We start from the raw sequence: 105,573 nt of genomic DNA on the forward strand, positions 1-105,573 counted from the left end.
GAGCGGGTACCCCGGCGGCAAGCCGCCGGGCAGGGAACGCCTTCGCTTCGCTTCGGCGGGATTCCGGCGTAAACGCCGGAATTGAATTCCGCAGGCGGAATTCGGATCAATTCGCGCAGGCGCTCATTGATCTGATTCCCACTCCGCTTCGCTTCGGGGAATCCGGCTGACTGGAGGGGCGGGGGTGCATCATGCGCGGCACTGTGTAGGCTCAGGGGTTCCTTTCTACCCCTGCCCTGTGGCTCTCCGTGACCTCATGGCCGGTCACGGCTGGCATCCCTGTCGAGCCCGGTGGACTCCGCTTCGCTCCATCCACCCTGAACGCCTTTCGCCACCTGCCTCCAAGGGGTCTTGTCTGCGGGCGAGTGTGCCACTCGAAGCCTGGCTTCATTCCCGGAGACCGCCTGCATCACCTTGAGGCCTGATCTTCCGGCAAGCCTGATGCGTCATAGTGATGCACTGTGTAGAGTCAGGATTGCTGGCGCACCCCCGGTGTTCGACTCTCTTGCGGGTGTTGTGCGATCAAGGGAGTCCCCTCCAGCATTCCACGAAGGGACGGGGCGATGCCCATCGAGTTGCGTGACCACCAGGTCGAGGCGGTCGACGCGATCATTCGCGCGCTGGACATCCCGCCGGGCGGGTCGATTCCTTGGAACGGGCTGCGGGCTCAGATCCACGCGGCCTGCGGGACCGGGAAGACGTTCATCTGCGCGGCGGCCGCGCGGCGGATGGTGCCGCGCGGCCGGGTGCTCGTGCTGGTGCCGACGCTGGCCCTGCTGGGGCAGACGGTCAAGGCGTGGCGGGAGGTCGGGCACACGGGGCCGGCGGTGGCGGTGTGCTCGATGGAGGACGACGTCGAGCTGTGGTCGATGGACGTGCGGTGCACGACGAACCCGGTCCGGCTCGCGATGTGGCACGGCTCCGGTCCGGTCACCATGTTCGCCACCTACAGCTCGCTGGGCGTGCTGGCGGAGGCCTTCGAGGGCGCCTACGGCAAGCGCCTGGACCCGCTGGACCTGGCCGTGGTCGACGAGGCGCACCGCACGTCGGGGAGCCTGGGGAAGGCGTGGGCGGACATCCACCACCAGGAGGTCATCCCGGCGGCCCGGCGGCTGTACGCGACGGCGACGCCGCGGATCTGGCAGGAGCGGCCGGCGCCGGCTTGGGAGCTGCGGGAGGGCGAGCGGTACGACCCGTTGCCGCAGGAGATGGCCGCGTCCATGGACGACGAGGCGATCTTCGGCCCGGTCGCGTGGAAGCTCCCGCTGTCCGAGGCGGTGAAGCGGGGACTGCTCGCCCGCTACCAGATCATCGTCGTCGAGCTGACCGACCCGGTGGTCACCCCGGAGCGCCTGATGAGCCCTGAGCGGCGCCAGGAGGAGATCCGCGGGCAACGGCTCGGCGCCCTCCAGGCCGCCATGCTCCGCACCATGGCGCAGCACCGGTTGCGGTCGATGATCACGTTCCATCACCGGACGGTGGAGGCGAACGCGTTCGCGGAGGGGTTGCCGGCGATGGCGCGGCGGCTGCATGCGGCGGATCCGGAGGTGTACCCGGAGCGGATCTGGGCGGGCTGGCTGAAGGGCGAGCACGACGGTGAGCGGCGCGGGCGGGTGATCGGGGAGTTCGGGCGCAGCGTGTTGTGGTCGGTGTTGTGCAACTGTCGGGTGTTGGGTGAGGGGGTGGATATCCGGGCGGTGGACTCGGTGGCGCTGTTGGATCCGAAGGGGGCGCCGCACGACATCGTGCAGGCGATCGGGCGGGCGTTGCGGCAGCAGCCGGGTGAGGGGAAGCTCGCCAGTCTGGTCGTGCCGGTCTTTTTGAAGGAGGGTGAGGCGCCTCAGGACATGTTCACGTCCGGTTCGTATCGGCCTTTGGTGAATGTGTTGCAGGCTTTGCGGGCTCATGATGAGGAGGCCGTGGAATTGCTGGCGATTCCTCAGGTCGAGCAGAAGGACGTGGTGGATCCGTCGCTTGATATCGGTCCGGAGCCTCAGGATGGTGAGAAGGAGAGCCGGATGCTGCTGCGTTTTTCGGCCCCCAGGGACCCGGTGATGGTCGCTCAGTGGGTGTCGTTCAATGTGATCGACACGGAGCGTCAGGACTGGGCGCGGGGGTGGTCGGCGGCGGAGAAGTACTTCAAGCGGGAGGGGCATCTGCGGGTGCCGTTCGATCACCGCGAGGCGACGAGGGCCGGGCTGGAGGCGCACCAGATGTACCCGTTGGGGCACTGGGTGAGCGAGCAGCGCAAGGCCTACGCGGCCGGCCTCATGGAGGGCCGGCGGGCCTGGCGGCTGGAGTCGTTGGGGATGGTGTGGGATCCGTTGGACGCGGCGTGGGAGGAGAACCTCGCCGCCGCCCGGGAGTACTACAAGGACCACGGCACCCTCGCGGCGCCGCGTACTGCGACGGCGTTGGACAAGCCGGTCGGGCAGTGGCTGTCCAACCAGCGCCGTCCCGGTGTCCTGGACGGCCGGCCGGACCGGATCGAGGCCCTGGAGGAGATCGACCCGGACTGGAACCCGGCATGGCCGCTGGACTGGCAGCGCCACTGGGCCGCCGTCGCCGACTGCCTCCAGGGCGGGGCGCAGCCGGCGGACCTGCTGCCCGGGGTGACGCTCCACGGCCTCGACGTCGGGCGGTGGCTGGAACGCCAGCGCCGGCACGTCGTCTGGCAGTGCCTGAGCGAGGCGCAGCAGGGCCGACTGACCGCGTTCGGTGTCGAGCCGGAGGCCGCCCCGGCCGCCACCGCGAAGGGCGCGGTGGAGAAGGCCGGTGGGAAGCCGAGCGCGTTCGACCGGGGTCTGGCCGCGCTCGCCCAGTACCGGGGGCGGACCGAGTCGGTGACCGTGCCCCGGGCCCACGTCGAGGAGCTGACCGACGGCGACGGCGACACCGTCGAGGTGAAGCTCGGGGTGTGGATCTCCAACACCAAGACCCGCCGCGCCAAGCTGACCGAAGCGCAGCTGGAGCAACTCGCCGAGCTCGGCCTCGACTGGCGCTGACCGCTGGCGGGCCGGGCTCGTCGGTGGGCGGCTCGACAGGATCGCCGCCTCGGTGGAGCCCCTTGTGAACCTCTCGGAGTCGGGGCCTGTCGGTGGGCGGGGATGCCTGAGGGACGCGGCGGCGCCGGGAGCGGGTTCGGGTGGCTATCGGTGTCGGGCGGGCGGTGCCGGGCAGCCGCGCATGTCCTCCATGACGGCCCAGGGGAAGCGGTAGTGGGCGTTGCTGAGCGGCCAGATGGTCTCCTGGGGTGGCTTGTCGGAGGCGGGGCGGTGTGAGCGCGGGCGCTTTCTGGGTGGCTGGGGCGGGCGTAGTTTGCAGGCTTCGGCGAGGGCGGTCGGGTCGGGCAGGCCGGTGTGGGGGAAGGGCGCGGTGAACAGGGGGGTGTCGCCGCCCGCGGCGATCCTGTGCTGGTAGGAGGCGGCGAGGAGGAAGGGGCGTGCCCAGGGCGGTACGGGGTGGGTGGTGCAGCCGTGGCGCAGGCCGTCGGGGTCGTGCAGGGTGATGGTGGCCGCGTGCGGGGCGAGGTCGGTGGCGTGGGCGGTGGCCAGTTGGGTGTCGGAGGCGGCGGTGAAGACGGCGGTGGCCAGGGCCGCCGCGAGGTGGGGGTGGGCGGTGGCGGTGTGCAGGCGGCGGGCGACCTCGGCGGTGGTGGCCGGAGGCATCTGCGGTGGTTGGAAGCCGCGGGTGTGGGCGAGGGGCGGGGTGCAGCGGCAGTAGCGCTGGGGGCTGTCGAGGGAGCAGAAGGTGGTCAGGGCTGGCAGGTTGAGCCAGCGGTCCTGCAGCGGTCGGCGCGGGCGGGGCGGGTTCGTGGCGTTGTCGCCGGGAAGGTGGGCGGCGGCCTCGGCGATGCGGTGGTCGATGGCCCGTAGCGCGTGTTCCAGGGTGGGGGTGGGGCGGGGGCGGTGGCAGACCAGGGCCAGGTGCACGCCGGTGCGTTCCCGCAGTGTGAGCAGGTCTGTGAGGCGGCGGCGGGTGAGGAGGTGGGTGCGCAGCACGGTGAGGTGGGTGATGGGGGTGGCGAGGATCCAGGCGGCGGTCATGGCCCAGGGCGGGGTGGGGTCGAGGCGGGGGTAGCCGGTGACGGGGACGGGTTTGCCGAGGGCGGCGAGGATGTCGTAGGCGAGGCAGATGGTGGAGTCGGTGCCGATGGTGGGGTGGATGGTGGCGCGGCCGGTGGCGGGGTCGTGGGCGGCTTGGGCGGTGCGGGTGTGGGGCAGGGCGTCACGGGGGTCCAGGACGATGGTGACCGGTGGTGGGTGGGGGCAGGTGAGCATGGTCAGGCGGCCCGGCGGTGTCGGAGTTTGCTGTAGGCCCAGCGCAGGAGGTCTTCGTCGACGGTGGTGCGGCGGGTTTCCTTCATGCCGGCGGTGAGGTGGTGGGTGATCTTCGCCCAGGCGCGGAAGTTGCCGTGGGCGGCTTCGCGGTCGCACAGGGCGATCAGTTCTTTGTCGGCGTCGGCCCAGATGGGGTGGAAGGCGGGGATGACGGTGAGGACCTCGTCCAGCGGCATGGGGTCGATCTCCTGCCAGGCGTAGACGCGGGATTCGAGCATCGGCTCGCTCTGCAGCATTTCGAAGCAGCCGTTGCCGCCGGTGAAGATGATCGTCAGGTCGGTGCCGGCGTCGTCCCACAGGTAGCGCAGGTACTCGAAACAGAGCTTGGAGAGCCACTGGGCCTCGTCGCAGACCAGGACCCGGCGTTCTTCGAGGGCGCCGCGCAGGGTGCGGTCGAACTCGATGGCGTGGGAGGGCGGGCGGCCGTGCAGGCCCAGGGCGTGGAACAGTTCGTGGCGCAGGTCGCGGGTGGAGGGGCGGGCGCGGAACTGGATGCGGTGGGTCAGGGTGGGGGCGAGTTCGCGCAGGGAGGCGTTGACCGCGAACGACTTGCCGTGACCGGTGGGTCCGTAGATGCAGATCATCGCTTTCGCGTCGATCGCGGCGCGGATGTTCTCGCGTGCGGCGAGCAGCGCTCGGGTGCCGACGATCTGCGCGCCGGCCAGGCGCATGTAGTGGTCCTCGCGTTCGGCCGGCAGGCGGCCCAGACGGCCGGTGGTGGTCATCGCGTCGGTCCTTGTCTGTGGGGTGGTCGGGTTCAGGGGCACGGTGGTGCGGGGTCCCGGCTGCCGTCTTCGGGGTCCTGGGCGGTGTCGGTGGCTGGTGGGGTGGTCGGCTGGAGCGGGATCGGGCGGGCCCAGGAGGCCGGGGGTTGCCTGGGCGGGATCAGGTCCGGCAGTGCCCGCTTCGCCAAAGAGCCCCCGGCCCCGGCGGCCGAGGCGAGTTGCTCCTCGGCCTCGGCTGCGGTCAGCGCCGCCAGCGGCTCGGGCTGGCCCGGCCCGGTGACCGCGCCGTAGCGGCCCAGCCGGCGGCGCTGGCGGTCCGCGGAGGCCAGCGCCCGCACCATCGTCCGCCGCTGGGCGTCTTTCGCCCGGCGCAGCGCGGCCCGCTGGGCCGCGGTGGCGGCGTCCGCGAGGTGCGCTGGCCCGAGGTGGGCGCCGGTGGCGGCGTCGAACACCTCGATCTCGTGGTCGTGGTGGGGGACGAACCGCACCCGTACCCGGGTGCCGTCCATGCCGTGCATCCACGGGCCGACGTAGTAACGGCCCCGCCAGTAGACGCCTTTCGTGGACAGGACCTTGTCGCCTCCCGCGTCCTCGAGGGTGAAGGAGCGCAGCAGGGCGGGCGGGACGTCCTCGATCGGGGTGGGGTCGTTCTGCCACGCCTGGAGCGGTGTGCGGCCGCCGAGCGGCTGCGGGCGGTGCTCGGTGTTCCACCACCGCGCCCAGTCCAGGAGCCGCGCGGTGAACTCGGTGAACGGCAGCAGGCCGTCCAGGTCGCCGCGCCGGCCCCGCGGCCCGGTCGTGGCGGCGGGGGCGTGGAGGTATCCGGGCTGCGCGACCAGGAACATGTCGACGACGCAGTGGTTGAGGTTCTCCACCGTGCCCTTCAACTCCGGCCTGCGGGCGGGGAGGTCCTGCACCGGGACCGCGAGAGCGCCCAGCGCCCTGGTCACCGTGGCGCACAGGAACTCCTTGCCGCGGTCGACCCGCACCAGCTCCGGCAGCCCTCCGATCGGCCCGTACGGGCCGCCCGGCTCGTCCCTCGACAAGGCGATCCGCAACGCCGCCAGCACCGCGTCCCTGGACGGCTGGTGCGGGGTGACGGCCGCACCCGTGATCGCGTTGCGGGCGCAGTCGATGAACCATGTCACCCACGGGCGCACCGCACGCCCGTCCAGCTCGACCTCGACGGGCAGGTGCTTGTGGTCGCCCTCCCAGCAGGCGTTGCGCCACTTCACCGGACGGGCCAGATGCACATCGTGCGCCCGCCTGGCTCTCTCCCCGCCCTTGAGCGCGGCACGCTGACCTGGGTTCAGGTCACGGCGCACCGCCCGCTGGAGCGTCGCCAACGACGGCACACCCACTCCCCCGCCGCTCCCGGCACCCGAAGCCGGCTCCCCACTGGCACTCCCGTCCACAGAGTCGTCCACCGGCACACGGGCCTGCGCGAGAAGCTCCCGGTGGACCGCCGCCGCGTTCCCGCACCACAATGCCAACCGCGCGTGGACCTCGTCCGTGACCGTGAACCGCAGCCGGGGCTTGCGCGCCGTCCGGCCCTCCTCCCGGGCTTCCTGCAGCCACCGCTGCACCGTCCGCACCGACCGGCCCGCCGCGAAAGCCGCACGGCGTACATGATCGGGAGTCAGGACACCACGCTCCTGAAGGGCCAGGAGCCGGAACACCACCTGCTCCCGAACCGCGGCCGCCGAACCCCCGGACGATGCCGTTCCCGAACCACCGCCGCCGTCCGCCATCCATGCCCTCCCGACCTGTTCGACAGCCCCTGCAACGGCCGGGCTTGTCCCCTGCCCGTTCATGAAGACAGCGGCCGCACCACGATGACGCCCGAAACCGCATTCCGGTGACACCCGGCGGGACTATCTGGTACAAGCCGGACACCCTGTCAGCGCTTAGGAAACCGCACGAACGCGACCAGGAGGAACGTCACCCCGATGACGCCGAAAACCGCACCAACCTGACGCGCCATCAGCCAGCACTACCACTGACCAGCAAAAACACCCCCACACTCAACGACAGAAAACCACCGCATCCGACGACAAATATGTGCAACTTCACACTCATGGAGGGCCGGCGGGCCTGGCGGCTGGAGTCGTTGGGGATGGTGTGGGATCCGCTGGACGCCGGGTGGGAGGAGAACCTCGCCGCCGCCCGCGAGTACTACGCCCACCACGGCACGTTGGCGGCGCCGCGCACCGCGACGGCGTTGGGCAAGCCGGTCGGGCAGTGGCTGTCCAACCAGCGCCGCCCCGGTGTCCTGGACGGCCGGCCGGACCGGATCGAGGCCCTGGCCGGGATCGACCCGGACTGGAACCCGGTATGGCCGCTGGACTGGCAGCGCCACTGGGCCGCCGTCGCCGAGTGCCTCCAGGGCGGGGCGCAGCTCGGTGATCTGCTGCCGGGGGTGACGCTCCACGGGCTCGACGTCGGGAGGTGGCTGGAGCGGCAGCGCCGGCACATCGTGTGGCAGGGCCTGAGCGAGGCGCAGCAGGGCCGGCTGGCCGCGCTCGGTGTCGGGCCGGAGTCCGTCCCGGCCGCCGCCGCGAAGGGCGTGGTGGAGAAGGCCGGCGGGAAGCCGGGCGCGTTCGACCGGGGTCTGGCCGCGCTCGCCCGGTACCGGGAGCGGACCGGGACGGTGACCGTGCCCCGGGGCCATGTCGAAGAGATTCCCGTGCACGACGGCGGCGGCCGGGCTGGCGGTGGAGGGGCGGTGGTGCCCGTACGGCTTGGGGTCTTCCTGTCGAACACCAGGAGCCGCCGGGTCAAGCTGACCAGCGAGCAGCTGGAGCGACTCGCCGCGCTCGGCCTCGACTGGCGTTGACCCCCGCCCGGGTGCCTGGTGCCCGCTGGAGGCTCTCCAGGCCGTCCCTGCCCGTGGCCGCCGTGTCCGGGGAACGCGGCGGGCAGGGCCGTCCGCGCCTCGCGCCGCCCCACCACGCGCGGCCGGCACCAGCCGGGCATCGAAGAAGGAAGGGCCCGCCGCAGGCGCCGATCCCGACCGGCAACGACAACTGCCAACTACCAAGACCAAAGAAGGAGAAGGGTTGTCGGGGTGGTGAGTTTCACCTTGACGCCCACTCACTATCCCATCTGACCTGTGGCTTCTACCGAATTCGGGGCGCAGCGGGCGGGTGTGAGGTACGGGTGGGAGGGCGCCGGTCGTTGCGGCCACGCGTCAGCGGATGTACGGGACGGTGTCATCGCTCCGCCCCGGGCGACGCCCTGCTCGTCCACGGCCTGTGCCCTCACCGTCACTGGCGCATGGCCGTATCCGTCGCTGGCACCGGATCCGGAGGTCACGGCCGCTGGAACCGCGAAGCGCCCTACCGGGTTCGTCACGTGACGAACCTGCCGCGCCACGACGCCGGGGAGGAGGCTCCGGGGGGCCGTGAGGGTGTGTCGGTCCGGCCCGGGTGCAGGGGGCCGTAGGGCTGGCCGCGGGCCGCCGCAGTGTGCCTAGGGGCTCTTGCGGCCCGCCCGGACCGGCATCGCCCGGACGACGATCGGCCGGGTACTCATCGGGGCCGGACCGGATCGTCACGTGACGGACCTGGGCGGGCCCCGCCTGTCGCTCCACGGGCGGGCCGGTGGGCTACCGAACCGTACTCAGAGTCCCATGTGCCACCGGCGGGAACGGCATCCGGGATGGTCCGGGTGTACGGATATGCCGCCTGCTCGCCCCCGGCTGCCCACGCCACCGCGCCCAGCACGATGGTCCGGTTGATCTCTTCCAGCCGTGACAGGTCGGTGGCCCAGTCGCCGCCGCGCCCGGTCGTCAGCGCCAGGGCGACGCGCAGTACCGCCCACTGTGCGGGGCTGCCGTGCAGCGGGCCGTCGGCGATCTGGCGGGTCAGGGTGCGGGCAAGCGCCGGCCAGCGCACGAACGCCTGGGCGTGGGGGGCGCCGCCCAGGCGGGCGTGGTGCCACGCCAGCAGCCCGGCCCGGTCGAGCTGTCCCGGCCAGTAGCTCTCGCCGATCCCGTGCTCGGCCAGCAGCCAGCACGCGCCCTGCTCGGGCCAGTTTCGGGCGTGGCGGGCACTCGCCAGCAACACCGCTCCGACCGGGGACCAGGTGTCCGTCACTGCCCCGTCCTCCTGCCTCTCGCTGTACACGGGCAGTATCGACCGCTCGCGCCCCGGGTTGTGCCGGCGGGCGGCAGCACCACCCGAACGAGCGTTTCGCGGTGCCGGGGCCGACGTCGTGTGTCCCGCCCCGTCCGCGTCTCTGCGGCCGGGGCGGCCGGGGGTCGCTCGGCTTGTCCCGTGACAAGGCGATCCGTAGCGCGGCCACTACCGTGTCCCTGGAGGAGGGTTGGTGTGGGGTGACGGCCGCGCCGGTGATGGCGTTGCGGGCGCAGTCGATGAACCAGGTCACCCACGGCCGTAGCGGTTCCCCGTCCGGTTCGATGTCGACGGGCGGGTGCTTGTGGTCGCCCTCGCGGCAGGCGTTGCGCCGCTTCGCCGGGCGTGCCAGATGCACGTCGTGTGTCCGGCGGGAGAGTTCGCCGCCTTTGAGCGCGGCCCGCTGGCCGACGTTCGGGTCCGGGCGCACCGCCCGCTGCGACGTCGGTGGCGACGGCACGCTCGCTCCCCCGCTGCTCTCGGGATCTGTCGACGACTGCGTGTCCGTTCCCGGGCCGCCGGAGTCGTCCTGCGACACGCGGCCCCGCGCGGCCAGTCCCCGGACCGAACCGTCACGTAACGAACCGAGGCAGGACCCGGGCGGCGGCACACGGCGAGGCCCCGCGGGGGCCGAGGCGCGGCGGCCGCATGCGGCCCGGGGCCCGAGCGGAGCGCTCCGGGGGCTTGAGGGCCCGTCACCGCCCGATCCGGGGCCTGCGGGGTCCGGTGGAACGGCGACAGCCCGCCAGAGGGGCGGCGGGACGGCTTCCCGACCGGGGTCGGGATAGCGGTGTCCCCGCACCCCGGTGGGTGGGGCGGGCCGGGACCGGACCCGCTGCTCAGGAGTCGATGGCGAGCCGGATCGGAACGGTGAGGAGGAAGAGCCGGCCGGTCGCGGCGACGTGCCGGAAGTCGAAGACGCTGGTGAACGGCCCGGTGATCAGTAGCAGGGCGCCTTGGGCGCGGGCCGCTCCCCACCATTCGCGGGTGGCGGTGATACCCCGTATCCGGGCCGCCCGCTCGGTGTCTGTAGGCCGTGATCACCACCGCCGGCGCCTGATCGGGGTGTCCTGCTCGGCCCGGGCGACGTCCTCCACCCAGTGGGTCTTGCTGGCCGCGCTCCTCGCACCGGTGCTCATCATCGCCTCGCTCGCCGCCGTCCAGGCGGTCATGGTCTTGCCGTTCCTGCCCGACGGGACGCCGCGCGCCGACAGCTCCTCACCACACACGCCGCGACCGCCCGCACGCTCCTGGCCTGGAGCCGACACGACGGACCCCGATGGCCCCAGCCCCGGCCGGGGCGGCCGGCACCGCCGAACAACTCCACCAGCCGCACGGCGCCGACATGGAGGCGACCGATTGAAGGCCTCGTCGTCGGCCCGGACATCGCCGTGGGAATCAAGGTGAGCACGGGGGTGAGCTTGTGAGTACAGTTTGAGAATTTGTGAAACAGCAGGCCACACCGCGTGAGGAGCTGTCAGCGTCGCTGGTACGAGGCCGAGGCCGCCTGGACCGCCGACCCGAGCGAGGCAAGCCGGCCCAGGCTCCGCGCAGGATCCGGCGGCCGGCTTCCGGCGCCCGCCCCGGCGGCCCGACGGCTGACCGGGGAGCTGCGCACCGCGATCGAGGAGGTCCGCCGCGCTGCGGGCGGCCGAACGCGCGACCGCGGGGGCCGCCAAGTTGCCGGTGCCGTCCGACACGATCGCGGCATGCGGACCAAAACGGCAGGCACCGGCCAAGGGCGGAACTTCCATGCGCTGGCCGAGGCGGCCGGCGCCATGCTCTACATCGCGGAGTGCGGCGAGCTGACTGAGGATCCAGCAGCTCGCCCCTGACGCCGCCGCCGACGACCTCGGCGACATCGTCTCCGTCATCCAGGACCGACAGGACGACCTCGACAGCTACGCCGAGGGCCGTGCCGACCTCGACCAGGACCAGGCGGCCCTGGACGAGTACGCCGCGGTCCTGCTCCTGGCGCTGCCCGTCGAGCCGGACCTGGCCGCCGCCCAGATCAAGCGCCAGCGCCGCTCGCTCGCGCGCCAGGACGCGCTGCAGCAGCGCGCCTACGCGCGCCTGGTCACCGAACTCGCGGGCCCCGAGTGAGGCGGCAAGACGCGCGCCGGCAAGGCCCTGGGTGTCACCGATGTCCAGATCGGCCGGATCATCCCCGAGGACCAGGAGCGCCGCGCCCTGCTGGCCAGCAAGGTCAGCAACGCGCGCGACGACTACGACCTCTGAACAACAGGGCGGCCCACGGAAAGGCCATAGCCCTGAAGGGCTTGGGGCGGACGGGCTTCTGGCCTGTCCGCCCCGCCAACGTCCCGCCGCCGTCGCTACGGGACCACGAGGCTGAACCGTGCGCGCCGGGGTGAACAGGTGGGTGCCCAGGTCCTCCAGGAGCTCGCGCACCGTCCGTGCCCGGGTCACCGGCCACCGTACGGCGCAGCACCAGCAGGACGTCCCAGAGGGCTTCCTGAGTACCCGGGAGGCCGGACAACAGCCAGCACCCGCGCTTGAGTTCGCCGCTGGAGGCTGCGGCGAAACAGTGATTTCACACCCGCGTCGCCGCCCGGTGCGGCACGCTGGGGTGCGACGACCTTGAGTGAGGGGAAACAGGGTGGGAACGTACGATCCGACGTACCAGGTCCAGGACGCCGCCAAGTCCGTGCGCACGGTGGCCCAAGACCTCGCCGATGGCAAGGCGGAGTGGGACCGGCCGCGGGATCTGGCGAAGACGCTCGAATGGATCCAGGCCCTGACGGACGACGTGTCACGGATCCTCCTCCAGCAGGCCGGAGCTCTGCCCCGGATGACCACCGACTCCGATGCGCCCGAGGCCGGCCAGCGTATTGCCGAGGCCGCGGCCACCGCAGCCCAGTTGGGCAACCAGATCCGTCGGGCACACCAGGTCGCGGAGACCGTCCGCTGAGACGACCCGCGGTGCCGCGCCGCCCAGCCCGTACGCTGCGCGGCGCGGGGGCGGGCGCGGGACCGCGGGCCGTCTTTGGCCGCGGACCACGCCCTGCGGCGCCTGGTGACCGCCGTCGACCGCAGCGACGCCATCGTCCTCCCCCACACCCGCCGCGACAGCGCCCGCCTCGCCCGCTGCCGCATCCGCCTGCTCACACGCCCGACGGCCGCCATCAACGCGCAGCCCTGGCCGCCTACACCGCCGCCGGGAGGAGCGCCCCGGACCTAAGCGGACGACGCCGCGGACGGAACCGGCAGCGGCCCGGCAAGCTCGATGGCCGGTGGAAGGGCGCCGCGGTCCCCATGAATCGTCCCCTGGGCCGAGGCCGCGAGCGCTGGCTCCGGCACGGCCGCAGCCTCGGGGCCGAGCTGGCCGAGGAGGTCGAGCAGCGCGTCGACGCCGTCGAGGGTGTCGGTGGCCGCCGACGGCGACCAGCCGTGCGCCGCCACCCGCTCGGCCAGCCCGCACACGACGTCGGTCAGCGCGTCGGTCCGGTCGTTCAAGGCACCCATGCCCAGGTCAACGATCCGGTCGCGGGTCGGGTAGCAGGACGTCAGCGGTGCGGGCCGATCAGCAGCACGGTGAGCACCGCGTCACCCTGGCCCTCGTCCTCGGGGCGAGCGGTCGCGTCCGGGCCCCAGGCCCAGTAGATCCGCCAGGCTCCGGCGCCGTTCTCCACGTAGGAGTCGAAGACGCGGCGGCCGATGTGGCCGGGCAGGGCGTGGTAGCGGTGGGTGCGCAGGCCGGGGTGGCGGGGGTCGGCGGCGAGCTGATCGAGAGCGCGGCGCACCCGGCGCAGCTTCGCCGCGTCCGTGCGGTGGCGTTCCATGCAGCGTAGGACGCGGGCGGCGGCGGGGGCATAGTGCAGCGTCGGCAAGGGGTCTCCTTCATCGGGGCATGGCGGAAGGGCCCGCCTCTCCGGAGGCGGGCCCTTGGTGCGGTTGAGTGGGCGGACGCGCTGTTCGTCGGGCAGGGTGCCGACCGTCAACCACCGGGTTCAGCTCGGTTACTGGGCGGCCGGGCGGTTCTGTTTGCCCTGGACGCCTCGGCGCGTTCGTTCCTTGGGCATGCAAAAGGGCCCGCCTTCCCGGTGGGAAGGCAGGCCCTGGTGGGTCGGGTCGGTCAGCCAGTGGGGGCGGCGGTTGGGCGGTGGACTTGCGGGCGGTGTGGGCCCGGCCGGCCGCGGTGAGCAGCGAGGCGAAGTTGCGGGTCTCGGCGCGCTGCCAGTGCTCGTCGTCGCTGGACGCCCTCCTCGCGGGGCAGGCCCCGCAGGCCCTCGTGGCTGATGTGGTCGACCACCCCCTCGGCGGCCAGGAAGTCGGCCAGCTTGGCCGGGCTCCAGGTCGAGAACGGCAGGCCGTGCTCGGCCGTCCGCCCCGGTACTTCGGGTAGAGCGAGTCGAAGCCGTCGGCGTTGACGTTGTGGATCACGTCCCGGACCCGGTCCGGACTGGTGAACGTCACCTCGGCGACCTTCGCCACGGGCATGCGCTGGGCGGACAGCAGCACCATCTGGGCCCGGCGCCAGGTCACCACCGACCCGGTGCCCCGGCGGACGATCCGCAGCAACCGTCTACCCTCGTCGTCATCGATCTCACGGACCTGCATGCGTTCAGCCACGTGATCATTCTGACTGTCCTTCCCGGACTACGGATGTCAGCCGGTTGAGGCAGGATCCCGGCATGCTGGTGATGAAGAATCGGGCGGGCTTGCTGGCCAAGCGACCGTCGAAGCCGACCGTGAGCGCGGCAGTAGCCAATCTGCAGCGCGGCGGCGCTCTGATCCTCGAACGCGTGGATGAGGAGTCGGGAGACTGGTATGTCCAGGTCCGGATGCGTGAGGACAACACGTTCCAGCTGGAGTACCGGGAAGGCGTCCCTGCCGAGCACTACCAGACCCGGACGGTCTCACGTGACAAGGTCATCGCGGCGATGCTCGGCTGGATGAAGGGAGAGCCCGAGTGGAAGGCCCCCTTCATATGGAACAACATCGGGTCCTGGTTCGAGGCTGAGCCGTCCGATGCAACCGAAGCGGAGTGTCCACGGAGGAAACCCTCGGCCCGGATCAAGCCGAGTGACACCACCCGGGCGCTCTGGCCAGCCAGGTCACCAGTAGGGGTGGAACCCGGGGTGCCCCTGAGCCGTCAGGACGGCTCAGGGGCACCCCGCGTTGGTGGTCAGGGGCGGCCGAGGGCTCGGAAGGTCCAGCCGGCCGCGCGCCAGCGGTTCGCGTGGAGGCTGCCGCGGGCGTCGATGACCTTGGGGACGGCGATGTGCCGGACCAGCTCGGCGGGGTCGGTGTCGGAGTACTGGGGCCAGTCGGTCAGGTGCAGCAGCAGCCCGGCGCCCGTGACGGCCGCGGCGGGGTCGTCGGCGTAGTCGAGGTGGGGGTAGGCCCGGCGGGCGTTCTCCATCGCGGCGGGGTCGTGGACGGTGACCTCGGCGCCGGCTCGCTGGAGGGCGTCGGCGACGTCGAGGGCCGGGGAGTCGCGGATGTCGTCGGTGTTGGGCTTGAATGCGGCGCCCCAGACTGCGATCCGCTTGCCGGCCAGGGTGCCGCCGAGCGTTTCGCGGGCGAGGTCGGCGGTGTGCTCGCGGCGGCGCCGGTTGATCGCCGCGACCTGGCGGAGCAGGCCGGTGTCGGCACCCAACTCTTCGGCGCGGTGGGTGAACCCGGCCAGGTCCTTGGGCAGGCAGCCGCCGCCGAACCCGAGGCCGGGCCGCATGCCCTTCGCGCCGATCCGGTGGTCGTAGCCCAGGGCGAGGGCGACCTGCTGGACGTCGGCTCCGGCCAGTTCGCAGAGCTCGGCCATGGCGTTGATGAAGGAGATCTTGGTGGCGAGGAAGGCGTTCGCGGCGCCCTTGATCAGCTCGGACGTCGCGATGTCGGTGACGATGAGCGGGGAGCCGGCGGCCAGGATTCCGGCGTAGACGTTCCGGAAGACGGCCTCGCTGCCGGTGTCGCCGTCCTCGACGCCGAGGACGATCCGGTCTGGCTCCAGGGTGTCCAGGACGGCGAAGGACTCGCGCAGGAACTCCGGCGACCAGGCCAGGCGGACGCTCGCCCCGTCGCGGACGTGTTCGTTCAGGGTCTGCCGCAGCTGGGCGGCGGTGCCGACCGGGACGGTCGACTTGCCGACGATCAGCGCGCCGTCGCCGAGCCTGGGGGCCAGGCGGCGAACGGCGGTGTGCAGGTGGGTGAGGTCGTAGGCGCCGCTGCCGTGCTGCTGTGGGGTGCCGACGCCCAGGAAGTGGACGTCGGCGAAGGCGGCGGCTTCCGCGTAGGAGGCGGTGAAACTGAGCTGGCCGGTGGTGGTGTGCTTGGCCAGCAGGTCGTCCAGGCCACGTTCGACGAACGGGGCCTGGCCCTTGTTCAGGGCGTCGACCTTGTCGGTGTCAGTGTCCATGCCGAGGACCTGGTGGCCGAGTTCGGCCATCGCGGCGGCGTGGGTCGCGCCGAGGTAGCCGCAGCCGATCACGGTGAGCTTCACGAACGTGTCCTTCCAGAGGGGGCGGGGTGCCGCCCGAGCCCGGCGCCCCGGTTCCCCTCAAGGACGGGGGCGTCAGACGCCGGGCTGGGCGGCGAGGAAACGGTGGATGCCGTCGCGGATGAACGGCGGGACGGTCAGGATGGGCAGGTGCTCGGGGGCGAAGAACTGGAGCTTGACGCCCTCGGCCAGCGGCAGCGCGGTCTCGTCGCCGTCCCAGTGGGCGGCGAAGAAGGTGATGAGCTGTCCGGAGCCGTGCAGGTCGTGGGTCTCGAACAGCGGGCGTAGGCTCCCGGCGTCGAGTCCGGCTTCCTCGTCGAGCTCGCGGACGATTGCCTCGGCCGGGCTCTCGCCGGGGTCGCAGCCGCCTCCCAGCAGACTCCAGTGGCCGGGCCAGGCCACGTGTTCGAGGTCGTCGCGCAGGTGCAGGAGGAGTTCGCCGCGGTGGTTGGTGATGATCGCGACCGCTCCGCGCGGCTCGGCGGCGGCCGGGTTCTCGGGAAAGGTATCCATGTGCTCACCGTAGTGAGCTGACGACATGTCATACTGCCGCTGCCAGGGTGTGGTCGGCGAACCAGGCAGCGGCCATCAGCGCCTGCATGCGGGTGCGGTCGAACCGGCCGCCGGGCCTGAGTCCGCCTGCCAACAGCGGGTGCAGACCGCTCGGGGCCTGGTCGAGCGCCGAACTGATCTGGGCGGTGGCCCAGCCCTCCAGCGGGCCGGACAGCCAGCTGGGGACCGGGGAGGCGAAGCCGAGCTTGTCCCGGCTGCCCCAGACCTCCCTCGGCAGGCCGAGGGCCTTCGCGGCGTCCCTCAGGATGCGCTTGCCGGCCGCCGGGTCGGCGATCTTGTGTTCAACGGGCAGCCGGTAGGAGAACTCGACCAGGTCCCGCGCCAGGAACGGCGAGCGCCGCTCCAGCGCGAACGCGGAGGCCAGCTTGTCCGAGGTCATCACCAGCGGGCGCCAGGCCGTGGCCAGGTCCGCCAGCGTCAGGCCCCGTGCCAGGTCCCCGCCGGCCCGGGCCAGGGCGTCGGCGACCAGCTCGCGCAGCCGCCCGTCCGGGTCCTGCCCTCGCAGGACCAGGCGGACGATCGCCTCGGCCGGCCCGGGCGGCTCGCCGGTGGAGCCGGTGAGCTTGGAGGCGAGTGGCCGGTAGGCGTCCAGCCCGGCGCCCAGCACGGCCTCCGGGCCGAAGAGGACGAGCGCGTGGCGGACGTAGCCCATAAGGAACTCGTCCGGCCCCAGCCCGCCGACAACGACGCGGATGCCGCGCTCGGCGACCGCCCGGTAGGCCATGTGCTCGGAGAACGTGGACGCGTTGCCCATCGGGTAGTCCAGCGCGTGCATGATCTCAGGCAGCGAGCGGGTGAAGTCCTGGACGGTCGGCTCGATGACGACCAGCTCGGCGCCGATGTCCCGGGCGACGACGGCCGCTGTCGCGGACTCGTCCAGGCGGTCCTGGCCGGGGTAGCGGACCGTGACGCAGAGCTGCGGGCGCATCAGGTAGGCCAGCACCGAGGAGTCCAGCCCGCCCGACAGCAGCAGCGCGAAGTCCCCGGCCGGTGCCCGCATCGGGACGCGGTCGGCCAGCAGGGTGGAGAACCGGGCCAGTGCGGTCCTGTAGTCGCCCTGCCAGGGCTCCAGGCCCTCCAGGGACCACCAGGTCCGCTGGACCAGCGAACCGGTGGCGACGTCGAAGGCCAGGAGACCTGCGGGCGGGAGGAGCTGGATGCCCTGGAACGGGGTGTCGGCGCCGGTCGGCGTCTCGATGCTCAGCATCTCGGGGCGGACGACCAGCGGGGCGGTGCCGTAGCCGGTCAGGGTGGTGACCTCGGACGCGAACGCGAGCCGGCCGCCGTCCAGACGCCAGTAGAGCGGCTTCTCGCCGAGCCGGTCCCGCGCGAGGAACAGCCGGCCCTCACGGGGGTCGTAGGCGGCGAGCGCGAACATGCCGTCCAGGCCGGCCATGCAGCCAGGGCCGAGCTTGGCCCAGGCCCGCAGCACCAGGTGGGCGTCCGTCTCGCCGGGCTCCAGCGGGATGCCCCAGGCGGCGGCGGCCTGCCGGTAGTTGTAGATCTCGCCGTTGAAGGTGAGGACGATGCCGCTGGCCGGGTCCAGGTAGGGGCCGGGGTCGGCGGCGGTGTCGACGATCAGCAGGGTGTTCATGGACAGCACCGCCCGGCCGTCGGCCGAGATCAGGTGCCGGGTGCCGTCCGGGCCGCGGTGGTGCTGAGCGAGCCCCATCGCGGCGACGGTCGTCTGGTGGCGGACGGCGTCGGCGCCGGCCAGTCCTGCGATTCCGCACATCTGGTTGTCACCCCCGAGCGTGAATCGGTGGTGGCCCCCGCCGGAAGGTGGTCCGTCCCGGCGGAGGCCCGGAGCACCAGGCAACCGCCTGGCGACCGGTGCGGGCAGGGCTCGCAAGGGGGCTCACAACTCGCGAAAGCGGTTCACCGCGAGCGGCGGAGGCAATACCCTCGGTGACCCGGCCTCAGCTGCCGGATGTACGACTTCTCCTGCACCAGTCGCGTACGACTCCCCGTGCCCAGCCGGGGACCGATTGAGGGGGACGCTGTGGCGTCGACCACCCGCCGGGCCAAGCCGCCGAACGACGCGCTGGCCCGGATGATCGACCAGTGCGAGGGTGCCAGCCACAAATCGCTGGCCCACCGCGTAAACCAACTCGCCACCGAGGCCGGGCTGACCACCACGTATACGCATACCTCGGTCGCGAACTGGTGCCGCCGGGGCATGGTCCCCGACTGGCCGGTGCCCAAACTGCTGGCCCAGGCGATCGGCGAACGCCTCGGCCGGCCCGTGCAGTTGGCGGAGATCGGCATGGCGGATGCCGAGACGCCGGACGCCGCGGTGGGGTTGGATTTCCCGCGAGACCCCACCGACGCCGTCCGCGTCGCCACTTCGTTCTGGAGCACTGTGAACCGCCGCGACTTCCTCACCGGAACGGGCTTCGCCGTCTCCGCGTTCACCACCCCGGTCACCCGCTGGCTGGTCACCCCCGCCGACGACGACGCCGCCCACCGGGGCCGCGGCCGGGTCGGAGCCGCCGACCTCACCGAACTGCGGGACGCTGCAGACGACGCCCGACGCTGGGACTCGAAATACGGCGGCGGGAACTGGAAAGCCAACTCCGTCACCGCCTGCCTCCAGGAACGCGCGGTACCGCTCCTGAACGGATCGTTCAGCGACGACGTGGGCCGCCAGCTGTTCTCGGTGACCGCCGAGCTGTCCCGCCTTGCCGGCTGGACCGCCTTCGACGTCGGCCAGCACGACGCCGCCCAGCGGCACTTCATCCAGGCACTCCGCCTCGCGCGGGCAGGCCGCGACGTCGAGCTCGGCTGCTATGTGCTGACCACGATGGCGATGCAGACCCTGCTGCGGGGCTTCGCCTCGGAAGCCATCGACATGACCCAGGGCGCCTTCCAGCGGGCCAAGGGCCATGCCGCCCCCCGGGTGCTGGCCTTCACCAAGCTCATCGAGGCCAGGGCCCACGCCCGCGACAACAACGCCAAGGCCGCCTCCGCCGCGCTCGCCTCCTCCGAGAGCCTGCTCGACCAGGCCCGCGACGGCGCCGGTGAACCCGCCTGGATCGACTTCTATCACCACGCCCGGCTCTCCGCCGACGCCGCCGAGGTCTTCCGCGACCTCAAGAACCCCAAGGCCGCCCTGGCCTGGAACGCGCAGGCCGCCGCCATGCCGACCGGCGTGTTCACCCGCTCCGTCGGCATGCGCCTGGCCATCGTGGGGACCGCCCACCTCCAGGCGAAAGACCTCGACCAGGGCCTGGAGCTCGGCAACCAGGCCGTCGACATCCTCGCCCGCGTCCAGTCCAGCCGGGCCAAGGACTACGTCCGCGAGTTCAACGCCGCACTCACCCCCTGGCGGCGCGAGAGTACCGTCCGCGACTTCCTGCACCGGACCCACAGCGAACTCGGCGTCGCCGCCTGATCATTGAGCACGTTCGCGTGTACTCAACCGAGCTTGATCACGGTCCGCTGTTGTCGCCCCGGTCCCGTCGCCCGCGGGCTGCTGGCCCGCGGGGTCGGACGGCGTGGCCGTGCCTGCCGAGTCGACGCCCGTCACGGCCGGCACCGCGCTCGCCGCGGCGGCCGTCCCGGCGAGCACCACCAGGCGCGACGCCAGGGAGGAGACGACCGCCTCGGCCTCCGCGACGGCCGCGGCCGCGTCCGAGGCCCCGAACGTGAAGAGCGTCAGGACCACTCCGGCCGTGGTGACGACCCCGGCGGCGACCCCGAGCCCGATCAGCGTGTCCTGGCACGACTCGATCGCCTGCGCGTACTGCTCGCAGATCGCCTGCAGCTCCCGGCGGGCCGCCGAGATGTTCACCATCAACGGCTGCGACGCCGCCACCGCGGTGCCGCCCGGCGGGCACGGGTCGAACACCGTCGCCGCGTACGACGCGAAACCTTCGAACGCGGCACCGGTGCACCTCTCCATCACCCCGGCGGCGTGCCGGCCCGCGTTGCGCTGCGCCGTGTCGACGACCGAGGCGCACTGCGCCCACACCTGGGCCGCGCCGCGCAGGCGCTTCGGGTCGCCCTGGGGCCAGAACTTGCCGATCACCGGGATCTCGTGGACCTCCTTCGAGCCGGTGACCATCGGCAGGCTGTTGTGCGCTTGGCTCTCCTCGCACTGCTGGGCGCCCTTGGCCAGCACGGTGGTCGTCGCCGTGCGCGGGGTGCCGGGTGCGTGACCTTCGGTCCGCCCGTGGTGTTCACCCGGCATGAGCAACGACATCACCACTGACACGGCCGCTGACGCCTGGAAGGGCGTCTACAGGCTCCCGATGGGCGCGTTCAGCGCCTCCGACCGGGCACGGCTGCAGCTCGCCTCCCAAGCCCAGGCGGTAGCGGAGCAGGCGGCGCAGCTGGCTCTGCTCCTCGCCCACGATCCCGCCGAGGCCGGGGACTATGTGTCCGCGGTGCGCCGGGTCAGGTACCGCACCGATCTGCTCGTCGCCTGGGCGTTCACCGCCGAGGTGGTCAGGGGAACGCCGTGGGAGTGGATCACCGAGAAGTACGGCTACGCCCCGGTCGGCGAGCTGGAGGAGCGGCGCGGCGAGGTCGCCACCAATGTGGAGTCCATGAACAGCAGGATCAGTCCGACGGACTACGGAACCAAGTGCTTGTCGGTCGACCGCTGGATCGCCGGCCTCCGGGAGGACTACCGAAGCTTCAAGGCCAAGCCGATCGGCCCGGTCCTGGACGCGAGCGCGCCGTGGACCGGTCGGGACGCGGACCAGGCGAACCGCGCCTTCACCGCCGGCCTTCCCGCCCCTCGTGAAGCCGTTGCCGTGCCCGCCGACGCCGCCGGGTGAGCGCACGCGGACGGTGTGGAAGAGCGGGACAACGTGCCGCGTTCCGGGGACAGCCCGGTCGGGTTGTCCCGCCTAGAGCAGGGACAACCCGGCTGTCGGCGGGTGCGGCTTCGGATCGCGGAGCGGGTGCGGGCGGCCGGGCTCACCACCTACGACCCGCGGGCCGACCCGGACGCCGTGGAGCACCCGCCGTTGGTCCGGTTCCGGGAGCCCTCGTCCTTTGACAGGCGATCTTGACCGGTCGGCCCAACGCGTCAGTGCGGTCCGGGTCGGGCTCGGCCCCGACGACCCGGGCGGCACCCTCTCACACTGGTTGTGCGGTGGAGCGCAGGAGCAGCAGAAGCTCCGGTGGCTGCCCGGCGGTGTGCTGAAGCTGATAGGAGGCGAGGTAGTCGGCGATGTCAGGGCCGTCGACCTCAAGGCGGGCGGTCTGCCCGGCCGCGTGGATGCGGACATGCCGTAGCTCGGAAGGGGCGAGGGGGTCATGTCCCGAGCCCAGGAGCCACGGCGGACACCCCCCCCCCGCTGCATGCGGCCCAGCACCTTGGGGTTCTGGAAGGGCCAGACATCGCTCACTCCAACTTTGCCCCCATGCGTCCCGTCTGGCGCCCGCGCACCCACCTCACGTAAAGGATTGTGACGGAGGCGTCCTCATCCGTCATGATCTCCGGCGACCACCATTGATCGTTTACCGATGGAGAGAAGTTCTGTGCGTTCGGCCCCGAAGTTCCTGACGGCACTGCTGTCAGCCCTCTGTCTGCTCTTCATAGCCGCCCCCGCGAAGGCGGACACCCCGGACGCTGTGAACTGGCCCAAGCCGCGGTTCCTGTCGTACAACGTCTGCGGCGGGAAGTGCGGCATCTACCAGCAGAACCCGAGCGCCTGGCGCGACAAGACCATCGCCGCCATGGACGGCTGGGACGACGACGTGATCATGTTCCAGGAGATGTGCTACGCCCAGTGGCAGCTCCTGCGCGACTCGCTGGCCACCCGGGCTTCGCAGCCGTACGACACGGTCTGGGGCGCGGCACTTCCCTCCGCGGACGGCTGCAGGAAGTGGATCGCCGACCCCTTGGAGAGGGTCAAGCCCGACACCACCCTCGCCCGCTTCGGCCTCGCGATCTTCGTCAAGGGCGGCACCGGCACGATCGACCTCAGTACCCGCAGCGTCACCATGCTGCCGAACCCGATGAACGCGGAGCAGCGCATCCTGCTGTGCGCCCGTGCGAACGTCAAGGCTCACAACGTCCGCGTCTGCGACACCCACATCGACTTCACCCCGGGGAACCAGGGCCCCCAGGTAGCCCAGGTCGCGAGTGTGACCAAAAGCTACTCGAACCAGGGCGACCCGGTGGCACTCGGCGGCGACTTCAACATGCCCCCGGGCGACGCGAACCTCAACCCGCTCTACGACAACCACGGCGGCACCGGCATCTTCGGCGAGGCCGACGAGAACGACACCAGCTACTACGCCGCGGCCGGCTGCTCCACGAGCGAGTCGGCCTGCCGCAGCGGCGAGCCGACCGAGGACTCCACCTGTTCCTCGCCGACGACCCTGTCCCTGAAGATCGACTACATCTTCCTGGACCGCCGCTCGTTCAACACCCTGCGTGGTGACGCCGCTGCCTGCACCGCCGGCATGTCCGACCACCACCTGCTGCGCGGTGCCGCCGCCTTCAGCTGACCCGCACCAAGCCCGCGGCGAGAGGCACGGCCCCGAGACGGCCCGGCAGCGCCCGGCCCTCTTGCCTGTTGGTGGCGCTCCAGGGTGCCCGTGCCCGCGTGTGCGGTACGGATCAGGGACAGCGTCGGCGGTGAAGGCGTCCACGGCGGGGGGCACTGGCCGACCGCAGGGCAGCGCCACGACCCAGCGGTCGGCCAGCGCCACGGTCAGGGCGTGCCGGACCTCCTCGTCCGAAGCCCCAGGGCTCGCCGTGTGAGCGATTCCCGCACAGTCCCGGCGACGACGTGGACGTCCTGGGTCACCAGGAAGACGCCCGAGCCCGCCGGTGGACATCGGAGCCGCTCCACGGGTTGGGCCCGCTGCGGTTCGGGATGACAGCCGAGGAGGCCGAGCAGGAACTCGTCGGCGAGCTCGTGCCCAGCCAGTGGAGGAGGGTCCGACCGCACTACGGGTCCGTGGTGAGCAGCGAGTTCGATCTTCCTCGCGTGCCGGCCTTGGCGGCCGTCACCGCGTACTTCGACGCCGGGCGCCTGGTGGGCGTGGCGTTCGACGCGCGGTGCGGTCCCCAGGTCTTCCTGGACGGTCTGCCGTTGGTGGGGCGTGTGCCGTCCGAGCTGGTGGCCGACCTCACCGCGCACGCCGACGCCCACGACGTCTGTCTGCAGCACACCCAGCTGGGGGACCTGGCCTCGGAGGAGTTGGGGTTCTTCGGCTCCACCCAGCGGGCCGGTGACGTACTCCTCACGAGGGCGATGCTGGTCGACTCCCGTTGGGCGGAGCGGATCGGCGACCACTCCGAGACCTATCTCCCCACCGCGGAGTGGCGGGACCGCATGTGGTGACCATGCCCTCCCCCTGGGCAGCGCGCTGGGTGCCGAGGCAGCGCCGGGAGCCCATGCTGCGGTGATCCACCCGGAAGGTGTCGACGAACGTCCCGGTCCCGGACGGCAGCCGTGGCGAAGGCTTCGGCCGCGACCGCAGGCTGCCGATCCGGGGGCGGGGGCGCAGCGGGCCGGAGGGCGGCCAGGAGCGGCCGTGAGCCGATCGGACGAAATCCGTGGACACCCGCCGTCGGGGTCCCGGCCGGAGACCCGGCGGGCTGAACACTGACTGCCGCCCGGGACCGGCGAGTGCGAGGGAGCGAGGAGACCTGGTGGACCACGGAATGAGCGTGCTGCTCCGGGCGATTCCGCTGCTCATGGGCGCGGTGTCGGCCGCGCTCGGCGGCTACGTCCTCGCGCACTCCACCGGGCCGAGTGCCCGGGTCGCGGGCCTGACGCTGGTCTTCCTGGCCGCCGTCTGTCTCTGCCTGTTCGCCGTCGCGGCGACCGTCGTGCGGCAACTGATCGGCCGTTTCGGCGCGTTGGACCGGATCGGCTACCCGGCGTTCGGCTTCGCGGTGTCCGGTGCCGCCGTCGGCTACGGGCTGGGCCTGCTGGCGGAGAGCCACCGGCCGGTGGCCGACTTCGTGGCCGGCAGTGTGGTCCTCGGCATCGGCCTGGTCTGCGTGTGCGTCTCGTCGGTGGCCGCGGTCGCCACCCGCTTCACGCTGATCGGGCCGAACGCCGTCCTGCCGGAGGGTTCCCCGCCGCGCTCGCCCGCGCCGTTCGGCCGGTCCGCGGCCCGGGCGCTGGTGGCGGTCCCGGTCCTTGCGGCCGCCGCCGCCTGGGCGTGGGCGACCGTCATGCTGGCCAACGGGGGCGGCGGGGACTCGGACGGGCGCTTCACGGCCGGGCACGTGGTGGTCGACCAGGCGATCGTCTGCACCGCCCTGATCGGGCTGGTGATCACCCTGCTGCGGCAGATCCGGAACACGTACAGCCGGCGGGAGCGGGTCTGGTGGCTCGTCCCGGCCGCCGTGCTCGGCGCCATGGACATCACCGGGGGCCTGGTCGTCGTCGCCCTGGACCCCCGGCCCGGTCAACTGGCCACCGGGTATGTGCAGATCGGGCTGGGTCTGCTGTGCTGGACGGTGCTGAGCGCGGTGCTGCTGCTCGCCCTCGGCTGGCGCCGTGCCGCGCCGCCGGCCGGCCGTGCCCCGCTGGTCCCGGTCGGCACCACACTGCTGTGCCTGTTCATGGCGGCGTTCCTGTTCGAGTCGGCCGACCCGGACGTGACGGTCGCGGCCCGGGTCCTGGTCGGCCTCGGCGCCGTCTGCTTCTCGCTGTTCGCCGTGGTCTCCGTCCTGGAGGCCGGCGTCGCCGACCGGAACTGACCGGCCGCCCGAAGAAGCCGGCCGCGGAGGTGACACACGCGGAGAAAGAGGCCCGAAACCTCGCCGCAGCCACCCAGTACCGCGAGCGGGAAGGGCACCTCGACGTGCCGCGCAGACACAAGGAGACCCTGCGACTCGCCGACGGGAGCTCCGCCGAGATCGGCCTCGACCACCAGGAGCCGCTCCGCTCCGAAGCAGAACCAGAACGGCCACCCCGCAGAGCGCCGGCCGACCGCGCGCAGCCGCCGGGGCGTCCCGGGCCGCCGGGTCGGATCGCGGGTCGGGACCGCAGTGCGGCAGTGCGGTACGGATCCTTCTGTCCAGGGGGAACGCGCGGCCGCCGCCGAGGACCGGACGGTGCGGCCAGCGGACCCACGCACGTCCCGGCTCCGGGCGGCGGGGCAGGCCGAGCACGGCGGCAGCCGCGTCCAGCCCGGCCGTGCCCTCCAACCGCCACGACGTGCGGGGCCGTCAGCGAGCGGGGCCGATACGGGGACGCGGGATGCTCAGCGGAGTGCTTCGAGCAGGGGAACGGTCTGCTCCGGTCCGGGCAGGGCGTTGGTCTCGCGCTGAAGCCGCTCGGCGGCATGGCGGTAGCCTTCGTCGGCCAGTACCGCCGACACCGTCTCGCGCACCTCGTCCGGGGTCACGGTGACCGGGTCCAGCACCCGGGCGGTACCGAGTTCGACGCACCGCCGCGCGTTGTACGGCTGGTCCGCGCCGAGCGGCAGCAGCACCGAGGGCAGGCCGTGGGCGAGCGTGCCGAGCAGGCTGCCGGAGCCGCCGTGCGAGACCACCAGGCCGCACTGCGGCAGCAGTTGATCCTGCGGGACGAAGCGCTCGATCCGGACGTTCGGCGGCATTGGCCCGAACAGCGCGGGGTCGACCCGGGAGCCGACCGTCGTGACCACGTTCGCCGCGAGTCCCTGCAGCCCGGTCAGGACCCGGGCGAACAGCTCGGTGCTGGTGTAGACGGTGCCGAGCGTGAAGTACACGGTGGGGGTGTCCCGCACGGGGGCCGCGGGGACGGCCGGGCCCGGCCGGAACGCGAACGCGTGGGCGGGCAACGGGAAGCGCGGGTCCCGGAAGGCGTACGGGGACGGCGACAGGACCACGTCCCGGTCCAGCATCGCGAGCCCGGGGTCGGCCGGCAGGCCGTACTCGGAGCGCAGCTCGTGCAGCGGCCCCGCGACGACCTCCTTGCGCAGGAAGCCCCCGGCGGCCAGCACGATGACGGTCGCACAGGGTATCCCGAGCACCTCGGCCGCGATCGAGGTGCCGAAGTCGACCTCGTCGCGCACCAGGACATCGGGCTTCCAAACGCGGGCGATGTCCAGCACCGCAGCAGCCTGCCGTCTCCCGCCGCGCCGGGCGAAGCCCTCGGCGAGCTGCCGCAGGTCAGCCGCCGGATCGGGTACGTCGACGGGCGTGGCCGCCGCGCCCGCGGGACCCGCCGTACCTACCCGCGGCTCGCTGGTGGCGAAGGCGGTGAACCCGGCCGCCGTGATCTCGGCCGTTCTGCCGCCGCTGCCCGCGACCGCGACGGTGTGCCCGGCGGCCTGCGCCGCGCGGGCCACCGGGATGAGGGGGCGGAAGTGGCCACTGCCACCGATGAACGTGAACAGGATGCGCATCGGGCGAGGCTACCGAGCCGTCCGCGGGCAGAACCGCCAGCCCCTGCTCCCCTGAGCAGGTCGGCAGGTGTAGCCATGTCGTCACTCATTCCGGTCGTTCTCTGACACTGCCTCATCGTGGGCACGGCAGCCGAACACGCCACCGGCCTGCGGGTCGGCCGACCACCTGCCCCCGGCTGGCCCGCATAGGACTCGGGCTCAGCGGATTCCATCAAACAGACCTCGAACGCGTCCACGCGTGGAGGGCGGGCGTTGCTGGCGGCGGGCCGGGAAGACCTCCACGCCGGTACTGATGGGGCCATCCGCACGGCGGCACGGCTTGCCCGTCCTGAAGTGCCTTCCTGGGCCCAGTCGGACCGACCTGCCGCCCAGGCACGCCTCCGACGTTTTCGCACATTGGTGCGACAATAGTGGACATACCGCGGCCTGGATGGTGCAGAGGGGTTGATGAGGTGCCGTACGACCTTTCGGAGCGACTCGTCATCGGCATCGCTTCCAGCGCCCTGTTCGACCTGGCCGAGTCGGACGCGGTGTTCCGGGAGCACGGCGAGGAAGGTTACCGGGCCTACCAGGAAGAGCATTTGGATGACACGCTCCGGCCCGGGGTGGCGTTCCCGTTCATCCGGCGACTGCTGTCACTGAACGACCTCTCCCCTGGGGACCCCCTGGTCGAGGTCATCGTGCTGTCCCGCAACGATCCCGACACAGGGCTTCGGGTCATGCGCTCCATCCAGACCAACAAACTGCCGATATCGCGGGCTGTGTTCATGCAGGGCAGGTCCCCGTACCGGTTCATGCCAGTACTCAACATGTCGCTGTTCCTCTCGGCGAACCAGGACGATGTCCGCGAGGCCGTGGACGCGGGTCTGCCCGCCGGCTACGTCCTTGGCCCGATCGTCGAGGACGACATGGGCGACCAGGACCTACGGGTATCCTTCGACTTCGACGGGATCCTTGCCGACGGCGCCTCCGAGCAGGTCTTCCAGAGCGGCGGGATCGAGAGCTTCCGGGAGCATGAGACCGCCAACGCCGACATCGCGCACGATGCGGGACCGCTCAAGGACTTCCTTGCAGCGGTGAACCGGATCCAGCACCGGGAGGAGGAAGAACGCCGGAAGGATCCCGGGTACCGCCTGCGTGTTCACGTATCGATCGTCACCGCGCGCAACGCCCCCGCCCACGAGCGAGCGGTCATGAGCCTGAAGCGGTGGGGTGTCCGCGAACGACGCGTTCTTCCTCGGAGGGATCGACAAAGGCGAGATCATGAAGATCCTCAAGCCGCACATCTTCTTCGACGACCAGGTCGTCCACCTCGCGAGCACCTCCCGCACGACGCCCAGCGTGCACGTCCCCTTCGGACAGCTCAACGAGCCGGCGCCCTCCACACCGGACGCAAACTGAGGCGTCGTCACATGCCGTCCGATCAGGGGCCGCCGAGAAGAAACCGCCTGCGAAGGTGACCTTGACGCCGCGCACCTTGAACTGCCACCCCCCAGGGCAGATCACGACCCAGCTGGCCTGGCTAGTCACTGTCGGCATGGACGGATTGCCAACCCTCCCGGGCTGATCACGACCCAGGTGGCCGGAGAAACGGTCACCGTCCGAGTTCCATTGCCAGCCCTCCCGGGCTGATCACGACCGGCGGCCTGGTGGTGCCCGGCCCGGATCGCCTCGGATTGCCAGCCCTCCAGGGCTGATCACGACGGGCGCTCTCGTCCTGGCCGGCGTCCTGCGGCGGCGATTGCCAGCCCTCCAGGGCTGATCACGACCACGGCGGCCTGGGAGGACGTGATGGTCTCGTGCAGATTGCCAGCCCTCCAGGGCTGATCACGACCCGAGGGTAAAACCAGAGGTCACAGACCACGTGGAGACCGTTGCGAATCATGATGACGCAGAGACCAGCCAGTGCTGCAGCACTGCCGGTCGCAAGGCCGCCAGCCAGCCACTGAGGCCACCGACATCGCCCACCACGACCGGTGACGTCGCCGACCCCACGACCCAAGCCTACCGGAGGCATAGATCACGACCGGCGGGAAGAACCGGAACCGTCCCGGGTGCGGGCATCGAGAAGATGCGGGCACGACTGCGCCGACTGCGCGAGGAGGGCCTGGCCGGTCGAGCACGTGCATAGCGACCTCTCCCCCGAATGCCTGCCCCACGTTAGCCTCCGCCGCGGCGGAATCACGACGTCCGGGCTGAGCACCACGCTACCCGTGGCACGGCTCCCAGGCGGCGGTTGCGGGGCTCCAGCTCGCGTGCAGCGATCCGTCGGCGAGCAGGGGGTCCATGAACACTCGGACGGCCGGGGTGGCGGCGGGAATGTCGCCGCAGCCCTTGAGACCTATGACCAGTGCTGCCGCATCAGGATAGTTGGCGTTCCAGCTGGGTCCGGAAGGGTGAAGGTTACGGGCAGGTTCACCTTCGAAACCTTGGCCGTTCTACGAGCTGCCTCGCGGCGAGGGCTTCGTGTGTGCCCCGCCCGTTCGTGTCTCTCCGGCCGGGGTGGCCAGGGGCCGCCCGGATCGTCACATAACGAACTGGCCGGGGTTCGGGCGGAGCTCCACGGGCCCCCTGGGGGCCTGCCAGTGCCCCGCCGGATACCTGGGGGCCCGGCGGAGCGGCGATCGCCCGTCAGAAGGGCCGCAGGGCGCCTTCCCTACCCGCCGGAATCTCATCTGCCTGACACACGAAGCCGCAGCAGAAGGCCGTGGTGAGGCACTCCCCCTCCCCCGCGCGGCACATGAGCACTGCGACCCGCGACAGGCGCACCTGCCACCACGGGTCGCCCTGCGGCGGTCCATCCAGCCGGCAGGACCCCGCGCCGGGGCCGGCGCGGGGCGCGAGCGGGCGGCAGTGCAGCCGGCAGCCGGAGAGCGGCCGCTGAAGGCAGCGCGCCGGCGGGCTGGCCCCGCCGCATGTGTTGATGCGGTGCGGCCGCCTACAGGGCGAGGGCGGCGCGCAGGCCGGCGGCGACCTTGACCATGGTGGTGGGGCTGAGGGCCCCGAGAGTCTCGCGGAGTTCGTCGCGGTAGAGCACGACGATGTCGTCGCACAGGACCGCGCCGACCAGGCCCGCGTCGGCGGGGCCGAGTTTGACGATGCTCGGGAGGTCGGGCTTGGGGGTGGTGGTGAGCCGGACGGCGAGGCAGTCGTCGAGCTTCTGGTTGCGGGCGTTGTTCGACACGACGAGGAACGGCTTGAGGCCGTGGCCGGCGTCCGCTCGGTAGACGACGCCGCGCACCGGCACGATCTCGGTCACGGTGTTTCTCAGTCCTCACTGGAGCCGCGGCGGCGGCTCCGCATGGCACGGGCGTGTTCGCGGTCTTCGTCGTCGCGGGCGGCGGCCAGCGCGGCGTAGCCGGTGGCCATGACCTTCTGCTCGACGGCGATGCGGCCGGCTTCGAGGAGGGCCTGGAGGACTTCGGCCTCGGAGGGGTTCGCGGAGAGTTCGACCCCGAGGAGTTCGGCGATGGCGGCGCGGTAGGCGCCGGCGGGCTCCCGGAGGCGCTCGACTGTCTGGGTGTCCTCGGCCGTTACGGGTACCGACTTCCGCGCCACGGCCTTTCCGGTGAGACTACTCATGCCTCACATGGTGCAGCAGAATATGCGGCAAATCAAGCGGCACTGTCCGGCCAGGGGTTGGTGGCGGGTATGGGCGAGTGCGTGGACGGTGGTCGGGTCCGCGCACCCGAGCCCGAGCGGGTGACCGACCGAGCGCGCCAACTGTCCTTGATATATGCAAATAATGCGGTTTAGGTATGACTCGGCGGATTCGGCGGGACCGGGCCGCCACCGAGGTTCCGGGGGTAGCCTCCCCGCAGGCCGACCGGTGGAGGAGAAGAGTGAGTGGAGAACACCTGATCAGCGACGAGGAGACACGGAGCATCGTGGAGGGCTTTCTCTCCGTGTCTCCGTGGCTGGGAGACGTGGAGTGGGATCGCGCAGTGCTCGGCCCCCACACCGAATTCCTCGTTGGCCTCGACGGCAAGATCCCGGAGAACGCGACGCTCTCGGACGACCAGAGGTGGTCGTGGACCGTGTCGTTCTCCGATCCCGCCGGCACGCAGAGCACGCTCAACCACGAGGTGGTCCTTGAGGGCCTGACGCGCCTCGTCTACGACAAGGACAGCGGCTCCGACGTCTACCTGCGCCTGCCGGTCTCGCAGTGGTTCACCGAACCCACGGAGACCCGGCGCAGCCTCAGGCTGTCCACCTCCCAGCAATCGCTGATCTGCCAGCACGCCCTCTACGGGAAAACCGTCTTCCCTACGGGCGAACGCGAGAAACTGTTCGGGGAGGAGCTGGACTTCTTCTCCGACCAGCGCCCCGACACCGCCTCCCCCCGCGAAGCCTGACCCGCCACTACGCCGCCGTGGCCGATTGCCTCCAGAGCGGAGCGCAGCCGGGCGATCTGCTTCCGGGGGTGACCCTGCACGGGCTCGATGTCGGCCGGTGGCTGGAACGCCAGTGCCGGCACGTCGTGTGGCAGGGCCTGAGCGGGGCGCAGCAGGGGCGTCTGGCCGAGCTTGGCATCGAGCCGGAGGCGGCCCCGACGGGGAAGGAGGGTGCGGTGAAGAAGACGGTCGGCGCTGGGAAGGCAAGCTCCTTCGACCGCGCTCTGGCCGCGCTCGTCCAGTACTGAGAACGCACCGGTTCGGTGATCGTGCCGCGCGGCCATGTCGCGCCGGTGCTGGACGGCGACGGCGGCACGGTGAAGGTGTAGCTCGGGGTGTTCCTGTCGAACACCGAGAGCCGTCGGGCGAAGGTGACCGGCGAGCCGTTGGAGCGGCTCGCCGCGCTCGGCCTCGACTGGCGCTGACCCCGCCCGGCCCTCATACCCGCTGGAGGCTCTCCGGGCCGTTCCCGGTACTCTGCCCGTCGTAGCCGGGGGACACGGCGGCCGGACGGTGTGGACTTTCAGGGCGGACAGTGCGCAGCGGCGGCCAGGGCGCCCTTGCGGCGGGCGTAGGCGGGGTTCCGGTCCTGCTCTCTGCCGTCCGGGGCCGGAGGCGGGCAGAGGGGGCCGGGCCTGTGACGGGACACCGCCCGGTCGCTCGGGTGGTCTTCCGCGAGCCGCGGGTATCGGATCGTCACGTAACGGACCGGAGATCCGTCGGCACGCCGAGGCCCGGTCACGGCAGCACCGGGACGGCGTGCCCGGGTGCGGGTGCGGCTCGGGCAGCGAACCGGGCTGTGGGGGTGGCCTGGAGTGCGGCCGCCCCCACAGCCCCGCTGTCACGTGACGAACCGAGATCCGCACGGTGTCGTCGCGTGTCGGCCCCAAGGTCGCCCCAACCGCAACGGCTGGTCGCTCTTCGTCGTGAACGACAGCCGGAGGATTCCTGCAGTCGGCCCGCTGCCGGACAGAAGGACTAGCAGATCTGTGAGAACAATGAGGGGGCGGACATGGCAGAGACCAACGACCACGACGAGGCGCTGCCCACCCAACGCACCGCACTGATCGGGCGGATCTCGATCCTGGCCGACGTGGCGATGGGAGCGCTCGCGGCCATGCGCGGAATGACCGCTCCCGCAGCAGTCGGCGCCGGGCTCTCGGCAACGGGGGGCAGCCTGCTGCCCGCCACCCGGTTCATCCGCCGAGCCGCGCCCCGCATCGGGAACGGCGTCCTGGCGGCCTCCGAGGCCGGCGTCGTGACGGCCCGCCCGGGCATCCGTCGGCCGCGCGGTCGGCGGGTGCAGGTCTGCCGGAGTGGTCGGGTGCAGGTGGGCTCGGACGGTCGACGGGGCGCGGTTCCCGGGCGCGGTGGCGGTGCCACTGCCGGTTCGTATGCCCGGGGGGCGGTTGCGGGATTCAGTTGCGCGGCCTGGCGGTGACGGTGCGCAGCCAGGAGTCGGTGCCGGCGGCCGCGGCGCGCTCCCGGGTGGGGTAGTGGTCGCGGCGGTTGGGGGTGGTTCCGTGTGGCCAGGCGTTCCAGCCGTTGCGGCGCAGGCCGTTGAAGTTGGGTGCGATGTGGCAGATGACAGTGTCGCCAGCTACGACGTCCCAGGTGCCTGTCTCTTTGTAGTGCTCGTTCTTGACGATGTCGGCGGTGTCCAGCAGTGCGAGGGCTTTCTTGCGTGACAGGCGCGGTCGCTTCGGGGCGCGTGGGGGACGGTCGGGTTCGTTACGTGACGGTGCGGGGTGTGCCGGGCCGGGTCCGGTCGGGGTGTCGACCGTGGCCGGCAGGGGGGTTGCTGCGGTGCGGACCTGGACGGGTTCGGTGCCTGTCGGTTCGTTGCGTGACGGGTTCCGGGGCCGCGTGGCGGCACGGACGGCCTCGACCAGCTCGGTGTAGCGGCGTTGCAGGGTGGCGAGGGAGTCGTCCTGGAAGGTCCCTTCCTCGGCTGCGGAGGCCGTGTGTCCTGCGGCGGTGGCCAGGGCTGTGGCGGCGGCGCGGATCGGTCCGGCCGGGCTGTCGTCGCCTTCCGGCTCCGCGGGTTCGTTACGTGACGGTGCGGCGGTGGGGGGCTGCGCGGCGGCCCGGAGTGCGGTTACCTCGGCGGCTCGGCGGCGCCGGTAGGCCGCCTGGCGGCAGACCGCGGAGCAGGTGCGGCGGGCCCGGGCGCGTCCTTGGGTCATCTGGGTGCCGCAGATCGCGCATGTGGGCATGCCGACCTCCCGGTTTGTGATGCAACAGTCTGAGCGTAGGGGGGCGCCTCCGGATTGTCACGGAACGGACCGGGCGCGTGCCGACGGTGTCGACCGGGGTCGGTTCGCCTGGTCGTCCGTCGGGTGCGCGTTCGCCATTCGCCGTCTCGCGGCGCCGGCCCCGCAGGCGGGTGCGTCGGCCGGGTGTGCCCGTCCGATGCCCTGGGGCAGCTGTGGGGGCAGACGGGGCCCGGGGTCCGGCCCGAGCTCGGTGCGGGGAGGGGTTCAGGTCGCGCTCGGCCGTTCATGTGCGGTCCCCCTGCGTCGGGGCCTGCGAGGGGAGGGAAGGGCTGTGCGGGCTTCGGCCGGGCCCGGTCTTTTTCGCTCGCTTTTCTGTCTTTCTATCTCTTCTCTTCGGTCTTGGCATGTCATTTATATCGCTGGATCGATTGCTTTTTGCATTTGGTGTGCTGGCTCTGGCCGGGGCCCTATGCTTCCGCCGGGTTTTATGCCGTGCTCCCGCCGGCGGCCCGGCCGATTGAGAGTGGGTGCGGCTGGCGGTGGCTTTCCCTTCTCGTGGCTTCTTCGATCCGGTGCCTGCCGAGTGCCTCCTTCTGTTCCGGTACCTCACGGCGGAGAGCAGTGCCGAGTACGTCGCCGTGATGGATGTCCTGTGCGCGACGCTGTTGGCCGACATGTCTGCCTCCGATCTGCGGGAACGTTTGCTCGAGGCCGGACTGGATATCGCCTTGGACACGGTGGAGGAGCGCTGTCTGCAGCTGATCGCGTGGAAGAACCTGATGAAGTCCCCCCGCGATCCGCATGTGCCCACGGTCGAGGCCTACCGGCACTCGCAGAGGCGGTTCCAGGCGACCTCGCGGGGCCACTGGCTGCACCGCCAGGTCCGCGAGCTCGCGCGCAGGGGCGACGGCGCGCGTGAGGTCGCCCGGGAGCTGCTGGGCGGCCTGGTGGTCCTGCTGGAGCAGATCGCCGAGCGGGTGGAGGGCGGGGGCCTGGTCGATGCCGAACTGCTGGCGGCCGACGTCACCACGGTCTTCAGCAACCAGCAGCTGTTCACCGACGGCGTCAGGGATTTTTACGCTTATCTCGGCAATGTGCTCACACGGTACGACCTCGCGGGCGAGGAGTACTCGACGTTCAAGGGATTGCTGCTGGAGTATGTCGAGCTGATCAGTGCGGATGTGGCACGCCACAGCCCGGGCATCGTGAGGGTTCTGGAGCGACTGGCTCCGCTGCTCGGAACGGTGCTGGCGGTTCTGGACACGCTGCCGTCCCTGGTGAACGCGGACGGTTCCGCGGTCGAGCGGCTGCCGGGACGGCAGGTGGCCGACTGGGAGGAGCTGACGGCCTGGTACACCGGGTCGAACGGGGTCTCGGGGCCGGCCCAGCTTCGCAGCGCGGCGGATGCGGCGCTCAGCCAGTTGCTCACCAACGCGAAGCGGATGCTGGCGTCGACCGGGACGGGGGCGTCGCGTCGCGCGGATCTCCTGCGGCTGGCGGCGCTGCTGGACTCCTCGCGGGAGGAGGACGCGCAACGGGGATTCGCGGCGGCCTTCGGGTTGTTCTCCGCCCGGCATCTGGGGTTGGGGCCCGAGGAGGGCGAGGTCGGGCGGACGGCTGCGGTGTCCTGGTGGGACGCGGTTGCGGTGGACGTGCCGGTGGCGTTGCGGGAACGGGGGACGCGCGCGTCGGTGGGCCGCAACGGGCGGGTGCCCGATCCTGGGGCGGACAACGCGTCGCAGCTGGCTGCGGCTTCGGCCGAGGAGGCCGCCAGGCGCGCCGCGGTGGCGGAGTTGCTCGCCGTGGGCGAGCTGGACGGGTGCGAGGTGTCGCCGGCGGCGTTCTGGCAGGTGCTGCTGCCGTTGCTGGGGAGTCTGCTGGCCAGGCATCCCGGTGCACAGGAGCGGGCCGACTTCGTGGACCGGGATCTGGGCATCGCGCTGGTGGCTCGGTGGGAGGAAGGACGGTCGACCGTGGTGTCGTGGGAGGGCGGTTCCGCGCACGTGGACAAGATGGTGTTGTCGGTGTGCCCAGGGCCCGGTGACCACAGCGGGGTTCCGTTGGAGGAGGACGACGGCGCCGGTATGGAGCAAGGCATGGGGGGCGCGGTGTGAGCGGTTTCGCGGCCGCGGAGCCGCGGGTTCCCTCGACGTCGGCGCATGAGGCGGCCGAGCGGCGGCAGGCGGCACGGGCACTGCTGGCGAGTCCGTTGCTGACCGCGCAGAGGCAGCCACGTGAGCTGGCCCTCGTTCACCGTCATCATGCGGCGCTGACGGGGATGTTCAGCCGGATGCTGGGATACCAGCTGGTGGTGGAGTCGGGGTTCGCGCGCCTGGTGAAGGGGGCGACGGGCGGGGGCGGGCCGGTGCGGTCGGTGCAACTGCCGCGGAAGGCACCGCTGGACGGACCGGGGCTGGCGGTTCTGTGTCTGGCGTGCGCTGCGCTGCTGGCTCCTGGGACTGGAGGGCAGATCCTGATCTCGGAGCTGGTGGAGCAGATCCGGGCGGATGCGGTCGCTGCCGGGGTCACTCTGGGTGAGGAGCAGGCGGGACTGAGGCGCGTGTGCTCGGCGTTGGAGATGCTGGTGGCCTGGGGGGTACTGGCCGAGACGGACGGGACCGTGGAGGAGTGGCGCCACCGGGACGAGGAGGCGCTGCTGACGGTCAACCAGGCGGTGCTGCCTCATCTGCTGGCCAGGCGGCTGCCGGTGGCTGTGCAGGGGGCGGAGGAACTGGTGCGGCAGGCGGTACCGGTGGTGATCGAGCCGCGGCAGGCACTGCGACGGCGGTTGGTGGAGAACCCCCTGGTGCGCCGTGAGGAGTTGAGCGCGGCGGAGGAGGAGGTGCTGTACCGGGACCGCGCCGATGTGGTGCGGCAGTTGGAGGAGAACTTCGGGCTGGGCCTGGAGGTCCGGCTGGAGGGGGCGTTGGCGTTTGATCTGGACGGTGTGCTGAGCGATGTGGAGTTCCCGGGGACGGGCACGGTCCGGCAGGCGGCGCTGTTGTTGATCGACTCCCTGGTCGACGGGGCGCGCCCCGCAGCCGGGCAGCAGGCGGAGGCCGACGGGGCTCTGGTGCCCTCTTTGGCCTGTGAGTGGGCGAAGGTGGACGAGGCGTTGGCACGGCTGGTGGAGCAGTACGGGCGCGCGTGGGCGGTGGAGTTCGTCGGTGATCCGGCCAGGCTGCGGCGGGAGGTGGTGGCACTGCTGGAGTCGGTGTCACTGGCCAGGACGACGGCCGGGGCGCTGCTGCTGCATCCGGCTGCGGCACGATACCGGCCGAAGCCGAGCGCGGTGGCCCGGGCGGCCCGGCGCGGCGGGGGGCGGGGGAACGAGGCCGCGGGATACGAGCAGGGAGTCCTGGTATGAGCGCAACGGTGCCCTTGCCGCGCGGGCGGGCGTCGGGGACGGTTCCGGTCCACCATCCGGGACGCTGGCATGTGGCCAGGGCCGGGATCCTGAACGCCTGGTACTACTACGACCAGCGGTTCGACGTGTCGGGCGGGCGGCTGATCCTGCGCGGCACCAACGGGTCGGGCAAGAGCCGCGCGCTGGAGATGCTGCTGCCGTTCGTCCTGGACGCGGACCGGCGACGCATGGACGCCACGGGCGCGGGCAAGGTCCGGCTGGAGGACCTGATGGAGGCCGGCTGCGGGGACGCGAATGTGCGTCTGGGCTACCTGTGGCTGGAACTGGTCCGCTACCTTCCCGCCGACGGTGCCCGGGCGGCGCCGGGGGGCCGGGAGCACCTGACGGTCGGGGCCGCGGTGCGGTTCTCGCGCAGCACCAAGGAGGCGAAGGCCTGGTACTTCCTGACACCGTTGCGCGTGGACGAGGGCCTTTCACTGATGGATGCCGACCGCGCTCCGCTGTCGGTGCACCAGCTCACCCAACTGGTGGGCGAGGAACGGATCACGACCTCTCCCGACACACACCGCGAGCGGGTGGCCGCGCAGGTCTTCGGACTGCCCGGGGCAAGCGGACGCGAGCGGTTCACGGGGCTGCTGCAACTCCTGCACACCCTGCGGGCCCCGGACGTCGGCAACCGGATCGACGAAGGCGGCCTGCCCGCGATCCTCTCCGATGCCCTCCCCCCTCTGGCCGACAAGGCCCTGACCGCGGCCGGCGAGAAACTCGACGGGCTCAACGAGACCCGCAAGGCTCAGGAGAACCTCGAACTGGCGTGCCGGCAGGTGTCCGCGTTCGCGGCGGTATACCGGCGCTATGCCACGGCGGTGATGCGCGAGCAGGCGTCACGGACCCGCAGGACCGCCGAGGCCGCCCGCACGGCTGTGCTGGAGGAACGCCGGCAGGAGCAGCGACGCCTGGATCTCGCCGACCAGGCCGCGCACGCGCGCGCCCGCCAGGAGGAGCTCGGCGACTACTGCGAGGAGCTCCAGGCCACCATCACGGGTATCAAGGAGTCCCGCGCCTACAAGGACGCGCGGGAGCTGGACGAGCGCCAGGGGCGGTTGGAGGCACTGGGCGAGGCCGCAGACTCCGCGTTCTCGGCCGCGGACTCCGCGCGGGCGGCCGAGCATCACGCGTCGGAGGCCGTGGACGAGGCGGTAGAGGACGTCCGGGCCGCGGCAGCCGCGGCGGACGCGGCGTTGGAGAAGACGCGCGCGGATCTGGACGGCGCCCGCCTGCATCCGGTGCTGCCCGCTCGGATCGCCGCGCAGGTGGAACGCGCGCAACCGGTCCTCGACCTGGTGCGCACGGAACGGATGCTGGAGGCGGCCGCACTGCCCCGGCCAGCGGTGCTGCAGCTGATGCCGGCACCGGTGGAGCTGGAGAAGTCCCTCACCGCGCTCGGCGAGCAGGCCCCGGTTCTGCGGACGGCGGCGGCAGCCCGCCGCGACCAGGCCGAGGCCAGGCGGCGCCACGCGCGGGAGCTGGACGAGGAACGGCCTCGAGTCGAGCAGCTCGAGGTGCTGGCCGAACAGGCCGCGCAGGAGACTGTCGCGGTCGAGGAGGAGGCCCGTGCGGCCGCAGGGCGCCGCGACGACGCCGCGCTGGCCCTGGCCGGGGCCTGGGCGGCGTGGAGCGCGGGCGAGGCCACCACGGCCGTGCTGGGCTGCGAGGTCGACTGGGCCGCCGGCCCGGCCGGGCCCTTGCTGGCCGACATGGGGTTGCTGGTCGGCGACGACGACGGCGGCGGGGACTCGGAGGAGGGGCTGGCCCGGCTGGATGCCGCCGCCGGCTGGGCAGCCGGCGGCGCGCGCGAGAGCCTGGCCCACCGCCGGGCGCTGCTGGACGCCGCTGACAGTGCTGACAGGAAGCGGATCCGCGCGCTGGAGGACGAGACGCAGGAACTGCGCGTCGTCGACCCGCCCCCGCCCGCTCCCGAATGGACGGCCGGCCCTCCCGCGGGGTCGGTACCGCTGTGGAAGGCCCTGGAATTCACCGAGCAGGCCAGCGACGAGGACCGGGCCGGCCTGGAAGGCGCGCTGCTGGCGTCCGGACTGCTGACCGCGGCCCTCGGGCAGGACAGCACCCTGCGGGCCGACGACGGGAGCGTGCTGGTGCGGGCGGACGGCCCCCGGGTCCTGCGCTCGGTCCGGCAGGTTCTCGCGCCGGCACCGGACTGCCCTGTCCCGGCGGCGCGGGTGCTGGCGGTTCTCGACCAGATCGCGCTCGACACCTCCGGCTCGCCGGTATGGATCGACCGCACCGGCGGATGGGGCAACGGACTGCTGTGCGGCCGCCACCGGGCACCGGCCGCCCGGTACGTGGGGGCGGCGGCCAGGGCCGCCGCCCGCGAGCGGCGCCTGGCCGAGATCACCGCCGAACTGGACGCGCTCGAGTCAGCCGCGGAGCAACGGGACGGCCAGCGCGAGGAGGTCGACGAGGCCCTGGCACGGTTGGAACAGCACCTGCTGACCGCCCCCCGTTCCACCGCCCTTGCGGCGGCCCGCCGTGAGGCCCGGCGCGCACGGCAGGTCGCGGAACGGGCCCGGCACCGGGCGACGCGACTGGCCGCGGAGGCCGGCGAGCGGCAGCGCACGCTGCAAGCCCGGCTGCTGGCACACAAGGACGCGTGCGCGGCGTTCTCTCTGCCGCACGCCCATGACGCACTGCTGGCCGCCCGGGACGCGGCCGGCGCGGCGGTGGCGAGCGCCACCCACCTGCACCAGGCCGCCAGGACGGTACGCGAGCGCCTGGAACGACTGGGCCGCGCCGAACAGGCCACCACCCAGGCACGCGCCGTACGGGTCGCCGCGGAGCAGCACGCGCAGGTGCGGTGGACGACGTGGGCCGCGGAGGAGAACGCGCTCGCGGCGATCCGCGAGAGCCTGGGGGCCGATGCCGAGGCAGTCACCCGCACACTCACACAGGCTCAGGACGCCCACGCCCACGCGAAGACCGACCTCAAGGCGGCAAACAGGCAGGCCACCGATCTGGCCGCCCGGGCCGCCGACGCCGCCGCCCGCGCCGAGGCCGCCTCTACGGCGGCCTCGGCAGCCACCGAGGCGATGCGGGCCGAGGCACGGGCGCTGGCCGCACGGTGCGCACATCCGGGGCTGGCGTGCGCGCGCCGACCCGACGCCTCCCCCGTTGCCTGGGACGACGACGGACCGGTCGATCCCGCCGCTGCCGCGCGGCTGGCCGACGCCGCACTGGACGGGCTGACCGACCGGTCCGCCACCGCGGACGCGACCGCGGTCCTACGCGCCCAGAACGCGCTCGACCACGGCATCAGCGGCATCCTCGACGTCGACTCCCGGGTCGAGGACGGCGTTCATCTCGTCCAGCTGTGCAACGCCAGCGGGCGGCGATGGGTCGGCGACACCGAATCGGAGCTGACCGTGCTGCGCGACCGCGGCCGCGCCGCCCTGACAGAGCGGGAGCGCGCCGCGTTCACCACGTTCGTCCTCGACGGTGTCGCCCAGGAGTTGCGCGACCGCATCCGCCAGGCAGGGAGACTGGTGGAGGCCATGAACGCGTCGCTGGCGACGATCTCGACCAGCCACGGCATCGGTGTCGAACTCACCTGGAGCCTTCGCGAACCGGGCAGCACGACCGCGCGCATCGAGGAACTGCTGCGGCTCGACCCTGCCGTGATGCGCAGCGACCAGCAGGACGAACTCATCACCCTGCTGCGGGCCGAGGTCAACGCGAGGTTCAGCTCCGCCCCGGAGACCGGGTACGCCGCCCATCTGCGGGCCGCGTTCGACTACCGCCTCTGGTACACGATGGAGGTGGTGATCACCGGCCCCGAGCAGGGCCAGCGACGCAGGATCAGCCGCCGGGCCAAACTGTCCCAGGGCGAGACGAGGTTCGTGTCCTACGTCGCCCTGTTCGCCGCCGTCGACGCCTACCTGTCCGGGCTGCCCGACACCGGCCGCGCCCTGCGTCTGATCCTCCTCGACGACGCGTTCGCGAAGGTCGACGACCGCACCATCGGCGAGCTCATGGATCTGCTGGTCCGCCTCGATCTGGACTTCGTCATGACCGGGCACGCCCTGTGGGGGTTCTACCCGCAGGTGCCGGCGCTGGACGTGTACGAGGTCCGCCGGGCCGAGGGGCGTCCAGCGGTCGCTCTGCACATCCACTGGGACGGCAGCAAACGCCACCTGAAGGCCGCCGTATGAGCGATGCGCACACCGCGGCACCAGCGGTGCATCGGTTGCCGGAGCCCATCCGCGGATACCTGGCCCACCCCAGCCTGGACGGCCTGTGGGAGGCGGTCCGTACGCGGCTGGAACGCAACAGCCTGGCCATCACCGGTGTTCTCTCCCTGGTCCTCGACGAGACCGGCGCGCGGCGCCTTGGCGGCCTTCTGGGCACCAGCACCCGGGCCGGAACCGTGCGGGTGCCCCTCGCCGCACTGGACGCGGCACTGCGCTCGTCCAGTGCGGGCTGTTCGCTCATCACGGCTGTCACGGATCTGACGGGAAGCGCGCTGCGCGACCGGCGGGCCGAACGACGACGGCGGGAAACGGCCTGCGCCGGTGTCTGGACAGGACTGGAGGACGCGCTGGAGGACGCCGGGCTCGCCCACCTGGCATGGGTGCCGGCCTGGCGGGAACAGATCCGCGCCCAGGGGCTGCTCACCCGCGCCGGGCCCGAGGCCGGCCGAGAGGCCGTCGGGGCCGCGGTGCGGACCCTGGCCGCCCTCGCCCCCGCCCTCTCCGCCTCCGCGCGGAAGCCCGCCCCGACAGTCGCGATGTCCGGGCTGGCCCAGCTCGCCGCACGCGCCACCGCAGACGCCCACGGCCTGGACGACGGCCGCCTGGCGGGCACGCTGGTCCTGCGGGCCATCGCCGCCGCCCACGCTCTGCCCTGGCCCGCGGACGGTGCCGGCCGCCGGCAGCTGTGGGAACGCGTCGGGATCGCGGCCGACCAGGTGTCCGGCACCGCGCTGGTCCTCGGCCTTCGGCCGCCGGGCGACAGACCGTGGCCCGGCATGCTCCGGGCCCGCGCCGGCATGGGTCTGGTCACCCACCTCACCCTCTCCGAGCTCACCTCCCCCGTATCCGAGGACCCGCTGGTGGCCTCCGGGCAGATCGTCCATGTCTGCGAGAACCCCCAGGTCCTGCAAGCCGCAGCCCAACTGTCCGTGCCCGGGCCCCTGGTCTGCACCTCGGGCATGCCGTCCAGCGCGGGCTGGCATCTGCTGGAGCGTCTGCACACCGAGGGCGCGATTCTGCGCTATCACGGCGATTTCGACTGGCCCGGCATCGCCATCGCCGCCCGGATCCTGCACCTGGCCCGGCCCTGGCGGCTCTGCGCCGAGGACTACCGGCACGCACTCACCCGTCTGCCGGATACGGCCCGCCTCCCCCTGGCCGGCGCCCCCGCCCCCACCCCCTGGGACCCGGTCCTCGCGGACGCCATGCACCACGCCGGATACGCCGTCCATGAAGAAACGGTTCTTCCTCTTCTGCTCAAAGACCTGCAGGCCGGCCCCGCTGCCCAGGTGGCGTAACCTCTCTCGCCCACGACCCGATTCACGGCCCGTCGCACGCGAGGCCACCGCCGGCGCCGTACCGACCGGCCCGGGCTGCCGAGGCCGCGCACTCGGCGGCCCGTATCTTCCTCACCGGCGCGGCCGGTCACCGGTCGCGGTTGTCGAGAGCCGCTCCAGTTCCGCGTCCAGTCGCTGCCGGGCCCAGTCGTCCACCTGCTCGACGCGGGGAACCTGGTCGGCGTACTCGGCCAGAACCGCCTCCCACCGCGGCCGTCCCGGCTCCGGCAGCGCGGCCGCGGGCCAGTGGCGCAGCACGGTGGGGCACAGGAGCGACTGGGAGCCGAGCAGCAGGCGTGTGCGCCATTGGCAGGCGATACGTCTCGTGGTGCTGCCCGACCCGGGCTGCGAGCACAGCGCGACACCCAGGAGGTACCAGTCCACGGTGGCGGTGTACCAGTGCTCGCCGTCGATCTCGAGGCCGGTGATGTCGGTGACGTGGCCGGGGACCGCCCGTGGGACCGTGGCCCACCGGTTCCAGCAGACGGTCCGACTGCCGGCGGGGACCGGGGCGCGGGCGGGGCCCAGCACGCTTGCGCTCCACGTCTCCTGGCCCGAGTTCAGGAGACGCTCGGCCTCTGCCCGCATCGCCGCCCGCGCCCGCGAGGAGCGCAGCAGTACGTCGAGGCGTGTACGGGCGTCGGGGCGGCCGGTGTCAAGGGGACGTGTGACCAGGCCGAACAGGGCGTCGATGGAGGTCAGGTGTGTCATGCGGTCCTCCAGCCCGCAGATGTCGGCGTCCATCGGGGGAGGATAGACGCGGCCGTCGCCGAAGTCGCGGGTGTTGGCGCTGACGAAGCACACCTGCTCGCCCGGGTTCCGGCGCAGGTACTCGACGGTGGAGAGCCAGATCGCGGTATCCCGTGCACCGCTCTTTCGGGTGTCCTTGCCCTCACCGGCCCTGGCAGGTTTCTGTGCGCGCGCCTCACGGGCCAGCGCCTGCCTGGCAGCCTTGCCGGAAAGGGGAAGGGTCTCGAAGCGATGGGCCAGGTCGCGGTGCCAGTAGGTGTGACCTGATTCCGCGCTGAAGCGCTCAGGTGTGGGGACGGTGGCCCAGGGCGCCGATCTGGCGAGTTCTTTCAGTGCTGTGACAGCCCGGGCATGGGCGTGGCGATGGTCCGCCTCACGTCTGGCCAGCAGCTCTTCTCGCACCATCCACGGCACCGCGACCCTGTGGCGCCCACTGAGCTGCAGGGCCCTCAGCGTGTCGAGGACTGGACTGTCCGGTCCGAGACCGAACAGCACGGAGGAGTCGAGCACGATCATCATGAGATGGCTCCCGGGTACGGCCCACGGCAGGATCCCAGCCCGGGCACCCCGGTTGCCAGTCGATCACCCGCAACAACCCGACCCGCCCGCTGTTGGCCACGATGTGACCGGTCTCGGCACGGTCCGTTGCGCCCGGGGGCACAAGCGTGACCGGACGAACGAGATGGTCGCCGGCCACCACGACGTCCCCGCCGAGGAACCGGGACATCGCCTCCATCTCTGAGGCCGGTCCGCGATGCTGTTGCCGACCTGGATACGGACCCGGTCAGGCGGCTGAAGGCTTCGGGGGCAGTTGGCGGGGCACTACAGGTTCCCGTTCGGTGTCCTGTTGCGCCGTCACACACCTTTCGACAAGCCGAAGTCGAGGTTGCGAGCCCTCCGGGGCGGATCACGGCTGGGCGGCGGCGTCTCGGTGATCCACTCCCACTGGTGTTACCCGGTCCGGGCTGGAGGAGGCCGGGTCACGAGTCGGGCCGCCGCCGAACGCGGTGGGCGCCGGGGGTGGGGTGCCCCGTCGTGCGGCTGGTCGGTTTGCCGTCGGTGGAGCCTGCCTCTCCCCCGGCCGGACAGATCGGTACACCGGTGGTGTACCAGCGGTATACGATCGCGGTATGGCTGATGCGACGATCAAGGTCTCCCCTGACACGCGTGACCGGCTGGCCGCCCTCGCGGCGGCCAGCGGCACCACGATCGGCGCCCAGGTGGCCCGGCTGGTGGAACAGCAGCCCACCGCCGAGCAGATCGCCGAGCGCGTGGCCGAAGGCCGCCGGCTGCTGCGGGAGCACTTCGGGATGACCCTCACCGACCCGGAGCTGGACGAGGGCCCGGACCTGCTGCAGCGGGTCTACGGCATCGCCGCCGCGGACACGCGCGCCAAGGTCGCCCCGAGGCGCAGCGCGTGATCGTTCTGGATTCCAGCGCCCTGTCCGCGCTGGCCGCCGGTCACCCGCGCCTGCACCGGATCGTGGACTCCGCTCTGCACAGCCCGTTCCAGCACCTGCTGGTGCCGGTGCTGTGCCTGGTCGAGGCCGAGGTCAAGGACGAGGGGACGGCGCACGCGGTCCTGGCGCTGCCCTCCCTGGAGTTCGAGCCGCTGGACGCGAGTACGGCCGTGGTGGTGGCGACCATGGTCCGCGACGGCTACGGCGGCCAGGACCTGGCCCACGCCATCGCCGCGAGCCTGCCCACCCCGGCGCGTCCGCAGCAGCACCTGATCCTGACGGCCGACCCGGAGCTCTATCCGCCCGGGGTCGTCACCGTCGACATCGACGACCCCCGCCTGGAGCCGTAGGTACGGCCGGCAGGAGCCTCCCGGGACGGGCTCGACCCGGGGAGCCGGAGCGCGGATCCTCGCCGAGGAGATCCTGCCTACCGTGCCGCGCGGGGCCGTGCCGCAGGAGCGGCCGGTGGTGGCAACTCGTGGCGGGGCAGCCCGGCAGCGGAAAGACCACCCTCGGGAACCCGCCGCACGCCGTCCTCGATCTGCGCGGCGGCGCGGTGCGGGTGGGCGCTGGTGCGCGCCGAGGACCGGGTCGCGGCCGACCGTGTGCTGGCGGTGGCCCGGGACGCGGGCCGGGCCGCCGCGCCTGTCCGAGCCGGTGCGCCGGATCGTGCGGCCCCTGCGCCGCCCGCCGGGCGTCGACTTCCACCGGCTGTCCCCGGCCGAGCACCGCGAGATCTTCGACCAGGACGTCGTGCCCATGCTCCTGGAGGGCGCCGTCGCCCGGGAGCGGCCGGTGGCGGTGTTCGTGGTGGGCCAGCCCAGCGCGGGCAAGACCGGCGCCGCCCTCCTGATCAAGCGCGCGAGGCGGGTGCCGCGATCCGCGCGGACTACAAGGCGTGGTTCGGCCCTGTCGCAGGCGTACGTGCGCGAGCGGCGCTGCGACGTGGTGGTCGAGACGGCGCCGGGCAGCGCCCGGGAGGTCCTGGCCGAGGCCGAGGCGTTCCGCCGGGCCGGGTACCGCGTCCAGGTGCTGGTGCTGGCGGTGCGCGCCGCCGACAGCCGCCAGGGCACCGCGTCCCGCTACGCGCAGGCCAGGCGGGATGGTGTTCCGGCGCGGTTCACGACGGCGGCCGGGCACGACCGGTGCTTCGGGGCGGTGGCCGACGTGGTCAAGCGGGCCACTTCCTCGGAGGTGGTGGACGAGCTGGTGGTGACGGGCCGCGACGGGCGCGCGCTGTGGCGCCGGGGACGGTCCTTCGGCACGCCGGAGTGGGCACTGGCCGCCGAGCGGGTCCGGCCCTATACGCAGGCGGAGGCGCGGCGCTTCCTCGCGGTGCAGGCGGTGGTGCGCCGGGCACTGCCCCAGCACCGCGCGGAGGTGGAGCAGATCGCGGCGCTGGCCCGCCCGCTCCTGCCGACCCGGCTCCAGCCCTCGGCCCTGGACGTGCCGTACGGGGCGGACCGCTGCCCGCCGTACGGGCGGCCTGAGCGCCGGTCAGCTCCCGCCGGTCAGCTCCCCCAGGGCCGCCGTGTAGTGGGCGGCCAGGCGGGCGGCTTCCCCGGCGTCCACTCCGTCCCTGAGCCAGTGAAGGCCGGCCATGGCCCGCTGTCGGGCGTCCACCAGGGTGTCCAGCTCCGCCGGGTCGGCGCCTTCCCTCACCGCGGTGCGCAGGTCGCGGATGCCCGAGCTGTACCAGGCCACCACCGCGTTGATGGCCCGCGCCGCGCGGTCCCACTCGTCGGCGGGCCCCTGCGGGCCGGAGCCGCCCGGCAGGCCGGGCGTCTCGGTGGGGCCGTCCTCGGATCGGAACTGTCACGGTCGCCGCCAGTCTCACACGCCGCCGGTGCCGCCGGGTCCGCCCCCGATCGGCCCGCCCGGGCCACCGGCCCGCCGGCCGGCTTCCCCTGGCACTGGAGCCGCCACCGGCCGGTACCGCGGCCGGCGGGCGAGGGCGTAGGTTGATGGCCGGTCAGACGGACGGGGAGAGGGCACACGTGGCACGGGAGCTGCGGGCGCTGTTCGGCTCGAACAACCAGGCACTGAACGCGGACGAGGCGTTCACCAACCGCCAGGCCCAATGGGAGGCCGTCGCCTCCGCGCTCACCGACCACCTCGCCCGCACCGCCGACCGCCTCACCCGCGTCATCGACAGCGCCCTGCTCCCGGCGGACCTGACCGACATGGCCCTCTACTACCGGGCCAAGGCCCACCGCGGCCTCGGCCGCGGCGGCGCCTCCCGCCAGGGCATGCAGCAGGTCGCCGTCGGCACCACCCGCCTCGCCCCCGCCGCCCGCCGCGGCCTCGCCCGCCAGGACGGCGACTTCCCCACCACCCTGGCCGCCGCCCAAAACCTCGGCTGGGCCGGACGCCGGCACCGCGTCCTCGGCGACCTGTGGTGGGTCCACGCCGAGATGGACCAGGCCGCGGCCTACCAGGCCGCGCGCACCGACGCCGAACAGCACGCCGTCGCCCGCGAGACCGCCACCTCCCAGGCCCAGCTCGCCTTCGTCCGCGCCTTCACCGCCCCCGAGAGGGCCGACGACGGCCTCGACTCGCCGCCCAGCTCCTCGTGGGCCTGGACCTGCGCGCCACCACCCTGACCACCCGCATCGCCGCCCTGATCCGCGACGCCGGCACCGGCGGCCAGGACTTCACCGACCGCGTGGCCCTGCTCGAGGCGGAGGTCCGCGCCTCCGGCGTCCGCGCCGCCCTCGCCGTGTGCTTCCACCACGCCGTCCTCGACGACAACGACGCGCTGGACAGCGCGATCCGCGATCTCGACCAACTCACCCGCGGCCGCGACTACGCCTACCACGTCGATATCGCCCACTTCATGGCCGGCCACGACCTCCAATCCTCCAATTCCCCTCCGACACCCGCTGGCTCGGCGGCGACCAGGCCGTCCGTGCACGCCGGCACGCCCTCGTCACCACCCGCCGGCACCGTCCCCGCGGCGGCGACAGCTAGGAAGGAAGCCGACCGGGCCGGCCTCCCGGCGGAGGCAACCGTCGCGTCCCGGCGACCGGCCGGCACCGGATACCGTGGTGCCCAGAGGCAGAGGCAGGAGGAAGCCATGAGCGTCCAACCCGTGTACCACCACCCCCCGCAGCCGCGGGTGCCCCGCACCCTCGACGGCATCGCCGCCGCACTACAGGGTGGCCGCCGCATGGAGTTCTACCGCGAACTCGGCCAGGCCCCCATCGACCAGGCCGAAGCGGTCCTGAACCGCTGGTGGTGCGAAGCGGAGATGGACAGCGACCCCCAGCAGGACCGCACGATCGCCGCCGCCCGCAACGGCACCCTGCCCACCGGCACCATGGCCGACGTCCTGCGGCTGCGCCGCGAACGGGGCGGGGACCTGCCGGGTGAGTGACGAAGAACCGGACCTGTGGCCGGTCCTGCCGTCCGAAGCCGTCCAGGACGCCCTGTCCGACCCCGGCCTGCCGGTCGACCTGTTCTCCGCGATCGTCGCGCTCACCGTCGCGATCGCCGAGGACCCGTGGCTGCCGGAGAGCAGCGCCCGCGACAGCGCCGGAGACTGGCGCCGGCTCCCGATCCCCCACGGCCGCGGCCTGGTCGAGTACGTCATCGACACGCCGGGCCACGTCGTACGCCTCACCCGCGTCATCCCCCTCTGACGGGCTACCGCCGCGCGGCCCGATCGCTGCCCCGGGCCGGTCGCTGGCGCGGGCGGCCGGGGGGATGCCGTCGGATGCCTGGTCGCGGTCGTTGGACAGGGGCCGGAAGACGCGCGGACGGGATCGGTGTCCGAGGCGCGCGTTAGGCTGCTGAGGCCCCGAGAAGGCACTGGAGGCCGCCACCCCGCAGGGTGGCGGCCTCCGGGCGTTCGGGTCCCGGGTTGTCTGGTCGGGGCGGGAACTCAGAGGGGATTCCGCTGCCGGATTCAGCGGACCCGCGCGCTGGAGACGGCGGCGCGGGCCCGCACAACGGTGGTGCCCGTACGGATCTCCCGATCGGGTGCCAGGGCGCTGGCCAGAGGCGAGGAACGCAGGACGTGGTGGTAGCCGGCGGCCCCGCCGCCGCGCAGGGATTCCAGGTAGAGCACCCGCAGGATCACCGCGAGCTCGGCCTCGGTGACGGCCACGCTGTGCCGGCTGGAGCCGTCGATCGGGCGGGCCTTGGCGAGGGCCGCGCCCAGCAGACCGGCGTCCACCCCGGGCAGGAGGCCGGCCTCCGCGTCCTTGTGGACGGCGCGGAGCAGGGGCAGGTCGAAGCCGCGCACGCTGATGGTGGTGTCCGGCACGCAGTCGTCCACCGGCTCGACAGGTCGCTCGGCGGGACGGTCCCGCAGGGTCCGGGAGCGCAGCAGGTCCTGCCCCAGCCCGGTTGCCCGCACCGCCCACGCCGGGCGGACCCCTGCGATGGCGAGAGCGTCGAGCACTCCGGGATCGGCGAACTCGCACACCTTCGCTCCGACGAGCCGGCGGACGGTCCCGTGCTCCGCGGTCCGGTGTTCCAGGGGCAGGTCCCCGGTCAGCCAGCCGGGGCCCTCGGCGGCGGCCTCCAGCATCACCCACTCGTCGTGACTCAGCGCCACAATTTCCTCCCTCAACGTGACTGTTCCGATCCTGTCACGCCGCCCCGCCGCGGCACTCGGATCTTCGGGAACTGCGGCGGCAATCCGCGCGGTCGGCTTCCCCGCCCCGGCCTGCGCCGTACGCGTGCCTCACCGTGGTGGAACGGACCCGGATCCCGGGCCGCGTCCCCGCGGACGCCTCTGCGCAAACGGCCCGCGCCGAGCGGCCGACGGCCGCTCGGCCCCAGCAGCCCCCTCTCTCCAGCCCTCCGCCGCGCGCCGGAACCACCTGGACACCCGGCGTTGAAGCCGAAGAGGCCAGCCCCCCGCCGGGGGCCGGCCTCGGTACCGATCGCGGACCGCCCGCTATGCGGCGGTATACGGATTGACGATGGTGTGGTGCCGTTGCGCGGTTTCCAGGACCTCCCGCGGGAAGCGGGGCCCGGCAACGTAGTGGCGGCCCTTCGTCTGCCCCACCGCTGTCAGCAGTTCCGCCCTGGTCAGGGCCTGCAGGTCCCTCGTCGCCTGCTGGGTGCTGATCGCCTCGGCCTTCTCGTAGCGGGAGCGGCGCACCCTGCCCACCATCGCCACTTCGTGCAGAGCGGTCGTCTGCCGCTCGGTGATCCCGTAGCCGTCGGCCGCCTCGATGAGCTGTGTCCAGCAGTCGTTGGACCGGTCGACACGGTGCTGGACCCGCTGGGTCTGCTGGTGGTAGGCGAGGAGGTTGAACTTGATCCACGGCAGTGTGTCCCGCTGGGGCGACCAGACCGGACCGCCGACCTCGCGCAGCACCTTGTAGTAGTCCCAGGTGTTGCCGGGCATCCCCAGCCACTCCTCGATCGAGGAGAACTCGGGGGCGAGGACTCCGCCCCGGGCGATCAGGAGGGTCTGCAGGGAGCGGGACATCCGGCCGTTGCCGTCCGACCAGGGGTGGATCTTCACCAGGTTGAGGTGCGCCATCGCGGCCCGCACCAGGACGTGGCTTTCGAGGTCGCCGTCGTTGAGCCAGTCGACGAGCTCACCCGTCAGGCCGGGCAGCAGTTCGTGGTCCGGCCCCTCGTAGTCCGTGGCCAGGTCGTCGCCGGGCGCTGTGATCCGGATGGCCGTCCTGCGCCACTGCCCGGCGGTCCTGCGCGGGTGGTGGTGGCCCTGGAGCATCCAGTGCAGGGCGTTGAGCAGTTCCTTGGAGTAGCGGAAGTCGGCGGCGTCGTGGAGGGACTGGATGTAGGTCATGGCCTGCTGGTAGGCCATGGTCTCCGCTTTGTTCTCGTCGCTGGCGTCCACCTCGCGCTCGCCGTCCATCAGGTCGGCGACATCCCTCGCGTCGACCCGGTAGCCCTCGATGGTGTTCGAGGCCGCGATGGCACTGGCAGTGAGGGCCTTGCGCAGGTCGAGAGTCCATTTCATGGGGGCCTGCTGCACGGCGTGCCGCAGCCGGTCGCGCAGGGAGTCGATCTGCTCCAGGACCCGGCAGTCGACGGACTGGAGGCGGGGCGTCTGATACAGCATGAATCAATGATACCCAGCTCCTATCATCCAATCGATCCAGAGGGCTCGCCGGCCAGAGGGCCGCCCCTCGTCCGCCGCGCGCCTGCGGGAAACCGCCCGAGGCCACCGGGAGAAGCCTCGCCGGGCGCCCGGCGGACAGGGGGCGCGGACCCCGACCCCACGGCGCCGGCGGGGCCGCCGGACGGCCCCGGACGCGGGGCGACCCGTGCCGCGGCGGCCCGGCTCCCCACAACTACAGACCCTAGAAGCGTTCAGGGTCGACGTAGGGGCGGAGAAAGGGTTCGTCGTCGGACGCCTTGCCGACAGTCCGGGTGTCGGCACGCTGGTAGAGGGCGGCCGAGCGCGCAGCGACGACCTCGGCGTGCTGGTGGGCTCCCGCGGCTTCGAGTTCCCGGGCGAACGAGGCCAGGCATTCCGCCGCCGCGGCCGAGGCGCCCGCCCCCTCGTACAGGGCCACCGCTCGGTCCACCGCTTCCGCGGCCTCTTCCCAGTACCCTTCGGCCGCCATACCGCGACCGAAGGCGACCAGCACCGCGGCGCCCTTCCCCCAGTCGCCTGCGGCCTGGTGGCGTGCCACCTCCCGCTCGACATCGTTGTCGATCCACAGCGTCTCACCCCGCTCCGTCGTCCGATAACGGGCGAGGCGTGAGACCGCCGACCGAACGGCCTCGCTTCGTCGTACCTCCTGTCGCGTTCCGCGCTTCGCCGAATCCTCCGCCCGGGTCGTCCGACGCGAAGGCCGCCCGGCGGTCCCCACCGTCTGGACGCCGCCGCGGATACGGCCCAGCCACGACCAGTTCCCGGCACCCGGCACCCCGGCGACAGCCTGCTGCCTCCCGACACCGCCGACGACGGATGCAGCCGTGTCCGCCGCTTCCCGCGGGTCGCCGTCGACGGGTGGGGGCTCGGTACGGCCCCCGTTCCGAGCGCGCAGGTGCGCGATCTCCGCCGCGCTCTGTCGCGCCCGGTGCTCGGCTTCGGCCTGGTTCTGCTGTGCTAGGCGGAGGGCTTGCCTGAGGTGGGAGGCTTCGTCCCGGTGGCGTGCTTCGGCGTGCTCTTCGGCCCGCTCCAGCCGCAGTTCGGCCTCCACCTGGCGGGCCTCGGCCTCGCTCGCCCGTTCCCGGGCCGAGGCCAGCGCGTGTTCGAGCTGGGCGATGTAGGCGTTCAGCCTGTCGTGTTCCGCCTGCGTCCGCTCGCTGTGTTCCCTGGCCCGGTCGAGCTCGACGCCGTGCCGGGCGCTCTGGACGTGCAGGTCGTGAACGGCGCGACGTGCCTCGAGTTCACCACGGCGGACCTGTGCCTGTGCTTCCTCGAGTGCCGCCTCCAGCATGCGGACCGTGCGCACCGCCGCCTCCGCCCGGAGGTGGGCGACGTTGACCTGGTCCCGCAGGCCCTGCAGTTCGGCGGTCCGCGGTGCCGCATGGCTCTGCGCCTCGCGGTGGACACGCCGCACCGCCTCGCGGGCTTCGACGGACATCGGTGTGCCGGAGTGCAGTTCCGCGTCGTCCATCAACCGTTCGACGAAGTCCGCACTGGGCAGCTCCAGTCCGCTGAAGTAGCGCGAGAGCGTGGAGGTGCTGCGGTGGAGGCTCGCCGCGTAAGCCGTCATCGACGTCTCCAACTGCCCGGCGAGCAGGCGCAGCGCCTCGGCCAGTTCCCGGACGACCGGGGCGAGATCGTCGGCGAGCTCGCTGGCGAAGACGATCTTCCTGCGCCTGCGCCGCCCCGGCCCGGCGGCCGACGGGGCCGGCAGCCGGGCGCCCGTCGCAGTCAGGTCGCGCCCGACGGACCCGCCTGCTGGCGGGCCCTGTTCCTCGTTGTTCACGTCGCTGTCCCCTCCCGCCCCCATTGTTGCGCCTTCCCCGCAACGTGTTGGCGCTTCCCCGCAAGGTGTTGCTGCTTACCCCAACAACCCGGCCGCGGCCACAGTCGACAGCGCGGCCACGGACGAAGAGCCGTACGAGAGGGAAAGGTTGACGATGCACCATCGGACAAGAAGGACGGTTCTAGGCGCTCAGGCGGGCAGGGGCGGATCTCCTGCCCGCCTGCTCGCCCGGGCCGGCCTGGTCGGCACCGGATCGGTTCTGGCGGCCATGGGCCATGCCCCCTGGTGGGCCGTCGTACTCGGGGTTGCCGCCTCGTCCGTGCAGGTCCTCGCGGCGACCGCCCTGGGGATGCTGCAGAGCCTCACACCCCAGGACTCGAGCGACCGGCGCCGGGTGTGGGAACTGGCACTCGCCAAACGTGCGGCCCGACCCTCCGTACCCGCAGGCGCACCGCAGAGCAACGGGACGGCCCCCGGGAGCAGCGCGGCCCGGCCCCCGGTACTCCCGTAGTCGCTCCCCGGGTCGGCGGCGTCCGGTTCCCCTCGCGGCGGATCCCGATGATCCGGCCGGCGGCGTTATGCCCCCGGCCGCCGGGGCGGTGGCCGGGGGGAGCCCTCGGGTCGGCGCCGGGGAGCGCACGTCCGTGGTGTCGAGGCGGTTCGACGGCGTCCTCGGCCGGGGCCGGGCATCTGTGCCTCGGCCGGCGGCCGGAGCAGCGGTGCGGTGGCTGCCCGGCCCCCGTCCGGGGCCCTGTCCAGGGCGTCAGTCGTGGATCTTCCAGGCCCTCTGCGGTAGCCAGTGGGGAGGTCGTCGAGCGCTTCGGCGGGGTAGAACACCGGGCGGGTCAGGAGGTGGTCGCCCTCCCCTTGGACGTTGATCACGACGCCGGGGACTTCGAGGAGGGCACGCCCGCGCTCATGCAGGCGAGCTCGTCGGGCCGGGTCTCGGCGTGCTCGCACATCCACTGTTCCAGCGCGGAAGGCGCCCGGCCGACAAGCGCGGTGCCGTCGGCGGTGACCTAATTCCTTATTAGCGGACCGTGGGAAGCAGGATCACGTCGTAGAAGTCGCCGAGGAAGCTCCGCGCGTCCCAGGAGGGGTCGGTTTCGGCGCCGAACAGCATCGCCGGCTGGGGCGGCCTGCGGTCCGGCAGGCGCTCGGCGATGACGTCTCGGAAGAGCCGCCGGATCGTCGGACCGGCATCGATCGCGTCGTGCCGGGTCTGCTCGGGTTCGGCGTTCGTTTCCACGGCCGACGCAGCCTAGTGGAGCGTCTCGGGACGACGGCCCGTCGCCTGGGCGGGAGTTGGCAGGTCGTCGGCCCGGAGTCTGCCGCGGTCAGCCGGCCTTGGCGGGTGCTTCGGTCCGTACTGGTCGGGGCGAGGCGGTAGGAGTCGGTGCCGGTCTCGATGATGGTGCCGTTGAAGGTCGGGCGGTCCACGATGGCCGGCGGGCAGAGGGGCAGGACGGCCTCGGCGTCTGCTGTACCGGTTCAGAAGGGAAGGCTCTCACACGACTGCACTGACCAGTTCTCCTCCGCTTCCCGGTAGCGCTCCCGCGCCGGCGGCAGCGGGTCGCAGGCCGCCGAGCAGTAGCCGGGGCGAAAGGCCGGGTAGGCGCCGGCGGCAAAGCCGTCGTCGATCCAGCTCAGATACCGGTGGCACGCCGCACAGCCGTCCGCCGTTTCCCGAAGCCGTTGTGCTTCCCGTCGGCCCGTCTCCCACAGCCGCAGGCGCTCACGGTCCATGGCATGGCGGGTGCGCAGGATGTCCGCGTACTCGGCGGGGACGTCCTGCTGTTCCATCGCGTCGGGGTCGTCGAAGGCCGCGGTCACGATCGCCTCGGCCACCATCTCCCCTGCCGCCGCCGTGACGGCGGCTTTCATCAGCTCCTCGACGGGCCAGCCGGGGCTGCTGCACTCCGGTTCGCCCGGCGCGTGGCACGTTCTGGCCCAGGCCCGCACGTTCCCCACCAGTGAGTACAGGTCCAGGGCGGACAAGTGCGGTGCGCACCGGGGGATTTCGGCGTCCAGGATCCCGTCCTCACAGCCCGGCTGCCGGCACAGTTCCGTGAAGCCGCCGTCGGCCAGGCCCAGGGCGAAACGGCGCTCCCGGTACACCACCAGCACTCTGTCCGGGCCGATGGCCTCGGCCCGCAGTTCGGCGTCCATGCCGGACGCGGACAGCGAGCCGGCCAGTGCGAGTACCGCGCGGTGCGGCACGGCCGTACCCAGCAGCGCGGACGCGGAGGAGGGGGGCGGGTTCCAGTCGTCCTGGGGATCCCAGCGGCTCTCCCATGCCGGCGGAACCGTCGCGTCTCCCGTGGCGACGTCCACCAGGAGCTCCTTCAGCGTGAACACCACCGCGTTCCCGGCGCCGGTCGTGTCGTCCGTCATGTCCTGACCCATGTCGCAGTTCCTTCCGCTGTCGGCCGCTCCGCGGCCAACTGTGGCCGGGGCACCGCACGTTGCACGCGCGAACGCTAGCGCGGGCGGCCGGTTCCGTGCCAGCGCCACGTCCCGTCCACCGGCGTGCCCCCTTCGGCCGGCCCCGCGCCGCACCGGGCCTGCCGTGCGGCCGCACGGCAGGGGAGTGCCGGGACAGCGCCGGCTCAGGCTGCTCGGAGGTGTGCGCCGCGTCGGCCGGTGAGTCTGCGCGGATCTCCGGCGTCGTCGGGCCCGGCCATACCCGCACGAGGCGGAACTCCGCCCCTGACGCTGCTGCCGCCCGCAGGCCCTTCCTCTCACCGGTGCTCCTCCCCCGGCCCGGGGACCCCGGCCCGCGGAAACGATGTGCCATGCCGGTGCCGCCGTCCGCGAGGAAGCTTCCGCCTCTCCTCCTCGACGATGTGCGTTCTGTCACCCCCCTGGGCCCCTCCCTGGCCCGCCGGGTCGCCGGTGTCGTCACGGCGTCAGCGGTCGCGCCCCGGGCGGTACAGCGTTCGGGACACCGTTCCCTCCGCGCCCGGGAGGAGGAACCCGCGAGCCAGCCTCACGCCCTGTTCGAACAGGTGACAGTCGAATACCCGCGGGCCGAGGTGCGCAGACCGGCGTACGCGGATACCTTTCCGTCGAGTTGTCGGCTCCATGTGGGTGACCTGCCGCACAGGACCCGCCAGTGTCGGTCGATTCGCGGGTCGGCCACTCGCGAATCCACACGCTTTCGGTCGCTGCAGCGGCCGGTACAGGACGACAGTCATTCCGGATCTGTCCGTATACACCTGTCTCCGGCAGGCGGACGGCCACCCCCACTACCGCGAGCCGAAGGTGCTACTCGACGACCACGCCGGCCAACTCGCCATCACCTTCGACGCGGCGCGCTCGGCTCGCCGACCCAACCGCTCATACGCCGGGTGAGGCGCTCAGCCACAGGCCACGCTGCCTGCCTTACGTGCCTCGGGTGTTCAGTACTGGACGTCGATCGCTTTGATGCCGGTGAATTCGACTTCGAGGGCGCCGGAACTGTCGCGGAAGTAGTTCTCCTGGAATGCCTCGGCCATGATCTCGCGCATCTTCTGGTCGCTGGCGCCCTTGTCCTGGGCGGCGAAGAGCCGCTCGGCCCACTGCGGGGGGAGGTGGACGGTCAGGTGGCGCAGGCGGGCCTCGTCAGTGGTTCCGGCGGGGGCCCTGTAGCCGAAGTAGGCCCAGACCTCGACGGTGATGCCGGTGCTGGTGGCGGCGTTCTTGCGGGCCTGGCGGCGGATGCCGGGCTGCCACGCCTTCCGCAGTTCGCGCAACAGGGCATCGCGCAGCGCGGCGCGGGGGTGCTTGCGCTGGCCCTTGAGGTAGCGGCGCACGGTGTTCGGGTCGACGCCCAGGGCGGCGGCGACGGCCTTCTTGTCGCCCTTGGCGGCCCGTACGAGGGCCCGCATCTGGGCCTGCGCGGACTTCGGCAGGGCCCGGGTGTAGTGCTCGGGCGCGGCCCGGTCGATGGCGTCGGTGATCTCCTCCACGGCCCTTCCTACTTCCCGTCGACTTCGTTGGCGTCGTAGCCCTTGATGTGCCGGGCCGGGTTGATGGGCTGGTCGCGCTCGAGCCAGTCGACGGCGGTCAGCATCTGCTGGACGCCCTCGACCTTGGACAGACCGGGGGTGGCGCCGAGGCGGAAGGTGCCGGGCAGGACCTTGCCGGAGCCGGTGAGCGGCAGGAAGTCCAGCGGGCTGGCGCCCGGGGAGGCGTAGACGACGCAGTCGTTGTTGACGCCGAGCGGGTACCGGCCGTTCGCCTTCGCCACGTTGGCCATCTTGCGGTGCATGTTCACCCGGGCCTTGGCGATGACCGCGGCCCGGATGTCCGGGCGCCACGTGGGCCGCTCCAGCGCCGGCCACGGCTCACCGGGCTTGTAGGTCAGGCCCTGCGGGCGCTCGCGGAGCTTGCCGATCCCGAACTTCACCGTCGACTTCACCGCCGACAGCACGATGGCGATCTGGTGGTGGCGCCACGCGGCCGAGGCGAGCTGGTCGTCTCCCATCTCGGCCAGGTGGGCCAAGCCCTCGGCGGCCAGCGCGGTGCGCAGCGCGTCCAGGTCGGCACCCGCGCCGGGTGTCTTGAGGAGGCGGTGGGCGGTCATCGCGGCGAGGAAGGCGCGTTCGTCGGTGTCCTTGTCGGTGGGGATGCCGGCTTCGGCCATGGTGGTGACGTAGGCCTCGCGCAGGCGGTCGTGCCAGGGGTCGAGGTAGGCGCCGGCCTTCTCGCGCAGGTAGGCCTCGATCGGGGCGACGTCGTGGCCGAGTTCGAGGGCGTAGGCGACGGTCGGTGTGGTGTACCAGGCGGGTCCCGTCGGGGGCTTGCCGGTGGGGGTGAACGGGTTGGGCAGGCGGGGGTCGGTGGGGATGTGGGAGAGGTCGACCAGCCAGGAGCCGGGCGTCTTCCTGTCGAAGGTCGGCCGGTGGACGTGGACGGGGCCGGACAGGCCGACCTGGAGCCGGCTGGCGGCGGCGAGGTAGGCGGTGTTGATGTCGATGCCCACCGCGAACGGGAGGACCATTTCCGCTTCGGCGAGGGTCTCGACGGGGCGGGTCCACTGGTAGGACTCCTCGTCCAGGAAGCCCTTGGTCCAGCCCTGCGCGGCCGGGTGCTCCGACGGTACCTCCGGCGGCGCCGCCTGGACGGCTTCGGTCAGCGCGCCCGGGTTCGGGCCCGACACCCATCCGCCCGTCGCCTCGTCGCGCACCGCCCGCGTCGGCGGGCGCAGCGCGGGCAGCAGTTCATGGCCGCAGGTCGCGGTGGAGCCGCAGGGGGTGATGACGCGCTGGGCGTAGATCCCGAGGACGCGGGCCAGGTCGGGTGCCGGCAGGTCGGCGGCGTCGAGCCAGGCCCGGGTGTCCAGGGCCCCCCACGGCAGGACAGCGAGCTGCACGCACTGGCGGTGCCCGTCCTTGACGGGCTTGTAGATGCGGGCCCAGGGGCCGAAACCGCGGCGGGTGAGCTGCCACTTCGAGCGGGCCAGCGCTTTGAGGGCCTTGTGGTCGTCCGGCAGGCGCTGGGTGCGGCGGGTGGCGGGGTCGTCGTCCAGCGTGGCGAGCAGGCCGAACTTGGCCGCGGCCGCGGCGGTGAGCACGACCAGCGGGTCGCCGTCCTTGCCGTTGCGGTGCAGGCGGGTGGTGCCCAGGCCGGACTCCGTCAGCGCCCAGGCGACCAGTTGCGTGAGCGTGGTCGCCGGGCACTCCAGGACCAGGCCGCCGGCCCCGTAGGCGATACCGTCACTGTCCAGTACCACGAGCGGGCCGTTGGGGAACTGACTGTCGAACGACGGCGCCGGGCGCGCCGCGCGGCGCGGCAGCGGGGCGCCGGGGCGTGCCGGGGTGGCGGGCCGGGTCGGTGGAGTGGTGGGGGTCTGCGCTGTCGCTGCGGTTGTGGTCTGCACCGGGTCGGCGGCGGGCTGGGGCTCGGCGTCCGCCGGTGCGGCCGGGACGGGCGCGGTGGGCGCGGTGGGCGAGACGGGCGCCGGTGCGGCCGGGACGGGCGCGGTGGGCGAGACGGGCGCCGGGGTGAAGGCCGCCGGGACGTCCTCGACTGTGGAGGCGGCCGGGGCGGGGGCCGGGTGCTGCTGGGCCCAGCCCTCCAGCAGGCGCGCGTACGCCTCCAGCCGGGGCGGGCGCGGTTCGGAGCGGCCGGCTTCCCAGTTCTTCACCGACTGCACCGTCGACTTCAGCGCCTGGGCCAGCCGTGCCTGCGTGATCCCGGCGGCCTCGCGTAGCCGCACCCGTTCCACCGGCTCCGGCAGCCGCGGCCCCGGGTCGTTCAGCAGCGCGTCCACCGCCGCGAACAGCTCGTCCTGTGTGGGCATCAGAACCTCACCTCCTCGCCCCTACACTAGCCTGTTTTTAACCCTGACATAGTAGATCTATGGGTGTGCCGCTGGTTGATAAGACTCCTTCTCCTTCAGGTGTTTCATGCGCTTTCACGTTCAATGCCGAGGGATGAGTTCTTAACCTCGGCTCGTGTCGTTGGCGGGCTCGCGAACGCGGGCAAGCGGGTGCCGGGAGTCCCGGAGTGTGAGGAACTCGGCGGTGCCCCGGGTGGCGAGTGCCCCGTTGCGGGCGTGGTACCAGCCGAGGCGCTCGATGCGGTAGGCGTCGTCGTAGTCCAGGAGCAGGCAGGCGGTGAGCTGGTGGATGTCCTTGCCGGGGAGCTTGTCCGGGGTGATGGTGGCCTTGACGTCGACGAGGGTGCGGTGAGCGATCCAGTCGGCGGCCACGGCCCGTCATGTGCTGCCGTGGCGGGTGCGGGAGAGCGTGCCCGGTCTCTTACCGGTCGCCCCCGTATTCCCGGGCCTCCTCGGCGGCGGGACCCTCGGCGCCCAGCTTGAGGAGGCGTGAAGCGATGGCGCCCTGCTTGCGGCCGAACTCCTCGGCGAGCTCGGCGAGCGATGCGCCTTCGGCGCAGCGCGCCTTCAAAGCGTCGTTCTCCTCCGCTGTCCACCGTTTGTAGGCGCTGGGGTACTCGCGCCGCACCTCCTCGACCGTGTAGGCCTTCTCGGGCTCGAGCCCGGCGGGTGGCGCCGTACGAGGGGCGGAGACCAGGTCCTCGGGATACGGGGCGAGGCGCAGGCCGTAGAGCTTCCAGCGGACCGACTTCTCGGACCGCTCCAGCCGGCGCGCGATCTGCGCCGGATCGGCCCCTTCGCGGTGCGCGGCCACCAGCTGCTCCGTCTCCTCCCGGCCCCACAGCTCCCCCGTGCGGGAAGCGCGCGGTCCGGACACCGCGGTGGCCGGCCCCGCCGGTGCCGGGGTGTGGCATCCGCCGGGAGCCGCTCCCGCCATCCGCATCAGCAGCTGGGCGATCAGGGGCAGGTCGGTGGGCAGGACCTCTCCCCTCAGGTCGGCCACCACTTCCCCGTTCGCGTCGCACCCGGTGACGGCGACCCGTCCCGGCCCGTCGGCGCAGGACTCGTAGGACAGCTCGTAGCGGCGGGACCCGTCCGGGGAGCAGGCACTGAACGTGCGGCGTGTCGATTGCTCGGTGATCCAGTCGTCCCCGGGGACGAGAGGGCCCTGGAGCGGCCGGAGAGGGTCCGTGCCGTCCCCTTCGGTGGCGAGATCCCATGACATCGGTCGGCGGCCTTTCCGGCCGCGGCACTCGGCTCGGCCTGTCTCACGCATGCGGGCACCTGGGGGCCGGGGACGTACCCCTGCCTCCACGGCCGGGAACCGTAGCAGCAGGCGGCGGTCCCCGGACCGCGGGCCGCAAGAACTACCCCGACCTGTCCGCAGGGCGGTTGTCCGAGGCACCCGCTACGGCCGGCCAGGCCGCACTCCCGCCTCCAAGGCACGGGGTACCGCGCCGGCCCGTCCCCGCCTCCGCCCGACCGCTCCCGGCCGCGCCGACCGTGGACGGCACCGCTTCGGCCCCGGCTGCAGGACGGCACGGGGTTGACACCCGCGGCACCCGAATCGGTGGACTTCCCAGTCGAACCGGCATCCGACAGTCGAAGGGGAAAGCCACCGGTCTGCAGCACCGGCACACGGCCGCCACCGACCGCGGCCTCAAGGCGGCGGTGCGCCCCGGGGCGCACCGCCGCCAGCACAAGGCCCCCGGCCCGCGGTGCCTGCCGAACGGGAACGGTGAAGCCGGGCGAGACCGGGACAGTGCAGACCTCCACGAATAACATGACCAACCGTCAACATGGATACAGAGGAACGGCATTGAACCGGGCCCAGGCGGGATGACGTCGGAGGCGGCACACCCGGGAGAGCGCTATATTCACTGCGGGCAGAGTGCGCACGCCTCCCGCCCACGTTGCGCAGCACGTGGGCCAAGGCCTGTTCAGGGGCCCGCACACATCCCGCGCGCCGGTCCTTGTGACCGGTGCGCGGGATCGGCATCGAAGGACGGTACCGTGCCCCACCGGCAGTCCACCGCGGCCAAACGCGCCCGCGCCGTGCAGAGGCGGGCACGCCACCCCCGGAGATTCACGGAACTGCTGCGCGCCGAGGACAACGCGCTGCGGCGCCTGGCGGTCGCCCTGCGCGCAGCCGGGCTGCACGCCCACGTGCCGCAGGTGGTCGCGGCCATCCCACCCGGCGACGACCTCTGCCGGCACCACTACCTGCGGGCCGTCCAGAGCGAGGCCGTCGCCCTGCTCGACCACGGCCGGCCCACCCCGCTGGAGCGCTACCGCCTGGAACGCGACCTCGCCGACATTGACCGGCGGATCGGCGACGTGTGCTGGGGTCCTGACTACTGGTGCCGGCCGGCAACGGACGCCGTCCTCGCCGCGCTGCACCACTCGGCCGCCAGCCCTGTGCCCGAACACTCCCTCCTGGTCGCGGTCCGGGACGTGGCCGAGCGCTGGGAGAGCGACATCGAGAACATGGCCGACACCGTACGGCAGACGCCGCGGCCCACCGCCTCCGCGCCCTGCGCCGCCCCCGCACACCTCACCGGCACTCTGGCCCGGCATGCCTACACGGCGCTCCTGTCCGCATACGAGGTCCCGGCCGGGAGCAAAGAGGAATGGGAGCTGTGCCAGCAGCACCTGCGCGTGGCCGCGGCCCACATCGGCTGGGCCGCCCGCGAAGCCGAGCGGGAGACAGCCCCGGTCGTGGAACCGCCCTTCTAAGGTCCTGCGCCAGGAATTCGCTTCGTATCCGTAGCCCGTCCCCCTGGCACGCATGGGTCGGCCGACGGCCGAGTGGACCTTGACCGACGACGAACGGGAAACGCCGGTCCGCTGGTCAGGGCGGGCGGGGTCGTCACAGGCGCTGGATCGGCGGTGCCGGGTCGTGCTCGGCTGCGCGGGCGGAAAGACGAACCAGGAGGTCGCCGCCGGGCCCTGCATCTGGTCGCAGACCGTCGGCAAGTGGCGGCGGCGCTTCCTGGAAGGCCGGCTGGAGGGCCTCGCAGGCGGGTGACGCCCCGGCGCTCCACGAAGGATCAGCGACGAGCGGATCGAGGAGCTCACCGTCGTCGCCCTGGAGCGGACCCCGAGGACGCCACGCGCTGGTCACGGGCGTCGATGGCCGCCGAGACCGGGTTGTCGAAGTCCACGGTCGGCCGCGTCTGGCAGGCTTTCGGCCTCAAGCCGGTCGACACCTTCAAATTGTCGAAGGACCCGCGGTTCATCGACAAGGCCCGCGTCCTGGTCCTGTGCGTCGACCAGAAGTCTCCGATCCAGGCACTCGACCGCTCAGCCCCGGTGCTGTCGATGACGCCGGGCATACCCGGACGCCGCACCCTCGACCAGCTGCGCAACGGCGTCACCACTCTGCTTCGCAGCCCTCGACGTCGCCAGCGGCGAGGCCATCGGTTCCCCTCCACCGCAGCCACCGCGCGGCCGGGTTCAAGGGAGTCCTTGCCAAGCTCGACAGGCAGGTGCCCGCCGATCTGGACGTGCACCTGCTCTGCGACAACTGTGAGGATCACGAGGTGCCGCAGGGGCCGGAGTCTGACCCATGCGACAACTGGCCGCAGCCGCCTTGGTGTAGGTCGGCTGACTTCCGGTCTCCTGTAGTGCTCTCCGGCATCGGCTCGGTGGACATGTCCCGATGGGGGCTTCGCAGCACAGGGCACCGTCACAGTCCGCCCACCGGATCGGTATCGGCCACCAGTCCCAGCCTGAGGGGGCTGTGACGGTCACGAGCATGCCCCAGCCGGTCCTGTCCGCGCAGCAGCTCTCCCTGGCGCAGGAGGTGATGCTCGGGTTCGGCACTCACAAAGCCGTCCACGTCGCCGCGGTGATCACCGCACTTGGTGTTTCGCGCGCCTCAGAGTTCCCGGCCACGGCCCTCGGATACCGCCGGCCGGTGGCCTGGGCGAGGCCTTCCGGTCCAGAGCGGGATCGAGGGGCGCCTCTCAGGTCACCCGGCGGCAGCGATCCATTTCTCGATGGCGGCGAACAGCGGCTGGCTTTCCAGTTGTGCGCGGTCGAGGTGCGCCATGAGGAAGGACTCCATCACCGCAGGCGCCTGGAACGCCCTCCTCGCCTCGTGGTTGAACACGTTCTTGCACTCGGCCTTTAGATACTGGACCAACAGTTCGCTGATGTCGTGCCCGTTGATGAAGTGCCGGGCGTCCCCACGAACCTGGGGAACCAGTTCCTGGTAGCGCTTCATCAAGGCTGTCTTCACAGTCGGGCCCCGGTCGGCTCTGGGGACCCTGTCGAGTGCAAGCCGCAGGACCTCCTCGACCGCTGCGTCGATGTCGTGCCGCCCCGTGTACATTCTCTCCGCGGCCTTGCCCGGGACGCCGGCCCCTGTTCCCGATTCACGCAGGCATGCGCGGACAAGGAAGAGCGCTATCAGCACGGGCCGGATCGCGCCGATCAGACCCTGCGCGGTCACCCTCTCCGGAGCGCCGAGCCCCATCGTCAGGAGTTTGCCGATCGTGGCGTCGTTGAAGGCGTAGGCCTCAAGCGAGGAGTAGTCGGTGCGCAGGAGATAGCCGTTCTCGGCGTCGGTGTCCAACCCGAGGCTGAGGAAGTCGGCATCGATGACCAAGCGCAGCGACCTGTCGTGCACTCCCAGCCGGGTGGCGCGCTGCGACAGGTGGAGGACCCTGCTGCGTTCCCCGGTCAGCAGTCCGTGCTCGAGAAGGTCGGCGTCCGGGAGGTGGACCCGGTCGGATACGGCGTAGACCCGGACCAGGCCCTCGGGGCGCGTGGCGGAGGTGTACCAGCGGAAGGTCTGCTCGTCGCTTCGCCCTTCGACGATGATGTCCCTGATCTCCGGTTCCAGCTCGTACAGGGTTGCCAGTTCTTCGGGAGTGCGCAGTTCTCCCGGGTCGGGCCTCATCGGTCGTCTCTCCCGGCGGTTGTCGTGGTGCCGTGTTCTTGGTGCGGCTTGGGGACCATCCGGGAGAGCGAGGCGCGGTGTCCGGTGATGACCTCGACGGAGTGCGTGGCGACGACGAACTGCACCGAGCTTCCGGCCGTGCAGGCCAGAAGGGCGTCCATGAGCTGGCGCTGCCATTTCGCGTTGAGGCTCAGTTCCGGCTCGTCGATCAGGAAGACCCGGGTGTTCTCGCGGGCGAGGACGGTGTTGAGCATGAGGAGGAGGATCTGCCTCTCGCCCGACGAGAGTTGCTCGGGGAAGAGAGCGGCGTCGCGCCGGCTGGGCCTCAGGCGGGGGTCCCGCAGCCCGGGGACCTGTTGCACGGACCGGACACGGATGCCGTGGGCCCTGTCGTAGACGACCTCCTTGCCGCTGCTGTGGAAGAACTGGTTCATCTCCCCGGTGAAGGTGCGGACCAGCTCAAGGGTGGGTGCGAGGGCCTCGAGGCGGGCCTTCTGGGTCTCGATGAACGGGGTCAGGACATCCTCGACGACGCTGATCTTCGTGACCGGGACGGCTTCGATGGCTTGCACGAACATCTGGGCATCGAATTGGGGCAGCATGCCGTACCTGCTGTATTCGCGTGTCCTGGAGGCGAGTTCCTCGACGCTGCCCATCAGTGCGGCGCGTGTCGTCTCGTCCGCCTTGGCGAGGTCGGTGAGGGCTGTCCTTCTCAGGATCTCGAGGTAGGCGTTGTTGGAGCTTCTGGATCCCTTGTAGCTTCCGGCCAGGGCCTGGCTCTGGAACATCGCGTTCACGCGGTCGATGGCTGTGACCAGCTCGGCGGCGACGCCGCCGGATTCACCGCCGGGCGATTCGGGGGCCATCAGGGCCGGATCGTCCTGCGGCCACCCCCTGTCGTGCGGGCCCGTGATCTGGTCGCCGTAGATCTTGCGGTCGTCCGCGAGCATGTACGGCGCGGCGTTGAGTTTCTCGAGGTAGGCGACGAACAGGTCGGCCTCGCCGGTCAGCGTGTGCGGAGGCACTGCCCGGCGGCGCCGGCGGCCCGCCTCCCGGGGGATGAACGGCTCTTCGAACAGCGGGTCGAGAATGTTCAGCTGCGCCTGATCCGTCGGATGGAACGGGCCGCTGCCCGCCCTGACCCTGAAGGTGTTGCCGGTCCGGGACGTCGGGTACGGCTGTTCCAGCTTTTTCCTCCCCCCTGACCAGACCTGGGCGACGAAGTCTCCGTACAGGGAGTCGGTCTTCACGATGCGGATGGTGTCGCCGGTTGCCAGGCGGACGGTGAAGGACCTGAAGGGGATACTGGCGATGCTGCTGCGGTGGCCGCTGGAACCGGAGGGCGACAGCGTGTGCCACAGAAGCCTGAGCACGGTCGTCTTGCCACTGCCGTTGTTGCCGTAGAGCAGGGTCAGCCGGTTGCCACTCGGCTCGTCCCCGTCGGCCGAAGCGAAGGGGATCTCATAGCTGTACAGGCCGAAGAGGAGTTCGACCTCGACGGCCGTGATGAGAGCTGGATGGGGATGCACCGCTGTCCTTTCTGGGTGCCGGGTGGCGGCGGTCCGGCCGAAGCTATCGCAGCACTGGGGTTGCCCGAACCGACGTCACCATGCCGTGACCGGCGACGATGCGATACCTGCGGGTCAGGAACGTGGATCGACGGCCTCGAGTACCCGGATCAGACGGTGGACGGCCTCGGGGCGCTCGGCTTCCCGTTCCGGGCGGTCGGCGCCGAAATGCATCACGTCGTCGCACGCGCGTGCTCACGCTCGCCCTCGCACTGCGCATCGACCGTCCACACCCGCAAGACGCCGCCCCCGCTGTTCGGATTCCCCCTGGCCGATTCCGTCCCAGGACCAACGGGGCCAGCGTAGGACAGTAACGCTCTGTACACGCACTGGGGGTCCTGCCGGCCCCCCGACGCCGGGGACTTTCCCGCGCCCGGTCCGTGGCCGCAGACCGAGACGGCCGCCACCACGCTCCCCAAGCCCTGCCGGCCACGACCGATCGAGGACAGCCCCTCGCGTGCACGCCTCTGCCCGCGAATGCATGACCCCGCCCCGGGCCGGCTTCCGTGCCCGGCCGTCCCCTTATCCGAGACGCGAGACGGTCCGCTTGGCGGGCGGCGAACCCCTTGGGCAGATCAGGACCGACAATCGAATACCGGTGACGGGGTGATGCGCGGCCGGTTCCGGTGTCCAGTCGCTCACTCATCAGACGTGCGGAGGCGCGAAGACCGCAGGTGGACTCGCAATCTCTTCGGGACCCGCGAAACCCCGCGGCGCACCCGCGGGCACCGCGCCGACCCGCATCAGCACCGGCGACGACGAGACCACCACCGGCGCCCGGAGCCTCTACGTCCCCTGCCCCGCCCCGCCCCGCTCCCGCCACCGGCCCCGCGCCGGCCGGGACCGTCACCGCCCGCCGACGGGCCGCCCGGGCACACGCTGCGGCGGCCAGCCCGACGAGGGCTGCCACCGGCCACCCCGGCGTCGTTCAGGGCAGGTCGTCAGCGAGCACCGATGTCCGGATGCCGGAGGCGGCCCCCGCAGCGGACGGTGGAAGCCACCGAGCGCCCGCTTTCGACGGCCTCGTCGACCACGCCGAGGTGTGCGCCCCCTGCGACCGGACCGAGATCCCCGAGGGAGACGAGTCCGCGTCGGCGCAACCCCTCCGCGCCCTCGGCCCCACCCGGCCAGACAGCCGGCAGGGCCGACGCGAAAGACGGACCACCGACGGCAGCGGCCCCCCGGTCGCTTCTCGACGAGGGCGACCGACCGCGCGTGGGCCGCTGTGAACCGCGAGGCGCCGGCTGCGTTCGGTGCCTCTTCCCACGAGAAAGGGTCCCGGCGGGACACCGCGGCGGAGGGCTCCAGGAACCCGGCCCCGGCCTGCCGCGGTCATGTCCATCGGACGGGGCCCGGTCGGCCCGGTGGGCGCGTTTCGAACGCGCCGTCCCGTGCCGATGCATGCGTTCGAACGGCCTGAACGGCGACGGAGACACCGGACTGTCCACGGAGGTGCGCAGTGCGTGGAGTTGTCCCGGTTGTCCCGGAAGGAAATGAAACGTTCCGTGGGCAGTTTTTGCAGCACCCGCCACAGGGGCTTCGCCGTCCCTGGCGGGCAGTAGCGTTTGTCGTGGCTTCCGTGACCTTGGGAGCCGCCCTGGCCGGCGGACGTGACCCACCGGCCAGAGCCCGTTCATCGATCAGACCCTAGGTTGACTGTGACCAAGCCCGACCGACTCCCGGCGGTGCGCGCGCACGCGCGCCCCGCGGTGGTGAACGCTATCAGTCCCGTTCTCGCGCCCGTGGGCTCGAAGCCCGCGCGCGAACGGGTCACCGAGGTGCGCGGGGCGCACCTTCCGGCGGACGCGCTGCTCTACGCGCTGGCCCTGTGCTGGGCTCTTTTCGCGCTGGACGGCTTCGAACGGTACGTCGTGGCGCTGCTGCTGTGCGCGGGTGCGCGCAGCACCGGCTTCACCTGGTGGCGGCTGACGCTGCGTTGACGCCGTGGTGCGGGCCCGGCGAGAGCCGGCCCCGCACGCGAGCGCGCCCTTTGGTCCGGCCCCGCGCGCCGGACACGGACAGGTACACCCAGGGACTTCGAGAATATGCCAGAGGCATCACATGCCGGGCCCGGCGCGGCGCCGGGCCCGACCTCTCACGACCCCCCTCCCCCCGACGCCGGCTTCCGGGAGTTCGTGACGCTCGTGCACCGCCACTACCTGGCCTACGCCACGGCCAGGCTCACGGACGGCGCGAGCGGCGCGGCAGCGGTCGACCACGCGCTGGAGCGCGCCCGCGCCCGCTGGACGGCCCTGCTGGCCGGCCCGTCCGCGGCCGGTGACGCCTGGCACCTGCTGCGCGACGCGGTCACCGCCCACCGGCCCGTCGACGGCGGCCGGCACGCGGCAAGGAAGCCGGTCGACACGCTGCACCGGCACCTGCCGGAACCGCTGGCCGACGCCGCGCTCCTTCACCACCGGCTCGGCCTGTCCGCGGCCGACGCCGCCCACCTCATGGGCACCGACGCCGCCGTCGTCCAGGCCGGGCTGCGCAGCGCCGACCGGCTGCTGGCCGACGTCGGGCTTCCGGCGGAGGGGGCGGTGCCCGGGACCGGATGACAGCGCCGCCACCCCCACCGCGCCATGTTGTGCGCGGTGGGGGTGGCGGCGCGCATGCCATGGCAGCGCCACGCCGCGCGCCACCCCTTGGGGTGACGCACAGTCAGAAGTCGTGGCGCTCTTAGGCATGCGATCTTTACAATGAACCCGCAACAGCCGTGCGGCCCGCGATGGTTGCCAGGAGCGAGGGGCGTTGTGGGGAACTCCGAACGTGGGATCGATGTCACCGTGCCCAGCTCGGCGCGGATCTATGACGCCCTGCTGGGCGGCACCCGCCACTTCGACGCCGACCGTGTCGCCGCCGAGCACCTGCGGGCCCGCATGCCGGACGCCGACGGCCTCGCACTGGCCAACCGCTCGTTCCTCCAGCGCGTGACGCGAACGCTCGCCGTGGAACACGGGATCCGCCAGTTCCTCGACCTCGGCTCGGGGCTGCCGACGGCGGACAACGTCCACCAGATCGTCCAACGGGTCGACCCGCGCTCACGGGTCGTCTACGTCGACAACGATCCGATCGTGATCACGTACGGCCGCGAATCGCTGGACGAGAACGACCGGACCGCGGTGCTGAACGCGGACCTCGCGGACACCGAGGGGATCTTCGAGCACGCGGCGGCCAAGGACTTGATCGACCCGGACCAGCCGACCGGTGTGCTGCTCGTGGCGGCCCTGGAGTGCCTGCCGGACGCCGCCCGCCCCAGGGCGGTGGTGCAACGCGTCACCCAGCGCCTGGCGCCGGGCAGCTTCGTGGCCGTCAGCCACCTGGTCAGCGAGGACCCCCGGGCACGGGACGACGTCACGAGGATCATGAACGATCAGACCGGAGGCCTGTGGGGCCGGGTGCGCGAGCGCTGGGAGGTCGACGCCTTCGTCGAGGGCCTGGCCGTCGAGGAGCCCGGCCTGGTGGACGTCGCCGACTGGCACCCGCAGTCCGCTCTCCAGAAGGCCCTGCGCTCCGACGTGTGGCAGCAGTACGGAGGGCTGGCCCGCGTCGCGTGACCGCGGGCCGGCCCGCTACCGGCCCTCGAACCGGTTGAGGGCCCTCGCGATGATGTCCATGCTCCGACGCCGGTGGGCCGCGCCCTGGGCGATCTCCAGCAGCAGCTGCAGGTGCTTCTCCATGTCCGCGCTGGCGTTGCGGCCCTTGCGGGCGCCCTTCGTGCGCTCGCTCGGCTCGCCGGCCTCCGCGGGATGGTACCTACCCGAGTCGTAGCCCTCGATGTAGACGAGCTCCGACGCGCCGCCGGGACGGAACTTCAGATGGGTGAGGCCGCTGACGGGCGTCGCGATGGTCCTCTCGATGGGCACGATGCGCAGCTTCACCTGAGGCATGTCCGCTATGTGCAGCAGGTGGCGCATCTGGGCCGCCATCACGGCACGGGTCCCGATCGGCAACTTGAGGGCCAGTTCGTTGATCAGCAGGACCGTCAGGCCCGGAGGTGCGGCGAAGAGCCTGCGCTGGCGTTCCATCCTCGCCTCCACGCCTCGGTCCACGAGGTCCTTGTCGACGGCCAGGTGGTGGCGGGCGATGATGCCGCGAGCGTAGTCCGCCGTCTGCAGGAGTCCCGGCACGATCATGGCCTGGTAGGACCGCAGTTCCACGGCGGCCGTCTCCAGCCCCAGGCAGTTGCGGAAGTAGCGCGGGATCACGCCGGCGTACTCGGGGGCGTCGAACCAGTCGGGCTGCTGCGCCCGGTCGGCCAGCTCCGTCAGCTCCCGCCGTTGCCTCCCGTCGGCGCCGTAGACCTCGGCGAGGGCGGTGACGACCTCGACGGGGGCGGGGGCCTTCGCGCTCTCGATCCGCGACAGGGTCGAGTAGGACAGGGATATCCCGGGCAGGGCGGTCACGGCGTGCGCCGCCGCGCGGTCGAGCGAGAGGCCGCGCCACTCGCGCATCCTGCGCAGGCGCTCCCCGAGGATCACCCTGTCCGCCGCCGGGTTCCCGTGGACCGGGGGCCCGGCGCAGCGGTTCAGCGGGAGGATCTCGGCGAGGCGCCCGGTGCGGGCGCCCTCGGCCGCCGCGGACCGGGGCGGATCGCCTCCCGCGGCCTCGCCGGTGCCGTCGACGGGCTTATCGGAAGGCGGTTCGGAGTTTTCTGGAACGAGTGGCACGCGGACTCCGCACGGGATTCGTATGGCCTTGACGCCAATGGCCTTACATACTCCCATACGCCGGGCCCGCGTGCCGTCGAGGAATAAACCTCGGTCAGATTAAGAATCTAATCTGACATTTCTTGCCCCTGCCTCTCCCCTCAGGCGACCAAGTGGTCGAACTCGTCCTCCCTGACACCGGCGAAGAACGCCCTGAGCTCGCTGCGGGTGACGATGAGAACGGCCCCTTCGGGGTCGCGGGAGTTGCGGATGGCCGTCTCCCCCGTGGCCAGGCTGGCCAGCTCGATGCAATCGCCGTTCCCGTAGCTCGCCCGGGCCTTGGTCCAGGCAACGCCCTTGATCAGTCCGGCCGGCATTCCGTTGGTGAAGTCCTGCATGTGCCCTCCCTTTCCGACGTACACGATGGGTGGCCCCGCTGCGGGTGCGCACGCGGCATGGCCGCGGCGCACCTCGGGCCGCTCCGGGTACTGCAATTGCAGCACCCCGGGCGCCATGAATGCTAGCCATTTATTTTCGAACACCGCACCGCCCGATCGGGGGATTTATTTGAAGTAAATCCTTTTAGTTATTGGATTAGTTTCCGGGGGTGTCTGTCGCCGTACGGGCCGGCAGCGGACTCCCGGCCGGGCCGGGCGGCCGTCGGCTGTTGCGACCGCCGGCATGACGTGGTTCGCGAGGAGACCCGCGGCTGCCGGCGGGGCCGCTGCGCCGGCCGCGCCGGCGTGCTCGCACCGGGACGGGCAGGGAACTCGTCCACGCCTGCGGAGCGGCAGGTGGCCCTGGCCGGACGGGTGAGGGCCGACCCGGCCGGTCCCGCGGCCGTCGTCACGGCCGGGTGCGGGGCGGCCCGCGCGCCGGTGGGTCCCGTTCCCGCCGAGCCGCCGCGGGCGGTGCCGGCCTTGCCGCCCGGTATCGCCCGGGAGGAAGTCGGTGTCAGCGCCGCCGCGATCGCCCACCCGCTACCGGCCCGCGGCTGCGGACGCCGCCCGACGGCGGATGCTCCCGGCCGCCAGGCCCGTCCCCGCCCCGGACGTGGCCGGCCCGGTCAAGGTGCCGGGCAAGGACAGCGTCGACGCCGTACGCGGGCATGCGCCAGATGTCCCCGGAGGCGGCCTCGGCCTCGGAGCGGGCTCGCCGGCCGGACGAGCGGGCAGGGCGGGGTCAACGGTGCGGCGGTCGCTGTTACGAAACCGGTCTCACACTTTGTCCGGGTGGGTAAATCGCTATGAATAGGGTCAAAACGAGACCGCCTCGCCTTCCGCCAGACGGCACTTCAAGTCCCTGACAGCGCTGTGACCAGGGCAGTTGACGCCCCGCCACAAGAATGTGATCATGGAGTTGATCAGGCACAGCCATGCCCATCTTCATTCTTGCGAAGCCCTTGGCCTCCCTTCACGGAGGTTGAGGGCTTTTTTCGTTTCCCTCGCCCCCGGCCGGACGGCCGGGGGTTTCTTGCATCCGGAGAGGAGTCCCGATGAAGCGCCACGGCCGGCACCGTGACCCCACAGCCGAGCGCGCCCGCACCGGCGGCGTCACCAAGGCGGTGCGCTGGCTTCACCGGGAAGGCTTGACCGTCATGTTCGCGATCCACGTCTACGGGTTGTCCCGGAAGCAGGTGACCACGTACTTCGGCATCCCCCCGGAGCGGGTCTCGGAGTTCGAGCACTCGACGCTCTCCTTCATGCGGAACCACTCCTGGACCACCTCGCGCGACGAACTCCTGGACGGCCCCGTGCCCCGCTCGGCCGACCTGCGCGCGTTACTCCGAGAGCTCGGCTTCGATGACATCGAGGCCTGGACGTGCGAGCACTGCCGCCTGGCCGTCCTTCCTGTACGCGCACCAGGGGCGCTGCCCAACGGCGGACGCCCTCGCCGCTACTGCAGCAACGCGTGCAGGCAAGCCGCCTACCGCGCAAGGCGCGCAGCCAGAACGTCGGATCCGACCGATGGCGGCCGACCGGCCGCGAGAACCGCCACTCCGCACGACGCGGCTTTCATCAGCCCCTTGCCCTGCCCTCCCTCCCACACCCGGTCGACAAGGAGCCCGTCGTGACCGTCCTGCTCGCCGGCACGCTTGGCGATATCGAGGCCTTCGTCGAGCTGGCGAAGGGCGGCGCGGTGCCGCTGACCGCCTGGATCGTCTCGACGAAGCTCCTGCCGCAACTGCCTTCCCTGAGCCAGGAGGCCAGGGCCTGGCAGAAGGAACGGGCCGAGAGGCAGCTCCTGCGCCAGGCCCGCGCCGCCGCGGAACAGGCCAGTGAGCCGCAGCAGAGGTTCACCAACCACCTCCGCCTGGCCGACCGGGTCCTTGGCCCACCCCATGCGGTCGTGCCCACGGCCGCCCAGGCCCCGGAAACAGCCGGCAGTGCGGTTGAAGAGCCACCATGACGCACCTGCCCGGCCCGGGGTCGTGCGACGCGGACCGGGCACTGCCCGGCCGGACGCCGAAGGAGCCGCCCGGCCCCAGGCCACGGCAGGCAGGCGGACGGCGGTCAAGGACGGCGGCGGCAGGCCGACGGCGGCCCAGCCGGCAGGTGCGGCAGGCAAGGAGGCCCGGTGCTCGGCGCTCTGGAGCGCGAGCTGTCCGTCTCGGCCGCCACGATGGACGCCACCGTGGCCGCCGGCCGGGCCAACCGCCCCGGGCCCGTGGTCCAGCGCTCGGCGCCCCGAAGCGGGAACCCCGGCCCGCGCCTACCTCGGCCCGACCAGTCCGCACTCGTACGCGAGGATCACCGCCTGCACCCGGTCCCGCAGGCCCAGCTTGGCCATGACCCGGCCGAGGTGCTTCTTCACCGTGGGCTCCGCGAGGCCGAGGGCGGCGGCGAGTTCCGTGTTGGTCAGGCCGCGGGCGGCCCCCAGCAGGACCTCCCGCTCGCGCGCGGTCAGCACGCGCAGCCGCTCAGCGTCTCCCCCGCCGCCGCTGTCCCCGGCGGCGGGGAGCCGGTGGGCGAAGCGGTCCAGCAGCAGCCGGGTCACCCGAGGGGAGACCACGGCGTCCCCCCGGGCCACGTCGCGGATCGCCCCCAGCAGCTCCTCCGGCCGGCTGTTCTTCAGCAGGAAGCCGGCGGCCCCGGCGCGCAGCGCCTCGACGGCGTACGCCTCCAGGTCGAAGGTCGTGAGCACCAGCACCCGCGTCCCGGGCACCTCGCGCAGCAGCCGCCGGGTCGCCCCGATGCCGTCGGTGCCCGGCATCCGCACGTCCATCAGCACCACGTCCGGCCGCAGCCGCCGCGCCAGCTCCACCGCCGACGCCCCGTCGGCCGCCTCCCCGACCGGCTCCATGTCCGGCTCGGCGCGCAGGATCATGCCGAACGCCAGCCGCAGCAGCTCCTCGTCGTCCACCAGCAGCACCCGGACGCTCACGGCGCGCCCCCGGGATCCAGCCGTACGAAGACCCGCCAGCCGCCGCCCGGCCGCGGGCCCGCCTCCAGCACCCCGCCGAAGGCCGCGGCGCGCTCCCGCATCCCCGTCAGACCCCGCCCGGACCCGGCGGATCCCGGCCGCCCGGTCCCTGCGGCCCGCCCGTCGTCGGTCACCTCGACCGTGACCGCCCCCGGCGCGCAGGACACCCGCACCTCGGCGCGCGACCCCTGCGGCGCGTGGCGCAGCGCGTTGGTCAGCGACTCCTGGACGAGCCGGTGCACCGTCAGCTGCGCCGCGGCCGGCACCCGGGCGGCCTCGCCGTCCACCCGCAGCCGGGTCACGAGGCCCGCCGCCTCCATCTGCTCGCACAACGCCCTGAGCTGCCCGATCCCCGGCGGCGACCGCCGGTCGTCCCCGGGCCCCGTGTGGGGGCCGGCGTCGGGACCGGCGTCCTGGAGCAGGCCCAGCGCCCGCCGCATGTCGGTCAGCGCCTGCCGCCCGGTCTGCGCGATCCGGGCCGTCACGGCGCAGGCGTCGGCCGGCCTCGCGTGCCCGAGCGCGTCCGCCAGCGCCACCACCACTGACAGGCCGTGCGTCACGCTGTCGTGCAACTCCCGCGCGATCCGGGCGCGTTCCTCCTCCACCGCCCGGCGCTCCCGCTCGTCGCGGTCCAGTTCCAGCCGCGCCAGCCGCTCCGCCCGCGCGGCCCGCCGGATCCGGGCGTTCGCCCCGAGCAGCGCGCTCGCGGCGACCGCCGCCGTCATCGCGGCGGCCGAGGCGGGGAACCGGCCCTCGGGCGCCCAGCGCGCCGCCGCCAGCACCGCCCCGGCCACCGCCACCAGAGCCGCCGCCCACGCCGACCGGTACGGCGCCCGCGCGGTCACCGTCCCGAGGGCGACCAGCAACGCCGCGTCGGCGGGCAGCTGAACACCCAGCAGCCACTGCGCGAGCGCCGCGGCGGCGATCGCCCCGAACGCGGCCCGGGGCGCCCGCCGCCGCCACACCAACGGCAGCACCAGGGCGGTCTGCAGCGCGAAGCCCGTACCGTCCGCCACCCGCCCCGGCCCGAGTGTCACCAGGAACAGGGCCGCCGCGAGCGCGGCGTCCGCCACCAGGGGCGGCACCCGCCCCGGCAGCCGGGCGAGGGCTCCCGGCGGGCCCGTCCGTACCGCGCCGGTCTCGGTCATCGTGTCCGTCCTCGCGTCCGCGTCGTCCGGCGTCCTCGCCGGAGCCCCACGGTAGGGCCCTCGCGCCCGCGAAGGCGTCCGCCCGCCGGCGGACACCGGGGTAGACCCCGGGACACCGGGGGCTCCTCCGCGCGGAGGAGCGAACGCGCGCCGGGGCGACCCGCGCCCACCGGCGGGATCGTCCCCCGGCAGGGCGCCCCGCACCCCCCGGTGGCGGAACCCTGGTGACGACCCCGCAGCCGCGCCGCCCGAGGAGTACGCGCCATGCCCCCGACCATGCCCCCGACCCGCCGCGCCCTGCTCGGCACGCTCGGCGTCGCCGCGCTCGCCACCGTGGCCGCCGCCCCGGCCGGGGGACACGGCCCCGCCGCCCCCGTCCCGCTGTGCCTGCCCGCGCCCACCGGGCCCTGGCCCGTCGGCACCGTCGCGCTGCACCTGGTCGACGACAGCCGCCCCGACCCCCTCCTCCCCGCCAAGCCCTACCGGGAGCTCATGGCCGGCCTCTGGTACCCGGCGGAACCCGGCGCCGGGCACCCGACGGCCCCCTGGCTGCCCCCGGCCGCGGCGGCCGACTGGGACGCGCACTCCGCACCGGCCCTCGGTGTCCCCGCCGGCGCCGCCGACTGGCGGGGGCTCAGGACCCACGCCCGCACCGGGGCGCCCGTCGCCCGCCGCGCCGGCCGGCTGCCCGTGGTGCTCTTCTCCCCCGGCGACGGCGGCTCGCGCGCCCTCGGCACCACCCTGGTCGAGGAGTTGGCGAGCCGCGGCCACCTCGTCGTCGCCCTCGACTCCACGTACGAGGCCGAACAGGTCGAGTTCCCCGGCGGCCGTGTCGAACGCGCCCTCCCGCTCCCCGACGACCTCACCCCGGAGGTCGTCGCCGCCCTCCTCGCCGGGCACTCCCGGGCCCGCCTCGCCGACGCCCGTTTCGTCCTCGGCGCACTCGACCGCCTCGCCCGCGGGGACCGCCCCGACACCGGCACCGACACCGGCACCGACCCGCTCCCGGACGGGCTCGCCGAAGCCGCCGACCCGGCCAGGACCGGCGTGCTCGGGCAGTCCCTCGGCGGCTCCGTCGCCGCCCGGCTCGCCCACGACGAGCCCCGCGTCCGCGCGGCCGCCGACCTCGACGGCGCCCTCCTCGGCCCCGTCGCCGACAGCGGCCTCGCCAAGCCCTTCCTGCTGATGGCCTCCGGCACGAAGACCCTGCGCACCGAACCGAGCTGGGCCTCGTGCTGGGCGGCGTCCACCGGCCCCCGGCATGCCCTGCGGCTGCGCAACGCCGCCCACGGCTCGTACACCGACCTCCAGGTCCTCCTGCCCCAGCTCGTCCACCGCCTCCCGGTCCCCGACGCGGCCGGACTCATCGGCACCGTCGACCCCCGGCGCTCCCTGGCCGCCCAGCGCACCGCCGTCGCCGCCTTCTTCGCGCGGTACCTGACGGGGCGGCCCACCGGCTTCCTCGACCGGCCCGGCAACAACTGGCCGGAGCTGGAGGTGCTGCGCTGAACCGGCCCGCCCGGCACCCCTTGTGGCGCCGGGCGGCACGGGCGTCCAGCCGGTAGCGGGGCGGGGCCTGGAGGCCGGCCGGGTTTCGGCGGTCACGGCCCGGATCGCCTGGCCCGGCGGGCCGGCGCGGCAGCACCGCCGAGCAACTGCTCGCCGCCCGCTGGTGCCGGCCGCCGGCCGGGCGAAGGCCTGGCACCTCACCGCGGCCGGCTCCGCCGTCACCGCCACCGTCCCGGAGGTCCTGCAACCGACCGCGCCTGCGCCCGGCGGAGGGGACAGCGGTGCGGCACGGGCGCGAGCACCTGCTCGACGCCGGCCGGATCCACACCGCCCTCGTCACCGACGCCCACCACCCCGGAGAGGCCTGCGACCCGATCACCCCGCAGCTGACGAGCGAGGACCCGGCGACCGGGAAGCGGCAGCCGCCGTCCACGCCCTCCCGGACGGCAGTTCGAAGGCTCCGGGCATCAGGCGGCAGCCCGCGTCGCGGAAGCGGTGGGCGGCGTCCTCGATGAACAGGGCGCCCAGGCCCACGGAGCCGTGGCCGCCGTCGGCACCGGATTCGGGCATCGCACCGCCCTTCGGCGGTGGGTCAGGTGCGGTCGTCGGCCGCCGTGTCGGGGAGGGCGGCGTGGCCGAGCCCGCGGCGGGCGGGCGCCGGTTGCCGCGCGGGGATGCCGCTGCCGTCGGCGGGCTCCAGGAACGGGGCCCGCTCGATCGCGAGCGGCCGGGGCCGGCCGGCCTGCGGGACGGCCTGGTCGGTGGCGGGCTCGGAGAACGGCTGCCACAGCGGGCGCCGGGCCGGACGGCCGGAATGATCACTCATGGGTGACAGTCTGTCACCCGGCACAGCGCGCTGCCCGGGCGGGCGGCGGGGACCGGTCCGGCAAGCCGCGGGACGCGGTCCTCCTCCCCCGGTGGGCGTTCCCGGGTGCGGACGCCCCGCTGCGGCGGAGGGTGGGGTGGCGGGCGTCGTCGTGGTGGTCGAGTGGCCGGCGGACCGGGAGCTCCTGGTCGTGCGCGCGGCCGGCTCCGACCCGGGCGTGCCCGGCGACCCGGGCGCGGTCACCGCCTGCGGGCCCGACACGGCGGGCTGGACGCCCGCCGTGTCGAGGAGTTCACCGGCCGATGGTCAGACGGCCACGAGGTGGAAAAGGTCCGGCTTGACGTCCTGGACCATCTGGTCGATGTCCTTGTCGGAGTGGTTCGCGGCGGCGACCCACTTGCCGGAGTGCTGGGCCTGGAGCGCGAACAGGGTACTGCCGTGCACATACGCCATCCAGAACGACTGGTTCGCGGGGACGTCCTCGTCGATGCAGCCGTACGTGGTGATCAGGGCGCCGTTCTCCTGGCCCCAGTGGTCGACCGCCATGCACCATCGCCGCATGGCGTCCTGGAGGTAGGCCAGCGTGCGGCCGTCGGAGGTCTGCTTCCGGCAGACGCGCCACTTCTGGTTCGACTCGTTGTTCCAGAAGTACTGGAGGACGGTGCCGTAGTTCCCGGAGGAGAGGGCGACGGTCAGCGGCCGGCCTTCGTCGGCCGTGTTGATCCGGTACAGGCCCGGGTCGCAGCGGTAGTTGCTCGAAGGGTCGGCGGCGAGGGGGCCGGCCGAGGAGGGGGCGGCCGAGGCGACGGGGGCGGCGGTGAGCAGCAGGACGCACGCGGCGGCCGCCGCGCCGAGGACGTTCAGCGGACGGCGGGCACGGGCGTGCCGACGGTGCGGGCGAGGAGGCATCGTGGACTCGCTTTCGCAAGGGGCGGGCCTGGCTGCTCCGGTGGTCGGGGACATCAGCAGGCGAGCCGCGCGCGGGCGGCGGCTCGAAGGGTGCCTGCGGGCTCCGGGAAGGAGCAGGCGACGGTTCCCTGCTCCATGACGTTGAAGGTGGTGAAGGTGCCCGGACCACCCGGGTTGAGTTCGACCCAGTAGCCGATGTTGCCGTCACGGGCGCAGATGAAGCGCACCCACTCGCCGGTGACCTTCTGGGTGCCGCGGTAGAGGCCGTAGTAGCCGGGGCTGTTGAAGTTCACCGTGTCGGTGACGGTGGTGGTCCGGGTGGTGGCCTTGGTGTCCGACACCGAGAATCCGACCTTGACGCTCACCCTCGCGAAGATCGCCTTGAACTCGGCGCTCACCTCGACGCTGGAGTTGATCGTGGTGCTCACCGTGGCGACCTCGCTGAGGGTCTTCGTGTAGGTGCCCGTCGTGCCGGGGGCGACCGCGACCGCGAGGAAATCGGTGACGGTCGGCTCGACCCTGACGTTGTCGACGTCCTCCCAGTAGGTGTCCTTGGCCGGGTCGCACTGGGTGGTCGGCGGGTAGGGGGTGGCGTGCGCGGGCGCCGCGCCGAGGCCAAGCCCGGCAACCGCGACGAGCGCGGAGATTCCCGAGGTGACGGCGGTGCGGTTGACGTGCCTGGTGCGTTTGGTGTGCCTGGTGCGCGAACTCATGGGGGAGCTCCTCCGGTGGAAGGGATGCGCAGCGATACGTCATGTGCATGACGTGACACCGTGGAGGAAATTCTCACATTCGCGCGGGGACCGTCCCATCCCAGATTCCTGGGAGCGCACACCGGGGCGCACCGGGCACGGGGAAACCGCTCGCCCCCGCGCTCGGGCCCGTACGGCCTGGCGGCGTGCCGAACTCCCATGGGGCCCGTCGGTCCTTCGGTCCGCTCCCAGCACGGTGATCACCGGCGGCCGCAACGACCAGCCGCAGGAGGAGTACGCGCCATGGCCGAGGTCGGCGACATGACCCTCGCCGAGGGACGGCCGGGGCGCCGAGGCGGACTTCCCGGGGATGCTCCGTCACCAGGGCTCCCCCTGGCCGGTCCTGTCACCGCCCGCGGCCGCCGGCCCGTTCCGGGCGCCGGCAGGCGAGGACGGTGTGGGGCGGGCGTGGGAGCGACGCCGGCGCTCCCTCCCCCGGCCGCTGGTCGCCCTGGCCGGCGCCGCGGGCTCCGAAGTACGCGGCGCGGTGGCGGAGGAGTGGCCCGCGGGACCGGCCCCCAGGTCGGCGGGAGCGGCCCGCTCACGCGCCCGGGTGTGGTGCGGCTCCGTCCGGAGTGCGGGGGGAGTTGAAGGTGAAGGCGCGCGGGGAGGGGCCGTTCGCGCGCAGGTCGGCCAGTCGCTCCAGGGCCTCGTCGACGTCCGGCAGGTGCCCGGCCGGGACCCACCACAGGACCAGGTGCGCCTCGACGTTCCGCTCGAACCACTCACGCCGCCGCCGCATCGCATCCAGGTGCCCGCTGCGGTAGGTGAACTCCCACAGCGCCTCCCGGCTCTCCCACACCGACATGTTGACGATGACGTCCTCGCCCGCCGGGCGCAGGGCGGTCGCGTCGTCCTTCCCGTCCGCGGCGAGCCGCCAGACGAAGCCGGGGGCGGTGTCGGCGGCGGCGTTGACCGGGGAGACCAGGTCGACGAACGGCGCGATGCGCGGGTCGTCGACGGGGTGGCGGAGCGTGGCGACGTTGAACTGGGCGAGGTGGTGGGAGGTCATGGCGCCATCCCAGCACGGGCCTTCTTTCTATGTCAATCAATATTGTTTTTAGAAGGCTCGACCACCACGCAGCACTCCCCGGGCCGGGCGTCCATCCGGGCCTGGAGGGCGCCGTCCGCACCGAGAAGTCCCTCCAGGAGGGCGAGGTTCATGCCGCAGACGAGGGGCGGGAAGCGCTCGGCGACGGAGTGGAAGGGGCAGTTGCGCATGCGAATGGCCCCCTCCTCCAGGCGGGGTTCGTACCCGCGGGCGGCCAGCAGCGCGACGGCCTCGTCGAGCCCACCGCAGGACGCGGCCGCTCCGCGCTCGGCCTCCCCCCGCCGCCGCGCGGCCGCGCGCAGCCCGTCGTCCAGCCCGGCCCGCTCGGCGGCCTCGGCGAGCAGTTCGGCGGCCGTCCGGTAGTCGCGCGCGGGCAGCGAGACCACCCGCTCGGCGCGCGTCCGCGTGTACACCTTCGCCGGCCGCCCCGCCCCCGGCCCCGACCGCCCGGTGAGCCTGCGGCTGCCGCTCTCCAGCAGCCCGGCCTCGACCAGCTTCTCCAGGTGGTGCGCCGCCAGTGTCCGCGCCACCCCGACGGCCTCCGCCGCCTCGTTCCGGCCCACCTCGCGCCCCTGGGCCGCCACGTACGCGTAGAGGCGGCGGCGCACGGGGTCGTGCAGGGCGGCGATCGCTTCGATGTGCTCCATGCGGCCATTCTAGGAACAATGGCCATTGGAGATAGAGGAGCCCACCGGCCGATGGTCGGACGGCCACGAGGTCGAGCCGGTCCCCGAGGGCGGCGGCACGGCGGAGGTGAAGCCCGGGGCGCTCCTGTCGAACGCCGAGAGCAGGCGTGCGAAGCCGACCGGTGAGCGGTCGGAGCGGCTCGCTGCGCTCGGACTCGACTGGCGCTGACCCCGCCCGGCCCTCTACCTCAGCACTGCACGTCCACGGACGTGACCAGGACGTCCCGGTCCAGCCCCCGGGTCTGCCACGCGAAGACGGTGTCCGTCCGGAGGTTCTCGTAGTGAACGACGAACGTGTTGCCGTGGGCCTGGCCCAACCGGTAGTAGTCGTGGATCGGGTGTACGCCGCAGCCGTCCAGGTTCCAGACCGGGGTCGCCCCGCCCTTGGCGAGGGCGATGCACGCCCTGCCGTTGTCGCACTGACCGCTCCAGTACCCGCCGGCGGCGGAGGCCGGCCCGGCGGCGAAGACGACGGCGGTTCCGACGGCGGCGGCCAGCGCGGTGGCTCGGCCCAGACGACGGGTGTTCGACTTCATTCTCGGACTCCTCTTCGAGGAACGGGTGTTCCACGCGGATTCAGTGAATGTTGTGTACGTACTTTTCGTCCTCGTGTAAGCCTGCCAGGCCGGGGCAGGCTCCCCCCAGTGGCAGTTCTGCGTATTGACACCGCCACCTGCCTGCGCCGTGCACGCCGACGCCAGGAGGGACAGTGCCCGACAACGCCCGGCATACCGCGCGCCTCTACCGGCGGATGCACGACCTGGCCGTGACGGTCTTGCACGAGCGGGACCCTTCCGCGCTCCACGGGCTCGTCCTGGCCGAACTACTGAGCGCGTGCGATGCCGAGATCGTCGTGTTCAAAGAGGGGGACTGGCGCATGGACGCGGGGCCCATGACCATCGCCACCGGCGGCGGCGCGGCCACCGCGCTCACCGATGAGAGGGCGTGCCGTCAGATCAGGACCGGACGCCCCTTCTCCGACTACTACGCGACGACGCCCGGCACCGTCCCGCTCACCGCACAGGAGATCGGCCGAGCACTGGATCTACGGGATGTCCGCAGGTTCGCCCCCGGCCGCCGCTTCGCCTTCGGCATTCCCCTGCCGGGCACCCACTCCCCCGTGCGCGGGTACGTGCTGCTCCGCCCGGACGGTGCGTTCACCGCCTCGGACTGCGCCTACGGAACCCGGATCCAGCCGCTGCTCCACGCTGTCGACCGGCAGTGGGAACTGCTGTCCCAGTGGCATGCCATGCGGCAGGCCCCGTCTTCCAGCGGCGAGGTGACCAAGGAACAGGATCCGTCCGCCGACGCGGGGCTCACGCCGCGTGAGGCGGCCGTCCTCCTTCTCCTCGCGGACGCGCTCACCGCCGCCGCGATCGGCCGACGCCTCGGCATCACCACCCGCACCGCCAACAAGCACATCGAGCGGATCTACCGGAAGCTCGGCACCCGCGACCGCGTCTCCACCCTCAACCGCGCCCGGACCGGCGGGCTTCTTCCGCGCTGACCCCGCGACCTGGGGATGAGGGTTCCCAGCTCCTCCAGCGGACAAGCAGCGCCTCGGCGCGCTGCCGGGCACCCGCCACCGAGGGGGGAGGCACTGCTGCACCACGTCGAACGGGCCGTCCAGGACGCCCCCCTCACCCCGAACGCGGACGACCCGCTGCCCGCCCTCCACACACGTGGGCGCGGTGGGCACGCGGGCCGGGGTGGCGCGGGTCGGCGGCGAGCCGCCGGCACCGGAGGTGGGGCCGCCGGAAGACTTTTCCTCCCGGGAGCGATGAGTTCAGGCGGTAGCGGCGGTCAAACCCGAGAAAGCAACGACAACCGACCAGGGAGCCCCGAGATGTCCAGCACCGCCACCACGACCACCGCCACCGCCGCCGCCGCCGCGAAGTCCAGCACGGCCGTGGTCCGGGTGGTCTGGACGCTGCGGATCCTGCTCGCGCTCTTCTTCGCCCTGGCCAGCGCGCTGCCCAAGATGCTCGCGCTCCCCGCCGCCACGACCGTCTTCGACGCCATCGGGGCAGGCCACTGGTTCATGTACCTGACCGGACTGGTGGAACTGGCCGGAGCGGTCGGCCTGCTGGTCCGCCGACTGGCCGGGCCGGCCGCGACGGCACTGATCGTCTTCCTGGCGTTCGCGTTCGTCACCCAGCTCACCGCGATGCACGGCGAGAACGCGGGGACCCCGTTCGTCTTCATGGTGCCGCTGGCCGTCATCGCCTGGAACCGACGGTCCGAGACGGCCGAGCCGCTCGGCCGCTCGCGCTGACCTGGTACTCGAAAGGGTCCGCCAGCAGAGGCCCGTGCCGCGGCACGGACGCCGCAGCGGCGCCGCGCGAGCGCGGCGGCGGCAAAGGTGGGGGCCGACGAGCTGGACGGTGAGCACCGCACCGTCCAGGCCGTCGCGCTCGGGGCGGCCGGCGCCGGTGCCCGGGCCCCAGGTCCAGTGGATCCGCCAGGCGCCGGCGTCGAACGGCACCGCCCCGGGGTCGGTACCGAGGAAACCGCGGCGCAGCCGCCGGCCTGCGCCCGACTGCGGGAGCGATCGGGTCCGGACGCCGGGGCCGGGCACGGGAGCGGCGCTGGCGCTCCTTCCCGTGGCTGCTGGTGGTCCTGGTCGGCATGGCGGCCGCCCGGGGTGCGCTCGGCGGTGGCGGACCTGCGGCTGGCCGCCGAGGAGAACCCGGCCGTCGCCGGGATGCCGGCCGCCGTCCCGGCCGGCGCCGCCCGGATCGAGGACCTGGTCCAGCGCGGACCGTCCGCACCCGTCCGGCGTCCGCTCGGCAGCCGCGGGCGGGTGTACGGGTGGACGGGGCTGTCGGCGGCGAGTGGGAGCCGCTGAATGGCCGCCCTCCTCCTCACTCCCCCTCCTGATCGGTGGCGCCGCGAAGCAGGGCCACCGGGCCACCGCGCGGCGGACACCCCGTCACGCCGTCAGCGCGCAGCACCAGGTTGCCGGGATCCTTGTCTCCGCTCCTGCTCTGCGCGCCGGCTCCCCTGTTCCTCTTCTCCTCCGGCGCTCCGGTACCCGGACTTCACCCGGCCTGTCGCTCAGTCAAGGTCAGCAGATACCAGGGCCACGGCGAGCACCAGGTACGGGACGGCTCCCAGTCGCTGCTCGGCCATCATGCTCGGATCAGACGCCGTGCCCGCGTCGTTCAGCGCCGGCAGCCCGGCACCGATGGCCACATCGACCGCCGCGTCCAGGGACCGCACATTGACACGCTTGCAGGCGGCTTCAACCGCTATCTGGGGACGGGCGAGCAGGGGCGGGAACGTGGGCGGGGCTGGCGTGTGGTGTCGGGGGACGGTGCGGTCGTTCGTCCGGGTTCCCGCGGAGGCGCTGCTGTCTGCTCGTGGCCGACGGCTGCTCGCGGGGACGGGGCGGGCGCGGGTGGGTGTTCGATACGTGGGTCACGGGCGTACGTCGTGGGCGTACGGGGACGACTGGCGGCCGACCACCGGTTCAGCAGGGGTGGGCGTGTCGAGTGGGGAGGGGACGGAGTGGGACTGCGGTTCGGCCGCCCGGAGGCCGACCTGGTCGCACAGGGCGCCGATACGCGCGGCCGCGGCGGGGGTGACCGGGCCGGTCAGGGCCGCGGCGGGGTCGTCGCAGAGGGCCAGGACGGCGGCCTCGGCCTCGCAGCCCCACAGGTCGTGGGTGTGCAGCAGCCCGGTGCCGGTGCCGTAGCGGTAGCCCTCGCGCCGGTTGAGCGGGCCGGGGGCGGGGCCGGAGGTGCCGACGGGCCACAGCAGGCGGCCGCCGCGCTTGTGCCACTGCTCCCGGTCGACGCAGCCGGGCTGGCTGTCGTCGATCAGGACGTGGCCGGTCAGGTCGGCGACCGGTACGAGGGCGTCCAGGTCGAGGGGCTCCGTGATGGCGCTGACGGTGATCCGGCAGGTGCGCAGGACCTCGCCGGCGTCGGGGGTCACCCGGGTGCGTGCGGCGGCGCCGTACGCCTCGACCACGCGGTGGACGCGGCCGGTGCGGGTGGGCCGGTCGCAGGCGAGGAAGGCGGTGTCGGGGAACTCCGCGAGGAGCACGGCCAGGATCGAGGTACCGATCGAACCGGCCGCGCCGATCACCCCGATCCGCACCGGGGCGCCGGGGGCGCTCCGGTCGAGGAGGTCGCGGACCTGGCTGCGGATCAGGTGGACCGTGCCGCCGTGGCCGGTGGTGAGCACAGGAACGTTTTTGCCTGCGGGCACCGCGTCGCGGCCGAAACGGGTCAGGGCGGGCAGGGTGGCACCGAGGCCGACCACCCGGGCGTCGAACCGTTCCCGGACGAATGAGACGGTGTCGCGGACGGTGTCCGAGATCCGTACCCGGGCCTCGTGCGGGGCGAGGTCGGTGACCAGGTCGGCGGTGACCGGGGTCTGGACCACCAGCCCCCGGCGGCCGGCCCACTCGCCGTAGGAGGCCATCACCAGCGGCGGCAGCGCGGCGATCAGGAGCTGGCCGGCCCTCGCGGTGACTCCGTACCGCGCGTCGAGCAGGGGCAGCAGGTGGTGGATCTCGGCCCCCCGGGCCGGGTCGTGGCGGCTGATCAGGCTGGGGACGACGAAGACCCGGTCGGCGGGCAGGTCCGGTACGGCCCGGCCCCCGTACAGCGCGAAGGCCCGCTCGATCGTGGCGAGGGTGCGGCCGGCGGCCTCCACGGGATCGGCCGTGCCCGGCAGCGCGGCGGCCCGCCGCACCATCGAGTCGACCAGGCGCAGCGCGCCGTCACGGTCGGGAGCGGTCCGGACCGGGCCGGTGGCAGCGCGTGGTGGAAACATGCTCGTACCTCCCTGGACGTGGTCCGGTGCGCGTTCGACCGGACAGCCGGCGAAAGGGGGGCACGCCTTTTGCGACGGCCTTCACGGATGTGGTCCCCGTCCTGCCCCCCGAGGATCACCGACGACCTTGTCTATCACGGGTCACGGCCTCGCCCCGACGTGCGTCCGAAGGGTCGTGTGGCCTTCCGTCGTCTTGCCGGGCGCTCGCGGGCCAGCGGGCTCGCTGGCCCATGGCGTCATACCTCGTGCGTCGGGCCTCGCTCAAGTGCCGTACGTCCGGGAGGAAAAGCGGCAGTAGCAGCACGACCGTCGAGATGCTGCCGCCGGAGATGAGTACGGTCCTGCTGCCCAGCATGTCGGTCAAGGGACTGAGCAGGCTGTACGAGAGCGGCGTCAGGAGGGCGCCGCCCAGCATGGTCAACGACATCACCCGGCCCATCAGGTGGTCGGGGATCTGCTCGTGGATGGCCGTGGTCTGGAAGACTCCGGAGAACTGCAATCCGGCCCCGGCTATCACGTGCATGGCGATCAGGATCCCGACAGGTGCTCCCGCGGCCAGGCAGAACAAAATGCCCGAGAAGAGGCACGGGCCGATGATGGCGGCGACGCCGGGCAGTCGGGGGGTGACCTTGCCGGCGATGAACGCACCGCAGACTCCTCCGAGGGCGTACGCGGTCATGCAGGCCGAATAGGGGCCGTTGCTGCCGTAGTTCTCTGCCGAGATGATGGGCAGGAAGGTGAACCAGGGGGCAACGGTCAGCGCCATCTGGAGCACGCCGGTAACCATGAAGACGCGGAGCCAGCGGATCTCGCCTACGGCCCTGAATCCGCCCAGCGCGGTGGTGAGTACGGAATCGCGCCGGTCGGGGGTGGGGTCGGAGGCGTCGTGCACGCAGAGTAGCGTCACGACGCTGAACGTGAACGAGGCAGCGTTGATCCACATGACCGTCTGAGGCGAACCGAGGACCAGGAGCGCGCCGCCCAACGCTGGCCCGCCGATCGTCGCACCCTGCATGATCGCCGAGTTGAGCGCGTTCGCCTGCTGGAGGGACTCCGCGGAAACGATCCTTGGGATGATCGAGCGGAAGGCCGGCGTGAAGAACGAGGTCGCCAGCCCGAGGAGGCCCATACAGATGGTCGCCACGAGCAGGTTGTCGGTCGATACCGCCCAGATGAGCGCGATGACGGTGGCCGCCCTCGCCACGTCGGCTACCCACATCACCCGGGAGCGGGAGAAGCGGTCGACGAAGGTGCCGGCCACAAGGATTCCCGCGAGCGCTCCGACAGCTCGTGCGGCGAGGATCCCCGCGATGGATCCGGCCTGGCCGCCGTCGAGCAGCTTGACCGAGACGGCGATGGGGAACATGCCGTCCCCGAGCGCGCTGACGAACTGCCCGGAGGCCAGGAAGGCGAACCTCCTGTTGCGGAGCACAGCGGGAAGACTCACTTGTTGCCTCACAGATTCGGATGGTGCGTACGGCCGCGCACCGACTGCGCCGCCACACGGGTCGGCCCCGGCGCCGCGTCGGCGGCGCCGGGGCCGACATGGCCGTGGACTACCAGGAATGCAGCCCCGGGCCACCGGCAGCAGCGTCGGTGGGGAGCTCGTCGACAGCCTCCTCCTCCGCCACCTCAACCTCGATCTGGGCGTTCTCGGACATGATCACCTCCTTTCGGCGAGGACCGAGCTTCGATCATGATCTGACCATTTGTCAATACGTGACATGTGATGGGTGACATTTCATCAACTCCGCGACACCGACGGGATCCAGTGACATGTCACCCGTCATCCGTCACATATTGACAGTCCTGTCGGAAGTACCTCAAGATCGGTTCCCGTCGTGGAGTGATCATGGCCTCGAGCGCCCCGATCGAGATCGAGATCGAGGTGGCAGAGGAGGCCGTGAGCGGGCTCCCCACCGGCACACCCGACTGTGGGCCCGGTTCTGGCCCCGGGGACCGCACCGCCCGATCCCTGCGTGCGTCCCTCTGCCCGGTGCGATCCTGCGCCGGATGCCGGAAGTTCAGTGTCTGAAGAATGGTTGATCCGATGTCTCGACTACTGGTGGCCTGCGGGGGCAGCGGCGACCTGGTGACGGCTCTGGCGGTTGCCGCGAGCCCCCCTCGGGACCAGAGCGAACCGGCCTCGGAGCGAGCCGCGAATCGGGTGGCGGTGCTTGCGGCACCCGTGTGGGAGCGGTTCGCCCTCGACCCGAGGCCCGGACCTCGGGGGCCGGCCGATCTCACGGGGTTGTCCAGCCTTCCTGCCGGGCGACGCATCACAGTCGACACCCGGCTGCCCGGTGGTTACAGCCCGCTGCCCGCGCTCGCGGGCATGCTCCGGGTGCCGATCATCTACCTCAGCTTCGCCGACGGTGCCGTCGGACTGAGGAGCCAGCTGGAACGGATCGTGCGCTGCTACGGGATCACGACGGTGGAACTCGTCGACACCGGCGGCGATGCGCTCGCCCGCGGCCACGAGCCGGGCCTCGTCAGTCCGGCCTCCGACGCGCTGCTGCTGGCAGCCGTCGCCCCGCTGGGCTGCCGTACCCTGCTCACCTGCGCGGGCCTCGGCATCGACGGTGAGCTCACGCCCGCCGAACTCGATGCCCTCACCACGGACATCCCCGCCGAGTCCGTCCGGGAGCTGGCCGTCGAACAGGCCGCGGCCCTCTACCGCGAATTCTCCTGGATGCCCAGCGAGGCGAGCCTGATCACACTGCTCGCCGCAGGCGGACTGCAAGGGACTGTCGACCTGAGCGAGGGGCGCCCGCTCGTCCGGGTGGACGGCGGCACGGCGCGGGCCCACAGCTTTCCCCTCCGCCCGGTGGCGACGCGCAGCCGACACGCCGCCGCGGTGGCCGCCACCACCTCCTTCGCCGAGGCCGACCGGCGACTTCGCGCAGCGGGCGCCCGGTCCGAGTACCAGGCGGAGCTCGACCGAGCGGCGGCCGTTGCAACCGGGAGGGTTGCAAAGATACCGGCCGACCTCGGGCGTCTCGTCGAAAGGGCTCGCCCCCGCGGGGACTACCTGTCGGTCCGTCGAATCGCCAGAGCCTCCGGGCTCAACTCCCGCCAGGGACACCTCTGGCTGGAACGGCTGCTTCGCCACAGCGCCGGAGCCGACTACCGGCGCCCGCTGCTGCGCGTCACCCCCGCCGTACCCGTTCCCCATGTCCAAGAGGAGGAGGCGACGTGAGCGTCGTGATCACCGAAGTGGGCCCGTCGATCGCCGAGTTGGCGCGGAAGGCCGGCGGCGCGCCCGAGCCGGGGGTGGTCCTCGGCATCCCCAACACCGGTCGGCTGTACGAGGAAGGGCTGCTGCTGACCGGCTGCCATGAGTCGACGCCGGCCCGGGAGCGCAGCCTCCTGCACGACGCCGGCGGATTCGTCGTGGTCAATGCCCGCTCGAACGATCTGCCCCATCTCCTCGCCCACGGTGTCGTGGACCTCGTCCTGACCGGCCGGGACTACGTCGTGGAGTCCGGCGTCCGGGCCGAGGAGCTCTGGGACTTCGGCTTTCAGCGGTGCCGGGTCTGCCTGCTCGGTCCGGCGTCCGCCGCCGACTGGAGGGAGCGTCCGAACCTCCGGGTCGCGACCCAGTACCCCGGGATCGCCGCCGACTTCCTCAAGCAGCACCGACCCGACTCCGAGCTCTTCACCGTCACCGGAGCCGCAGAGCTCTACGCCCGGCTGGGCCTCGCTGACGTGATCATCGATGCGTACATGACCGGCCGCACGGCCGCGGCCAACGGCCTCGTTCCCCTCGAAACCGTTCTGGAGACCTCCGGTCGGCTCTTCGCCCGTCCGAGCTGGCGCAACGAGTCCAAGGACATCGACCGGGTGCTCGCCCGACTCGTCGGAGACACACGATGACCGCGGGTACCGGCGCGCGGCCGGGGAGGATCTACCTCGATCACGCCAGCACCTCCACCGACAGGCCGGACGCCGTGTGGTCCGCAATGCGCGACTACCTGGCGACCGGGGGGGCCAGCCCCGGACGCGGAGGACACCGGCTCGGCCGACAGGCCGAGGAGATCGTGTCCGGTGCGCGGTCGGCCGTCGCCGAGCTGTTCGGCATCCGCCATCCGGCCGATGTCGCCTTCACCACGAACGCGACCCATGCCCTCAACATCGCGATCAAGGGGCTCCTGCGCCCGGGCGACCGGGTGGTGACCACCTCGCTGGAGCACAACTCGGTCCTGCGGCCGCTCGAAAGCCTGCGATCGGCCGGCCGAATCGAGTACGAGGTGGTCGACGTCCACCCGACGCTCGGCTTCGACCTCGACCTCATCGAGTCCGCGCTACGGACGCGGACACGGCTGTTGGCGGTCAACCATGCTTCCAACGTCACCGGCTTGGTCGCACCGGTCGCCGAACTGACCGAACTGGCCCACCGGTACGGAGCGCTGCTGCTGCTCGACGTCTCCCAGACCGCGGGCCTGCTGCCCGTCGACGTGACCGGGACAGGCCTGGACCTCCTGGCCTTCACCGGACACAAGGGCCTGCACGGCCCCCCGGGTACCGGCGGCCTCTACGTCCGGGACTCCGCACAGGTCACCCCGCTCTACGAAGGGGGCACCGGGACCAGCTCCCAGGTGCTGCGCCACCCTGCGGCCATGCCGGCCCGGTTCGAGGCCGGGACGCCCAACACCGTGGGCCTCGCCGGTCTGGGCGCCGCCGTCCGTCTCCTGCTGCGGGACGGACTCGATCAGGAACGCGAGCGGCAACTCGCCCTCGCGGCCGACTGCGCCACGCGTCTCGGTGCGCTCGACGGTGTCCGTGTCCACCACCCGGACGGGGGCCTACCTCGGGTCCCCGTGCTCTCGCTCCTGGTCGACGGACTGTTCCCGGGCGAGGTCGCGGCCCTGCTCGACGAGCGCCACGGCATCATGACCCGCTCCGGACTGCACTGCGCACCGCTGGCCCACCGCGTTCTCGGCACGGCCGAACGCGGCACGGTGCGGCTCAGTTTGGGGGGAACCACGACGACCGAGGACATCGACGCCGTGGTGGGAGCGGTGGCGCAGCTTGCCGCCGAAGCGAAGGAGACACGGTGAACCCGGACCGCGCCGCACTGCGCGATGCCTACGACCGGGCAGCCGCCCACTACGGCGACAGGCGCAACCCGCGCTTCGACCGCTTCCGCGCCGAGGCGCTCGACCACTTCGCCGAGCAGGTCCGCGCCACCGGCGGCACGCGCGTACTCGACCTGGGCGCCGGGCCCGGCCACGAGTGCGAGGAACTGCGCAACCGCGGCCTGGATCCGCTCGCCGTCGACTTCTCGCCCGCCATGGTCGCCCGTTGTCGGGCCCGTGGCATCGAGGCGTGCGAGCAGGACCTGTACGATCTGCGGCCGCCAGGCGCCCCCCGGTCGGGTGCCCTGGCCTCGTTCAGCCTGCTGCACGTCCCCAAAGCGGACCTGGGAGCGGTCGTCGAGCGGATCGCCGACTCCCTCGTCCCCGGCGCGGTCCTGCTTGTGCTGCTCTTCGAGGGCGAGGGGGAGGGCCCCCGGGAGGCCGACCGTGCTGCCTTCGGCGTCGCCCGGCATTTCTCCTACTACCGGCCGGACGAGCTCGCCGGGGCCCTCGGCGATCGCTTCGAGATCGTGGACACCCGCCGCCTCGACATCTCTCCCCGGCCGACCCTCACCGTCACAGGCCGACTGCACGCCGCCGGCCCCGCCCCCCGCGAGGACCACCATGCCTGATGATCCCTTCGCCCCCCTCTACCCGGCGGCCGCCGAACGGATGGCGGTCGCCACCCGCATGCTCGTACCGCGGCGGCCCCGGCCGATCGCCTCGCGCGGCAACACCGGCAGCTTCGAGGACTTCTACGCCCCGGAGTGCCGTCTCGCCGAGTTCACGGTGACCGGCACCGACGACCGGATCGCCGTCATCGACAAGGCGTTCCCGCATGCCCGGTACGACTTCATGTACGTCGTCGCCAACGACGACATCCGCTGCGCCCCCGACGAACTCGCGGACTCCACCCTGGCGACCATGCTCGACGCGGTACCGGAGTTCGTCCGCTTCGTGACCGAGCCCGGGGTGCGCCACCGCTACGGACTCGAGGGCAGCACACTGACGTTCGGCTTCAACCACGACCGGGACACCGTCGACCGGGACAACGGCCAGTTCTACGAGAAGCGCTTCCACCTGCACTTCAACTGCTGGGCGGCCCGGGACCTCGTGGGCATCCGGTCCATCCGTTTCGGAGACGTGGCGGACCCTCGGACCAAGCGAACCATGCTCGACCCGATCTCCTTCCTCGGCCCGTCCGTGCTGTACGAGGCGCTGCGGCAGCAATTCCCGGGCGAAGGCCCGCACGGTGCCCGGACGCTGGAGCCGGACCCGGAGCGCGACGCCGTGCTCGGGCTCCCGCTCGGCCTCAAGCTCGAACTGCCCGGTTGGGACTACCTGGCCACTGCGGACTGCCGGCGGCTGATCCAGGATCTGCACGTCACGGCCGAGCGAACCTACCGCGACCTGCATCTCGCTTTCACCGGCGCCGAGCCCCCTGCCCGGGCCTGGTACCGGTCCCCGCTCCTGCCGCCGGCCGCGGTGGCCGCGAGGTTGGCCGCCCTGCCCTACCTGTCGCCGGCCACCCGTGACCTGCTCGCCGTGCTCCGAGCAGCACTGCGCGACGCAGAACCGGCGGACATGTCCGCCCTGCGGCGGGACCACGACCTGGCCGCCACCAGGCTCGCCCTGGCCGGCCTCGACTACCACCTCGGCGTCTACTCGCCCGCCCCCGTCGGCCGCGGCACCCCGGACGGGCCCACCCCGATCTACCTCTACCTCCAGTTCAAGCTGCTCAGCCGGATCGGCGGGGGGCCGGCCGTCGGCGGGGCCGCCGCCGTACAGGTCGACCGGGCGGGCGGACCGGCCTTCACCGAGCAGGAGTCGCTCGACCGCCGCAGCCTGTTGGAGACCTTCACCGAGCTGAGGCTCGCCCGGTTGGAGAGGCTCTCGGCCATCGAGAACGTGGTGCGGCCGGCCGGGCCCCTCACCGATCCGCGGGAGTCGTCATGAGCCGGCCACCGGCTCCGGCCGGCCCACCGACCGTGATCCTGCTCGGCCCGCCCGGAGCCGGAAAGGGAACGCAGGCGGCACTCCTCGTCCGCACGCGGGGCTTTCGCCATCTGGCCAGCGGCGACCTGCTCCGCCAACACATCGCGGACGCGACACCGCTCGGCCTGCTCGCCGAGCCGTACGTGCGCCGTGGCGATCTGGTGCCGAGCACCGTGGTCGCCGCACTCGTCGAGGAGGGGCTGCGCGAGTGCACCGGCCGCCCGGTGGTGATCGACGGCTTCCCCAAGACCGCGCGGCAGGCCCGGCAGCTGGACGGGATCCTGGCGGACGCGGGCCGGCGGGCCGACCTCGCACTACTGTTCGAGGCCAGCCCGGATACCCTGCTCCGTCGTCTCATGACACGCGGACAGGGCCGACCCGACGACACCGCGGCCGTCATCGAGCACCGGCTGACGGAATTCGGACGGGTCCCAGACGACCTGACCGGCCACTACCGCGCGGACGGAGTTCTGCGGCCCGTGCGGGCCGATGCCGAGATCGATGCGGTCGCAGCCGCGATCGCCGCCCGACTTCCGGTGTGACAGCCCGCCTCCTTGCCCCCTCAGACCCACGACCTCTGCGCGAAGGGCCCGATCCCACGATGCTCACCCCACAGCAGTACGCCGAAATCGCTGAGCAGTTCCGTCGGGGCTGCGTCTTCTGCGACCCGGATCCCCGGCTGATCGTCGCCACCTCGAAACGCTTCCGGGTCTGCCTGGACGCCGCTCCGCTGGTACCCGGGCACCTGATCCTGCACAGCGACAGACACCTCGGATGCGCCGGAGAGGTGCCCGAAGCCTGGTACGAGGAACTCGACGCCCTTCGCCGGAGCGTGCGAGCGCAGTTGGAGGAACGCTATGGCCGGGTCATCAGCTACGAGCACGGACGCGCCGGGCACTGCCTCAGCGACGGTCCCGAGCACCGGCTGTGCCACCACTTCCACCTGCACTTCGTCCCGGCCGACGTCGACGTGACCGGCGACCTGCACCGCCGGTTCAAGCACATCCCCGTCGACGACTACAGGACCATCCCGAGGCTGTACGAGGACTACGGCGACTACCTCTACTTCGAGGCGTCGGACCGTTCCATGGGCTACTTCCCGGTGGACACGGCAATCGAACGGCACCTCATGCGCACGCTGATCGCCGCCGCCACCGGCTCGCCGGAACGGGCCGACTGGCGGGCCTACCGGGACGCCGACCTGCTCGTGACCGGCCTGACCGAGTTCTCCGCACGTCCGCTGGAGCCGTACCACGCCCCGAAGCCTCAGGGCGCGACACTGTGAGCAGCCGTTGCGAACCGGATGTGGTCGTCGTCGGAGCCGGCCTCACCGGCTGTGTGCTCGCCTCCCAACTGCTCGACCGGGAGCCATCCTTGCGCGTCCTGGTCCTGGAGAGCGGGCCGTGGGCCGCTCCCGACCATGGTCAGACCGCCGGCCACGGCCACGAGTTCCACAACCGCCTCTACCGCGAGCATTTCACCCGCCGGACCGGGATCGCCCCGTCGGGCATCATCGAGGCGGTCGGCGGCGGCTCCCTGGCCTGGACGGCGGTCAGCCCACGACCCCGGCCGAGCGAGCTCGCGGGGTGGCCGTCCGCGGTCCGCTCGGCGGCGCTGTCCCCCACGATGCTGGCCCGTGCCGAACGCCTCATGGGCGTCACCGGTGCCCACTCCCGCGGACCGCTCGTCGACCCGGTGGCCGATGCCCTGCGCATCGCCCGCGCCGCCGGACGCCTGCCGTTCACCGATCCGTCGACGCCTCCCGGTCCCGACGACTGTGCCACCCCGATCGCGACGGCCGCCGAGGGGCACGCTTTCAGCCCCGTACCGCTACTGAGCACCGCACTGACAAGACACGCCTCGGGCCCCGACCCGCGCCTCGACCTGCGCACCGAGTGCCGACTGACCGGTCTCGGACTCACCGGATCACGGGTGCGTACGCTGCGGACGACGCACGGAGAGATCCCGCTCGGCGCGGGGACGGCCGTGGTGCTCGCCACCAACACCGTCGAGGCCACCAGGCAGGTACTCCTGGCGCTGCCGAACCACCCCTTGGCCGGCCGCAACCTGATCGGGCACCTACAGTCCACCCTCATCATGCGCGTCCCGGCCCCCTCACCACGGCCCGCATTCGAGTGGGGCACCCTCCTGCTGCCCGGGCACGGCGCCGACCGGCACCTGCAGGTGCAGGTCCGACTGGCCCACGGCCCGATCCCGGGCGACCGGGCCGCCGTACTGCGCCGACGGGTACCCGGGTTGTCCGGACCGGGACTGTTCGCGGGGGCGGACGAACGGCATCTGGCGGTACACCTGACCGCAGTCGGCGAGATCGGCCCCGCCCGTGACGACGAGGCCCAGCGAATCACCCTCTCACGATCCGTACGCGACACGAACGGAACCCCCGTCGCCGAGGTGTCCACCCGGCCGGACCTCATGGACGACCCCATGTGGGAGGCCATGGACGACGCGCTCGAAACCGTCGCCGCGGTGCTCGCCCGCCCGGGAACTGGCTACGGCGGGACGCCCGGCCAAACGGGCTGGGACACGGCGATGCCGGCCCGCGCGGGCTGGTCCCACGGCGGACGGCGCTGGGAGGGCTGCGTCCACTCGGCCGGAACGCTCTGGATGTCGGACTCCGCCGAGTCCGGCGTGACCGATCCCTCCGGCCGGGTGCACGGGGTCGACAACCTGTACGTCACCGGACTCGCGCTGTTCCCCTCCGCCGGATCCCACAACGGCGGCCTGACCGCGGTCGCCCTCGCCCTCGCCCTGGCCGACCGTCTGACCGGCCGGGCAGCGCACCCATACGCCGACCACCCCGAAGGGGGCATCACGTGACCACCCCCGCGGCTCCTCGAACCGGCACACGCGTCGTGGCTCTCGGTCCCGGATCCGAAGGCGCCGAAGCCACGCTGACCGGCCCCGGCTCTCCGACCGGACCGCTCGTCGTCAGTGCCCCGGCGGCACGGTTCGACTTCGACACGCTGGAGCGACTCGCACGAGCCGGAGTCCGGGCAGGACGTGCCTTCGGCCTGCTGCCGAGCGACCTCGACCGGCCCACCGCGCCGCCGTCCGCCACCGACGGCCACTGGCTCCACGCCGGTCGCTCGGACAATGACAGCCCCGGCCTCCAGCCCGCCGAGACGCTTGCCGCGCTCGGCCGCAGCTGGACGCTGCTGTCCGTCTTCGGACACGGGGACGGCATGCACATCAACATGGACGGCGTGGTCCTCTGCGGCGTCGCGGGCGAGCACGAGACCCTCGACGGACGCCCCGTCGAGGGAGGTTGCAGCGCGTCCGCCGACCGGTGCAAGAAGCAGGGCGCCCTGGCCGACGTCCGGCGTGCCCGCGACCTGCGATGCCGGGTCCTGCTGTTGCTCTCCTGCAACAGCCTCGCGCTCGGCGCACAGCTCTACCCGAGCGACAACAGCATCGCGGTAGCGGCCTGGACCGCCGGCGCGGCGCAGGCTGTGATCGGTACGACCCGTCAGACCGGGTTCGCCCCGGGGGAGGCGGAGCACGCCGGGCGGATGGTCCTCAGCGGAGCGCCGCTCGGCGACGTGGTGCGGGAGCTCAACCGCGAACGGCTGGCTGCCGGTCGCGAGGGCTTCTACGTGCTGCTCGGCGACCCGATGTGGCGGGCGCCCGCGGCGAGTCGGCGCCGGGCGGCCGGCCCCTCGGGGAGGCGGAAGGCCGCTGCACCGCCCCGGCCCCAGCCGCTACCCGAACGCGAGTTGCTGGCCCGGTCGGCCGACGGCCGTCGGCTGACGACCGCGCTGCGGATCGTCTGCCGCTCCGTCGCCCCGGGCGGGGGCGACAAGGTGCTGCGCCGACTGGAGTCCGTGCGGTACACGCTGGAACAGCGGACCTGGACCGCCGTGGCACACCAGCAGCTCACCGGGACGTTCCCGCCGACCGTGCACCAGCGGCTCGTGGCCGCCACCACGGCCTGGCAGGACGCCTGCCGCACCGCGTTGGACGAAACCGGCCTGCTGGCAGCCGGGCCCGGCGGCGATGTCGGGGACCGGCTCACCCGGGCACTCGCGATGTTCGCGGACCCGACGCCGCAAACCCCTTCGGATACCACCTGCGACCGCTGCCGCGGACAGGTGCTCGTACGGCCGCTGCGCTTTCCCGACGCCGCGGCGGGGACGACCGCCACCCGGGCCGTCCTCGAATGCGCGGGCTGTGGCCCGCGCGGAAACGTCCTGCTCACAGCAGTGCCCGGCCGGAACGAACCCCTGCCGGTCCTCTCGACCACCGGGTTCCCCGCGGTCCGCAAGGGCATCGAAGCAGTCTTCGAGCTGCGCTACTCCACGGTCGGCGCCGTCACCGGCGTCCCGCTGCTGCTCCAAGTCCGCGACAAGTCCAGGCCCCTGCCGCTGCCGGAGGCCTGGTACGACCTGCCCCCCGGCCGCACCCACCACACCGTCCCCTTCCGCATCCCGGCCGATTCCGGGAGCGACATCTTCTCCGCCCGGGCCGTCGTGGTCCGGGGCGGATCCCTGGAGATCCTGCGCTGTGTGTTCCCCGTCCACTGAGCCCCCACGACCCGAGGAGGAGAACCGATGACGACCGCCCCGGACGAAGCCTCCTCCCCGTACGCATGGTTGGAGGACGGCGCGAGCGCGCAGGTAGCCGACTGGTCGGCCTCCCAGCAGCGCCTGTGTGCCGACCTACTGGCCGGGCTTCCGGACCGGTCACGGCTGCGCACGGAGCTGGCCCGGCTCCACGCCTACGACACCGTCACCGCGCCGGTCTGGCGCGCCCGGACGGAGTTCTTCGCGTCGCGCGACACGAACGGCACGAGGTACGCCGTCTTCCGGCGCGACCGGAGCGTGACCGGGGCCGAACCGGTTCGACTCTTCGACTCCACCACGCGGAACCGGGAGTCCGGGCAACTGGTCACCGGCTGGCACGTCTCCCCCGGTGGGAGGGCCGTCGTGGTGGAACTCGCCGAGCGGGGCCAGGAGAACAGTCGGCTCCTGCTGATCGACACCGCGACCGGTACCGAACGGCCCGTCCCGCTCGACGGCTACTCGACGGGCTCGCTCGCCTGGCACGCAGACGACGCCTTCTTCTTCGTCCGCACCGACGGCCCGCGGCCCGAGCTGTGCTGGTTGGACACCCGCGATCTTGGCGTCCGACAGGTCCTGGTCGAAGGGGCGGACCCCGAAGCGCGCCGGCTGAGCATCGCCACCTCCCGCGACGGCCGATGGCTGTGCCTGTTCCAGTACGCCGTGGACGGCACCGTGACCCAATACGTCGGAGCGAGCGCCGACGCCACGGCAGGACGCCTGGTGCCCACGCTCCGCAGCCGGGGCAGTCGCGTCCTGGCCCGCTTCTCGTCGGACGGACGGCTCTTCCACTGCACGAGCGCCGACATCGCCTCCGGGAAGATCCACATCCACGATCCCGCGCGACTCCGGAACCGGACCGTACCGCTCCCTCTACCCCCGGGCGAACACCTGCTCGGCTTCCTCCCCCTCCCTGTCCCGGGACCCGCTTCCGGTGACACCCTCGTCGCCAAGACCGGCACCGCCACCGGAATCCATCTCCGGCTCTGCCAAGGCAACCGGACGACCGTACTCTCCGCCACCGACCGGCTCTACTCCATCGGCGGCCTCACCACCGACCCGCTGCGGCCCGGCCACCTCTGGTACACCGCCACCAGCTACGACCGCCCGCCGGCCGTCCACCACCTCGATCTCACCGGCCGGCAGGCCCACCTCCACCAGCCGACCTCCCGATCCGACGACGCGCCCGACGTCGAGCAGATCGCCACCGGGGTCGAAAGCTTCGACGGCACCCGGATCCCGCTGACCCTGCTCGGCCGACCTGGCCTGTTGCGACGCGCGGCCCCCACCATCCTCTTCGTCTACGGCGGTTTCCGGACCGCGCTCGTCCCGCGCTACATGGCCGCCCCCAACCTCTGGATCGCAGCAGGCGGCACCTACGCCGTCGCCCACGTGCGCGGCGGTGGGGAACTCGGTGCGGACTGGCACCGCGCGGGAACCGGCGACGGCAAAGCGGTGAGCGTCCGCGACTACCTGTCGGCCGCCCACTGGCTGCTCAACCACGGAATCTGCCTCCCCGGCCGACTCGCCGGGGAGGGCGAGTCCAACGGAGGCCTCGTGGTCGCTTCGGCCGTCACCAGGGAACCCGGCCTGTTCGCCGCAGCGCTGATCACGTCACCCGTCACCGACCTCCTCCGGTTCCACCTCTCCGGTGCGGGCCGCAACTGGACCGCCGAATACGGGAATCCCGACGATCCGGCGGACCGTGAAGTCCTGCTCCGCCAGTCACCGCTGCACAACGTCCGACCCGGCGTGCGCTATCCCGCTGCCATGATCAGCTTCTGGAGCGGGGACCGCCGGGTCGATCCGCTGCACTCCCGGAAGTTCTGCGCGGCCCTCCAGGACGCCGGAGACGGCACGCGCCCCACCATCCTGCACAACGCGCTCGGGGCCGGCCACGGTGCCCGGGCCACCGCCGACGGGGAGTCCCTGGCAGCCGACCGGCTCGCATTCGCCGCCCGTTGGACAGGACTCGACCTCGCCGCGGCACTCGCCCGGCATCCCGGCTGACCCGCCCCGGTGACCGCCACCGCCGACCGGTCGGCACGACATCCCGACGGAGACCACATGTGGACCATCCCCAACACCCAGCTCCAGCCGCTGTACAACGCGGTCGGCCTGGACCGGCACACCCGCAACGACGCGTGGAAGGCCCCGCTGAGGGCCTTCGCCGAGACCTTGCCCCTGCGCCGGATCGTCCAGCACGTCCTCCGTGACCAGGACCTCCTGACCACGGTGGCCGCCGTCGCGCTGCGACACCCGATGGGCTTCGACAAACTCATCCTGCTACGCGACGCCTGCGGGGCCCTGATCAAGATCGACGTGTGGTGGGAGGAGGACGACGACTGGGGCACCATTCACAACCACCGTTTCGACTTCGCCTCGACCGTCCTGCACGGTGAGCTGCGCACGCGGCTGTTCGTCGACGCCGCCCCGGCCACGACCGGGGCACGGACCGTCGACGTCTACCGCCTGACCGTGCCCCAGAACCCCAAGGACGCCGTACCGCAGCAACGGACCCTGCTGCCGGCCTGGGAGGGCGCCCTGCCGGCGGGCACCACCTACGACATGCGCTGCGAGATGTTCCACATGGCCTCCGGTACGAGGGGACGCACCACCGTCACCCTCGTCGCCCAGGGCGCCCCCCGCCGCACGTACTCGCTGGCCACCCGCGACACACCCGGGCTGCTCCCGGTGACACCGATGTCCGTCGCGGACGTCCGCGAGCGGCTGGAACGACTAGAAGCCCTCTGAGCGAAGCGCACGGCCCGTCCCCACCCCCCATCAAGAGGAGCAGAATGACAACGACCCCCGACCGCTCAGGGCGGCCGGCCGAACTCGACCTGGCCCCGGACCTCTCGACCCTGACCACCCGGCTCCCAGGGCAGGACAGCGCCTCGCCCGGCATCCGGCGCCGGCCCGTCCGTTCCCTGCTCGCCGACTGCTTTCCGGCCCTCAGCAGCGGGCAGGCCGACGCGGTGACCGTGACGTACGGAGACCTGCTGGTCAGGTGGTACCCCGACAATGCCACCTACCAGCCGAACCTGGACGCCTTCCGCTTCGTCAACGCCGTGTCAGACCTGGTGCCGCCGAAAGCCCGCGTACTCGACGTGGGCACCGGCACGGGTGTCCTCGGCCTCGGAATCGCCACCGGCGCCGACGTCCGACGGCTGTGCCTGCTCGACTACAACCCGGCAGCCCTGCGGCAGGCCCAAGCGAACTCCCGCACGTTCACCGAACGGAACCCCGATGTGGTGGTCCGCCTCGTCCAAGGCAGGTTCCACCCGGACCTGCTGCCACGACTCGGTGAGCACGACGTCCTGATCAGCAATCCACCGTACTTCCCGCCCGGTCTGCTGCGCGGTGCGGAGGGCCGCACCCGGCTCACGGACGACTTCGGCCTCACCGCCGCCCTGATCACGCACGGCCCGGTCTTCGCTCCCAACGTCTACTTCATGTATTCCAGTGCCGCCGAACCCGAGGTCGCGGACCTGCTGAGGCATCGGCCTGCGGGCTCCCGCGTCACCACGGTGGCCACCTGGCGCGCACCGTTCCCCTCGCACCTGCTCACGCCGTCGGGGCGTCGGCGCTTCTCTCGGAACGGGCCGGACGACCAGTGGGACGCCTGGCACGACGTCAAGGTGCTGCGTATCGAAGCCGGAGCGTGATCCGGGCGCACAGCAGGTGTCCGGCACCGAGGCGTGCAGGAGGAAGTCCACACAGTCCGACGTGCCGGTGGGTGGTGCAGGTGCGTACCGGAGTCCAGGGTTGGACGGCGACGCTGAAAGGTGATGGGGCGCCGGGGGCAGAGCACGTCCTCCTTAGGGAGGCCGGTCGCGATGCCGAGGACGAAGCCTCCTACGGAGCGCGTGTGCGAGTCGAAGGGGCTGGTGCGGATCCGGGCGGACGTCACGGCCTCGACCCGATGTGCGTCCGAAGGCTCGTGTGGTCTTCCCGCCGTCTTGCCCGGCGCGCGCAAGCTCGCGGGCTCGCGGCGTCATTTATCGTGCGGCAGCGGCGCCGGCGGGACAGCGAGACCACCGGTAAGCGAGAACCGCAAGGTCGCGGACGGCGCGCGGCACCCCGGCAGGGCGGTCCGAGGACCGATAGCCTTCCGGCTCGGACCGGGGCGGCGGTGCGGGTTCACCTTGGCGCCCTTCTCAGCCGCTGTCGCAGGACCTGACGGTGGCGTGAGAATGACATCGGGGAGTGCCTCGCCTGTTCGGCGAGGACAGGATGTCCGGAAGGGCGGGATGTCCGCACGAACGAAGAGTGCGCCCCCAAAGTGACGGATTGTCCGCGAGGGAACGTTTCGGGTACTGGCGGGACGCGTTGGCGAAGGCGCGGGAGTGCGAGACGAGCAGCGCTCACGTAGGCAGGTCGGCCGGCTGGTCGCAGTTGTTGGTCGAGGTGGTCTCGCGGGCACGGAGCAGGACGATGGCGTCGTCGACGCGGCCCCGGCGCTCGTAGACCGTCGCGAGCCAGCCGATCTCCGTGTCGGGGTCGGGGTGGCGGCGCCACGGGCCGTCGCATCGGTGTCCGGCCGGGATCCGGGCGGCGAGCGGTTCGGCGGCCTCGTCGTCGCGGCCGGTCGACGACGGCGACGCCGGCCGGGGCGTGGGTGAGGGAACAGCCGTCGAGGTGCGGCAGCAGCAGGGTGACCGCCTCCTCGGCATGGCCGCGCCCGGGCAACCGGGTGACCGCTTCCGGCGGGATGCGGCCGGACTGCGTCCGGGTCCGATAGTCGAGGTCATCGGCGTCCGCGGGAGCCGGGCGGCCGGAGTTCGGTGGAAGTACCAGGTGTTCCGGTGGTCCGGGGAGGGGTGGCGGGGGCGTTCGTTCTCCTTGCGGGTGCCCCACCGGCGTCATCCATGGGTCGCGGCCCAGGACGCGGGCTGGAAGGCGTAGGCCGCCGAGGTGCCCAGCCCGCGGGGTTTCGCGAGGGCTCCGAAGGGTGTCCGGCCGAAGCGGCCGGTCAGCTCGTGCCACCGGTAGGAACCGGCCAGTGCCTCCTGCAGGGCTGCGACGAATTCCACCGCGTCGGGGGGTATGGTCCCGGGGGCCTCGGCGAGGGTGTCCACCCTGGCGGCCAGCAGGGCGTTGACGACGTCCTCGGCGCCGCGCCGGTCGGTTCCGAGGACCTTGCGGGTCACCTCCACACCGTTGTTGGCGACCGTGCCCTCGTCGGCCTCCCGGTCGTAGGACACGATGTCGTTGTGCAGGCTGACACCGTCCACGAACGCGTCCAGGGCGGTGCGGAACCCGCGGCTTTCGTGGACGTGCCGCGGGAGTTCGCCGACCGCGTGTTCCATCAGCACGGCGGTGAAGTGCAGGCCGCCGAAGTCGCGGCGGGCCCCGAGGTACTCGATCAGGTCGGTCACGGCGTGGTCGACGTGGTCGAGTTCCCACAGCACTCCGTCCAGGAAGCGCCGCACGCTGCCGACGAACCGGTCGCGCCAGGGCGGGGTCATGGTCGCGGCCGTGCCGGACCACAGGTCGGCGAAGGCCCGCTCCACGGGATCGTCCGGGACGAGCGGCCGCGGGAGGCCGTCCAGCGGCAGGAACCGCATCAGCCGTTCCACCCGGGCCTCGGCCGACGCCCGGTCACGGTCGCGCCGGACGAGCGGCAGGAAAAGATCGTCGACAAACCACAAGGCGACGTGCCAGTCCGTGACGAGCTCCAACTCGTGGGCGTCGGCGTCCGGGTGGGTCAGGGCGACGAACAGCGGGAAGTCCGCCCGGCCGAACGCCTCCTCGCTCCACCGCTCCGGCCACCGCAGGTACTCCTCGTCGAACATGCCCATCCGCCCGGCCCACTCCCCTGCGTGCGCGCGGGCCCGATCGACGTGCGGGTTGAGCCTGCACCGGAACGGCATGTGGAACCGCGGCCGCGCAAGGAACCCCATGGTCGGCAGTTTCCCGCTCCGGCACCCGCTCATGCCGAAACCGCCCCGGGAGCCGTGAGCGCGCCGGCACCGATACCCAAGGGCTCCCGCCGCCGCCCGCCGCGCCAGGGCGCCCGCCGGGGGCCGGTGTCCCCGCGGCACGCCGGCCGGCACCGTCGGGGTCGCGCCGAGGGGTGGCCGTCCGGGTACGCCGCCGGCACGGCCCCGCTCCACGGCACCGGCCCCGGCCACGCCGCCGCCCCTCCGGCCGCTCGTCGCCCTCGGGCCGACGGCGTGCGCCGTCCCGCGCCGCCGTGACGGCCGGTCCCGGTATCGCCCGGCGCGAGGCCGGCGGCAACGGCCGGGCACCCGGCGTCCGGCCCAGCGGGCCCGCCCTCCGAGGGCGGGCCCTGCCCGTCCCGGCCACGGCACCGGCCCGGAACGGCTATACACATGCTGTGAGAATCACCTGCCGCGCCGCCCTCGGCGTCCCGTTGATGGCCGCTGCCGCCCTGGTCCTGCCCGTCGGCCCGGCCGCCGCGGCCACCGGAAACCTCTACCTCAACAACGCGGACGTCTACACCGACCCCTCCGGCTGCTACCCCCTGGAGGACTCCAGCATCGTCGACAACAACACCGACACGGCCGTGACCCTCTACTCGGGACCGGACTGCGACGGAGAGGAGCTCGGCCGTATCAGCGCCGGTGACGACGAGAGCGCCACCGGCGCCCGGAGCCTCTACGTCCCCTGACTCCACCCCGCTCCCGCCGACCGGGCCCGGACCGGCCAGGCGGCCGGCCCTCGAGGCGCCTCCGCGCCCTGCCCGGCCCAGCCGGAGCCGCTCTGTTCACCGGTACGGCGGCGCCGCGCCGCAGGCCCCTCGTGGTCGGCCGCTGTCCGGGGCGGCGGGCGAAGACCCACGGGTTCAGCCGCCACGGGGTGAAGGCCATCGCCCGGTAGGAGTACTGGGCCACGGTGACTCCTCCCCCGGCTGGAGCCGGGGGCTTCTCGCTAAGCCGGGTTGGCCTCGCGACGGACCAGCCCGGCCCGTAGGACGTTGACTGCCGCCACCGTGTCGGCGTGGGCCGTGTGGCCGCAGGCGACGCAGTGGAACCTCTCCCGCGTGGGCCGGTTCTCCGCGGCGGTGTGTCCGCAGGGCGGGCACTGGCGCGAGGTGTTGCGGGGGTCCACCGCGATCACTGCCCGGCCGGCGCTTTCAGCCTTGCCGGTGAGGATCGTGAGGAACACCCCCCAACCGGCCTCCATGATCGAGCGGTTGAGCCCGGACTTCGCCGCCGCGCTGTCGGGCGGGGACACGCCCGGCCTCCCGGGGCCCGGCTTCGGTGCGACGGCGCGGGACATGCTACGGATCTTGAGGTCTTCGTGCGCGATGAAGTCGTGCGCACGGACCAGTTCGAGGGCGGTCTTGTGGGCGTGGTCGAGCCTTTGGCGGCGGACCTTGCCATGCAGCCCGGCAACCTTCTCCACCGCGCGCCGGTGGTTGGCGCTCCGGTCCTCGGCCTTGCGGCGCGGGAACCGGGACAGCGCCTGCTGCGCGGCCTCGAGCCTCGCGGCCGCGGCGCGGCCGTGGCAGGGATTGGGAACGAACCCGCCGTTCGAGTCGGCAAGGAAGTTGGCCACACCCAGGTCGATGCCGACCGCGGAGCCGGCCGCGGGCAGCGGTTCGGGCTTCTCCTGCTCGGCGGTCAGCACGACGAACCACTTTCGGCCCTCGCGCTTCACCGAGACGGTCTTGATCCTGCCGGCCACCGGCCGGTGCCGGTTGACCTTGACATGCCCGACACCCTGGAACCGGGCACGGGTCACCGGGCCGTGCGCGGCGGAGTCCCAGCGGCAGCCGTCCCCGTCCTTCGGGAACTCCACCGTGTCGAACCGGCCCGCCCCGCGAAAGCGCGGGTAACCGGGCGTCCCGCCGGACTTGACCCGGCGGAAGAACGCCGCGAACACCCTGTCCAGACGGCGGAGCGTCGCCTGCTGCGAGGAGAACGACCAGCGGCCCTGACACTGCGGGTCGAACGCCCGGATGTCCTTGAGCTGCGCGGACTGCGTCCCGTACTTCACGGACGTCTTGGACACATGCCGGTAGGCGTCGCGCCTCTCCTGCAACGCCCCGTTGTAGAGGGAGCAGTGGTCCCGCAGCATCTCGGCCAATGCCTGCTGCTGGCCCACGGTGGGCCGCATGAGGAACTTGTACGCACGGATCACCGGGCCCACCCCCTCTCCGAAACCGACGACCGATCCTATCGGACTCGGGGCATGGCGCCGCGCCGGGCGCTGAACCCCGGTATCCGTACCGGTCGCCACGTCACCCACGATGATCCGCGCGCACACTCGGCGTTCGTCACGAAGTGCCGCAAGGACGTCTTCGACGACACCACGCCCAAGCGGCGCGAGAAGGCCACACGCGAGGCCTGCGACAACGTCGAGACCGGGCCATGGGAGTACGACGCCCAGGCCGACCACGTCCGCCTCCTGGTGCGCTGTCCGCCGAAGACCCCCCTCGAAGCCGATCAACAGCCTCGAGGACGTCAGCTCGCGGCACCCGCGCGCAAAGTGGTGTGAAAAAAACCTGTCGCCCGACCGCCGGCCGCCGAAAGAAACGGCCCACGGAGGACCCGGATTCCACCGTCCTGCCGGCCTCGCCTCCGCCCGCGGTGCCGAGGCCGTCGAAGCCGTACGCGCGGCCACCGGGCCGAGCCCGCGGCACAGCGGGCGGCCTGCCGGGCCGCGCCCTCGCCACCGTCGCCGCGGGCCTGGAGGAGCAGCGGTTGGCCGCCCTGGAGCGGCTCTTCGAGCTGGAGCTGGCGGCCGGCCGGCACGAGCGGATCGTCCCGGAGCTCATCGGCCTGGTCGGGGCCACTCCCCTGCGCGACGGCCTGGTGCGGCACCTGCTGACGGCCCTGCTCCGCAGCGGGCGCCGGGCGGAGGGCCTGGCCGCGTACCGGCGGTACGCGGCCGACCTCGCGCGGGAGCTGGGCCTCGACCCTTCGCCCGAACTCCGCTGCCTCCAGCAGGAGTTGCTGGGCTCCGGCGCGCCGAACCCGGCCCCGCCCCGCGAGCCCGCCGCATCGAGGCGGCCGGCCGCCGCGGTGCAGCGGACCCTGCCGCGTCCCGCCCAACTCCCCTGGGAGTCACCCGCCTTCGTCGGCCGCGAGGCGCAGCTTCGCGCCCTCGGACGCCACCTGGTCGGCCCCGGGGGGCCGGGCGGCCGTGCCCCGGCCCCCGGGGCCATCGCGCTCGTCACCGGTGCCCCCGGGGCCGGCAAGTC

Annotated in this window: 92 protein-coding genes and 3 pseudogenes; 50 read left to right on the plus strand and 45 right to left on the minus strand. The window is 72.5% G+C overall.

What is annotated here, in order from left to right:
- The first annotated feature begins 563 nt into the window (after positions 1-563).
- Positions 564-3,005, plus strand: a complete 2,442-nt coding sequence (locus tag ACFVU7_RS38770) for a Helicase associated domain protein (RefSeq protein WP_388050638.1) — start codon at positions 564-566, stop codon at positions 3,003-3,005.
- A gap of 144 nt (positions 3,006-3,149) precedes the next feature.
- Here ACFVU7_RS38770 and ACFVU7_RS38775 read toward each other — a convergent pair whose 3' ends face one another.
- The 3 genes from ACFVU7_RS38775 to ACFVU7_RS38785 are packed head-to-tail and all read right to left on the minus strand — an operon-like array spanning position 3,150 to position 6,744.
- On the minus strand, positions 3,150-4,280 hold the full coding sequence (locus ACFVU7_RS38775; RefSeq protein ID WP_388050641.1) for a hypothetical protein: 1,131 nt from the start codon (positions 4,278-4,280) through the stop codon (positions 3,150-3,152).
- Positions 4,281-4,282: 2 nt separating this feature from the next.
- The gene (locus ACFVU7_RS38780) at positions 4,283-5,065 is read right to left on the minus strand and encodes an AAA family ATPase (protein ID WP_388050644.1); all 783 of its coding nucleotides are present in this window, start codon (positions 5,063-5,065) and stop codon (positions 4,283-4,285) included.
- A gap of 32 nt (positions 5,066-5,097) precedes the next feature.
- Positions 5,098-6,744: a Mu transposase C-terminal domain-containing protein gene (locus tag ACFVU7_RS38785; protein WP_388050647.1), complete on the minus strand. Its 1,647-nt coding sequence runs from the start codon at positions 6,742-6,744 to the stop codon at positions 5,098-5,100.
- A 380-nt stretch (positions 6,745-7,124) separates the two neighbouring features.
- On the opposite strand from ACFVU7_RS38785, the gene ACFVU7_RS38790 reads away from it, so the two are divergent.
- Entirely contained in the window at positions 7,125-7,901 is a 777-nt protein-coding gene (locus ACFVU7_RS38790) for a helicase associated domain-containing protein (protein ID WP_388050650.1), read from the plus strand.
- Between the two features lie 694 nt (positions 7,902-8,595).
- Here the strand turns inward: ACFVU7_RS38790 and ACFVU7_RS38795 are convergent.
- Complete coding sequence (locus ACFVU7_RS38795) at positions 8,596-9,162, minus strand: hypothetical protein (RefSeq protein ID WP_388050653.1); 567 nt, start codon at positions 9,160-9,162, stop codon at positions 8,596-8,598.
- 1,079 nt (positions 9,163-10,241) lie between these two features.
- Entirely contained in the window at positions 10,242-10,373 is a 132-nt protein-coding gene (locus ACFVU7_RS38800) for a hypothetical protein (protein WP_388050656.1), read from the minus strand.
- A gap of 1,445 nt (positions 10,374-11,818) precedes the next feature.
- Here ACFVU7_RS38800 and ACFVU7_RS38805 point away from each other — a divergent pair.
- Both ACFVU7_RS38805 and ACFVU7_RS38810 read left to right on the plus strand, forming a co-directional pair.
- On the plus strand, positions 11,819-12,130 hold the full coding sequence (locus tag ACFVU7_RS38805) for a hypothetical protein (protein ID WP_380662434.1): 312 nt from the start codon (positions 11,819-11,821) through the stop codon (positions 12,128-12,130).
- Positions 12,131-12,205: 75 nt separating this feature from the next.
- Positions 12,206-12,400, plus strand: a complete 195-nt coding sequence (locus ACFVU7_RS38810; RefSeq protein WP_388050659.1) for a hypothetical protein — start codon at positions 12,206-12,208, stop codon at positions 12,398-12,400.
- Here ACFVU7_RS38810 and ACFVU7_RS38815 read toward each other — a convergent pair.
- The 6 genes and pseudogenes from ACFVU7_RS38815 to ACFVU7_RS38840 form a co-directional block, all read right to left on the minus strand.
- Positions 12,397-12,684, minus strand: a complete 288-nt coding sequence (locus tag ACFVU7_RS38815) for a hypothetical protein (protein WP_388050662.1) — start codon at positions 12,682-12,684, stop codon at positions 12,397-12,399. The genes ACFVU7_RS38810 and ACFVU7_RS38815 overlap by 4 nt on opposite strands.
- A 41-nt stretch (positions 12,685-12,725) precedes the next feature.
- Entirely contained in the window at positions 12,726-13,049 is a 324-nt protein-coding gene (locus tag ACFVU7_RS38820) for a hypothetical protein (protein WP_388050665.1), read from the minus strand.
- A 329-nt stretch (positions 13,050-13,378) separates the two neighbouring features.
- A pseudogene (locus ACFVU7_RS38825) lies at positions 13,379-13,791 on the minus strand (transposase); the annotation flags it as partial.
- Positions 13,792-14,347: 556 nt separating this feature from the next.
- Positions 14,348-15,661 (minus strand): UDP-glucose dehydrogenase family protein, encoded by a 1,314-nt coding sequence (locus ACFVU7_RS38830; RefSeq protein ID WP_388050668.1) that lies wholly within the window; start codon positions 15,659-15,661, stop codon positions 14,348-14,350.
- A 72-nt stretch (positions 15,662-15,733) separates the two neighbouring features.
- Positions 15,734-16,171 carry an NUDIX domain-containing protein gene (locus tag ACFVU7_RS38835; RefSeq protein ID WP_388050670.1) on the minus strand — a complete coding sequence of 146 codons (438 nt, stop codon included), beginning with the start codon at positions 16,169-16,171 and terminating at the stop codon, positions 15,734-15,736.
- 28 nt (positions 16,172-16,199) lie between these two features.
- Positions 16,200-17,966, minus strand: coding sequence for an asparagine synthetase B family protein (locus ACFVU7_RS38840; protein WP_388050673.1), 1,767 nt, complete (start codon positions 17,964-17,966; stop codon positions 16,200-16,202).
- A 267-nt stretch (positions 17,967-18,233) separates the two neighbouring features.
- Between ACFVU7_RS38840 and ACFVU7_RS38845 the strand changes: the two genes are divergently transcribed.
- Positions 18,234-19,625: a sporulation protein gene (locus ACFVU7_RS38845; protein ID WP_388050676.1), complete on the plus strand. Its 1,392-nt coding sequence runs from the start codon at positions 18,234-18,236 to the stop codon at positions 19,623-19,625.
- On the opposite strand, the gene ACFVU7_RS38850 is transcribed toward ACFVU7_RS38845, so the two are convergent.
- A complete protein-coding gene (locus ACFVU7_RS38850) occupies positions 19,626-20,423 on the minus strand; it encodes a hypothetical protein (protein ID WP_388050678.1) in 798 nt (265 codons plus the stop codon). It abuts the gene before it with no gap.
- Between ACFVU7_RS38850 and ACFVU7_RS38855 the strand changes: the two genes are divergently transcribed.
- The 4 genes from ACFVU7_RS38855 to ACFVU7_RS38870 all read left to right on the plus strand — a co-directional run bounded on the left by ACFVU7_RS38855 (position 20,422) and on the right by ACFVU7_RS38870 (position 24,914).
- Positions 20,422-21,015, plus strand: a complete 594-nt coding sequence (locus ACFVU7_RS38855; RefSeq protein WP_388050681.1) for a hypothetical protein — start codon at positions 20,422-20,424, stop codon at positions 21,013-21,015. The two genes, ACFVU7_RS38850 and ACFVU7_RS38855, sit on opposite strands and share 2 nt — an antisense overlap.
- A gap of 709 nt (positions 21,016-21,724) precedes the next feature.
- Positions 21,725-22,699: an endonuclease/exonuclease/phosphatase family protein gene (locus ACFVU7_RS38860; protein WP_388050684.1), complete on the plus strand. Its 975-nt coding sequence runs from the start codon at positions 21,725-21,727 to the stop codon at positions 22,697-22,699.
- 371 nt (positions 22,700-23,070) lie between these two features.
- On the plus strand, positions 23,071-23,541 hold the full coding sequence (locus tag ACFVU7_RS38865; RefSeq protein WP_388050687.1) for a hypothetical protein: 471 nt from the start codon (positions 23,071-23,073) through the stop codon (positions 23,539-23,541).
- 311 nt (positions 23,542-23,852) lie between these two features.
- Complete coding sequence (locus ACFVU7_RS38870; protein ID WP_388050690.1) at positions 23,853-24,914, plus strand: DUF2776 family protein; 1,062 nt, start codon at positions 23,853-23,855, stop codon at positions 24,912-24,914.
- 506 nt (positions 24,915-25,420) lie between these two features.
- On the opposite strand, the gene ACFVU7_RS38875 is transcribed toward ACFVU7_RS38870, so the two are convergent.
- Positions 25,421-26,548 carry a glycosyltransferase gene (locus tag ACFVU7_RS38875; protein WP_388050693.1) on the minus strand — a complete coding sequence of 376 codons (1,128 nt, stop codon included), beginning with the start codon at positions 26,546-26,548 and terminating at the stop codon, positions 25,421-25,423.
- Between the two features lie 452 nt (positions 26,549-27,000).
- Here ACFVU7_RS38875 and ACFVU7_RS38880 point away from each other — a divergent pair.
- Positions 27,001-27,949, plus strand: a pseudogene (locus ACFVU7_RS38880) (5'-nucleotidase).
- 1,537 nt (positions 27,950-29,486) lie between these two features.
- Here the strand turns inward: ACFVU7_RS38880 and ACFVU7_RS38885 are convergent.
- Both ACFVU7_RS38885 and ACFVU7_RS38890 read right to left on the minus strand, forming a co-directional pair.
- A complete protein-coding gene (locus tag ACFVU7_RS38885; protein ID WP_388050696.1) occupies positions 29,487-29,807 on the minus strand; it encodes a type II toxin-antitoxin system PemK/MazF family toxin in 321 nt (106 codons plus the stop codon).
- Positions 29,808-29,815: 8 nt separating this feature from the next.
- Positions 29,816-30,130 (minus strand): hypothetical protein, encoded by a 315-nt coding sequence (locus ACFVU7_RS38890; protein WP_388050698.1) that lies wholly within the window; start codon positions 30,128-30,130, stop codon positions 29,816-29,818.
- Positions 30,131-30,390: 260 nt separating this feature from the next.
- Here ACFVU7_RS38890 and ACFVU7_RS38895 point away from each other — a divergent pair, with 260 nt between their 5' ends.
- From ACFVU7_RS38895 to ACFVU7_RS38905, 3 genes are all read left to right on the plus strand, one after another.
- A complete protein-coding gene (locus ACFVU7_RS38895) occupies positions 30,391-30,903 on the plus strand; it encodes a hypothetical protein (protein WP_388050701.1) in 513 nt (170 codons plus the stop codon).
- Positions 30,904-30,971: 68 nt separating this feature from the next.
- Complete coding sequence (locus ACFVU7_RS38900; protein WP_388050703.1) at positions 30,972-31,190, plus strand: hypothetical protein; 219 nt, start codon at positions 30,972-30,974, stop codon at positions 31,188-31,190.
- Positions 31,191-31,954: 764 nt separating this feature from the next.
- Positions 31,955-32,383: a hypothetical protein gene (locus ACFVU7_RS38905; RefSeq protein WP_388050706.1), complete on the plus strand. Its 429-nt coding sequence runs from the start codon at positions 31,955-31,957 to the stop codon at positions 32,381-32,383.
- Here the strand turns inward: ACFVU7_RS38905 and ACFVU7_RS38910 are convergent.
- Positions 32,361-33,158 carry a hypothetical protein gene (locus tag ACFVU7_RS38910; RefSeq protein ID WP_388050709.1) on the minus strand — a complete coding sequence of 266 codons (798 nt, stop codon included), beginning with the start codon at positions 33,156-33,158 and terminating at the stop codon, positions 32,361-32,363. The two genes, ACFVU7_RS38905 and ACFVU7_RS38910, sit on opposite strands and share 23 nt — an antisense overlap.
- 527 nt (positions 33,159-33,685) lie before the next feature.
- Here ACFVU7_RS38910 and ACFVU7_RS38915 point away from each other — a divergent pair.
- The 4 genes from ACFVU7_RS38915 to ACFVU7_RS38930 all read left to right on the plus strand — a co-directional run bounded on the left by ACFVU7_RS38915 (position 33,686) and on the right by ACFVU7_RS38930 (position 42,088).
- Positions 33,686-35,272, plus strand: coding sequence for a DUF2397 domain-containing protein (locus tag ACFVU7_RS38915; protein WP_388050712.1), 1,587 nt, complete (start codon positions 33,686-33,688; stop codon positions 35,270-35,272).
- Positions 35,269-36,525 carry a TIGR02678 family protein gene (locus ACFVU7_RS38920; RefSeq protein WP_388050715.1) on the plus strand — a complete coding sequence of 419 codons (1,257 nt, stop codon included), beginning with the start codon at positions 35,269-35,271 and terminating at the stop codon, positions 36,523-36,525. Before ACFVU7_RS38915 ends, ACFVU7_RS38920 begins: the two co-directional genes overlap by 4 nt.
- 71 nt (positions 36,526-36,596) lie before the next feature.
- Positions 36,597-40,751: a TIGR02680 family protein gene (locus ACFVU7_RS38925; RefSeq protein WP_388050718.1), complete on the plus strand. Its 4,155-nt coding sequence runs from the start codon at positions 36,597-36,599 to the stop codon at positions 40,749-40,751.
- Positions 40,752-40,786: 35 nt separating this feature from the next.
- Complete coding sequence (locus ACFVU7_RS38930; protein WP_388050720.1) at positions 40,787-42,088, plus strand: TIGR02679 family protein; 1,302 nt, start codon at positions 40,787-40,789, stop codon at positions 42,086-42,088.
- Between the two features lie 111 nt (positions 42,089-42,199).
- Here the strand turns inward: ACFVU7_RS38930 and ACFVU7_RS38935 are convergent, their stop codons facing one another.
- A complete protein-coding gene (locus tag ACFVU7_RS38935) occupies positions 42,200-43,396 on the minus strand; it encodes a PIN domain-containing protein (RefSeq protein ID WP_388050723.1) in 1,197 nt (398 codons plus the stop codon).
- A 611-nt stretch (positions 43,397-44,007) separates the two neighbouring features.
- Between ACFVU7_RS38935 and ACFVU7_RS38940 the strand changes: the two genes are divergently transcribed.
- The 6 genes from ACFVU7_RS38940 (at position 44,008) to ACFVU7_RS38965 (ending at position 47,978) form a co-directional block, all read left to right on the plus strand.
- Complete coding sequence (locus ACFVU7_RS38940) at positions 44,008-44,298, plus strand: hypothetical protein (RefSeq protein ID WP_388050726.1); 291 nt, start codon at positions 44,008-44,010, stop codon at positions 44,296-44,298.
- On the plus strand, positions 44,295-44,687 hold the full coding sequence (locus tag ACFVU7_RS38945; protein ID WP_388050728.1) for a hypothetical protein: 393 nt from the start codon (positions 44,295-44,297) through the stop codon (positions 44,685-44,687). The genes ACFVU7_RS38940 and ACFVU7_RS38945 overlap by 4 nt, the downstream gene beginning before the upstream one ends.
- Before the next feature lie 319 nt (positions 44,688-45,006).
- Positions 45,007-46,302, plus strand: coding sequence for a zeta toxin family protein (locus tag ACFVU7_RS38950; RefSeq protein ID WP_388050731.1), 1,296 nt, complete (start codon positions 45,007-45,009; stop codon positions 46,300-46,302).
- A 32-nt stretch (positions 46,303-46,334) separates the two neighbouring features.
- Entirely contained in the window at positions 46,335-46,940 is a 606-nt protein-coding gene (locus ACFVU7_RS38955) for a hypothetical protein (protein WP_388050734.1), read from the plus strand.
- The gene (locus ACFVU7_RS38960) at positions 46,910-47,713 is read left to right on the plus strand and encodes a hypothetical protein (RefSeq protein ID WP_388050737.1); all 804 of its coding nucleotides are present in this window, start codon (positions 46,910-46,912) and stop codon (positions 47,711-47,713) included. Before ACFVU7_RS38955 ends, ACFVU7_RS38960 begins: the two co-directional genes overlap by 31 nt.
- On the plus strand, positions 47,706-47,978 hold the full coding sequence (locus ACFVU7_RS38965) for a hypothetical protein (protein WP_388050739.1): 273 nt from the start codon (positions 47,706-47,708) through the stop codon (positions 47,976-47,978). Before ACFVU7_RS38960 ends, ACFVU7_RS38965 begins: the two co-directional genes overlap by 8 nt.
- A gap of 266 nt (positions 47,979-48,244) precedes the next feature.
- Here ACFVU7_RS38965 and ACFVU7_RS38970 read toward each other — a convergent pair whose 3' ends face one another.
- The 10 genes and pseudogenes from ACFVU7_RS38970 to ACFVU7_RS39015 all read right to left on the minus strand — a co-directional run bounded on the left by ACFVU7_RS38970 (position 48,245) and on the right by ACFVU7_RS39015 (position 59,761).
- Entirely contained in the window at positions 48,245-48,898 is a 654-nt protein-coding gene (locus tag ACFVU7_RS38970; RefSeq protein WP_388050742.1) for a hypothetical protein, read from the minus strand.
- Positions 48,899-49,243: 345 nt separating this feature from the next.
- Positions 49,244-50,386, minus strand: a complete 1,143-nt coding sequence (locus ACFVU7_RS38975; RefSeq protein WP_388050745.1) for a Fic family protein — start codon at positions 50,384-50,386, stop codon at positions 49,244-49,246.
- Positions 50,387-50,627: 241 nt separating this feature from the next.
- A complete protein-coding gene (locus ACFVU7_RS38980; RefSeq protein WP_388050748.1) occupies positions 50,628-52,211 on the minus strand; it encodes a hypothetical protein in 1,584 nt (527 codons plus the stop codon).
- A 1,030-nt stretch (positions 52,212-53,241) separates the two neighbouring features.
- A complete protein-coding gene (locus ACFVU7_RS38985) occupies positions 53,242-53,460 on the minus strand; it encodes a hypothetical protein (protein ID WP_388050751.1) in 219 nt (72 codons plus the stop codon).
- A gap of 88 nt (positions 53,461-53,548) precedes the next feature.
- Positions 53,549-53,657 (minus strand): annotated as a pseudogene (locus ACFVU7_RS38990) (AAA family ATPase); the annotation flags it as partial.
- Positions 53,658-53,702: 45 nt separating this feature from the next.
- Positions 53,703-54,617 (minus strand): hypothetical protein, encoded by a 915-nt coding sequence (locus ACFVU7_RS38995; protein ID WP_388050753.1) that lies wholly within the window; start codon positions 54,615-54,617, stop codon positions 53,703-53,705.
- A gap of 995 nt (positions 54,618-55,612) precedes the next feature.
- Positions 55,613-56,161, minus strand: a complete 549-nt coding sequence (gene tpg, locus ACFVU7_RS39000) for a telomere-protecting terminal protein Tpg (protein WP_388050755.1) — start codon at positions 56,159-56,161, stop codon at positions 55,613-55,615.
- Positions 56,162-56,169: 8 nt separating this feature from the next.
- Positions 56,170-58,497, minus strand: coding sequence for a telomere-associated protein Tap (gene tap / locus ACFVU7_RS39005; protein ID WP_388050758.1), 2,328 nt, complete (start codon positions 58,495-58,497; stop codon positions 56,170-56,172).
- 141 nt (positions 58,498-58,638) lie between these two features.
- Positions 58,639-58,908, minus strand: coding sequence for a hypothetical protein (locus tag ACFVU7_RS39010; RefSeq protein ID WP_388050761.1), 270 nt, complete (start codon positions 58,906-58,908; stop codon positions 58,639-58,641).
- A 49-nt stretch (positions 58,909-58,957) separates the two neighbouring features.
- Positions 58,958-59,761, minus strand: coding sequence for a hypothetical protein (locus tag ACFVU7_RS39015; protein ID WP_388050763.1), 804 nt, complete (start codon positions 59,759-59,761; stop codon positions 58,958-58,960).
- Between the two features lie 788 nt (positions 59,762-60,549).
- On the opposite strand from ACFVU7_RS39015, the gene ACFVU7_RS39020 reads away from it, so the two are divergent.
- Both ACFVU7_RS39020 and ACFVU7_RS39025 read left to right on the plus strand, forming a co-directional pair.
- The gene (locus ACFVU7_RS39020; RefSeq protein WP_388050766.1) at positions 60,550-61,272 is read left to right on the plus strand and encodes a hypothetical protein; all 723 of its coding nucleotides are present in this window, start codon (positions 60,550-60,552) and stop codon (positions 61,270-61,272) included.
- Between the two features lie 79 nt (positions 61,273-61,351).
- Positions 61,352-61,564, plus strand: coding sequence for a hypothetical protein (locus ACFVU7_RS39025; protein ID WP_388050769.1), 213 nt, complete (start codon positions 61,352-61,354; stop codon positions 61,562-61,564).
- A 945-nt stretch (positions 61,565-62,509) separates the two neighbouring features.
- Here ACFVU7_RS39025 and ACFVU7_RS39030 read toward each other — a convergent pair.
- Positions 62,510-63,442 carry a hypothetical protein gene (locus ACFVU7_RS39030; protein ID WP_388050772.1) on the minus strand — a complete coding sequence of 311 codons (933 nt, stop codon included), beginning with the start codon at positions 63,440-63,442 and terminating at the stop codon, positions 62,510-62,512.
- A complete protein-coding gene (locus ACFVU7_RS39035; RefSeq protein WP_388050775.1) occupies positions 63,439-64,971 on the minus strand; it encodes an AAA family ATPase in 1,533 nt (510 codons plus the stop codon). The genes ACFVU7_RS39030 and ACFVU7_RS39035 overlap by 4 nt, the downstream gene beginning before the upstream one ends.
- A 1,781-nt stretch (positions 64,972-66,752) precedes the next feature.
- On the opposite strand from ACFVU7_RS39035, the gene ACFVU7_RS39040 reads away from it, so the two are divergent.
- The 3 genes from ACFVU7_RS39040 (at position 66,753) to ACFVU7_RS39050 (ending at position 68,567) form a co-directional block, all read left to right on the plus strand.
- Positions 66,753-66,950 carry a hypothetical protein gene (locus ACFVU7_RS39040; protein ID WP_388050778.1) on the plus strand — a complete coding sequence of 66 codons (198 nt, stop codon included), beginning with the start codon at positions 66,753-66,755 and terminating at the stop codon, positions 66,948-66,950.
- 195 nt (positions 66,951-67,145) lie between these two features.
- Positions 67,146-67,568: a hypothetical protein gene (locus tag ACFVU7_RS39045; protein ID WP_388050781.1), complete on the plus strand. Its 423-nt coding sequence runs from the start codon at positions 67,146-67,148 to the stop codon at positions 67,566-67,568.
- A 195-nt stretch (positions 67,569-67,763) separates the two neighbouring features.
- Complete coding sequence (locus tag ACFVU7_RS39050; protein ID WP_388050784.1) at positions 67,764-68,567, plus strand: SAM-dependent methyltransferase; 804 nt, start codon at positions 67,764-67,766, stop codon at positions 68,565-68,567.
- Between the two features lie 15 nt (positions 68,568-68,582).
- On the opposite strand, the gene ACFVU7_RS39055 is transcribed toward ACFVU7_RS39050, so the two are convergent.
- The gene (locus tag ACFVU7_RS39055; RefSeq protein ID WP_388050787.1) at positions 68,583-69,680 is read right to left on the minus strand and encodes a helix-turn-helix domain-containing protein; all 1,098 of its coding nucleotides are present in this window, start codon (positions 69,678-69,680) and stop codon (positions 68,583-68,585) included.
- 140 nt (positions 69,681-69,820) lie between these two features.
- Positions 69,821-70,057, minus strand: coding sequence for a DUF397 domain-containing protein (locus tag ACFVU7_RS39060; RefSeq protein ID WP_388050790.1), 237 nt, complete (start codon positions 70,055-70,057; stop codon positions 69,821-69,823).
- A 1,097-nt stretch (positions 70,058-71,154) separates the two neighbouring features.
- Between ACFVU7_RS39060 and ACFVU7_RS39065 the strand changes: the two genes are divergently transcribed.
- Positions 71,155-71,733, plus strand: coding sequence for a hypothetical protein (locus ACFVU7_RS39065; protein WP_388050793.1), 579 nt, complete (start codon positions 71,155-71,157; stop codon positions 71,731-71,733).
- Positions 71,730-72,068, plus strand: coding sequence for a hypothetical protein (locus ACFVU7_RS39070; protein WP_388050796.1), 339 nt, complete (start codon positions 71,730-71,732; stop codon positions 72,066-72,068). Before ACFVU7_RS39065 ends, ACFVU7_RS39070 begins: the two co-directional genes overlap by 4 nt.
- A gap of 303 nt (positions 72,069-72,371) precedes the next feature.
- Here the strand turns inward: ACFVU7_RS39070 and ACFVU7_RS39075 are convergent, their stop codons facing one another.
- The gene (locus tag ACFVU7_RS39075) at positions 72,372-73,043 is read right to left on the minus strand and encodes a response regulator (protein WP_388050798.1); all 672 of its coding nucleotides are present in this window, start codon (positions 73,041-73,043) and stop codon (positions 72,372-72,374) included.
- Complete coding sequence (locus ACFVU7_RS39080) at positions 73,040-74,230, minus strand: sensor histidine kinase (RefSeq protein ID WP_388050801.1); 1,191 nt, start codon at positions 74,228-74,230, stop codon at positions 73,040-73,042. The genes ACFVU7_RS39075 and ACFVU7_RS39080 overlap by 4 nt, the downstream gene beginning before the upstream one ends.
- 264 nt (positions 74,231-74,494) lie before the next feature.
- On the opposite strand from ACFVU7_RS39080, the gene ACFVU7_RS39085 reads away from it, so the two are divergent.
- Positions 74,495-75,739 (plus strand): alpha/beta hydrolase family protein, encoded by a 1,245-nt coding sequence (locus tag ACFVU7_RS39085; protein ID WP_388050804.1) that lies wholly within the window; start codon positions 74,495-74,497, stop codon positions 75,737-75,739.
- A 592-nt stretch (positions 75,740-76,331) separates the two neighbouring features.
- Here ACFVU7_RS39085 and ACFVU7_RS39090 read toward each other — a convergent pair.
- From ACFVU7_RS39090 to ACFVU7_RS39110, 5 genes are all read right to left on the minus strand, one after another.
- Positions 76,332-76,565 carry a hypothetical protein gene (locus ACFVU7_RS39090; protein WP_388050806.1) on the minus strand — a complete coding sequence of 78 codons (234 nt, stop codon included), beginning with the start codon at positions 76,563-76,565 and terminating at the stop codon, positions 76,332-76,334.
- Between the two features lie 306 nt (positions 76,566-76,871).
- The gene (locus ACFVU7_RS39095; protein WP_388050809.1) at positions 76,872-77,474 is read right to left on the minus strand and encodes an RICIN domain-containing protein; all 603 of its coding nucleotides are present in this window, start codon (positions 77,472-77,474) and stop codon (positions 76,872-76,874) included.
- A gap of 53 nt (positions 77,475-77,527) precedes the next feature.
- Positions 77,528-78,187 carry a hypothetical protein gene (locus ACFVU7_RS39100; protein WP_074006094.1) on the minus strand — a complete coding sequence of 220 codons (660 nt, stop codon included), beginning with the start codon at positions 78,185-78,187 and terminating at the stop codon, positions 77,528-77,530.
- Between the two features lie 580 nt (positions 78,188-78,767).
- Positions 78,768-79,238: a DUF3291 domain-containing protein gene (locus ACFVU7_RS39105; protein ID WP_388050812.1), complete on the minus strand. Its 471-nt coding sequence runs from the start codon at positions 79,236-79,238 to the stop codon at positions 78,768-78,770.
- 32 nt (positions 79,239-79,270) lie between these two features.
- Positions 79,271-79,924 carry a helix-turn-helix transcriptional regulator gene (locus ACFVU7_RS39110; RefSeq protein WP_388050814.1) on the minus strand — a complete coding sequence of 218 codons (654 nt, stop codon included), beginning with the start codon at positions 79,922-79,924 and terminating at the stop codon, positions 79,271-79,273.
- Positions 79,925-79,949: 25 nt separating this feature from the next.
- Here ACFVU7_RS39110 and ACFVU7_RS39115 point away from each other — a divergent pair, with 25 nt between their 5' ends.
- Positions 79,950-80,132, plus strand: coding sequence for a hypothetical protein (locus tag ACFVU7_RS39115; RefSeq protein ID WP_388050816.1), 183 nt, complete (start codon positions 79,950-79,952; stop codon positions 80,130-80,132).
- Positions 80,133-80,151: 19 nt separating this feature from the next.
- Here ACFVU7_RS39115 and ACFVU7_RS39120 read toward each other — a convergent pair whose 3' ends face one another.
- A complete protein-coding gene (locus tag ACFVU7_RS39120) occupies positions 80,152-80,499 on the minus strand; it encodes a hypothetical protein (protein WP_380660056.1) in 348 nt (115 codons plus the stop codon).
- Positions 80,500-80,672: 173 nt separating this feature from the next.
- On the opposite strand from ACFVU7_RS39120, the gene ACFVU7_RS39125 reads away from it, so the two are divergent.
- From ACFVU7_RS39125 to ACFVU7_RS39135, 3 genes are all read left to right on the plus strand, one after another.
- Positions 80,673-81,470, plus strand: a complete 798-nt coding sequence (locus tag ACFVU7_RS39125) for a LuxR C-terminal-related transcriptional regulator (protein ID WP_388050819.1) — start codon at positions 80,673-80,675, stop codon at positions 81,468-81,470.
- A gap of 339 nt (positions 81,471-81,809) precedes the next feature.
- Positions 81,810-82,238, plus strand: a complete 429-nt coding sequence (locus ACFVU7_RS39130) for a DoxX family protein (RefSeq protein ID WP_388050822.1) — start codon at positions 81,810-81,812, stop codon at positions 82,236-82,238.
- Positions 82,239-82,619: 381 nt separating this feature from the next.
- Positions 82,620-82,811, plus strand: a complete 192-nt coding sequence (locus ACFVU7_RS39135; protein ID WP_388050825.1) for a hypothetical protein — start codon at positions 82,620-82,622, stop codon at positions 82,809-82,811.
- A 209-nt stretch (positions 82,812-83,020) separates the two neighbouring features.
- On the opposite strand, the gene ACFVU7_RS39140 is transcribed toward ACFVU7_RS39135, so the two are convergent.
- From ACFVU7_RS39140 to ACFVU7_RS39150, 3 genes are all read right to left on the minus strand, one after another.
- Positions 83,021-83,185 carry a hypothetical protein gene (locus tag ACFVU7_RS39140; protein WP_388050827.1) on the minus strand — a complete coding sequence of 55 codons (165 nt, stop codon included), beginning with the start codon at positions 83,183-83,185 and terminating at the stop codon, positions 83,021-83,023.
- A gap of 198 nt (positions 83,186-83,383) precedes the next feature.
- Positions 83,384-84,748, minus strand: a complete 1,365-nt coding sequence (locus ACFVU7_RS39145) for a hypothetical protein (protein ID WP_388050830.1) — start codon at positions 84,746-84,748, stop codon at positions 83,384-83,386.
- Positions 84,749-84,863: 115 nt separating this feature from the next.
- Complete coding sequence (locus tag ACFVU7_RS39150) at positions 84,864-86,180, minus strand: MFS transporter (protein ID WP_388050833.1); 1,317 nt, start codon at positions 86,178-86,180, stop codon at positions 84,864-84,866.
- A gap of 618 nt (positions 86,181-86,798) precedes the next feature.
- Here ACFVU7_RS39150 and ACFVU7_RS39155 point away from each other — a divergent pair.
- Genes ACFVU7_RS39155 through ACFVU7_RS39210 form a run of 12 tightly spaced genes read left to right on the plus strand, consistent with a single transcriptional unit; the run spans position 86,799 to position 100,066 of the window.
- Positions 86,799-87,947, plus strand: coding sequence for a DUF1152 domain-containing protein (locus ACFVU7_RS39155; RefSeq protein WP_388050835.1), 1,149 nt, complete (start codon positions 86,799-86,801; stop codon positions 87,945-87,947).
- A complete protein-coding gene (hisG, locus tag ACFVU7_RS39160) occupies positions 87,944-88,624 on the plus strand; it encodes an ATP phosphoribosyltransferase (RefSeq protein ID WP_388050838.1) in 681 nt (226 codons plus the stop codon). The genes ACFVU7_RS39155 and hisG overlap by 4 nt, the downstream gene beginning before the upstream one ends.
- Positions 88,621-89,808 carry an aminotransferase class V-fold PLP-dependent enzyme gene (locus ACFVU7_RS39165; protein WP_388050841.1) on the plus strand — a complete coding sequence of 396 codons (1,188 nt, stop codon included), beginning with the start codon at positions 88,621-88,623 and terminating at the stop codon, positions 89,806-89,808. The genes hisG and ACFVU7_RS39165 overlap by 4 nt, the downstream gene beginning before the upstream one ends.
- Positions 89,805-90,458: a class I SAM-dependent DNA methyltransferase gene (locus tag ACFVU7_RS39170; RefSeq protein ID WP_388050844.1), complete on the plus strand. Its 654-nt coding sequence runs from the start codon at positions 89,805-89,807 to the stop codon at positions 90,456-90,458. The genes ACFVU7_RS39165 and ACFVU7_RS39170 overlap by 4 nt, the downstream gene beginning before the upstream one ends.
- A complete protein-coding gene (locus ACFVU7_RS39175; RefSeq protein ID WP_388050846.1) occupies positions 90,451-91,782 on the plus strand; it encodes a hypothetical protein in 1,332 nt (443 codons plus the stop codon). Before ACFVU7_RS39170 ends, ACFVU7_RS39175 begins: the two co-directional genes overlap by 8 nt.
- Before the next feature lie 32 nt (positions 91,783-91,814).
- Positions 91,815-92,363 carry a nucleoside monophosphate kinase gene (locus ACFVU7_RS39180; protein WP_388050848.1) on the plus strand — a complete coding sequence of 183 codons (549 nt, stop codon included), beginning with the start codon at positions 91,815-91,817 and terminating at the stop codon, positions 92,361-92,363.
- 59 nt (positions 92,364-92,422) lie between these two features.
- The gene (locus ACFVU7_RS39185; RefSeq protein ID WP_388050851.1) at positions 92,423-93,106 is read left to right on the plus strand and encodes a hypothetical protein; all 684 of its coding nucleotides are present in this window, start codon (positions 92,423-92,425) and stop codon (positions 93,104-93,106) included.
- On the plus strand, positions 93,103-94,659 hold the full coding sequence (locus ACFVU7_RS39190; RefSeq protein ID WP_388050854.1) for a GMC oxidoreductase: 1,557 nt from the start codon (positions 93,103-93,105) through the stop codon (positions 94,657-94,659). The genes ACFVU7_RS39185 and ACFVU7_RS39190 overlap by 4 nt, the downstream gene beginning before the upstream one ends.
- Entirely contained in the window at positions 94,656-96,362 is a 1,707-nt protein-coding gene (locus ACFVU7_RS39195) for a hypothetical protein (protein WP_388050857.1), read from the plus strand. The genes ACFVU7_RS39190 and ACFVU7_RS39195 overlap by 4 nt, the downstream gene beginning before the upstream one ends.
- A 27-nt stretch (positions 96,363-96,389) precedes the next feature.
- A complete protein-coding gene (locus ACFVU7_RS39200; protein WP_388050860.1) occupies positions 96,390-98,408 on the plus strand; it encodes a prolyl oligopeptidase family serine peptidase in 2,019 nt (672 codons plus the stop codon).
- Positions 98,409-98,465: 57 nt separating this feature from the next.
- The gene (locus ACFVU7_RS39205; protein WP_388050863.1) at positions 98,466-99,152 is read left to right on the plus strand and encodes a hypothetical protein; all 687 of its coding nucleotides are present in this window, start codon (positions 98,466-98,468) and stop codon (positions 99,150-99,152) included.
- A gap of 44 nt (positions 99,153-99,196) precedes the next feature.
- On the plus strand, positions 99,197-100,066 hold the full coding sequence (locus tag ACFVU7_RS39210) for a methyltransferase (protein WP_388050866.1): 870 nt from the start codon (positions 99,197-99,199) through the stop codon (positions 100,064-100,066).
- Between the two features lie 699 nt (positions 100,067-100,765).
- Here the strand turns inward: ACFVU7_RS39210 and ACFVU7_RS39215 are convergent.
- Together ACFVU7_RS39215 and ACFVU7_RS39220 are read right to left on the minus strand one after the other, a co-directional pair.
- Complete coding sequence (locus tag ACFVU7_RS39215) at positions 100,766-101,074, minus strand: hypothetical protein (RefSeq protein WP_388050868.1); 309 nt, start codon at positions 101,072-101,074, stop codon at positions 100,766-100,768.
- Positions 101,075-101,263: 189 nt separating this feature from the next.
- Entirely contained in the window at positions 101,264-102,202 is a 939-nt protein-coding gene (locus ACFVU7_RS39220; protein WP_388050871.1) for a terpene synthase, read from the minus strand.
- A 539-nt stretch (positions 102,203-102,741) separates the two neighbouring features.
- On the opposite strand from ACFVU7_RS39220, the gene ACFVU7_RS39225 reads away from it, so the two are divergent.
- Positions 102,742-103,035 carry a hypothetical protein gene (locus tag ACFVU7_RS39225; protein ID WP_388050874.1) on the plus strand — a complete coding sequence of 98 codons (294 nt, stop codon included), beginning with the start codon at positions 102,742-102,744 and terminating at the stop codon, positions 103,033-103,035.
- 260 nt (positions 103,036-103,295) lie between these two features.
- Here ACFVU7_RS39225 and ACFVU7_RS39230 read toward each other — a convergent pair whose 3' ends face one another.
- On the minus strand, positions 103,296-104,510 hold the full coding sequence (locus ACFVU7_RS39230) for an RNA-guided endonuclease InsQ/TnpB family protein (RefSeq protein ID WP_388050885.1): 1,215 nt from the start codon (positions 104,508-104,510) through the stop codon (positions 103,296-103,298).
- 51 nt (positions 104,511-104,561) lie between these two features.
- Between ACFVU7_RS39230 and ACFVU7_RS39235 the strand changes: the two genes are divergently transcribed.
- On the plus strand, positions 104,562-104,867 hold the full coding sequence (locus ACFVU7_RS39235; RefSeq protein WP_388050877.1) for a transposase: 306 nt from the start codon (positions 104,562-104,564) through the stop codon (positions 104,865-104,867).
- Positions 104,868-104,959: 92 nt separating this feature from the next.
- Positions 104,960-105,573: AfsR/SARP family transcriptional regulator (locus ACFVU7_RS39240; protein ID WP_388050880.1), on the plus strand; the 614-nt coding region annotated here is incomplete at its 3' end.

The organism is Kitasatospora sp. NPDC058046 (assembly GCF_042885595.1).
GTDB lineage: Bacteria > Actinomycetota > Actinomycetes > Streptomycetales > Streptomycetaceae > Kitasatospora.

Bases quoted from the DNA above. Each gene is read 5' to 3' on its own strand.
- ACFVU7_RS39060 (WP_388050790.1), bottom strand. From the start codon at position 70,057: ATGCAGGACTTCACCAACGGAATGCCGGCCGGACTGATCAAGGGCGTT.
- ACFVU7_RS38905 (WP_388050706.1), top strand. From the start codon at position 31,955: ATGGCAGAGACCAACGACCACGACGAGGCGCTGCCCACCCAACGCACC.
- ACFVU7_RS39030 (WP_388050772.1), bottom strand. From the start codon at position 63,442: ATGAGGCCCGACCCGGGAGAACTGCGCACTCCCGAAGAACTGGCAACC.
- ACFVU7_RS38890 (WP_388050698.1), bottom strand. From the start codon at position 30,130: ATGAGTAGTCTCACCGGAAAGGCCGTGGCGCGGAAGTCGGTACCCGTA.
- ACFVU7_RS39165 (WP_388050841.1), top strand. From the start codon at position 88,621: ATGACCGCGGGTACCGGCGCGCGGCCGGGGAGGATCTACCTCGATCAC.
- ACFVU7_RS39100 (WP_074006094.1), bottom strand. From the start codon at position 78,187: ATGAGTTCGCGCACCAGGCACACCAAACGCACCAGGCACGTCAACCGC.
- ACFVU7_RS39220 (WP_388050871.1), bottom strand. From the start codon at position 102,202: ATGGGCATGTTCGACGAGGAGTACCTGCGGTGGCCGGAGCGGTGGAGC.
- ACFVU7_RS38875 (WP_388050693.1), bottom strand. From the start codon at position 26,548: ATGCGCATCCTGTTCACGTTCATCGGTGGCAGTGGCCACTTCCGCCCC.
- tap (WP_388050758.1), bottom strand. From the start codon at position 58,497: ATGCCCACACAGGACGAGCTGTTCGCGGCGGTGGACGCGCTGCTGAAC.
- ACFVU7_RS38835 (WP_388050670.1), bottom strand. From the start codon at position 16,171: ATGGATACCTTTCCCGAGAACCCGGCCGCCGCCGAGCCGCGCGGAGCG.
- ACFVU7_RS38780 (WP_388050644.1), bottom strand. From the start codon at position 5,065: ATGACCACCACCGGCCGTCTGGGCCGCCTGCCGGCCGAACGCGAGGAC.
- ACFVU7_RS38855 (WP_388050681.1), top strand. From the start codon at position 20,422: ATGAGCAACGACATCACCACTGACACGGCCGCTGACGCCTGGAAGGGC.
- ACFVU7_RS39015 (WP_388050763.1), bottom strand. From the start codon at position 59,761: ATGTCATGGGATCTCGCCACCGAAGGGGACGGCACGGACCCTCTCCGG.
- ACFVU7_RS38840 (WP_388050673.1), bottom strand. From the start codon at position 17,966: ATGTGCGGAATCGCAGGACTGGCCGGCGCCGACGCCGTCCGCCACCAG.
- ACFVU7_RS38850 (WP_388050678.1), bottom strand. From the start codon at position 20,423: ATGCCGGGTGAACACCACGGGCGGACCGAAGGTCACGCACCCGGCACC.
- ACFVU7_RS39105 (WP_388050812.1), bottom strand. From the start codon at position 79,238: ATGACCTCCCACCACCTCGCCCAGTTCAACGTCGCCACGCTCCGCCAC.
- ACFVU7_RS39205 (WP_388050863.1), top strand. From the start codon at position 98,466: ATGTGGACCATCCCCAACACCCAGCTCCAGCCGCTGTACAACGCGGTC.
- ACFVU7_RS38975 (WP_388050745.1), bottom strand. From the start codon at position 50,386: ATGCTGTATCAGACGCCCCGCCTCCAGTCCGTCGACTGCCGGGTCCTG.
- ACFVU7_RS39185 (WP_388050851.1), top strand. From the start codon at position 92,423: ATGCTCACCCCACAGCAGTACGCCGAAATCGCTGAGCAGTTCCGTCGG.
- ACFVU7_RS39110 (WP_388050814.1), bottom strand. From the start codon at position 79,924: ATGGAGCACATCGAAGCGATCGCCGCCCTGCACGACCCCGTGCGCCGC.
- ACFVU7_RS39155 (WP_388050835.1), top strand. From the start codon at position 86,799: ATGTCTCGACTACTGGTGGCCTGCGGGGGCAGCGGCGACCTGGTGACG.
- ACFVU7_RS38775 (WP_388050641.1), bottom strand. From the start codon at position 4,280: ATGCTCACCTGCCCCCACCCACCACCGGTCACCATCGTCCTGGACCCC.
- ACFVU7_RS39210 (WP_388050866.1), top strand. From the start codon at position 99,197: ATGACAACGACCCCCGACCGCTCAGGGCGGCCGGCCGAACTCGACCTG.
- ACFVU7_RS39145 (WP_388050830.1), bottom strand. From the start codon at position 84,748: ATGTTTCCACCACGCGCTGCCACCGGCCCGGTCCGGACCGCTCCCGAC.
- ACFVU7_RS38790 (WP_388050650.1), top strand. From the start codon at position 7,125: ATGTGCAACTTCACACTCATGGAGGGCCGGCGGGCCTGGCGGCTGGAG.
- ACFVU7_RS39120 (WP_380660056.1), bottom strand. From the start codon at position 80,499: ATGAAGTCGAACACCCGTCGTCTGGGCCGAGCCACCGCGCTGGCCGCC.
- ACFVU7_RS38940 (WP_388050726.1), top strand. From the start codon at position 44,008: ATGGCTGATGCGACGATCAAGGTCTCCCCTGACACGCGTGACCGGCTG.
- ACFVU7_RS38935 (WP_388050723.1), bottom strand. From the start codon at position 43,396: ATGATGATCGTGCTCGACTCCTCCGTGCTGTTCGGTCTCGGACCGGAC.
- ACFVU7_RS39215 (WP_388050868.1), bottom strand. From the start codon at position 101,074: ATGCCGAGGAGGCGGTCACCCTGCTGCTGCCGCACCTCGACGGCTGTT.
- ACFVU7_RS39200 (WP_388050860.1), top strand. From the start codon at position 96,390: ATGACGACCGCCCCGGACGAAGCCTCCTCCCCGTACGCATGGTTGGAG.
- ACFVU7_RS39235 (WP_388050877.1), top strand. From the start codon at position 104,562: ATGGCGCCGCGCCGGGCGCTGAACCCCGGTATCCGTACCGGTCGCCAC.
- ACFVU7_RS39080 (WP_388050801.1), bottom strand. From the start codon at position 74,230: ATGACCGAGACCGGCGCGGTACGGACGGGCCCGCCGGGAGCCCTCGCC.
- ACFVU7_RS38910 (WP_388050709.1), bottom strand. From the start codon at position 33,158: ATGCCCACATGCGCGATCTGCGGCACCCAGATGACCCAAGGACGCGCC.
- ACFVU7_RS39175 (WP_388050846.1), top strand. From the start codon at position 90,451: ATGCCTGATGATCCCTTCGCCCCCCTCTACCCGGCGGCCGCCGAACGG.
- ACFVU7_RS38865 (WP_388050687.1), top strand. From the start codon at position 23,071: ATGACAGCCGAGGAGGCCGAGCAGGAACTCGTCGGCGAGCTCGTGCCC.
- ACFVU7_RS39090 (WP_388050806.1), bottom strand. From the start codon at position 76,565: ATGAGTGATCATTCCGGCCGTCCGGCCCGGCGCCCGCTGTGGCAGCCG.
- ACFVU7_RS38815 (WP_388050662.1), bottom strand. From the start codon at position 12,684: ATGGGTGCCTTGAACGACCGGACCGACGCGCTGACCGACGTCGTGTGC.
- ACFVU7_RS39130 (WP_388050822.1), top strand. From the start codon at position 81,810: ATGTCCAGCACCGCCACCACGACCACCGCCACCGCCGCCGCCGCCGCG.
- ACFVU7_RS38995 (WP_388050753.1), bottom strand. From the start codon at position 54,617: ATGGGTCAGGACATGACGGACGACACGACCGGCGCCGGGAACGCGGTG.
- ACFVU7_RS39065 (WP_388050793.1), top strand. From the start codon at position 71,155: ATGAAGCGCCACGGCCGGCACCGTGACCCCACAGCCGAGCGCGCCCGC.
- ACFVU7_RS39095 (WP_388050809.1), bottom strand. From the start codon at position 77,474: ATGCCTCCTCGCCCGCACCGTCGGCACGCCCGTGCCCGCCGTCCGCTG.
- ACFVU7_RS39085 (WP_388050804.1), top strand. From the start codon at position 74,495: ATGCCCCCGACCATGCCCCCGACCCGCCGCGCCCTGCTCGGCACGCTC.
- ACFVU7_RS38800 (WP_388050656.1), bottom strand. From the start codon at position 10,373: ATGACCGCCTGGACGGCGGCGAGCGAGGCGATGATGAGCACCGGTGCG.
- ACFVU7_RS38770 (WP_388050638.1), top strand. From the start codon at position 564: ATGCCCATCGAGTTGCGTGACCACCAGGTCGAGGCGGTCGACGCGATC.